Raw genomic sequence first — 109,013 nt, 5'->3', positions numbered from 1 at the left:
GGCGAGGAGAGCGTCGTCGGCTACACGGTCGCGTTCGCGGCCTCGCTGGTCCCCGCGATGGGCGGCCCGGGCGGTATGGGCCCCGGCGGCCCGCCGCCGGGCGTCGGTCCCGACGGGAAGAAAGCCCCGGACGGCGAGGAGGCCCCGGAGGGTCAGGGCCCGCCAGCGGGCGGCCCCAGCGGGCCGCCGGGCGGCCCCGGCGTCGGCCCCATCGCCTCGAACCCCAACCTCGACTGGTTCGACGCGGTCCCCGACGACGTGGCACCGGGTCACGACGCGCTCGTGCGGTACTTCCTCGACTGAGAAACGGCCCGTCGTTCTCGGGGGCCGTCCGCGCCGAATTACTGCGGTCGTCCGATCGATCGGGCGTCGAACGAATCGAATCGAAGCGTACGCTTCGTCGAACGAGTCGGACCGACGGTCCGTCGGCTCGACGAAGCTCAGGGCGCTTCGTCGAACACCGAAAATCGAAGATTTTCGAGCTTGACTTCGGCTACGCCTCGTCAAACAGCGTCTCGCCCTCGACCATGTGGTCCTCGACGGTGTCCAGGTCGAGCGTGACGCCGAGGCCGGGCTCCTCGGGGACCTTCATGTAGCCGTCCTCGATGAGGCCGTCCTCCTCGACCAGGTCCTCCCACCAGTCGAGTTCGTAGGAGTGGTACTCGACGGCCAGCGAGTTGGGGACGCTCGCGCCGACGTGGGCGCTGGCGATCGTCCCGACGGGCGAGGAGACGTTGTGCATCGCCACGGGGACGTAGTACTGGTTGGCCACGTCGGCGATCTTCCGCGTCTCGCGCATCCCGCCGATCTTCGGCATGTCCGGCGCGACGATGTCGACGGCCTGCTCCTCGATGAGCCGGCGGTGCTCGGTGACCCGGTAGCGGTTCTCCCCGACGGTGATGGGGGTGGTCGTCGAGTCGGTCACCTTCTCCTGCACTTCGAGGTTCTCCGGCGGGACGGGGTCTTCGAGCCACCACACGTCGTAGTCGTCGATGGCCTCGGCCAGGCGCTCGGCGGAGTTGGCGGAGAACGTCCAGTGGCAGTCGAAGGCCACGTCGGCGCGGTCCTTGACGCGCTCGGTCACCGTCTCGACGATCTCGGCCTTGTGGCGGACCTCGCCGGGTCGGAGGTGGCGGTTGGCGCGGTCCTTCTCGTGGCCGGAGGGCACGTCGAGGTCGAACTTCAGGGCGTCGTAGCCGAGTTCCTCGACGACGCGCTCGGCCTCGTCGGCGCAGGCGTCGGGGTCGGCCTCCTCCTCGGTGTGGCAGTCGCAGTAGACGCGCATCCGGTCGCGGTACTTGCCGCCGAGCAGCTGGTAGGCGGGCACCTCGATGATCTTGCCGGCCAGGTCGTGCAGCGCCACGTCGATGCCGGAGATGGCCGAGACGGTGACGCCCTCGACGGAACCCTCGCCGGACATCTTCTGGATGAGGTGTTCGTAGAGGCGGTCGATATCGAGGGGGTTTTCGCCGATGAGGAACGGCGTCATTCGCTCGATGAGTTCGGGGATGCCCGCGCCCCAGTAGGCCTCGCCGGTGCCGACGAGCCCGGCGTCGGTGTAGACCCGGACGAGCGTCCACGGGAAGTTCCCGTCGACCATCGTCGTCTGTACGTCCGTGATCTCCACGTCTCGGCCGCCGCCGCGCTTCGCGGTGGCGCCCATCGTCTCCGCGGACAGCTCCCGCATCGTGTACTCCGCGTTCGGGTCGTGGAGGTCTCTGTAGTCGCGTCCCATGCCGGCGGCTACTTGTGGCCCCTACTAAAGTGTGGAGGAAACGCGGCCGAAGCGTTCGGCTCTCCGAAACGGGGCGGGCACCGGGTCGGCCGAACGGAACGCGCGTGCCGCCGTCGGTCGACCGGAACGGCCGTGCCACCGGGTCGAGCGCTCAGAACAGCCACGGCGTCGGACGGCCGGACGGCCGGGCGGAGCGTACGCAGCCCAGGGGTCAGTTGTCCACGTCGCCGGCGACCAGCACGGTCGCTACCCATTCCGACCACGTGTTGCAGTCGGCCGCTATCCGGTTTAGAACGGTAGACAGAATCCGACGGGTCAGCCGGTCCACTCCTCGCGGTGGGCGTCGCTGCAGAAGTGCGTCGTCTCCACCTGGCCGTCGTCGACGCGCGTGACGACCCTGTGGTCGGGGTCCTGTACCAGGGCCTCGCCGCAGACGGCGCACGTCGGCGCCTCCTCCTCGGATACGTCTTCGTTGAGATCGGACGTGGGGTCGACCATCGTGTCCGACCCGTGTGTACGGACCCACTTAACCGCATACATCGACGCCGGGCGACCGGAGACGGGCCGCCGTGGTGACGGCCGGGAGTGCTCACCGGTGGCCCGTCCGCGTGCGGACGGTCGCCGTCAGCGGTCGCGGGTGACGGACTCGCCGGGCGCCGTCGTCGCGCCGGCGGAGAGTTTCACGCCGGGGTTGAGGCTCGTGTTGATCCCGGTCTTGGCGCCGTCGCCGGCGACGACGCCGAACTTCCGGCGGCCCGTCGAGACGCGGTCGCCCTTGACGGTGAAGTACACGTCGCCGCCGTCGTGGCGGAGGTTCGCCACCTTCGTCCCCGCGCCGAAGTTCACGTCCCGACCCAGCACGCTGTCGCCGACGTAGGAGTGGTGGGGGACGTGCGTCCCCCCCATCACTACGCTGTTTTTGACCTCGACGGCGTTGCCGACGTGGGTGTCCTCCGCGAGGAGCGTCGCCCCGCGGACGTACGCATTCGGCCCGACCTCGGCGCCCTCGCGGATCAGCGCCGGCCCCTCGACGACGACGCCGGCGTCGACGGTCGCCCCCTCCTCGACGACCACGTCGCCGCGGAGGTCGGCCGACTCGTGGACCTCGCCCCGGAGGTCGCGGTCGAGTTCGGCGAGTTTCCACTCGTTCGCTTCGAGCAGTTCCCAGGGGCGGCCACAGCCCAGCCAGCGCTCGACCTCGACGGTCCGGACCGAGCGCTCGTCGATGACCCGCGAGAGCACGTCGGTGATCTCGTGTTCGCCGCGCTCGCTCACGGGCACGTCGAGCCACTCGCGGGCCTCGGCGGGGAAGCGGTAGGCGCCGACGTTGACCAGGTCGGTGGGCGGATCCGCCGGCTTCTCGACGATGCCGGTGACGACGCCGTCTTCGACCTCGAAGACGCCGTAGCTGGTCGGGTCGTCGACGCGGTAGGTGCCGACGGCGGGCCCGTCGGCGTCGAGCAGCGCCGCGACGCTCGCGCGGTCGTAGAGGTCGTCGCCGTTGAGGACGACGAACGGCCCTTCGAGGTGCTCGCGCGCGCAGTCGACGGCGTGAGCGGTCCCGAGTTGCTCCGCCTGGACGGCGTACTCGACGGGGACGCCGCGGTACTCGTCGCCGAAGTACGCCCGGACCGCGTCGGCCTCGTAGCCCACCACGAGGACCAGCTCCGACGCGCCGGCGTCGACCGCCGCGTCCGCGCCGTGGGCGACCAGCGGCCGGTCGGCGACCGGCAGCATCGGCTTGGGCAGCGACTCCGTCAGGGGACGCATCCGGGTTCCCTCTCCGGCCGTCAGCAGGACGACTTGCATGTACCCGGCCGGTCGCCCGGCCGGCCCATAGTGGTGTCGCACCGTGTATCGGAGACACGTCGATTCAGGCGCCGTATAACGACGTGGGAGACCGATCTACTCGCCGAGTGTATGCTGTGTGGTATCTCGACACATACTAAAGCGAGCGGGGCGTACGTCTGAGACCCAGCGACCATGGCACGATCCGACGGCGGCCAGGGGGGTATCGGGGAGCGAACAGCGGCGGCCGACGGGGGCGAGCCGGGCGTGGGCGGCGACGGGCGGCTGCCCGAGTCGGTCGTCGCGGACCTGCGCGGTGACGAGTTCCGGCGTCGCGCGCTCGCCCGTCTCGTCGAGCGGGACGAGCCGGTCCCGGTGTCGGACCTGGCCCGCGAGGCGGTCGCCGCGGAGCGCGACGAGGACCCCCCGGACGTGCCGGCCGACGCGGTCGACGCGGCCCGGGCGGAGCTGTTCCAGGAACACCTGCCGAAACTGACCGCCACCGGCGTCGTCAGCTACGACTCGCTGGTCGGCACCGTCGAGCTGTCGACCGACGACCCGCGGCTGATCGGCGGGGACGCCGACGCGGGCGAGGGATCCGACGAGCCGGTGGTCCCGGAGTGACCGGCGGGCGGGATCACCGTCGAGCACCGGCCCGGACCGGCGGGCGCCGGGTGACCGTCGAACGCGGGCCCGGACTGGCGGTCCGACGACGCCGGTCGTCCGTCGGGTCGAACGGAAAGACCAATACAGGCAGCTACCCAACCGGCGGGTACTGTGACGAACACGCAGGTAACACACGTCCAGATCGACAACTACGGTCCCTGGACCGTCACGCCCGAGCCCCGCCGGGAAGTCGACCTCCAGACCCTGCAGTCGCGGCTCTACGCCGACCTCTCGCAGCTGGTCGGCAACCGCGGCGGCTACGTCTTCTTCTCGCGGTTCGACAACATGATCGCCGTCACCAACGGCCTCGACGAGGACGACCACGCGCTCATCCAGGAGTCGGTCGGCAACCGCTACCCGGTGACGATGAGCCTCAGCGTCGCCACGGGGACGACGCCCGCCGAGGCGCTCGGCACGGCCACGGAGGCCCTCCAGGAGGCGGGAAGCGCCCAGGACAAGTCCCGCCGGGAGATCCTGCGCGGGCGTACCATCGACGAACAGTTCCGGACCGACGAGGACCTGCAGATCGCCCACTTCGACGTGAACGACGCGACCGGCAAGTACACCGACGAACTCAACGAGTTCGACACGTTCATCCGCATCGAACAGGGCTACGCCGAGCTGATGCGCTACATGCGCCGCGCGTACGACTCGCTGTCGTTCTTCGTCGGCGGCGACAACGTCATCGCGGTCTGCTCCGAGATGGACCCCGCCGACTACCAGGACGCGGTCGACCACGTCCGGGACGCGGTCGACGTGGAACTCAAGGTCGGCGTCGGCCGCGGGGAGCTCGCCCAGGAGGCGGGGATGGCGGCCAAGCACGCGCTCGAGGAGTGCCGCGCGACCGGGGAGGACGTACACGTCGACTGGGCGACCGACGGGAGCGGCCCCTCGGCCTGAGCGCGCGATCCGGGGTCCGACCGCGCGGGAGGCGCCCGGCGAGATACGCCGCGTAGCGTCTTAAGCGTGGTGTAGGTAGCTTTTAGACGGAGTGTGGTAAACGTCCGCACATGAAACGAGACGCGAGCGTCCGGGAGGTGATGGACCGCGAGTTCGTCGGGGTCAGCGAGGGCGACGACCTCCGGGAGACGGCCGAGTTGATGCTGGCGGAGGGGGTCGACAGCGCCGTCGTCCTGCGGGGAGCGGACCCGGTCGGGGTCGTCACCGAGCGGGACGCGCTCGCGGCGCTCGTCGGGGCCGACGGGGAGACGCCGACCGCCGCGGAGGCGATGACCGACGCCGTGCCGACCGTCTCGCCCGAGATGACCGTCGCCGAGGCGGCCGACGAGCTGTCCGCGGGATCGACCCAGCGGGCGCTCGTCTCCGAGGGCGGCGAGCCCCTGGGGATGCTGACCGAGCGCGACCTGCTGACCGCCTCGCCGTTCGCGCGGACCGCGGCCGATCCGGCCGCGACCGACCGCGAGCGGGCCGTCGCGGGCGTCACCGCGGGGCGCGGCGAGTCGGCGTCGGAACCGGCGGCGGACCGCGGCGGCGAGTCCCGCTTCGAGGACCAGTCGCTGTGCGAGGCCTGCGGGTCGCTCTCCCGCGAGCTCTCGACGTTCAACGGGCAGCTGCTCTGTCCGGACTGTCGCGATATCTGACTCGCCCGCCTCTCGTCGAGACCGACGCGGGATCCCGCTGTGGACCCGTCGCGAAGTAAGCCGAGGTTTCGTGAGCGCATCCTGTCACGAACGGAGCCCCCAGATCGACCGTCCGGTTTTGCGCGCTCTCGCAACCTGAAGCGACGCGTCACGGCGGTCGTATTGCGACGGGAACGTGACAGTTTGTGGGACACCTTTATAGTGACTGGTTGACAAGGAACGTGGTGAGATGTCTCGCAAGATACGGAGACGGAAGGTGCTCAAGGGACTCGGAGTCGCGGGTGTCGCGGGCCTGGCGGGGTGCGCACAGGCCGGCGAGGACACGCCGACAGAGGGTGACGAGGGTGACGGCGGTGACGGCGGCGACGGCGAGGATATGTCGACCGCCACCCCGACCGAGACGCCGACGGCGGCGGAGGGCGACACGGAGACCGCCGAGGGCGACGGCGGTGACGGCGCGGCGTCGCGGACGATCCGGCTCGGGATCCTGATGGGCGTGACCGGCCAGCTGTCGGACCTCGGTCCGCCGATCCGCCAGGCCGCGGAGCTGGCGGCCGACTACATGGACGAGGAGAGCGACGCGTTCACGGTCGACTACCAGTTCGAGGACACCGCGACGGACCCGAACACGGGTATCTCGGCCGCCGAGTCGCTCGTCTCGTCGGGGTATCCGATGATCGCCGGCGCGCTGTCCTCGACGGTGACCATCCAGACGGCCAACAACGTGACGGTCCCGAACGGCGTCGTGCAGTGTTCGCCCGCGAGCACGTCGCCGGCGATCACCGACCTGGAGGACAACGGCTACCTCTACCGGACGACTCCGACGGACGCGCTCCAGGCGGAGGTGATGACCCAGATCGGTCGCGAGCGCCTGGAGGCGTCGACGACGGCGACGCTCGCGCTGAACAACGACTACGGGCAGGGGCTGGCCGACGCCTACGTCTCCGCCTGGGAGGACGCCGGCGGCACGGTCCAGCAGGAGGTCAGCTTCGAGCCGGGCGCCTCCTCGTACACCTCCCAGCTGAGTTCCGCGCTGCAGGACCAGCCGGACCTCCTGATGATCGTCGGCTACCCCGACAGCGGCGTCAGGATCTTCCGGGACTTCTACAACGACTACTCCCAGGACTTCTGCGACATCATCGTCCCGGACGGCCTCCAGAGCGGGAGCCTGCCGGGCGACGTGGGCAACTCGATGCGCAACGTCTGGGGGACCGCCCCGACCTCGACGGGGCCCGGCCGGGAGACGTTCGACTCGCTCTACCAGGAGGCCTACGACAGCGACCCCTCGGAGAGCCCGTTCACCGGGCAGTCGTTCGACGCGGTCGCCGTGCTCGCGCTCGCCAACGCCGCGGCCGGCGAGAACAGCGGCGAGGCGATCCGCGACCAGATGCAGGCGGTCGCCAACGAGGGCGGCGAGACCGTCACGCCGGAGAACCTCGCGGAGGGGCTGGAGATGGCCGCCAACGGCACCGAGATCAACTACCAGGGCGCCTCCAGCGCCATCGAGTTCGACGACGTGGGCGACATCGCCGCCGCCACCTACCAGTACTACCGCTATCAGGAGGGCGGCTTCGAGGTCATCGAGAACATCGACTACTCCGCCTGAGGCGGAGACCCCTTCTGGATTCGGTCACCCGCCGAGGAACTGCTGGCGCACGCTCTCGTCGGCCAGCAACGCCTCGCCGGAGTCGACGAAGCGGTTCTCGCCCTGGACGAGGACGTACCCGCGGTCGCACCGGCGCAGCGCCTCCTTCGCGTTCTGTTCGACCATCAGGACCGCCGTCCCCGCCTCGTTGATGGCGTCGATGCGGTCGAACAGATCGTCCACGAGGTCCGGTGCGAGCCCCGCCGAGGGCTCGTCGAGCAACAGCAGGTCGGGGTCGAGCATCAGCGCCCGGCCCATCGCGAGCATCTGCTGCTGGCCGCCCGACAGCGACCCGGCGCGCTGGTCCTCGCGCTCCGCGAGGATCGGGAAGCGGTCGTAGACGGCCTCCAGCGCGTCGTCCGGGAACTCGTCGCGGACGTACGCGCCCATCTCCAGGTTCTCCCGGACCGACAGGCCCGCGAAGACGTTCTCGCTCTGGGGGACGTACCCCAGGCCGTGGTGGACCATCGACTCCGGCGGCTCGTCGGTGATGTCCGCGCCGTCGAAGGTGACCGACCCGCTGAAGACGTTCGTCAGCCCGAAGACCGATTTCATGACCGTCGACTTGCCCGCGCCGTTCGGGCCGACGACGGTGACGTACTCGCCGTCGCCCACGTCCAGGTCCACGTCCGTCAGGATCTGGAGGTCGCCGTAGCCCGCGTCGAGCCCCCTGACCGCCAGCAGCGGGTCGTCGAGCGTCGCCGCCTCCTCCGCGCTGGTGGCCGTCACGTCGCTCGCACCCGACCCGACGAGCGGGTCGGTCGACCCGTCCGTCGCGGCGCCGTCACCGCGGTCCCCGGCGCCGCTCATATCTCGTCCCCCAGGTAGGCGTCGACCACGCGTTCGTTCGAGCGAATCTCCGCGGGCGCGCCCTCGGCGAGGACCCGCCCCTGGTGCATGACGATGACGTGTTCGCAGTGTTCCATGATGAGGTCCATGTCGTGTTCGACCAGCAGGAAGGTCAGCCCCTCCTCGCGCAGCTCGTGGACGCGGTCGAGCAGCTTCTCCTCCAGCGTCGGGTTGACGCCGGCGAACGGCTCGTCGAGCAGCAGCATCGACGGGTCGACCATCAGCGCCCGCGCGAGCTCCAGCAGCTTCCGCTGGCCGCCGCTGAGGTTGCCCGCGTACTCCTCGGCGAGGTGGTCGATCTCGAACAGCTCCAGCGTCTCCCACACCTCCTCGCGCAGCTCCCGTTCCTCCTCGCGGACCCGCCCGCGCAGGCCGGGCGCGACCGCGTTGACCAGCTTCTCGCCCGACTGGCCCCGGGGGGCGAGCATCAGGTTCTCCAGCACCGTCATCTCCTCCAGTTCGCGGGCGATCTGGAACGTTCGAACGAGTCCCTCCTCGGCGATCTCGGCGGTCCGGTAGCCGGTGATGTCCCGCCCCTCGAACGTGACCCGGCCGCCGTCGGGGTCGTGGACGCCCGTGACCAGGTTGAACGTCGTCGACTTGCCCGCCCCGTTGGGACCGATGAGTCCCGTCAGGCTGCCGCGTTCGACGGAGAAGGAGGCCTCGTCGACGGCGTCGATGCCGCCGAAGCGCTTCGTGAGGTCCTCGACGACCAGCGAGGCGTCAGCCGGGTCGAGCCCGTCGCGCTCGGCGCCCTCCGTGGCGACGGACTCGGCTTCGTCGGCGTCGGCGGCGGTTTCCGCTGTCTCCGACGCGGTCGCGCCGGACGCCTCCGCAGTTTCCGCCGTTTCGGCCGTCGGTCGGTCGTCACTCATCGCTGTCACCCCCGTCGGCGGCCGGCCGCGCCCCTTTCGTCCCGGGCCGACCGCCCCGGTCGGAGAGGTCGACGCTCGCTGCGACCTCCTTGCGGTGGCCCAGCAGGCCGGTCGGGCGGAACTGCATCAGCAGTATCAGGACGACGCCGACGAGGACGAACCGGAGCGCGGAGACGTTCTGCAGCGTGTAGGCGAACAGCGGTCCCGGGTCGGCCGCCCCGAGCGGCTCTAACGCGGCGACCATGGTCGTCGGCGCCTCGCCGGAGACGAAGTACTTCGTGAAGATGCGGCTGACGTACTGGGGCCCGAGGAACAGGAGGCTGGCGAACAGCCCGCCGCCGAGGACGCTCCCGGTGTTCGAGCCCGCGCCGCCGATCATCAGCGCGATGAAGATGTAGAACGTCTGGATCGGCATGAACGTCGTCGAGGTGGGGTCGGTGAACCCCTTCTGGGTCTCCCAGAGGATCCCGCCGAGTCCCATCAGCGCGCAGCCGACCATGAACACCTTCACCTTGAACAGCCGGGTGTCCTTGCCCAGCGAGTTGGCGACGAGTTCGTCCTCCCGGATCGCCTTCAGGACCCGCCCGAACGGCGAGTTGCCGATCCGGCGGAGCAGCCAGTAGAAGAGGGCGACGAACCCGAGCAGGACGACGGTGTACGCCAGCGAGACGACGACGGTCTCCCTGACGCCGACGGCGCCGAACGCCGAGATGACCGCGTCGCCCAGCGCCGTCCGGCCCCCGCTCGCGGGGTTCATCGGGTTCGTGTAGAACAGCGACTTGACCGGGATCGTCGGGTTGATCGGGATGTTGATCCCGCGGCCCGCGCCGGTGCCCAGCGGCACCTCCGGGAGGAACGGCACGTTCGCGAACAGCGTGAACTGCTGGAACGTCGTCGACAGAAGTGTGAGGCGGACGATCTCCGAGAACGCGACGGTGACGATGGCGAGGTAGTCCGCCCGCAGGCGCAGCGCCGGCAGGGAGACGACGGCGCCGGCGACGGCGGCCATCACCATTCCGCCGACGACGCCGACCCACAGCGGGAGTCCCAGCCCCGGCGGGCTCCCGCCGGTCGGGGCCGTGATCGCGGCGAACGTGTAGACGCCGACCGCCATGAAGCCCGCGACGCCGATGTTGAACAGCCCGGCGTAGCCCCAGTGGAGGTTGAGGGCGAGGACGAGCATCGCGTACAGCGCCGTCCAGAACGTGACCGCCTGGAGCGCGGCGACGACGCCGCCCACGCCCCGTGAGGGGCCGAGGATGGCGAATATCGTGAACAGCACGTAGATGCCGGCCGTGACGAGGGCGATCAGCCCGGCGTCGCCCTCGCGCAGTTCGGCGCGGAGCCGGTCGAGGATATCTGTTCCCGTGCCCGACGCTCCGTCGGTCCCGCTCATGCGGTCGTCACCCCCCCGAAGAGGCCGTCCGGCCGTATCACCAGCACGAGGATCATGATGGCGAACGCGGCGGCCGTCGAGAACGACGACGGGATCCAGACAAGCGAGACCGACTGGGTGAGGCCGATGAGCAGGCCGCCGACCATCGCGCCGTAGATCGAGCCGATGCCGCCGAGGATGACCGCGGCGAAGATGAGCAGGAGCAACACCCACCCGAGGTTGTACGCGACCGTCCCCCGTTCGAGCGCCATCAGGAAACCGGCGGCGCCGGCGAGGCCGCCCCCGATGATCCACGTCGCGCGGACGACCCGCTCGGTCGGGATCCCGGTCACGCGCGCAAGGTCCTCGTTGTCGGCCATCGCGCGCATCGCCTTGCCGAGTTTCGTCCGCTGGAGCGTGACGTGCAGCGCGTACATCAGCGCGAGCGACGTGACGACCAGCGTCGCCTCGGCGCTGGTGACCGAGAGGATCTCGGCGGTGTAGCTCCCGAACGACGGGCCCGGGAGTTCGACGTAGAAGGCGTCGCTCGGGACGTTGCCGTTCCCGGCGAGGATGATCGTCGACCGCTCGGTCGCGAGCGCGAGCCTGCCGCGCACGCCGGCGAGGATCAGCTTCGGCCCGCCGGCGGTCAGCCCGCGGTTGGTCGCGCCGAAGAAGAAGACGATCAGGTACCGCAGGGCCAGCGCGACGCCGATGCTCGCGATCAGCACGGCGATCCCGCTCTGGTCGCGCATCGGCCGGAACACCAGCCGGTCGAGGGCGAGCGAGAGGGCGACCGTCGCGGCGACGGCGACGACGAGCCCGGCGACCACCGCCAGCGGGTTGCCCACCGCGTTGACGGTCAGGTCCGCGGCGCTCGGTCCCTCCGGACCGAACCCGAGCGTCGCCAGGAACAGGACGTTGCCGTCGAGGACGCCGGCTCCCAGCCCGGCCAGCAACCACGCGACGGCCCAGCCGGCGAACGCGCCGGTCGTGATGTAGTCGCCGTGGGCGAAGTTGGCGAAGCCCAGGATGCTGTAGGTCATCGACAGACCGATCCCCGCCAGTCCGATCCCCAGGCCGACGACGATCCCGTCCCAGACGAGCGTCACCAGCCGGCTCGCGCCGAGGGTCCCGCCGAAGAGCTTGACGGACCCGACCGCCACCTCGACCCCGAGTACCTTCAGGAGGAGGTCGACGCCGAGGCCGACGAGGAACAGGCCGAACAGCGCCGTCTTCGGCCGCTCGGCGACCTCCAGCCTGAGGGCGGTGACGCGCTCAGCGGCTGCCATGGCTCGACTCCGGCGCTCCCCGCCCGGACGTCTCCCGCGCGCCCGACGAGCGCGATCCCGCGACTCCCTCGGCTCCCGCTAGCCGTTCCCAGCCCGACCCCGGCCGCCAAATCGTGTGGTTAGCGAACATACCGTACAGGCAGTGGAGACGCCGAGGGAATAAAACTCTTCGACGCCTGCCGGCCGAAAGGCTTAGTCGGTCGCCCTCCACCACCCGACCACCGGATGGAGATCGAACTCGCCTCGGTGGCCCAGGCCGAGACGGTCACCGACCTGTGGGTCGACCTCGCCGAGGAGCAGACCCAGCACGACTCGCACGTCCTCGCCGAGCGCAACCGGAGTTCGGTCGCCGACGAGCTGGCCCGCCACGCCGTCACCGACCGCCTCGTCGTCGCCACCGACGACGGTAAGGTCGTCGGCTTCGTCATGTTCACGCTCGACCGCGGCAGCTACGAGATGGACGTGACCCAGGGCGTCGTCGAGAACCTCTACGTCGTGCCGGAGCATCGCGACGAGGGTATCGGAAGCGAACTGCTCGCCACCGCCGAGGCGCGGCTCGACGACCTGGGCGCCGACACGGTCACGCTGGAGGCGATGGCCGACAACCTCGCGGCCCGGCGGTTCTACCGGCGTCACGGCTACGACACTCACCGCGTCCAGCTGGAGAAACCGCTCGAAACCGATACCCACTCAAAGGAGGGCGAGTAAGTCCAACCCGCGCCAGGGGAGCTTGGGTGGTTCAAGCACTCGACTTGTAATCGAGACTCCCGGGGTTCAAATCCCTGCCCTGGCTTCCGTTTTCGGGCAAACGTTCTCGTCGGTCTCTCGGAGGCGTGTCCTGATTCGGAAAACTATCCGAGTCGGCTTCGTTCTCAGGGACTGTCCGGTTCAGAGACTCGTTGTAAGTATCACCTCGTGGTCGTTAACGCGGTCGGATCGATCGAACTGGAACCACTCGATCTCGAAGCGCCAGGTCTCACCCTCCGGGATTCCGGACTGGTTCGTCCAGTTACCGTCAAGGACTACCCCTGAATCATCATACAATAGCGCCTCGGCCTCGAGATATCTAATCGAATCGCCGGTGTTATTCTCGACCCGGCCGGTGACGGTGACGCTCCCGTCGTCGCTGACCTGATGGTTGGTCTCGACGATCTCAACATCCTCCGGCGGGTCGGTCGGCGTCGTATCGTACTCTCCGGAGAGGTCGTAGTCGTCGATTTCGTCGGTATCGGACAGCGCATGAACGTGTGCTTCCCACGTCTGCCCGGCTTTGAGTATCGGGAGGTACTTGTTGTCGTTGTCGAGAAAGTCCCCGTTCTCGTTGTACCACTCGGCGGTCAGCGTGATCTGTCCGGAGGGCGCGTCGCCCCGGTTTTCGACGGTCGCCTTGACGTACACGTCGGTGCTGAACTGTCCTTCATCGACGATGAGTTCGGAGTCCACGATCTGGACATTCGGCTCGCCGGCCGGCGTCGGCGAAGGCGTCGGCGATGGTGTCTCAGTCGGCGTATCTGTCGGTGTCTCGGTCATCGTATCCGTCGGGCTCTCCGTCGCAGTCGCTCCTCCGTCTCCCTGTGTCGCCGTCGGTGCCTCGGGCGTCTGTGTGGGCGAATCCGTGGGGGTATTGGTCGGTGTCGCGCCACCGTCACCGCCCCCGACGGTCCGAGTTTCATCACTCCCGCAACCAGCTAGTGCCGCACTCACCGCGACCGCTGCCAGGAATTCTCTGCGATCCATGGGTCCGTTTTGCTGTCCAGTTACTAAGAAGTATTGACGACCGTCAGATCCGGATCGATATATCTCCGAGTAGCTGGAACGTCACTCGGCCGATTTCCCGCCGATTCGACCTATGAGAGATGTGCTTACAGGACTTTCAGACGCTCTCTTCGAGCGGGTTGTACGCGCCGTTGATGTCCCACTCGTGGAGGCAGTAGGGGTCGCCGGCGAGGCGCTCGCCGTTTTCCTCGACGACGGTCCAGGTGCCGGAGTCGTCGTCCCAGGTGTCCGTTCGACCGCACCGCTCGCACTCGCGTTCCTTCGGGGGGACGATGGTTGTCATACACCACTCTCCGTCGCGAGGGGTAATTAATCTCGTCGGCTCGGGCCCGAACCCTCGGGCGGCGACGCCGCGATCCGATCGCGGGCTACCGACGCGGCGACGCCGATACCGCGGGCACCTGCGGAGCTCAACTGGACGGATGCGGCCCTGAAACGGAATTATACTCCTAGAAGTGCCTTGCAGGAACGCTTTTCATGACGATTGTTCACATATTTCGCATGCTCAGTGAGGATCCGTACACGGCGGAGAAATCGCGATACGAGTGCGTCGAGTGTCTGCACAGGGTGACGACCGACGGAACCGTCGGCGCCTGCCCGGAGTGCGGCGGTCGAATGAAGAACGTGGCGGTCCCGCGGGAGTGACAGGCTCGGCTGGAGCGGGCCCGACCGGGCGCGCTGCGGGCTACTCCCCGAAGTCGGGGAGGTCGTCGGGCGCCTCGTACTCGGTCTCCCACTCGATATAGTCGTCTTTGAGCACGTCGCAGACCTCCTGACCGAGTTCGGTCAGCCCGGCGTTGATGGCCGAGACGGTGCCCCACGAGTCGAGATCCGGGTGGATGTCCCGCTCTTTCCAGTCCTCGGGCAGTCCGGGCGCGTGGTAGCCGACGCGCTCGGCGTAGGAGTCCCAGAAGAAGTCGAACCGGTCCATCAGGTCGAGGTCGACCACGATCCCGTAGTCCTCGGCGCTCATCGCCGTGTCGGCGGCCCAGTGCTCGAACGCGCGGTCCCAGGCGCCGTCCCGGAGGTACTGTTCGATCTCGTCGCGGCGATAGTCGGTGTCGTCGACGACCTGGGCGTCCTCGTACTCGTTGGGGTCGATGGTCTCCAGTTCCGGCGGGTCCGGCGGGTCGACGTCGAGAGTCATGCCCCGAGATAGGCGGGGCCGGCGGATAAGTCCACGTGCATCGGCCGACCGGGTCCGGCGGCGTCTGTCGACGCCACGGTCGCTACCGACGGCGGCTCAGGCGGCGCTGTCCTTGTTGTCGCCGTCGAGCGCCTCCTCGCGGAGCCGTCGGCCCTCGTCGGTGGCAACGGTGAGGTCGGGCACTTCGACGGGGTCGCGGTCGTCGTCGATGGCGACGTAGACGGAGTAGGATTCGGTGGTGAGTTCCCGCTCGCCCGAGCGGGGGTCCTCCCGGAAGACGCGCAGACGGACGCGGACGCTGGAGCGCCCGGTCTCGTAGACGTAGGCCTCGACGAGGGCGGTCTCGCCGACGGGGATGGGCTGTTTGAAGTCGACCTGGTCCATCCGGGCGGTGACGCAGTCGCGGCCGGCGAAGCGCATGGCCGACATCGCGCCCACCTCGTCCATCCACTTGAGCACGTTCCCGCCGTGGGTGGTCCCCAGGGAGTTGGCGTGGTTGGGCTGGACCATCCAGCGGTTCTCCAGAAACGTGTCCATCAGGTCGGGCATGGACATCGGTTGGACGGGCGCGCCCATATGGCTGGCCTTTCCCGCGATCCGCCCGCGCGTGACCACTCGCGACGGGCGCGACCGGCCGGAACCCAGGGGGATTTATACTCCGGCGAGGCAGGGGTAGGCGTATGGACCGCGCAGACGTCGCGATCGTGGGCGGCGGCCCGGCCGGCACCGCGGCGGCGTGGGCGGCCGCCGACGAGGGGGCCGACGCCGTCGTCGTCGAGAAGGGCGTCCCCCGGGCGGATCGGGACCGCCTCGGCCCCGACTCGACGGACGCCGCCGGGATGCTCGACTACTGGCTGGAGATCATGGACGTTCCGGCCGAGGAGATCCCCGACGACGTGATCTTGAGCGTCCTCGACGGCGCCGAGTTCATCGGCCCCTCGGAGTCGGTGACGCTGGAATCGACCGGCATCGAATCCTCCTACGACCACTTCGGGTTCGCCTTCCACCGCGCGAAGTTCGACGACTGGCTTCGCGACCGCGCCGAGGAGGCCGGCGGGACCTACCGCGTCGGCACGAGCGTCAACGCCGTCGAGACCGACCTGTCGGGCGACCCGCGTCACACCCTCGAACTCGCGGACGGCGAGGCGATCGGCGCCGACTACCTCATCCTCGCCGACGGCCCCCAGCGGACGGTCACGACCGGCGTCTTAGACCAGTTCCTCCCCGGCGACCGGAGCGTCTCGGAGTACCTCTCGCCGGACCAGGCCAACCACATCGCCTACCAGGAACACCGACGGATCCCCGAGGAGCTGTTCGACCCCGCCCACATCAAGTTCTGGTGGGGCGTCATCCCGGGCCACACCGCCTACCCGTGGATCTTCCCGAACGACGACAACGTCGCCCGCGTCGGCCTGACGATGCCGATCGGGATGGACCTGGACGACGTGGAGGATCCCGAATCGTACGCCCTCCTCGAACCGGACGACGAGCAGATTCCGGCGGGTGCGATCTACCTGCGGCGCCTGCTCGAACGGGAGTATCCCGGGTACGACCTCGACGACTTCCCGCTGGTCGAGGACCGCGGCAAACAGCGCGGGACCGAGGCCTACCCGATCTCCTCGACGCGGCCGATCGACTCGCCCACGAGCGCGGGCATCGCGGTCGTCGGCGGTGCGATGGGCACCACGTCGGCGTTCCACGAGGGCGGCGACCACGTGGCCGTCCGCACGGGCAAGATCGCCGGCGAACTCGCCGCCAACGACCAGCTGTTGCGGTACAACGGCCGCTGGAAGAAGGCGATCGGCGACGAGATCGTCCGGAACGTCACCTTCGCGGAGGTCGTCCGCGGCTGGGAGCCGGCCGACTGGGACCGCGTCTTCGCCGCGACCCGGGCGATGAAAAACCGGGGCGGCTACGACTGGACGGGCGCCCTGAAGTCGGGGACGACGGCGCTGAAGCTCGTCGCCGACTACAAGTGGACCAAGCGGGGCTTCCGCGACGGGAAGTACGTGCAGTTGCGACAGGACGAGTACGAGGTCTGAACGCGGTTCGACGGAAGCCGGGGGCCGTTTCTATCCGTCCGGGAACCGCACCGAGTGCCGCAGCGTCCCCACGTCGTCGATCTCGATCTCGACCTCGTCGCCGTCGGACAGGGGCCCGACGCCCTCGGGGGTGCCGGTCGCGATCACGTCGCCCGGTTCGAGGGTCATGTAGGTCGTGATCTCCTCGATGAGTTCCGGGATGGAGAAGATCATCCTGTCGATGGACTCGGACTGGCGGACCTCGCCGTTGACGCGGGCCTCGATTGTGGCGTCCTCGGAGAGGTGTTCGGGCGTGGCGATGACCGGGCCCATCGGGGCGGCGCCGTCGAAGGCCTTGCCGCGGACCCAGTTCTGTTCGCGGTCCTGGTCGTCGCGATTGGACAGGTCGTTGAACGGCGTGTAACCGGCGATCACGTCGTCGGCGGTGGCGGCGTCGACGTTGCGACAGCGCTCGCCGATGACGACGCCGAGCTCGGCCTCGTGTTCGATCCGCTCCTTGCCGGCGGGGAGCGTGACGGTGCTGTTGTGGGTGGCGACGGTGTTGGGCGTCTTGATAAAGAGCAGCGGCCGGTCGGGGAGTTCCTCGTCACGTTCGGCCGCGTGGTCGGCGTAGTTGCGGCCGACGCAGATGATCTTGGTCGGTTCGCAGGGGGCGAGCACGTCCACCTCGTCGGGGTCGAACGTCTCGTCGCCGAAGGCGATGCGCCCGTACGGGCCCGCGGCGGCGGTGACCACCTCCTCGCCGTCCCTGACGGTCCACCGACCGCCGCGGACGTTGCCGGCAGAATCGCGAAAGCGGACGCGTCTCATGGCCTGGATATCTGCGGGCGGACTGATAAGCGTTTTCAGAACGGGACACGTTGACACACGGCGACCGGGAGTCGGGTGACCGAACGGCTTTTGGAACGGGCCACAGTAGCCGGCGGCATGAACCTGCTCGTGGTCGGCGCCGGGGAGATGGGGCGGTGGTTCGCCCGGACGGTCGCTGCCGGGTCCCCCGACCCGCCGGCGGTCGCGTTCACCGATACCGACCCGAGCGCCGCGCGCGAGGCCGCCGACGCCCTCGACGAGTCGGGCGGCGGGACGACCGCCCGGGCCGTCCCGACCGACACCGACGAGACCTTCGACGTGGTCTGTTTCGCGGTGCCGATCCCGGCGCTCGACGCCGTCGTCCCGGCGTACGCCGACCGGGCCGACCGGGCGCTGGTCGACGTGGCCGGCGTGATGGGGCCCGCCGTCGAGGCGATGGCGGCGGCCGGCCCCGACCTCGAACGGGTGAGCTTCCACCCGCTGTTCGCGGCGGCCAGGGCGCCCGGCAACGTCGCCGTCGTCGCGGACGCGCCCGGGCCCGTGACCGACGAGCTCCGCGCGGCGCTGGCCGACGCCGGCAACGACTGTTTCGAGACCACCGCACGGGAGCACGACCGGGCGATGGAGACCGTTCAGGCGCGCGCCCACGCGGCCGTGCTGGCCTTCGGCCTCGCCGCCGAACCCGTCGCCGACGAGTTCGAGACCCCGGTCTCCGAGGCGCTGTTCGACGTGCTCGGGACCGTCACCGGGAACGACCCCGGCGTCTACGCCGACATCCAGGACGCCTTCGACGGCGCGGAGAGCGTCGCCGGCGCAGCCCGGGAGTTGGCCGAGGCCGACCGCGAGACGTTCGAGGAACTGTACCGCGACGCGGGAACGGCACTGCCGCCGGGTGCGGACGAGGGCGGGAGCGGAAGCGGAAACGGTGGCGCGGACGGGGAGAGATTATGAACGCGGACCAGCGCGAACAGGTCCGCTCGAACGCGAAGTACCTCCGACAGGTCCGGCCCGTCGACCCCGAGGAGATCTACGAGTACGTCGACGGCCAGCCCCACCCGGCCGCCGTCGCGCAGGTGCTCCGCGAGTCCGCGGTCGAGTTAGGCCTCGTCGAGCGCGAGGACGGCACCTTCGAACCCGTCGAGGAGGGGCCGCTCTCCGTATCCTTCCACGGCGTCGACGCCTTCCCGGTCGAGTACGGCCGGACACTGGAGGACCGGCTGGTGGCCGAGTACGGCCCCGGCTGGCCCGACGGCGACTCCGGCGACCGCCTGCGCGAGCGGGTCCGCTCGTTCAAGGACGACTACTACAACCAGCGGGCCGTCGAGTACGACGCCGAGACGGCGCTGGCGTACGCGCTCTATCACCTCCCCGACTACTACGCCGTCGCCCAGTACGTCCTCGCGGACCTCGCCCGCGAGGGGCTGGTCCCGAAGCGCCTGCGCGTCCTCGACGTGGGCGCCGGCGTCGGCGGACCGGCGCTCGGCCTGCACGACCTCGTCCCCGAGGACGCGCTCGTCGACTACCACGCCGTCGAACCGAGCGACGCCGCGGACGTGCTGGCGGCGCTGCTCGACGAGACCGGCCGGAACTTCCACCACGAGATCCACCGGGAAACGGCCGAGGCGTTCGACCCGGGTGCGGTCGCACTCGAGGTCGACGACGGCAACGACGGCGACTCCGATGACGGCGACACCGGCTTCGACCTGATCCTCTTCTCGAACGTCCTGAGCGAACTGGACGACCCCGAAGCGGTCGTCCGCCGCTACGCCGACGCGCTGGCGGCGGACGGCACGATCGTCGGGCTCGCCCCCGCGGACCGCAACACGGCCATCGGCCTGCGGGAGGTCGAGCGGGCGGTCGCGGACCGCGGACCGCTGGCGATCTACGGACCGGATGTCCGCCTGTGGCCGGGCGAGACGCCCAACGACGACTGCTGGTCGTTCGAGGTCGAGCCCGACATCGAGGTCCCCGTCTTCCAGCGCCGGCTCGACGACGGCGACTCCGGCGACTCCGGGCTCGACGGCCCCGACCGCCGCGACGGCGAGTTCGAGAACGCCGACGTGCAGTACGCCTACACCTACCTCCGGACGGACGGACTCCGGCGCGTCGACTTCACGCCGGACGACTCGCGGGTCGCCAGGCTGGCAGACACCGACGACCTGATCACCGAGCGGGCGAACGTCTACTTCGCGAAGCTCAGCCGTGACCTGTCCGACGACGGCCATCCCCTCTTCCGCGTCGGCGACGGCAGCCAGCGGGTCGACCACTTCGCCGTGCTCACCGACGAGTCGACGCTCAACCGGGACCTCCTGACCGCCGAGTACGGCGACGTGCTCTCCGTCGAGAACGCGCTGGTCCTCTGGAACGACGACGAGGACGCCGTCAACCTCGTGATCGACGGCGAGGCGGTCGTCGACCGGGTCCCGGTCTGAGATCTGTTCGGTGAACGCGAGCAAGTCAGCGGTGCGGTCGGCGCGCGCTGGAGCGCGCGTTCATGCGCGCGACCGTAGCCGCGCGAGGGATGAGCGAGTGAGCGGCGCGAACGAGCGGATCGGCTGGGGAGGTTCGTGGCTCTCTGCGGTTGTTGTGCGGGGCCGTCGCTGTCGCGGAGCGGTGCGGTCCCTGGTGGACTGAAAGGGCGAGGCGCGCTCGCGTTTATGTAGTCGCCTGAGCGGGCCACTATCCGCGCGGGCGGTGCCGAGAGCGCGGATATCCCGCTTGGTTCGAGAGAGCGAAGCTCTCTCGTCACTGAGCGAATCGGAGATTCGCGAGGTCCGCAGGAGCTCCGCTCCTGCGAGATCCCGAAAATCTCCGATTTTCGGAGACAGCGACCGCGAGCGCGGCGAGGGCTTTCATCGCTCGCTGTCGAGCGCGGTCGATCCGGTTCAGAGCGAGCGCGGCGAGGGCTTTCATCGCTCACCGTTGCCTGCGGGAGCGACTCAGCTAACGGTCAGGAGACTGCCAACACTCCGTATCCGAAATCGCACACACCCGACTCACAGTTCCCGACGGCGCCCCTTCGGAACCTGCGAGCGGAGTTCGCCGTGGACGTAGAGGGCGACGCCGACGGGCTCCGGTTCGCCCGCGACGTCGGTCGCGACGATCAGGTACCCCCAGTCGCCGTCCCAGTCGAGTTCCTGGTCCTCGCCGGCGACGAACGCGGCGGCCTCGTCCCGCGAGAGGTGAATCACACAGTCGTCCGCCTCACCGCCGAACCGCTGGACTGCCTCCAGGGTCGGCTTCCAGTGCTCGCGGCGCGTCCGCAGGAAGGCGAGCCCGAGCCCCTCGATCGCGACGGGGGAGGCCACGTCGTCGGCGAACGCCCAGATCTTGCCCGAGCCGCGCTCCCAGAACGTGTGTCCGTCGAAGGTCGCCGGCGGAATCCCGAACCGCTCGTCCCACCACTCCAGAACCTCCTCGCGGGTCGGCCGCCCCTCGACGACCCGCTCGTCGGCGGTCGCGGGCAGGCGGTCGAACTGCGTCCCGTCGTTTTCAGCACTCATCCGGCGGTCACCTCCAGCTTCGCGCAGAAGAATCCGCCGGTGTCGTTGTGGTGGGGGTAGATGCGCCTGGCCTTCCGGACCGACTCGTCGAACTGCTCGCCCTGCCACTCGGTGACGCCGGGTGCCGACTCCAGCGGGAGGTCGAACTCGACCAGCTCACACGATTCCTCGGCGAGCGCGTGGTCGAGGACGGCCTCGTTCTCCTCGGGGGCGAACGTGCAGGTGGAGTACACCACCGTCCCGCCCTCCCTCGTCGTCTGGACCGCCCGGCGGAGGACGCCCTTCTGGACGCCCGAGATGCCCTCGACGTGGTCGAGTTCCCAGTCGTCGAGCGCGTCGGGGTTCTTCCGGATGGTGCCCTCGCAGGAACACGGCACGTCCACGAGCGCGCGGTCGTAGGGCGCGCCCTCCTCGCCCTCGTCGGAACCGGGCGCGCGGAAGGGCTTCAGCGAGTGGTTGCGAGCGTCCTCGTGGGTGACGGCGACGTTCGTGACGCCGGCGCGTTCGGCGTTCGAGCGCAGTGCGGAGATCCGGCCGAGGTTGTTGTCCGTCGCGACCAGCAGGCCACGGTCGTCCATCAGTGCGGCGAGTTGCGTGGTCTTGCTCCCGGGCGCGGCGCAGGCGTCCCACACGCGCTCGCCGGGCCGGGGGTCGAGCACCTCGGCGGGGACGGCCGAGACTTCCTCCTGGCCGTGGATCCAGCCGAGCACGTACGGCCAGTTGGTCCCCGGCTGGTCGTCGGGGAGGGCGAACAGGCCGTCGTGCCACCCGACGGGTTCGTGGGCGATGTCGGCCTCCTCCAGGGCGGCGCGGGCCCGCTCGACGGTCGTCTTCAGCGTGTTGACGCGGACGACCGACGGGAGCGGGCGCTCGCAGGCCGCCCGGAAGGCGTCGAAATCGTCGACGAGCGGCTCGTAGCGCTCCAGTACGTCCATTGCCACCCCGTTGTCCGCCGCCCGTGTTAACCCTCTCGGCTCCGGGCCGAAGCGGCGCGGGCGGGGATGTCTCGGCCCCGCACGACCGCCGGGTCGCCGCCGTCCAGCGACCCGCACGCCCGCACAGCCCGGAGTCGTCGCCGGCCGCCCCGGCTCGGTTTTATGCCACTGGCGGCCGGGGCAAACGGTATGGCGGAGATCGACGTACACCGCGATGACATCGAACTGGACGCGCCGACGCTGGTCGAGGGGCTGCCCGGGGTCGGCCTCGTCGGCAAGATCGCCGCGGACCACCTCGTCGACGCCCTCGACATGACCGACTACGCGGCGGTCCACTGCGAGGGGCTGCCCGAGGTCGCCGTCTTCGGCGAGGGCGACCCGACCTACGACCCGCCGGTCCGGCTCTACGCCGACGAACAGCGCGACCTGCTGGCGCTCCAGAGCGACGTGCCCGTCTCGCCGAACGTCGCCGACGACTTCGCGGCCTGCCTGACCGGCTGGCTCGCCGAGCGCGACGCGACGGCGCTGTACGTCTCGGGGTTGCCCGCCGAGAAGGAGGGCGTTCCGAGCCTCTACGGCGTCACCAGCGGTGACGCGACCGGGTTGCTGGACGAGTACGACATCTCGTCGCCCGACGAGAGCGGCGTCATCAGCGGCCCGACCGGCGCGCTGCTGTACGAGGCCAACCGGAGCGATCTGGACGCGCTCGGGCTCGTCGTCGAGGCCAACCGGAACTTCCCCGACCCCGAGGCCGCGCGGGTCGTCCTCCTCGACGGCGTCGGCCCCATCGCGGGCGTCGACGTGGACACCGAGCACCTCGTCGAACAGGCCGAGGAGATCAGCGCGGCCCGCGAGAACCTCGCCAAGCGGATGCAGGAGGCCCAGGAGGAGAGCTCGAAGGCCCAGCCGATGGGGATGTACCAGTAGCCGGGATGAGCGTCGCGACCGCCGCAGGGACGTTCGCCGTCGGGGTCGTCTTCGGGCTGGCGCTGGCGGCGCCGCCCGGGCCGATGAACGCCGTCATCGCCGAGGAGAGCGTCCTCCGCGGGTGGCTCGCCGGCTTCACCGCCGGGCTGGGCGCGATGACCGCCGACCTCGTCTTCTTCGTCCTGTCGCTGGCGGGCGCCGTCGCCTTCCTGGAGGGCGCCGAGACCGTCCGCGCCGCGATGGTCGGCGTCGGCGGCCTGCTGATGCTGTATTTCGCCGTCGGCGCGGTGGCCGACGCCCGCGAGGACTTCCTCTCCGGGGAGCCCGGTCCCGACAGCGACGACGCCGACGCCCGGGGGTTCACGAAGGCGTTCGTGCTCGCGCTGACCAACCCCTACCAGATCCTGTTCTGGTTGACCGTCGGCGTCGGCCTGCTCGAACCCGGCACCGTCGACGTGCTGTCGTACCTCCCGGTCGTCGGCGCGGACCTGGCCGGCGCGCTCGTCGTCCGGACGGGGAGCCCGGCGTTGCTGGCCGGACTGTTCGGCGGTATCGTCGTCTGGATCACCGGGTTCCCGGCGACGCTGGTGAGCATCGGCCGCCGGGTCGACGCGTTCGCACCGGCCGCCGCGGCCGCCTCGGCGCTGGTGCTCGCGGGGTTCGGCGTCGCCTTCTGCTGGACGGCGGCGCGGACGCTGGTCGGCTTCTGATACGGATTATTGCAAGCGTTTCCCGGGTCGACCGCACGAAGTCGTGCGGTCGATCGCGGAATGACTTGCAATAATCCGTATGAGCGGTCGAGCGACCTCCCTCCGCGTCGGACGGCTCTACCGGCGTCCTCGCGGAGGGGTCGCGGCGCCCGTCACTCCTCGGCGTCCGGCGACGCCGGCATCTCCTCGGGTTCCACGTCGGCCACTTCCGCTTCGAGCCACTCCTTGAACCACTTGACGCGCTTGAGTCGGCGGTGGACGATGCTCTCTGCGGTGTCGCTCTCCACCCGCTCGCGGGCGTCGGTACCGCGTTCGAGGACGCGCCCGACCATCTCGGCGGCGTCGATGTGGGTGCGGGACTCGTAGCCCATCCGCAACAGCATGAGGGCGGTGCCGTTGGCGCCGACCTTGTCGAGCAGGTCCGCCTCGATGAGACACTGGGTCTCCAGCGGCAGGTCGGTCAGGTCGCCCTGGTAGGAGTGGTCGCGGACGGCGGCGCAGACCTCGTCGACGAACGAGGCGGGGTAGTCGCCGTGGCTGGTGAGGTACTCGCGGGCGATGCGGGCGCCCTCCTCGGCGTGGAGGTCCTGGTCGACCTCCAGCTTCGCGATGTCGTGGAAGAGGGCGGCGACGCGGGTCACGTCCACGTTGGCGCCTTCGGCCTCGGCGATCTCCTCGGCGAGTTCGACCACGTTGAGGATGTGGTTGAACCGGTACTCCGCGGAGTGCCACGGGTACCACCGCATGCGGCCGCCGTCGTCCTCGCTCTCGACGCTGGCGGCCAGGTAGTCGTGGACGAAGTCCTGCATCTCCGCGAACTCCTCGGCGGAGACGGGCGACTCCCTAATTTCGACGCCCACGGAACCACCCCCGGTAGATACGTGCGTCAGTCATCTTACGAATAGAAAGGCGCGTTCGACTCTTAGGCGTTACGACACCCGTGGCCCGCCGGTTTCGGCACCGCCCCGCCGGCCGCGAAGTCCGGATCCCGCCCGGCTCCGGCCGTCTCCTGCCCGTCGAAGACGCCGCTGTCCGCCGATCTAGTCGATGGGTATCCGGGTGACGCGTGCCGACGGCCTCCCACTGGCCGACGTGTTCGACGCGCGTCCACCGTCCGGGCCGCCGGCTCGACGAGTCGCAACCGGATCCGCGATTTGACGTAGTTTTATCGTGGTGCGTGCCAACGTGTGTCGTATGAACGTGCGCACCGCGGAGCGGGGGGACCGACCGGCGATCCGGGACGTGGCGCGGCGGTCGCTGCAGGCGTCGTACTCGCTGAGTCCGGAGGCGATCACCGGCGCCGTCTCCGAGTGGTACGACGAGGCCGCGCTGGACGAGGCGACGAACGACGACGATCGGTACCTGCTGGTCGCCGACCGCGAGGGGCAGGTCGTCGGCTTCGCCGAGAGCGAGCTCTCGGGCGATGACGGGACGCTGCTGTGGCTCCACGTCGACCCCGCCTACCGCGGCGAGGGGGTCGGGTCGACGCTGTTCGAGGCGACCCGCGAGCGGCTGGAGGCGGACGGCGCCGACCGGATGGTCGGGCGCGTGCTCGCCGACAACGTCGACGGCAACGGCTTCTACGAGGCCCAGGGCTTCGAGCGGGTCGACGAGGCCGACCTCGAGATCGCCGGCGACCGCCACGTCGAGCACGTCTGGGCCGAGTCCGGCGACGACGGCCTCCAGCCCGTCAAGAGCGCCGACGGCGAGACCGTCTACGTCGACGAGACCGACTGGGACGACGGCTCCGCCGCGAAGTTCTACACCGTCTACGCCGACGAGGCGGGGGGCGACCACTACGGCTACTTCTGCAGCAACTGCAACCGCCTCGCCAACGCGATGGACGCGATGGGCCGCATCGAGTGCGACAACTGCGGCAACGCCCGCAAACCGACCCGCTGGGACGCCGCCTACCTCTGAGCGGCGCCCGGTCTTCGGAGCGGGAATTCTCGGCCGGACAAAACGTATACCGGACTGGCGGGTCACCTGGAACGATGCGCGGCGCGCTCTTGGTCGCACTCGCGCTACTCCTGGTCGTCGCGGGTTGCAACGCGCCGGCAACTGGGCCCTCGCCGACACCCGAGTGGGCAGGACCAGCGACCGAAGCGGCGGCCGATCCGCGCCCGGACTCGTCGGTAGCGACGCGGGGCGAGTCACCGTCGGACTCCCCCGCGGAGGCGTCCGCTCTCCGGACGGCATCAGCGACACCCGTCCCGTTCGCTTCCAACGGCACGGACTGTCCCGACAGCCTCTGGATCGGTTTCTCGCGGACCGACAGGGCGGACGTGTGGACGCAGGACGGCGTCCGCGTGAGCTTCACGATTCCGTCGAACGGGTCTCTCTTCCTGGTGACGTACGTCGACGGCGACGTTGCGAGCACGCACTCCCGCGCGGACATCGGTCGGAATATCGTCACGGCCGACGGGTACCCGATCGACCTGCAACGGTCGTATTCGGGGACTCGCGTCGTTCAGACGGTCGTCTACAGCGACCGGGACGGGAACGGCGAGTTCGACCGCGACGCGGACGCCCCCTGTGTGGTCGACGGGGAGGTCGTGCAGGCCGGTCCCGAACGGCTGAACTTCACGGCGTACGGCGGGACCGAACGAGCCTCACCCTCGCACCACCACGAGGCGGAGCCGGAACGAATATACAACTGACACGAATCGACTCGATCGATGTCACAACCGAACCCGCTCGCGAACCCGGCGGTCAGATACGGGATCGGCGCCTCGGGCGCCCTGGTCATCGCCGCGGTCGCGTACACCCTCCTCGACGGAACCGCCCAGATGGCCGCCTACGCGGTGGCCGTCCTCGACCTGATCGTCACGCCGCAGATACTGAAGCGAGCCGCGACCGCCTGACGGAGTCGACCGCCGGTCGTGTCCCGGGATCCCCCAGTCGACCGAACGGTTCGAGGGAGCCGACGAGTTTCAGCGGCTGATACTCGGGCCGGTGCGTTTTTGCCGGGCTACGTTCCGTGACCCGGTATGTCAACCGACGGATCGACCGGGCCGACCCCGTCGAACGGGGGTCCCGGGGACGGGCTCGCCGCGGTTGTCCAGTACATCCCCAGCGGGGACACGATCCCCGACGAGTCGTGGCGGCGGCGCCACCGTAACATCCTCCTCGTCGTGCTCGCCCACGTCCCGTTCCTGTTCCTGCTGGGGACCTTCGAGGGGACGGAGACGACGTTCTCGGGGGCGACGATCCCGGCGATCCCGCTGTCGACCGTCCTGCTCGAACTGGGGGTGCTGGTCGGGCTGGTCGCCATCGCGAGCCTGTCGCGGTTGCCCCGACGCGTCCGCACCGCGCTCGGGACGCTCGGGTTGCTCTCGGCGTCGGTGGTGCTCGTCCACTTCTCCGGGGGGTTCATCGAGGCGCACTTCCACTTCTTCGTCGGGATGGCCGTCGTCGCCGTCTACGAGGACTGGGTGCCGTTCGCGCTGGGGATCGGGTACGTGGTGCTCACCCACGGCGTCTTCGGGATGATAAATCCCAGTCGGGTGTACAACCACGAGGCCGCGATCGCCAACCCCTGGGCGTGGGGGCTGATCCACGGCGTGTTCGTCCTCGCGCTGGCCGTCGCGCTGATGTCCCACTGGTACTCGACCGAGCGCTCGCGCGAGGAGGCAACTGCACGACTCCGCGAGGCCGAACAGAAGCGCCAGCAGGTCACCGACCTGGAGGAACAGCGGGCGGAGATCGAGGAGGCCAAGGCCGAGGCGGAGGCGGCCCAGGAGCGGGCGGACGAGCGCCGCCGGGAGGTCGAGCGGCTGAACGACCACCTCGAAGCGAAGGCCGACGACTACAGCGCGGCGATGTCGCGGGCCGCGGACGGCGCCCTGCACGTCCGGCTGGACGCCGAGAGCGAGAGCGAGGCGATGACCCGGATCGCCGAGTCGTTCAACGAGATGATCGCGGAGACGGAGTCGGCGATGGCGGAGATCCAGGCGTTCGCCGACGAGGTCGGCGAGGCGAGCGCCGGGGCCGACGAGGGGGCCGCGGCGGTCGAGGCGGCCAGCGAGGAAGTCCGCGAGTCCATCGAGACGATCGCCGAGGGGGCGAACGAGCAGTCCGAGCAGCTCGACGCGGTCTCGGCTGAGATGAGCGACCTCTCGGCGGCGGTCGAGGAGGTGGCGGTCTCGGCGCAGACGGTCGCCGAGACCTCCCGGGAGACGGCCGAGATCGCCGAGGAGGGCGAGGAGACCGCGCGGACGGCGATCGAGAACACGCGGGGGAGCCGCGAGGCGATCGGTTCGACGGCAGACCGCGTCGCGGCGCTCGACGACCGGATGGCCGAGATCGGCGAGATCGTCGACCTCATCGGCGACGTGGCGGAGCAGACGAACATGCTCGCGCTGAACGCCAACATCGAGGCCGCGCGGGCGGGCGGCGGTGGCGGCGCCGACGGGGACGGGTTCGCCGTCGTCGCCGAGGAGGTCAAGCAACTCGCCGAGGAGACGCGGGCGTCGGCGACGGAGATCGAGGAGCTCGTCGAGGAGACCCAGGCCCAGACGACGGCGACCGTCGAGGAGGCGCGCCGCGCCGAGCGGCGGATGGGCGAGAGCGTCGAGGTGGTCGAGGACGTGGTCGACGCCTTCGAGCGGGTCGCCGAGAACGCCGAGGAGACCGACAGCGGGATCCGGGAGATCAGCGAGACGACCGACGAGCAGGCCGCCGGCACCGAGGAGGCGGTCTCGACGGTCGAGGCGGTCGCCGATATCAGCCGCTCGACCGCCGAGGAGAGCGAGCGGGCGGCGGCGACCGCCCGGGAGCAGGCGACCGCGATCTCCGAGGTCAGCGGGAACGTCGCGTCGCTGAGCGAGCGGGCCGAGCGACTCCGGTCGCTGCTGGCCAAGTTCGAGGTGGGCGACCGGCCCGGGTCCCGACCGGGCGGCGCGGCCGCCGGGACGGCCGGCGGAGGGGTCGCCGTCGAGGACGGCGGGCGACCGGAGTGACGCGGTCGGCGGTCTCCGGCCTGTATCCCGGCCCGGAGCGGGCGCCGACCCGGCCCCGGCCGGGACCGGCCACCACGATTAAACCGCGTCCCGCCCCTAGACGGGACATGGTAGCGACGTTCCCCTCGTCCCCCGTTCGGTGGTCCCGATGGTAGACCTCCTGTTCTCGGCGGGGCGGCTCCTGGCGGCCCTGTTCCTGGTGGCGCTCAACGGCTTCTTCGTCGCCTCGGAGTTCGCCTACGTTCGCGTCCGGTCGAGCGCGGTCGACCAGATGGTCGCGGAGGGCCGGAGCGGCGCCGAGCTGCTGCGGGATGCCCTCGACAACCTCGACGATTACCTCGCCGTGACCCAGCTGGGGATCACGCTCGCCTCGCTGTCGCTCGGCTGGATCGGCGAACCGGCGATCGCGGCGCTGATCGAACCGATCCTCGGCACCGTCCTCCCCCAGGGGACGATCCACCTCGTCGCCGTCGGGATCGGGTTCGGGATCATCACGTTCCTGCACGTCGTCTTCGGCGAGCTGGCGCCGAAGACCATCGCCATCGCCGAGGCCGAGCGGATCGCGCTGTTCGTCTCCCCGCCGATGAAGTTCTTTTACTACCTGTTCATCCCCGGACTGGTCGTCCTCAACGGGACCGCGAACTACTTCACGCGGCTGATCGGCATCCCGCCGGCCTCCGAGACCGAGGAGACCCTCTCCGAGGAGGAGATCCTGACGGTCCTCTCGCGGTCGGGCACGAAGGGCCACGTGGACGCGACCGAGGTGGAGATGATCGAGCGCGTGTTCGAACTCGACGACCTCTCGGTCCGGGAGGTGATGGTCCCCCGGCCGGACGTGGTGAGCGTCCCCGCGGACGCGACGCTGGCCGACCTGCGCGAGGCGGCGGTCGACTCGGGGCACACCCGGTATCCGGTGCTCGACGCCGAGGACCCCGACCAGGTGGTCGGCTTCGTCGACGTGAAGGACGTCTTCCGGGCCGAGGAGTCGATGACCGACGAGGTGACCGCGGGCGACCTCGCCCGGGAGATGCCGCTGATCCCCGAGACCGGGGCCGTCGACGACCTGCTCGCGGAGTTCCAGGCCGAACAGCGACAGATGGCGGGGGTCATCGACGAGTGGGGATCCTTCGAGGGGATCGCGACCGTCGAGGACGTGCTCGAACAGGTCGTCGGCGACCTCCGCGACGACTTCGACGTCCCCGAGCGCGAACCGACCGTCGACGAGCGGACTGACGGGGTGTTCCACATCGACGGCGGCGTCGTCCTCTCGGAGGTCGAGGAGCCGCTCGACGCCGACTTCGAGACCGACAGCGTGGGCACCCTCGGGGGGCTGGTGCTCGACAGGATCGGCCGCGCGCCGGAGGTCGGCGACGAGGTGACCGTCGACGGCTACCGCTTCACCGTCGAGGCCGTCGACGGCGCCCGGATCGACGAGGTGGAGGCTCGGGCCGTCGAGGACAGCGAGGAAGCCGCGCCGTCCGACGGGGAGACCGACGGGGACACGCTCTGACGACGGCCCGACCACCGACACCCGCGACTCGCCGACCGCCGAGGACGGGGGAGTGACCGGCCCTCCACGAACGGGACCGGGTGTTCGGTCCGTGCGGTCACTCCCCCAGGCCGAGCCCGGGGTGCCACCGGTCGACGCCCGCCGCCTCGGCGGCGTCGTCCATCTCAGCGAGGACCGAGACTGCCTCGCTCGCGACCTTCGCCGCCTTGCGCTCGCCCTCCGTCCTGAACTCGCCGGTCACGCGGTTGGCGTAGACGGTGCAGACCGCGCCCGCCCGGAGCCCGTAGAGGTTGGCGAGCGTCAGGATCGCCGCGGCCTCCATCTCGAAGTTGAGCACGTTCGCCTCCCGGAGGTTCTCGACGAGTTCGTCGCTCCCCGCTGCCTCGAACCCCTGGAATCCGGGGCGGCCCTGGCCGGCGTAGAAGCTATCAGTGCTGGCCGTGACTCCGACGTGGTAGTCGTAGCCCAGCCGCTCGGCGGCGGTGACGAGCGCCCCCACGACGCGGTCGTCGGCGCTGGCGGGGTAGTCCTCGCGGACGTACTCGTCGCTGGTGCCCTCCTGGCGGACGGCGCCGGCGGTGATGACCAGGTCACCCACGGCCGCCTCCTCGCGGATCGCGCCGCACGAGCCCACCCGGAGAAGCGTGTCGACGCCGACGCGGGCGAGTTCCTCGACGGCGATGGCCGCCGACGGCGAGCCGATCCCCGTCGACGTGACCGAGATCGGGGTGTCGTCGTAGGTCCCGGTCGCGGTGCGGTACTCGCGGTGTTCGGCCACGAGCTCGTGGCCGTCCCAGCCGTCGGTGATCTTCTCGACGCGCTCGGGGTTCCCGGGGAGGAGGACGCTGTCGGCCACGTCGCCCGGCGAGACCTCGAGGTGGTACTGCTCGCCGTCGTTGGGGTCCTCGCTGGCGGGGGTGTCCGAGTCGCTGTCTCCGCCGCCGTCGGCGTCGCTCTCGTCGCTCATCGCTCGACCATCTCCCGGGAGATCGCCTCGGGCAGTAACTCGCCGAGTTCGTACTCGACGGGGCCGTCGGGCCCCTCGCAGACGACGACGAACGACTCCGGACAGAACTCCGCGAGCGACTGCCGGCACATTCCGCAGGGGGTCACGCCGTCCTCGGCGGCCGAGGAGACGGCCAGCCGGTCGAACTCCCGGTGGCCGTCGCGGACGGCCGACCCGAGCGCGACCTCCTCGGCGTGGAGGCTGTTGCTGTAATTGGCGTTCTCGATGTTACAACCCGTGTACACGGTCCCGTCGGCGGTCCGCAGCGCCGCGCCGACGGCGTACTCCGAGTAGGGGGCGTACGCGTTCTCGCGCGCCTCCCGGGCGCGGTCCAGCAGGTCACTCATGGCCGTACCGAGCGGCGGACGGCACTTAAGCCGTCGGCCCCGTGGTGCCGTCGCGACGAGTCGACGCGTGTCCGGCGGGGGACGGCGACGCGTCGGATGAACCGACAGAGTGAATACCATTTTTCGAGAAACGGTGTCCATGCGGTACGAGAACCCGATACTGCCCGGATTTCACCCCGATCCCACGGTCTGCCGGGTCGGCGACACCTTCTACCTCGCGACGAGTTCGTTCGAGTACTTCCCCGGTGTCCCGCTCTACCGGAGCGAGAACCTCGTCGACTGGGAACCCATCGGTCACGCGCTCACCCGCGATTCCCAGCTCGCGATACAGGACATCGGCCCGTCCGGCGGCATCTTCGCGCCCACGCTCCGGCACCACGACGGGACCTTCTACCTCGTCACGACGAACGTCAGCGGCGACGGCCACTTGCTCGTCACCGCCGACGATCCGGCCGGTGAGTGGTCCGACCCCACGTGGGTGGACGCGCCGGGGTTCGACCCCGATCTGTTCTTCGAGGGCGACACCTGCTATTTCACGTACCACGACGAGGACACCGAGAACCCGATCCGGCAGGCCGAACTCGACGTCGAGACCGGCGAACTCGGCGAACCGCGGACGATATGGACGGGCTTTCGCGATCCCCACGTCGAAGCACCACACATCTTCGAACGGGACGGAACGTATCACCTGCTTCTCGCCGAAGGGGGCACTCACGCGGGTCACATGGTCGTCGCGGCACGCGCCGACGACCCGACGGGTCCGTACGAGGGGTGCCCGGACAATCCAGTTCTCACTCACTGGGGCCGTCCGCGGGCCGACATCCGTGCAGTCGGCCACGCCGACATCGTACAGGACGAGAACGGGCGGTGGTGGCTCGTCTGCCTCGGCATCCGCCAGCGCGGCCCGTGGCCGAGATACCACCACCTCGGTCGGGAGACGTTCCTCGCTCCCGTCACCTGGGAGGACGGCTGGCCGGTGGTCAACGACGGGGAGCCGATCCGGGCCGAGATGGAGGCGCCGCTCCCCGGCGAGCCCCGGACGGAAACGGACCCGGTCGGACACACCGAGACCGACTTCACGGACGGGCTGGGCGTCGAGTGGCAGTACCGCCGCAACCCCGACCGCGACCGCTATCAGACGGGCACGGACGGGCTCGCCCTCCGCGGCGGCCCGGAAACTCTCGACGAACCCGGGGCCACCTTCGTCGGCCGGCGACAGACAGCCTTCGACTGCCGGGCCGAGCTGTCGCTGTCGTTCGACCCGGCCGACGGCGAGGAAGCCGGCCTCGCGGTGGTCGCCAACGAACGACACCACTATCAGGTGGGCGTGACCCGTCGAAACGGTCGGCGGGAAGCCGTCGTCCGCCTCCGTATCGGGGACGCGACGGACGTGGTCGGGCGCACCTCGGTCGGGGCATCGACCGACCTGGCCGTGGCGGCCGACACCGACGAATACCGCTTCCACGTAGACAGCGAAGAGCTCGCCTCGGCGGCGACTCGCTACCTCTCGACGGAGGTGGCCACCGGGTTCACGGGCGTCTTCATCGGCCCCTACGCGACCGGCCACGGGACCACGTGCGAGGCGGACGCGGTGGTCGAACGCTTCGTCTACGAATCCTGAGCCCGCCGGGGTCGTGCACGAGCCGCCCCAACGCGAGGCAGTCGCGCGCCCCCGCACGGCCGAGCAATGTCGGATGATTTTTCATTCACTGTCACAATTCCCCGACAGATGAGTGGTCAGAGTCAGATCCCGGAGGAGTGGGAGCGCGGCTTCGTCGAGGCGAACGGCATCGAGTTGCACTACTGCCGCACCGGCGGGTCGGGCCCGCCGTTCGTCGTCTCCCACGGGTTCACCGACGACGGGTACTGTCGGCTCGACCTCGCTCGCGAACTGGAGGGCGACTTCGACGTCGTGCTGTACGACGCCCGCGGGCACGGCCGTTCGGACGCCCCCGACGAGGCCTACGGCCCCTCCGAGCGGGCGGCGGACCTGCTCGGGCTGCTCGACGCGCTCGCGCTCGAAGACCCGATCCTGTTCGGCCACTCCATGGGTGCCGACACGGTCACGATGGCCGCGGCGCGCCGACCGGATCGGCCGCGCGCCGTCGTCCTCGAAGACCCCGTCTGGATACTCGACGGGGTCAACGACGACCTGATCGAGGAGGATCCTGGCCGCGATATCGAGGAGCAGATCGCGTGGTGGCAGGACCGCAGCGTCGAGGAACTCCTCGAAGCCGATACGATGTTCAACGACCTCGCCGAGCGCGGACAGCCCGATCTCGCGCGCCGAGTGGCCGAAGCCAGGCACCGTCTCCGACCCGAGATCGGCCGCGTGTCCGAGGCCGAGTTCGTCGACCCCACCGAGACGTACGGCGACATCGAGGCGCCGACGCTGATCTTGAAAGCCGACGCGGACGAGGCGGAACGCGAGCGGGAACGGGAGATAGCCGCCCTGCTCCCGGACGGACGGATCGCGCACGTGGACGACGCCGGACACTGCGTCTTCTGGGACGAACGGGAGCGTGCGACCGAGGAACTCCGGGGGTTCCTCGAAACGCTCTGACGATTTCTGGACCGCGAGACCGACGTCGACAATACCTCGCTTGGGCGTCGTAGAACCCTTCTCACGCCGGAGAGCGGGGAAAGAGCGCGATCCGGCCGGTTTCGTTCGAGCCGGCATCGCCGGGTCGATGCCTCGTACTCCCGCGTCTAGTAGAACAGAGTCGTTATCAACCCGGAGAATTTCGACGCAACTCTAACAATAGCTGTGGCATGATCGTAGACAGACCACGGAATGGATGTCTCTCTCGCGCGACACGTAGGGGCGGCAAACGCCCCGGTGACGGAACTCGCGATCGAAAGCCAGTTGCTGGTTCGATGGGGTGTGACCGCTTCACCGTCGCAGGCGCTGATCGCGGTCGTGCTCTGTGGGCCGTCCCTGTTGCTGGCTGGATATCTACACCGCCAGGTCGATCGGGTGGACTGGACGACAGTGGCGGTGTGGAGCGCCGGAGGGGTCCTTGGAGGCGCTGCGCTGGGGCTGTGGATCGCGGGGGGTGGCACCGGTTCGTCCGCCGCCGTCGTACGAGCGGCTATCGGCGGAGCAGTCGGAGGCGGGTTCGCCGGCACGGAGATCAGCCGGACCAGGTCCGCCCTGGCAACCTCTGACCGCGATCGACGCCGGTGGAAGTCGCTGTTTGCGAAGGCTCCGACCGCGGTCGCGGATCTGTCCATCCGTGAGAACGCGTTTTCGATCGTCGCCGTGAACGACGAGTTTCGGACCTCCTTCCCGATCGATGGGGACTACGAGGGACAGCAGTTGGGGTCCGTAGTCGACCTCGACGACATCGACGAGGACCTCAACAGCGCCGTCGAGGCGGGGACTTCGATCATGCGGGAGTTCACCATCTCGTCGTCCGGCGATACTCGATACTACCGCCTCCGGCTGATACCGTACCAGTACGACGACGCACAGCGTGCGTTTGCAATCGTCACCGAGGGGACCAGCCTGAAGAAGACCGAGAGGGACCTCCAGGAGGCCGTCTCCGAACTTTCGAAAAAGAACGACCGGCTCGAACAGTTCGCGAGCGTCGTCAGTCACGACCTCCGGAACCCGCTGAACGTCGCGACCGGCCACCTCGAACTCATGGACGCTCCCGGGGAACAACAGCACCGGGAGAAAATCGCCACCGCACTGGGCCGGATCGAGAGCCTGATCAGCGACCTGCTCACGCTCGCCCGGGAGGGCAGAGCCGTCGACGACCTTCGCCCGGTCCGCCTCGATTCGGCCGCCGACGGGGCGTGGGAGACCGTCGACAAGGGGGAGATGGAACTCAATGTGAACACCGACGCGGTCGTACTGGCCGACGGGGACCGCCTCCAACAGCTGTTCGAGAACCTCTTCCGGAACGCTCGTGAACACGCCGGTAACGACGCCACGGTCGCTGTCGGCGATCTCGACGACGGGGACGGGTTTTTCGTTTCCGACGATGGCCCAGGGATCCCCGCCGATGAGCACGAGAGCGTCTTCGAGCCCGGGCACTCATCGAAGTCGACCGGCACTGGTCTCGGCCTCGACATCGTCCGTGCGATCGCTCGTGGTCACGACTGGCGCGTCGACGTGACGGAGTCGTCTGAGGGCGGCGCGCGGTTCGAATTTCGGAACCTGCAGTACCCCTGATGGACCGGACCACGCCCGGCGTGGCTGCCAGCACTGCATCGAACCGGGATCGATTTTAAATCTTTATACGCTCACACTATCTCGTTCGTGACAGAATGGCCGAAACTACCGTACGGAAGGGGATCACCTACGCCGAGCGCGAAGCCGGCGAGATGAAACTCGACCTGTATCTGCCGGACCGTGAGAACCCGCCGCTGGTCGTCTACGTCCACGGTGGCGGCTGGATCGCGGCGACGCGCTCGAACATCCCCGACCCCGAGCGGTACGCCGCCGAGTGGGGCTGTGCGATCGCCAGCGTCAGCTACCGGCTCCAGGAGGCCCCCGACGGGGCGGCCGTCGAGGAGATGTACGACCCGTCGAACCCCACTCCACGGGGTCGCTTCCCCGACCACTTCGTCGACGTGAAAGCCGCGATCCGATGGCTCCGCGCTCACGCCGACGAGTACGGCTACGACGCCGAGCAGATCGCCGCGTGGGGCTCCTCCGCGGGCGGGCATCTCGCCCTCCTCGCAGGTGTCGTCGACGACGTCACCGACCTCGGGGACGCCTTCGCCGACGAGGTCGAGCGGACCGTCGCCCCCGAGGAATCCGGTGCCGTCCAGGCCGTCGTCAGCTGGTACGGCGCCGCGGACTTCGGGATCGTCGCGGACGAGATCGGAGGGGAGGGAAGTGACGAAGGCGACGGGCTCATCCCGCTGTTGCTGGGCGGGTCCCAGTCCGAAGTCCCCGAGCGGTGGGCACAGGCCAGTCCCGTCACGCACGTCACGCCCGAGAGCCCGCCGGCGCTGTTGATGCACGGCCGCGAGGACGAGGTGGTCGACGTGGAACACAGCCACAGGTTTTTCGACGCCCTGGAGGGGGCTGGAGTGGACGCGGTCTTCTACGAGTTGCGCGACCTGAACCACGTCTGGGTCGAGGACGTCGAAGACATCGAGGGCGAGCGCGTGGCGATGGACCTGCTGGCGGCGGACCCGACACACGCCCAGTCGGTCTACGAGGCGACACACGTCGGCGAGGGCGGGTCGCCCGAGCCCCTTCTCGCGGACCTCCCACCGGCGGGTCCCGAGGCTATCCGCCGGTTTCTCGAACGAACCATCGAGTGACGGCGTGTCGGACAGAACACAACGAACTTGAAGGTGGGGCGACACTTACCGGACGATGCGACGCTGGCTCCGCGCGTCCCTGGTCGCGTACGCCGCACTGCTGACCGCGCCAGTGGCGACACTCGCACCGGCGCCGACGTGGCCCTCGTTCGCCGCGGGTGCGATCCTCGGCAGCGCGGCGGGGTTCGCCGCGACCGCGACGCTGGACGGGCCCGAGGAGGTACTGGCGCTCCCGCGGGTCCTCGCAGGGTTCGCGCTCCCGCTGGGGTGGCTCTATCCGGCGTGGACCGGCGCCACCTCTATCCCGACGTTCGTGTTCACGCCGTGGACCGCGGGCGCGGCGGCGGCGCTCGCCTGGGTGGTCGCCGTCGTCGTCGCCGCCGACTGGCGGACCCGCGAGCGGATCGACGGGCTGACCGAACTGGCCGTCTTCGAGGCGCGCAACCCGCCGGAGACGCGCCGTCAGGCCCGGATCGCGGTCGGTGTGATGGCGGTCCTCGTCGTCGCGGCCGTCGTCATCTCGTTCGCACTCGGCGACGGCTCGGGGTTCTCGTACTGGTGGCTTCCGGCGATGCTCCCGATCTGGATCCCGATCCTGGCCGACGCCGACGGCCGCGAGGTCGCGGTCGCCGACGGCGGCCTGCGCGTCGAGCGGCAGATCCACGACTGGGACACCGTCGACGGCTACGAGGTGTCCGACGACGCGCTCACTGTCACTCGCCCGAAGTGGTACCACTCGGACCTCTCGTTCGACCGCGGCGACGTCGAGGACCTCGACGCCGTGACCGCGGCGCTTGACGACGCGCTGTCCCGGCGGTGACTCCCCGTTCGGTTCGGTCCGCCGTCAGGCGTCGGCGACGGCGCCGCGGACGACGGTCGTGACCGCGTCGACCAGCTCGGACACGTCCTCGCTCTCGGCGTAGACGCGGACGTACGGTTCGGTCCCGCTCGGGCGGACGAGCGTCCACGAGCCGTCGGGGCGTTCGAGCCGGACGCCGTACTCGGTGTCGACGCTCGCGTCGGGGAACTCGGCGGGCAGGCGCTCGGAGACCAGCGCCATCGCGCGCTCCTTGTCCTCGTCGGGACACTCGACGCTGACCTTCCGGTAGGGGCGCTCGGTCACCGGGTCGCGCAGTACCGCGAGGCCGGGACCGGCGACGAGGCGGGCGAGCACCGCCGCGCTCGCGACGCCGTCGATCCAGCCGCCGAAGGCGGTGTGGATGTGCTTCCACGGTTCGGCAGCGAAGACGACCTCGGTGTCGTCGTCGCCGGCCGCGCGGGCGGCGTCGATTCCCTCGTGGAGCGCGCCCAGGCGGACGCGCTCGACGCGGCCGCCGGCGGCGCGGACCCGCTCGTCGATGCGGGCGGAGGCGTTGGGCGTCGTGACGACGACGGGGTCGCCCGCGTCGCTGCGGGCCGTGTAGTGCTCGGCGAGGACGGCGACGATCGTGTCCTCGTGGACCACCTCGCCGCTCGCGTCGACGACGACGATGCGGTCGGCGTCGCCGTCGTGGCCGATCCCCAGGTCGATGTCGCTCTCCGCGAGGTACGAGCGCAGGTCCCGCAGGCTCTCGGGCGTGGGTTTGCTCTCGCGGCCGGGGAAGTGCCCGTCGACGTTGGCGTGGACGGCCGTCACGTCGGCGCCCAGCTCGCGGAGGACCTGCGGCGTCGCGACGCCGGCCATCCCGTTGCCGCAGTCGACCGCGACCGAGAGGCCGTCGAGCGGTTCGCCGTGGTCGCGGGCGTACCCGGCGACGGCGTCCCGATACGCGCCCAGTACGTCGGCCCGCTCGCTCGCCCCCCACTCGTCCCAGGGGGCGGGGTCGGGGTCGTCGGCGACGTGGCGCTCGATCCGCGCCTCGGCGGCGTCGCCGTACTCGACCCCGTCGGCGAACAGTTTGAGCCCGTTGTCCGCCGGGGGGTTGTGGCTGGCCGTGACCATCACGCCGCGGCGCTGCTGGGCGGCGTAGGCCAGCGCCGGGGTCGGTACCTGGCCGACCCTGGTCACGTCCGCGCCGGCGCTGAGGAGGCCGGCCTCGACGGCCGCCGCCAGTCCCTCGCCCGTGGTTCGCCCGTCGCGGCCGACGACGAACGAGTCGCCGTCCGCGCCGGCCGCCCGCCCGACCGCCCGCGCCAGCGCGGGGGTCACCCGTGACTGCACGTCGCCGCGGATCCCCGCGGTCCCGAACAGGTCCATACCGGCTCCACGGGAGGGTCCCCATTAACCGTAGTGGCACGCGGTCGGACGCCGGTGAAACAGCCGCCGGACGGACGCGAGGGTCGTGCGCACGAGCGCCGACTCTCGGACCCGAGTCCCGCGGGTGGTCGGCGAAAGAGCGAGAGCGGAGAGAACGGGGCGGCGTTACTCGACGCCGTCGAAGTCCGGGTAGTCCTCGATCTCGACGCCGTCCTCGGTGACCTCGGCGATGTAGACGCCGTTGCCGGAGCCGGTGTCGCGCTCGGCGGCCGCGCGGACGCCGGCGACGGCGGCCGAGCGGGCCTCGTCCATGTCCATGCCGTCCTCGTAGCGGTCCTCCAGGGTGCCGTAGGCGACGGTGAGCCCGGAGCCGGTGACCGTGTAGTCGTCCTCCATGACGCCGCCGGCGGGGTCGATGGAGTAGACGTGGCTCCCCTCGTCGTCGATGCCGCCGAGGATGGGGTTGATGGCGAAGAATGGACCGCCGCGGGCGAAGTTCCCCGCCAGCGTCGAGAGGGCGGTCATGCTCATGTCCTCGCCCTGTCGTGCCTCGTAGAGGTCGACCTCCGCGCGCAGCGAGCGGATGAACGACTGGGCGCCGCCCACGCTCCCGACGAGCGTCAGCGCGGCCGTCGGGTGGATCTGCTCGACCTTCTGGACGCGCTTGTTCGAGACGAACCGCCCGCCCAGCGAGGCGCGCATGTCCGTCGCGACGACGACGCCGTCCTCGGCGGTGATGCCGATGGTGGTCGTCCCGGTCTCGGCGACCTTGCTCTGGTCGCCCTGCGGGGACTCGTCGGGGAACGAGCCGATCTCCGGCTCGGTCGGGTCGGGGATCCCCGCGTCGTGGCGCTGCAGATTCTCCGAGAACTCCGGGCCTGCGGATGGGTCGCGCATGGTTGTTGGGTATCAGTCCTGTGCTGATAAAACCACCTTTTCGATCCCCCGTCCGGCGACGGCGCCGGTCGACGCGTCGCTCGACGGTGAGCGGTTCGACGACAGAAAGGTAGCTACGTCAGTTCGCGCGTTCGGCGTCCATCTCCTCGTAGGTCTCGTTGACGCGGTCGACCGCCCGGTGGACGGGCAGGGTGACCCCCGCCTTCCGCATCACGAGCGCCAGCGGCATGAGCAGAATGCCCGCGAACAGGGTCAACTGGTACACTGCGAACACGGCTGCGCGGTTCAGGGTGGTCGGCATCGTGGTGTGGTCTCCTCTCCGGACGAGGGGACGTATAAGCTTTACCCCCCGGTGGCGGGTATCCGATAATGGATCGTGTAGAACTACCCCGTCGCTGTCTTGCGATTCAACCGTAGTTGTCCCGGAGACAACCAGACCGGTGCTCGGACGGATTTCGGGGTAACGGCCCCGCTGGTGAGCTTGGGAATCGTCATAAGTTATGGCCATGATTCCGGTCACGTGCGCAGCGTGCGGCGGCGGCTCTCGGGGCGGTCGCAGCCGTCGAGCGGGTCGGGGTCCCCGATCCGGCGGGAGCGGACCAAAAACCGGATTACGGAGAAAGGCGGAGCAACGTGTATGAACTACATCGTAGTGATGGAAGCGGCCTGGTTGGTTCACGACGTGGACAACATCGACGACGCCATCGGCGTCGCCATCAGCGAGGCGGGCAAGCGGCTCAACCAGAAGGACATGGACTACGTCGAGGTCGGCGTCGGTTCGACGAACTGTCCCGCCTGCGGCGAGCCGTTCGACTCCGCCTACATCGCCGCCGACACCGCTCTCGTCGGCCTCGTCCTGGAGATGGAGGTGTTCAACGCCGAGAGCGAGGAACACGCCCAGCGCATCGCCAAGAGCGACGTGGGCGGTGCCCTCCGGGACGTGCCGCTCAACGTCATCGACACCATCGAGACCGAGGACGACGAGGAGAACTGACCCTTCTCACTGCGCCGCCAGCCGCGTTCCCGTCTCGGCGCTGACCAGCAGGTCGGCCACCCGCTCGGCCGCCCCGGTCACCTCCGGTTCGCTCTTCAGCAGCACCGTCTCGCTCGGGAAGAGGTGTTCGCCGACTTCGAGCCCGTGCTCGCGGGCGGTCCCGCCGGAGACGGTCAGGTAGACGCCGATGCCCGTCTCGGCGATGGCCGCCTCCTCCTCTTCGTGGCCGTCGGTGGGGTAGGTGAACTCGATCCCGTCGGTGGCCGCGGTGCCGAGGACGCCCTCGACGAGCCGCTCGTAGCGCGGCGAGATACAGAACTCGCCCTCGTAGGCGTCGACCAGTTCCCGCGCGAGGTCGGCGTCGTACTCGGCGGCGAGTTCGGGAGTGACCAGGAGCGAGTGCCAGACGGTGTCGCCGAGGCCGGCGACCAGACGCACGTCGGTGTCCCGCGGGTCGACCCGCTCGTTGACCTCGCCCAGTTCCGCCAGCGGCTCCTCGCGGAGTTCGACGACCTCCTCCAGGAAGAGGTCGGCGCTGTCGAACCCCAGCGGCATCTCGTGTTTCCGGAGCGCGCGGAACGGCTCCTCGCGGCCGACCAGCCGCAGTCGCAGGTCCTCGTCGACCGGCACGACCACGCTGTCGAAGACGATCCGGCGGGGCATCCCCGAGCGGTCGTCGCGGACGAGCGTGTACTCCGGGGCCTGGGGGTCCCCGTCGTCGCTGTAGGCCGCGAGCCGTTCGTACACGTCGCCGGTCGCCGACTGCTCGCCCTTGGTGACTGCCTTCTCGTAGCGCAGGGTCGAGATCACGTCGTCGGCGAGGCCGGCGACGCCCGTCTCGTCCGCGAGTCTGTCGAGGACCGCTTCGAGCGGGCGTCCCTTCCGCGGCACCGCGACGCTGACGGTCGTCATTGCTATCGAGCACGCAAGCGGCGCGTAAAACGAGTCCGATCTCCGCTACGTCGGTCCACCCACCGGTTACCCGGCGTCGTCCGGCGCCACCCGACTCAGGCGCTCACCGGTCCAGTCGGAACCGCTCAGCTGCCGCCGATGACCGAGGAGAGCTGCTCGCGCCACTCCTTGAGCTCCTCGATCTCGTCGTGGATGTCCTCGATGTCCGAGCGCACGTCCTCGACGTCGATGTCGCCGACCTGCTGTTCGAGGTCGTCGAGGTCCCCCTCCACGTCGTCGACGGTGTCCTCGACGGACTCCACGTCCTCCTGGACGGACTCCACGTCGTCGAGCACCTCGTCCATGTCCGACTGGAGCGCGTCCATCGACGACTCGACGGAGGCGACGGTCTCCTCCACCTCCGAGATCGACTCCTCGTGGCCGGAGGCCATCCCGCGGACCTCCTCCAGTTCGGCCTCGAAGGACTCGACCTGCTCGCGGAACTCCTCGATCATCTCGTCGCCGGTGCCGTTCTCGTCGAGGAACTCCTCCAGCGCCGAGGTGTACGCGAGGAGGTCCGACACCTCCGTCTGGAGGTGCTGGATGCGCGCGTCGACGCTGCCCTTGTCGTCCTCCGCGAGGTCGAAGGCCTTGCGCAGTAGCTTCACGTCCTCGGCGTCGACGTTCTGGTTGCGGATCTCCGCGGCGAGCGCGCCGACCAGCGAGTCCACGTCGGCGTCCTCGACGGCGACGCTCCCGTCGCTCTCGCCCGAGGCGCCGCCCTCCCCGCCCGACCCGCCGTCGTCGGGCTCGTTGGGGTCTTTCAGGTTCAGCGTCTCCACGTCCTCGTCGGTCCCGTCGGCCTCCTCGTCGTCTTCGAGCCCGGGCACGTCGCCGTCGCCGGAGATCACGTCGCGCACCACGTCGCTGCTGTCCTCGTCGACGACGCTCCCGTCGTCCTCGTCCAGCGGCGGGTCGACCGACTCGACGGTCGGCGTCGTGAGGAACTGCTCGACGTTGTCGGTCCCGGTCGCCCGGATGCCGTAGACCGTGGTGTAGTCCGCGCCCGCCTCCAGCTCGCGCTCGAAGGTGATCTGGTCCTCGTCGATGGTCCAGTACTCCGAGCCGTACTCCGGGTGAAAGCCCAGGTCCTCGACCGCCACGTCCTCCGGCACCTGGTCGACCAGCGTCACCGTCACCGTCTCCGAACGCGCCGACTGGATCTCGAATGCGATCGCCGGCACGGGGAACTCGTCCTCCTCGAACCGCTTGTCCACCGTCACCCCGTCCGACGAGACGGACACTTTCTCGTACTGCTGTGAGTCGCTCATGTATTCTCCCTCGTTTAGGGACCAACTTAATGATACTTATTGTCCGGATCCTTTCATCTCTACTCAGCGGAACGAAAGCGGGGAATTTCGGGCGAAAACCGATCGCTCGACCGTCGGTCCCGCCGGCGCGGGAAGGGCGGATGCCCGGCCGACGGCGGCGCGTGTAGCGGCCGCCTCAGAGGTCGAAGCGGTCGCCGATCTCGACGATCTTCATGTTCTCCGGATAGTCGAAGCTCGCGGCGTGGTTGTGCAGCACCGTCGGCTCGGTGGTCATGCCCTTCCACATGTCCCAGTGGCTCGGCACGAGCGTGTCGAGCTGGAGTTCGTTGGCGGCCTCGATTATCATGTTCTCGTCGCTGTACCACCGGGTGCGCACGTCCTCGCCGGTCTCCTTGTCCTGGATGTTGCCGACCGCGCCGAACGCCAGCACCCCGATGTCGATGTCGTAGTTCTCGCCGACTTCCTCGAACTCGCCGGGGCGGGCGTCGCCGCCGTGGAAGAACGTGCCCGCCTCGTGCTCGAAGACCAGCGAGACGGGGTGGATAGCGTCCGGATCGTTGGCCGGCTCGACGTGGACCGTCAGCTCGCCGACTTCGACCGTGTCGCCCTCCTCGATCTCCGTTAGCTGGTCGTCGCTCACGCCCCACTCGCCGGTCCAGTCCTCCTCGTCGATCACGTCGTGGCCGGCGTCGGCCGTGTAGTAGTCGGCGCCCGTGTTCGCGAGGATCGGCGCCTGGCTCGGCCCGTGGACGTGGTCGACGTGCTCGTGGGTGCCGAAGACGGCGTCGGCCTCGGCCACGTCCTCGGGCTCGAACGGGACCGGGATCATCCGCACCGTCCGCGGCGGGTCGCCGATCCCGAGATAGGGGTCGACGAAGACCGTCGTGTCGTCGCTGGCCTTGAGGATGAAGCCGTTACAGCCGAGGTACCAGACCGCGAGGGTGTCCGGCGACGCCGATTCGACCGCGCGCGGGAGCCAGTCGCCCCAGTCGCTGTCCACTGTCATACCCGCAACTCCGCGCGACGCCAGCAAAAAGGTGGGTGAAACCGGCCGTTCGCTCGCCGGACCCGCCCGGGAGGGTCGTACGGATTATTGCAAGCGTTTCCCGGGTCGACCGCACGACCGCGTGCGGTCGATCCCGTAATGACTTAATCCGTATCAGTCCTCGCAGCAGCCGCCGGCCTTGCCGCCGAAGTCGACCGTCAGCGGCTCGGAGATGATCTCGTTGAGCTCCTGCAGGCGAAGCTCCAGCTCGCTCTGGACTTCGAGGTACTCCGCCATCTTCGGGTGGTCGTGCAGTTCCTCCTGGGCGTCCTGCAGCGTCCGGAGGTCCTCCTGGGTGGCCTCGTTGGTCTGGCGCGCGAGCATGAACTCCTCGCGGATCTGCTCGAACTCCCGGATCTGCTCCTGGAGGTCCTCGTCGGCCTCGACCTCGGCCTTGGCCTCTCGGTAGCGCTCGTAGACGGGCATCTCCGCGATGCGCTCGCCGAGCTCGCGGGCGAGCGCGTCGACCTCCTCGCCGGCCTCCGCGTTCGCCGCGTCGGTCTCGATGCTCATTCTACCCGCGTTTGGTCCCTCGCGGGTTTCAAGGTGCCGACTCCGGCCGCGACCGCCGGGTCCGCCCGGTCGGGTGGTCACGGGTCGGCAACTCACCGCCCCATGCGGTCGTCGGCGTCCAGCGGCCGGAACCCCAGTCGGCGACGGACGCGGTCGCGGAACGCCGCCGCCGCGGCGACCGGGTAGGCGACCGCGAGCGCGCCCGCCCGTGCCGTGACCGTCGAGGGGAGCGAGACGTCGAGCGACCGGAGGACGGCGAGGCCGGCCAGCCCCGCAGCGCCGCTGGCGACGTACAGCGCGACGACGAAGACGGCCAGTCGCCGGTACGACCAGTCGCCGGCCACGAACGGATAGCTCCCGCCGACCGCGACGACGGCCGCGGCGGTCTGGGGCGGCCGCGCGAACAGCGTCGCGTCCGCGGCGAGCGCGTAGACGACCGTGAACGCCGGCGCGAGCGCGAGGTAGAGCCCGACCGCCGCGAGCAGGAAGTCGACTGTCGCGGACGCCCATGTGCGGAGCGACATACTCGTCCCCGAGTGCGCGAGCGTCAAAGCTCCCGCGACTGCGGGGGTCCGGAACCTCGGGACCCGACCGACGGACCCGCGGACCTACCCGAGCAACAGCGCGTCGAGCGCGAGGTTCGCGACCGCGAACGCGACCCAGAAAGTCAGGAACGCGAGGATGAACGGGCTCAGCCCGTCCCGGGGCTCGCGGTCGGCCTGGCGGGGCGGCCGGCCGTGCCAGCTGTCCGGGGAGCGGTCCTGCATCGCGAAAAAGCGGGTGCGGACGGCGAGACGGACGACCGCGACCGCGGCGCCGGCCGCGACCGCGAACGAGGCGACGGCGACGACCGCCGTGCGGAGGACGGTCAGGAGGGGGACCATCGTCGGTCACCCTACTCGGCGGGCGGCGTTAAATGCGTGGCCGTACTCGCTCCCGGGGCCCGGACCGTCGGGAGCGCGTCACCGGAACCGGCGACGTTCGCACGCTCCCCGAGCCCTTATCCGACGCGGGACCGAAGCGGGGGTATGGTCTCAGAACTCGTCGTCGGCGGGCTGCTCGCGACGCTGGTGTTCGGCTTCCTCCGGTTCCAGGACCGCATCGTCTCGGCGCTGACCCGCGCCCGCGGCGGCGACGAGCGTGTCGTCATCGAGGACCCCTGACGGCGGTTCGACCCTCGCGCTCACCGCCCGTCGAGCCGTGCGACTGCGACGCGCTGACGGGTCCGCCGGGGACCGCGGAGGTTTTACCCCGCGAGCGGATACGAGCCTCCAATGAGCCAGGATTCGCGCGGCGAGGCCGACGCGCCTCGCACCGAGGGCGACCTCAGGGAGACGGGGATGTCGCTGCGCCACGACCGCGAGTGGGACTACGAACTCGATCGCATCGTCGACGCCGTCGAAGAACGGGACGCCGAGACCGTCGGCCTCCAGTTCCCCGAGGGGCTGAAGCGCCGCGGCCCCCGCGTCGCCGACGACCTGCGCGCCGAGCTACCGGACGACGTGACCGTCATGATCTCCGGCCAGCCCTGCTACGGCGCCTGCGACCTGGACACCTACCTCATGCGCCGGACGGACGTGTTCGTCCACTTCGGCCACTCCCCGATGAAGGAGTCGGACAAGATCATCTACGTCCCCCTCTTCTCGAACGTCGACGTCTTCCCGATCATGGAGCGGGCGCTCGACGAGGAACTCTCCCCGGCCGACGAGGACGAAGACGTGGGCCTCGTGACGACCGCCCAGCACATGAACAAGTTCGACGAGATGCGCTCGTGGCTGGAGGAGCGCGGCTACACCGTCCACACCCGCAAGGGCGACGAGCGACTCACCCACGAGGGCCAGGTGCTGGGCTGTAACTACGCCAGCGCGGACGTGGACGCCGACCAGATGCTCTACGTCGGCGGCGGCAAGTTCCACCCGCTCGGCCTCGCGATGGAACACCCCGACAAGAAGGTCATTATTGCCGATCCGGTCAACAACGCCGTCTCGGTCGCGGACACGGAGAAGTTCATGAAACAGCGCTACGGCGCGGTCCACCGCGCGATGGACGCCGAGGAGTGGGGCGTCATCTTCTGCACCAAGATCGGGCAGGGCCGCTGGGACCAGGCCCAGGAGATCGTCGAGAACAACGACGACGCCTACCTCATCACGATGGACGAGGTGACGCCCGACCGGCTGACCAACTTCGGGATGGACGCCTACGTGAACACGGGCTGTCCCCGGATCACGACCGACGACGGCCCGCAGTTCAAGCAGCCGATGCTCACCCCCCAGGAGTACCGCATCGCCGTCGGCGAGGAACCGCTGGAGGCGCTGGAGTTCGACACCTTCCACGGCACCTGGTAGGCGACCGCTTCGGTCGGGGGCGACCGAGACTGTCATCAGTCCTGATAACCGGGCGCAAACTGACTTGAGTGGACGGCTCGTCCGGGTCCCATGGAGCGCGAACACCGCGACGAGGTGGCGGCCTCGGAGTCTCGGGCCGTCTTCGACACCTCTCCGGTACCGACACTGGTCCAGGACGGGGAGACGGCCGAGATCCTGGACGCGAACGAGGCCTGCGAGGGCCTGTTCGGCTACGACGCGTCGACGCTGTGCGGGATGGACGTCTGGGAGTTCAGCCCGTCCGTCCGCGACGCGGAGGCGCGAGCCCGCGAGGTGGTGCGGACCGCGGTGGCCGAGGGCGAGCACGGCTTCGACTGGGAGATCACGCGCCCCGACGGCTCGCGGGCGACGGTCCACGTCGAACTGCGTCGCCACTCGGGGGGCGAACGGCCGCGCGTGCTGGCGTTCGTGACCGACGTGACCGTGGACCGGAAGCGCGAGCAGGCGCTCACCGAGCTGCCCGCCGTGGCCGCGGAGCTGATGGAGGCAGAGACCACCGAGCGGATCGCCGCGGTCACGACCGGCGCCGTCGAGGACACCGTCGACTTCACCTTCGCGGCGGTCCGGCTGCTGGGGGCGAACGGCCTGGAGGTGGCGTCGACGACGACGGCGACCGAGAACTCGCTCGCCGGGGAGCTCCCGACCTACGAGGTCGGAGAGGGGTTCGTCGGAGAGGCCTTCGAGGCGGGCGAACCGCGGGTCGTCGACGACGTCTCGACGGTCTCGGGCGAGGTCGACTACGGCCCGGTCCGGAGCGCGGTCTGTATCCCGCTGGGTCGTCACGGCGTCCTCAGTCTCGGCGGGGAGGCCGTCGGCCAGTTCGACGACTCGGACGTCGAGTTCGCGCGGGTGCTGACGCGGCTGACCGAGTCCGCGCTCGACCAGGTCGACCGGGAGAAGCGCCTCCAGGAGCGGACCGAGCAGCTCGAGACGCTCCTGAACAACGCGCCGCTGATCTTCTACGAACTCGACACGGAGGGGGTCATCGTCGAGTCGCGGGGCCGCGGGCTCCGACGCTTGGACCTCGAACCCGGCCAGGCGGTGGGCGAAAACTTCCTCGAGATGTACGCCGAGCTGCCGGCCGTACAGCGGGTCGCCGAGCGGGCGCTCGACGGCGAGCGCGTGAGCGAGACGGTCCGCGTCGACGGGCAGTGGTTCGACAACACCTTCCAGCCGGTCTTCGACGACGGGGGCGACCTCGAACGGGTCGTCGGCGTCGCGTTCGACGTGACCGAGCAAAAGCGGATCGAGGAGCAGTTCGCCGCGCTCAGCGAGTCCGCGATCGAGCTCTCGGAGAGCGACTCCGCCGAGGCGGCCGTCGACGGGGCGCTCGAAGTCGCCGAGACCGTCCTGGAGGAGCCCGTCGTCGCCTACTGGGAGGCCGACGACGACCCCGACAGGCTAATCGCCTCGGCCGTCTCCGACTCCGCGGCGGCGATGAACGAGGGGTCGGTCGGCAACCTCGTCCACGAGCCGGGCGACCCGGTCTACGCCGCCTTCGAGGCGGGCGAAACGGTCGTCGAGAACGACGTCGACGCGGCGGCGACGGCCTCGGCGGCGCCGCTCCGGTCGCTGATCCTCGCGCCGGTCGGCGACCACGGGTTGCTCACGGTCGGGGACCCCGATCCCGGGGCGTTCGACGAGCGCAACCGATACCTGGTCGCGCTCCTCTCGGGGATTCTCCGGTCGACGCTCGACAGACACCGATACGAGTCGGAGCTCGTGGAGAACCAGCGCGAGCTGGAACGCTCGAACGAGAGCCTCCAGCAGTTCGCGTACGTCGCCTCCCACGACCTCCAGGAGCCGCTGCGGATGGTGTCGAGCTACGTCTCGCTGCTCGAAGAGGAGTACGGCGACAGCTTCGACGAGGACGGCGAACTGTACATGGAGTACGCCGTCGACGGCGCGACCCGGATGCAGGCGATGATCGACGCGCTCCTGCAGTACTCCCGGGTCACGACACAGGGCGACGAACTGACGGAGGTCGACACCGGGGCCGTCTTCGAGGAGACGGTCCGGAGCCTGGAGCTGCTCGTCGAGGAGCGCGACGCGACCGTCGACTGGGGCGACCTGCCGGCGGTCACCGCCGACCGCGAGCAGCTCGGACAGCTGTTCCAGAACCTCGTCGAGAACGCGCTCCACTACGGCGGCGACGAACCGACCGTGACGGTCGGGGCCGAACGCGAGGACGACCGCGTCCACTTCACCGTCGCCGACGACGGCCCGGGTATCGAGGGCGACCAGCACGACCGCATCTTCGAGATCTTCAAGCAGAACGCCAGCCGCTCGGGGAGCACCGGGATCGGGCTGGCGATGTGCAGACGCATCGTCAACCGCCACGGCGGCGAGATCTGGGTCGATTCAGAACCGGGGGACGGCGCGACGTTCCACTTCACAATGCCGGCGACAGCGGAGACGGAGGTCAACGCATGAACCGACACGACACGACGGCGACCGACCGAGGGCGAACGGACGACGGACCGACTCGACTCGCGGGAGTTCGAGCATGAGCGGCGAGCACGGCGAACCTGTCGAGATACTCCTCGCCGAGGACAACCCCGGTGACGTGACGCTGACGCGGAAGGCGCTCGAACGGGGGAACATCAGCAACAACCTCCACGTCGTCAACGACGGCGTCGAGGCGGTCGCCTTTCTCCGCCAGGAAGGGGAGTACGCCGACGAGCCCCGCCCCGACCTCGTCCTCCTCGATCTCAACATGCCGCGAAAGGACGGCAGGGACGTCCTGGAAACCATCAAGGAAGACGACGACCTCAGGCGGATCCCGGTCGTCGTCATGACGAGCTCGGAGGCCGAGGAGGACATCGTCCAGTCGTACGACCTGCACGCGAACGCGTACCTGACCAAACCGATCGACTTCGACGGCTTCCTCGACGTCGTCCAGCGGATCGAGGACTTCTGGCTGACCGTCGTCAGGATGCCTCCCGAGTGATGAGGTCGACCGTCAACGCGATGCTCGTCGAGGACAACCCCGGCGACGCGAAGCTCGTCGAGCATCACCTCGAGAACCCCTCGGTCCGGGCGTTCCTGGACGAGGTCGCGCTCACCCACGTCGAGTCGCTGTCGGCTGCCCGCGACGCGCTCGCCGCGAGCCACTACGACGTGCTCCTGCTCGATCTCGGGCTCCCGGAGTCCGAGGGGCTCGAGACGCTCCGCCGCGCCGCGGCGTTCGACTCGGGCGTGCCGATCATCGTGCTCACCGGGCTCGACGACACCGAGATCGCCGTCGAGGCGATCCAGTCCGGCGCCCAGGACTACCTGCCGAAAGGCGACCTCGACGGCGACAGGCTGGTCCGGGCGCTCCGCTACGCCATCGACCGCCACGAACAGGAGCAGACGCTCGCGCGCCGCAACGAACAGCTCGACTTCTTCAACAGCGTCCTCCGTCACGACATGATGAACGGGTTCAACGTCATCATGGCGCGGGCCGACATGCTCCGGACCGACCTGGACGACCCCGAACACGTCGGCCACGCCGAGAACATCTACGACTGGAGCGTCAAGATCACCGACCTGAGCGGGAAGGTGCGGTCGATCCTCGACTCCGTCGCCAGCGACGGCGACGCCGCCCTCGAAGCGGTCGCGCTCCGACCGCTCGTCGCCGAGGAGGCCGACCGCGTCGACGCGATGACGGACCGCGTGGACGTCGACGCGTCGGTCCCGCCGGGGCTGACCGTCCTCGCGAACGACCTCCTGAACGACGTGGTCGGGAACCTCCTCACGAACGCCGTGGAGCACTCCGATGAGACCACCGGCGTCGTCGTCACCGCGGAGGACACCGGATCGACCGTCGTCCTGCGGGTGGCCGACGACGGGCCGGGACTCCCCCCGGAGGACCGGGCCGACATCTTCGAGCGCGGCGAGAAGGGCGGGGCCTCCTCGGGGACCGGGTTCGGCCTCTTCTTCGTCTCCTCGATGGTCGAGTCCTACGGCGGGTCGGTCCGCGCCGAGGAGAGCGACCGCGGCGGCGCCGCCTTCGTCCTCGAACTCCCCGAGGCCTGATCCGCTGATTACCTCCACTCATTCAACAACGTTTTTGGATACGCGGGAGATATTGACGACGGATGACCGACCAGGCGCGACGCGCGGGCGAGTCCGGGAACCGCGGGGTGAGAGCGTGAGCACGAAGACGCGGCTGGCCCAGCAGCTGGGGGTCGTCGCGGGGTTCGAGGACCCGCAGGTCGACCTCGAACAGTACCGGACGCCGCCGGACGTGGCGGCCCACCTGATCCACACGGCGGACCTCCAGGGCGACGTCGAGAACCGGACGGTGATCGACCTGGGCACCGGGACGGGGATGCTCGCGCTCGGCGCCGTCCTCCGGGGACCCGAGCGGGTCGTCGGCGTCGACCTCGACCCCGGCCCACTGGCGACGGCGCGGGCCAACGAGCGCCGCGTCGCGGCCGCCGCGGACGTCGAGTGGGTGCGCGGCGACGCGACCGCGGTCCCCCTGTGTCCGGACGGCCCCACGACGGTCGTGATGAACCCGCCGTTCGGCGCCCAGTCGGGCAACGAACACGCCGACCGGGGCTTCCTCGCGACGGCCGCCGCGATGAGCGAGGTGTCCTACTCGGTCCACAACGCCGGCAGCGAGTCGTTCGTCGAGTCGTTCGCCGCCGACAACGGCGGCCGCGTCACCCACGCCTTCGCCGCCGAACTCGACCTCCCCCGCCAGTTCGACTTCCACGAGGCCGACTCGCAGACCGTCGACGTGGAAGTGTTCCGGATCGCCTGGGACGACGGCGACGGCGGCGCCGAGGACCCTGACGACACCGGCGCCGACTCGGAGTGACCGCCGCGGGGCCGACCTGGCCCACCGGCGGGACAGACGGGGCCTACCGGCGGGACCGACATAGCCGGCCGCTCAGTTCTGCCGGGCCCGCGGGACGGACTTGCTGGCGACCTGCACTCTCGTGCGGTTGCTGGTCGCGACGAGGTCGCGACCGGTCCGGTTGAGCCGGAGCCCGCCGACGGTCGTCGCGTTCGACCGGTCGGGGACCGGCGCCCGCCCGAGGACGGTGCCGTTCGTCGAGACGACCGCCTCGAACCCGCCCTCGACGGGCGCGATGGAGACGTTGCGGCCGTCGATCACCGGCCGCGCGCGGCGCGGGTCGGTCGCGTACGCCAGCCGCGCCCGCTCGCCCTGCTCGCGGAGCGTCACCTTGTACACCGAGCCGTTGCCGACCAGCGACCAGCCCTCGCGGCCGGCGTAGACCGTCTCTCGCCAGCCCAGTCCGCCGACGCGGACGGCCCCGCCGCCCTGGAACGCCAGCCGGCTCTTCGAGACGGCCTCGATCCAGACCCGGCGCTGTTCGCTGAGGACGACCACGCCGCTGGAGCGGATGGTCGCGCTGTCGCCGTAGAGGTACTCGTTGACCAGCGAGACGTACTGGTTGGGCTCGTTCTCGACGTACGTGACGGTGTAGTCGCGGACCTCGACGGTCGCGGCGTCGGCCGGTAGCTCCCCGGAGACCGTCGCGAACCCGAAGGGCACCGCGAACGACGCGAGCACGACCAGCCCGACCGCGACGACGGCCACCGGCGCGTCGGGCCGGGGCAGGTCGACCGTCCGCCCCTCCAGCCGCGGGAGCAGCGACCGGTTCGACGCCGAGGCGGCGGTCGCGATCAGCGCGGCGCCGAGGAAGACGACGCCGACGCCGACCGCCCGGTACAGCGCGAAGCGGTTCGCCCCGACGGGCGCGTAGATCGCCCACAGCGACTGCCGGATGCCGAAGATCAGCGCCGCGAACCACAGGTACAGCGGGTTCGGGTAGTCGTCGCGGACGGCGAGGACGGCGATCCCCGCCAGCGCGCCGGCGAAGATGCCGATCGCGTGGCCCTGGATCGCGATGTCGGCCCACCACGGCGAGAAGAAGCCCGGGCCGGGCTCGCGGGTGATGTAGGGGTTGCGCAGGCTCCGGTACAGCAGGTCGACGACGCGCTCGGCGATCAGTACGAGCACCGCCAGCAGCGGCCGCGTCACCATCGCGAAGCCGATGTACGCGTAGAGGACGCCGGAGAAGCCGATGACCGGCCCCATCGAGAAGAACCCGGTGAAGATACCCAGGGCGACGGAGCCGGCTGGGACGGCCAGCAGGCGGACGAAGGGGTTCGTCCGGAGCGAGGCGAACGACTCCGAGCCCCGCTCGGTCGGGTAGTGGCCGAGGTAGTACTCGACGAGCGGCGCGAACACGACCGTACCGACCAGGTTGCCGGTGATGTGGCCGACGCCGTTGTGCGCGAAGCCCGCGGTGAACACCCCGAGGGGGTAGAAGTACGACCACGACCGGAAGGGGATCACGAGCGGGCTGTTGGGGTGTTCCCACCCGCCCTGGACGACCCAGTAGACCAGCAGGACGCCGAGGACCGTCAGCAGCGTCCCCCAGGGGACGCCGAGGACGAACCGGGCGCGCAGGCGGTCGCTCCAGCGCTCGCCCGGGACCAGCGACCGGAGGACGCCGAGCGAGACGGCGACGGCGAGGAGGAGGAACAGCTGTTGCCAGGGGGCGAGCGCGCGGACGGTCTCGACCACCTCGGCGGCGGGCGCGGGCGACGACTGCAGCATACCCGCCACATAGGGGGCCGGTTAGTTATCCTTGGTGGCGGGGCCGGCGTCCCGTCGTGCGGTCGGGCGCGTCGGCGGGAGTCGCGAGGGGGGACAGTTCCCGGCGGCGCCGCTCGCGGGAGGGTTCGAGCCGCAGGATTTTCGGGGGTCGGTGCCGATGTGTCGGGTAATGGGAGTTCGGCCACCGTCGAACGACGTGGACGAGGAACCGGACGTCGTCGAGTTCGGGATCGCGGCGCTCGACGCGCGACTGGCCGACGCGGGCCTGACCTTCCCCGCGACGGCCGAGGAGGTGCGCGACCAGTTCGGGGACGCGACGGTCCCGTACGACGCGGCCGGCAACGAGATGCCCCTCGCCGAGGCGCTCGACGAGACGGACCGCGAGTCGTTCGACTCCGAGGACGACCTGCTCAACGCGCTCCACCCGGTCTTCGAGCGCAAGCGCCAGGCCGCCTCGACGAGCCTCGTCAAGCAACTGCGCGGGCTCGTTCCCTTCTGAGTCGGTCCCGCCGGTCCGCCGCGCCGGCTCGCCCCGCCGGTCAGCCGCGCCGCTCGGGCGCCGACGCGCCCTGCTCCGACGGGGATTCGACCCCGTCGTCCCGGTTCTCGCCGTCGCGGACCGCTGCCGGGTCGCCGGCGCCCGCGTCAGCGGACCCGCTCACGCGAGCGGCGCCGCGGGTCGACTCCTCGCTCAGCCGCTCGGTGAGGTCCTCGAGCTGGCGGGTCTGCTCGCGGTTGACGGTGAGGATCATGTCCGAGAGGACGCCGAACATCAGCAGCTGGACGCCGAAGATGATCGCCAGCCCGCCGAGGAAGGCGATCACCTCGTGGGAGGTCTTCGGGACGGTGACCCACTCGTAGGCGACGTATGCGCCGAGGACGAGGCCGACGAACAGGCTGACGGTGCCGACGCTGCCGAAGTAGAAGAGGGGGTTGTTCGTCTTGGCCATCTTGTACAGCGTCAGGATGATGTCGGCGCCGTCGCGGAACGGCCGGAGGTTCGTCTCCGAGTCGTCGGGGCGGGCGCAGTATCGGATCGGGACGACCTCCGTGCGGACGTTGTGCTTGACGCACTCGACGGCCATCTCCGTCTCGATGCCGAAGTGGTCCTCCGTCAGCGAGATGCGGTCGACGGTCTCGCGGGTCAGCGCCCGGTAGCCGCTGAGGATGTCCTGGTAGTCCCGGCCGTGGATGACCGAGAACGCGCGGTTGATGACGCCGTTGCCGAACTGGTTGAGCCGCGTCATCGCCCCCTCCTCCATGTCCGCGAAGCGGTCGCCGATGACGTGGTCGGCCCGCCCCTCGAAGATCGGTTCGAGCATCGCCGCGGCGTCCTCGGCCCGGTAGGTCTGGTCGCCGTCGAGCATGAGCACGACCGGGGCGTCGGTCAGCTCGAACCCCTCCTGCAGCGCCTGGCCCTTCCCCTTCGAGCCGCGCTGCTGGACGACGCGCGCGCCCTTCTCCTCGGCGATCGACTGCGTGCCGTCGGTCGACCCGCCGTCGATCACGAGGATGTCGTCGAACCCCTCGGCGGCGAACGACTCGACGACCGGCCCGATCGTCTCGGACTCGTTCAGCGTGGGGACCAGCACGCAGACGTCGTCGTAATCCATCGTCCCCGCTTTGACGCTCCGGGAGAAAAAGGTTCCCCGTTGGCCGGCCGGCGGGGACCGATCCGGGCGCCGTCGACTCTGCGGACGGGTCGCCGCTCAGTCGTCGGCCCGCTCCTCGCTCAGGTGCTCCCAGATCTCGGTGCAGCCACAGCCGTCGGCCACGTCGTCGAGGTGGGCGTCGGCCCGGGCCTCCGCCTGGCCGTCCCCGTCGGCCGACCTCTCGTCGACCGCGTCCTCGTCAGTGACACCGTCGGCCGCGTCGCCGTCCGCGTTGTCGAGCTCGACCATAGTTACTCAGCTTGTGAGTAACTCACGACGGCGAGTGGTAAGTACCTTTCGGGGACACTTTAAAGACGGGCGGCGAAGGTGGCGGTGACATGAGCGGCGAGGCGAGCGCGGTCTTCGACCGGCTGGGGCTGACCGAGTACGAGGAGACGGCGCTGCGGGAACTGCTCTCGCTCGGGAAGACGACGGCGCCGAACCTCGCCGAGGCGACGGACATCCCGAAGGCGCGGATCTACGGCGTCCTCGACTCGCTGTCGGACCGGGGGTTCGTCGAAGTGATCCCGGGCCGGCCGAAGGAGTACCAGCCCAAGCCCCCGGAGGCCATCCTCGACCGCGCCGTCGAGAACCACCGCCAGGACTTCGAGGCGTTCGCCGCCGCGATCGAGGACCTGCGCGAGGACTTCCTCGCGGAGTTCCGGCCCCGCTACGAGCGGGCGAGCGAGGACGTGACCCCGACCGAGGAGCTGTTCCACGTCGTCGACGTGGGCGAACCCAGCGAGCGCGAGACCCGGCGGCTCTACCACGAGGCCGCCGACGAGGTCCACGTCGTCACCAAGAGCTTCGAGTACTTCGACTCGGTCGAGCCGGCCTTCGCCGACGCCCTGGAGCGGGGCGTCGACGTATCCGTCCTGATGCTCGTCCCCGAGTTCCTCTCGACGGACCCGCGCGACGAGCCCGCCATCCAGCGGGGGATCGTCGAGCGGATCCGCGAGGAGTACCCCGACGTCGAGATCCGCTTCTCGACCGGCAAGCTCCCGTTCCGGGGTCACGTCGCGGACCCGAGCCCCGACTACGAGACGGGGTCGGCCATCCTCCTCGTCGAGGAGGAGGACGTGCCCAACCACATGCGCCAGGCCGCGATCACCGACAACGGCGCGTTCGTCGCCGGGCTGAAGCGATACTTCGACCTCATCTGGGACCACGAGAGCGTCGGCTCGCCGCCCGACGACTGAGCGGTCCGGGTGTCGGTCGCGGGGAGCGGACCGTAGCCTCTTGTCCCACTCGGCGCATCGAATTCTTTAACCCCCCCGTTTGCCAACACCGGCGTGATGACAGTCGAACCGCTGGGGTACCGCGCGCGGAAGTGGCTCGTCCAGCAGGTCACGGGTCGACTCGACCGCGGGACCCAGCACCAGCGACTCCTCGACGAGGAGTGGGACGTGGCGCTGGTCCTCGACGCCTGCCGGTGGGACACGCTGGACGACGTGGCCGACTGGCCGATCGACCACGCCTACTCGCCGGGCAGCGCCACGCCGCAGTGGCTCGACATCGCCGAGCGGACCCGCGTCCTCGAGGACACCTACGTCGTCAGCGCCAACGCCCAGTACGACGGGCGAGACCTCGGCGAGGCCGAACTGCACGCGGTCTGGGAGACCGACTGGAACGCCCGGCTGGGGACGGTCCTGCCCGAGCCGACGCTCTCGAAAGCGGACGACCTGCTGGCCGACGGCAAGCGGCCGGTCGTCGCCCACCTCCTCCCGCCCCACGCCCCCTACGTCGCGAAGGTCGCGGACACGTGGCTGCCCGCCTTCCCCGACACCGACGTGTGGGACCGCAACCCCAACGTCGGCGAGCAGGAGGGCCGGATGTCCCCGCAGGTCGCGATGGCCCGCGGACACATCGACCTCGACCGCGCGCGCCGGGCCTACGAGGCCTCCGTCGCCAGCACCTGGGCGGAGGTCGCCGACTGGGTCGGCCGCTGGGTCGACCGCGAGCTGACGGTCGTCGTCACCGCCGACCACGGCGAGACGTTCGGCCGCCTCCGGGACTTCGGGTTCTGCGGCCACCCCAACCGCTGTCACGTCGACCCGCTGGTCAAGGTGCCCTACGAGCGGTTCGAACAGCGGGCCCCCGCCGAGGGCGGCGCCGAGAGCGTCGAGGAGAAGCTCTCCGCGCTCGGCTACGTCTGACCGACCGCCACGGCGGTCCGCGAACCGGACCCCCGGGACCGACTCCCGGACCCCGCCGGCCGTCGGGCATCGACCGGCGCGAACGCTCCTCTACATGGAAATATTTTAACCATACCTGGCGAAACAGTCGGGCGTGACGACGGAACCCGCCGTCAGCCCCTCCACCAATGACTACGCTCGCTTCGATACTGGATAGACTCGGTAGACGCACAGCGATCAGAACTGCGATGGGCGTGCTGGTGCTCGCGCTCGCCGTCTCCGCGGTCGCGGGCTACGTGCAGGCGTCGGACGGCGTCACGAAGTCCGAACTGCGCGAGCAGGCACAGCTCCCGATGGACGAGCGCGACGAGATCGTCGACGACCGGGACAACATGACGGTCGTGACGACCTCGCCCCGGGAGAGCGCGCCCGGGAAGATCATGGCGTTCACGCCGGACGGGCGGCTCGCCTACTACAACGACACCTACAAGAAGTACTTCGACGTGGACCCCGCTCCCGGGGGCGACGCGACCGTCGAGTACGTCGCGGGGTCGGAGCTCGGCCGCAAGGGCTGTCCCGCCTCCGGCATCGACCCCTGTAGCCGCATCGTCATCGAGCGGGTGAACCTGACGACGGGCGAGCTCACCCAGCTCCACGAGCGGATCGTCCCCGGCTGGTCCATCTGGCACGACGCCGACCGGCTCGACGAGCACCGCTTCCTGATCGCGGACATCGCCGGCGACAGCGTGTTCGTCATGAACGTCACGAGCGGGATCACCACCTGGCGGTGGGACGCCGAGACCGACTACTCGGTCCGCTCGGGCGGGCAGATGAGCGACTGGACCCACCTCAACGACGTGGAGCGCGTGGGCGAGGGCCGCTACATGGTCAGCCTCCGCAACCAGGACCAGGTCGCCTTCCTCAACCGCTCGGGCGGCGTGATCGAGGACTGGACGCTCGGCGCCGACGGGAACCACTCGGTCCTCTACGAGCAGCACAACCCCGACTTCATCCCGGCCGAGCGGGGCGGCCCGGCGGTCGTCGTCTCCGACTCGGAGAACAACCGGCTGGTCGAGTACCAGCGGACGAACGGCTCGTGGGAGCGCACCTGGCACTGGGCGGACGCGCAGATGCAGTGGCCCCGCGACGCCGACCGGCTGCCCGACGGCAACACCCTCGTCGCCGACTCCAACGGCAACCGCATCTTCGAGCTGAACCAGCGGGGCGAGATCGTCTGGGAGGTCCAGGTCGACACCCCCTACGAGGTCGAACGCCTCGGGACCGGCCCCGAGAGCACCGGCGGCCACAGCGCGCAGGCCCTCGGTCTCGACTCGCGCGGGGACGCCGGGTCGGCCGCCGCCGACGAGCCCAGAGAACGGAACAGGACCGGGCTCTTCGAGGGGGTCGTCGGCTTCTTCAAGGGCCTGCTCCCGAGTCTGGTCGTCAACGGACTGCTGTTCGTCATGCCCGTGTGGATGAACGCCCAGATCTTCCTGAGCCTCGTCGGCGCCCTGCTCGTCCTGGCCGTCTGGGCCGCGCTCGAACTCTACTGGTCGCGGTGGTACGTCGCCGTCGACGCGGGCAGGAAGGGCTGAGAGCGGCGGGCCGGTGCCGGCGAACGCCGGTTCTCAACCGTCGTGGTCCGCGAGGACGCGTTCGTAGATGCCGTGGAGCTGTTCCAGCGGTCTGTCCGCCCCGAACTCGGGCGCGCGCCGCCGCGCGGCGGCCGTCAGCCCGTCGAGGTCGTCCAGCGCGCGCTCCAGCGCGTCGACCAGTTGCGGGACCGTCCGGGGCGCGAAGGTGACCGAGGCGTCCGGCGGCGCGAACTCGCTGACGCCCGGTTTGTCCGTCACGACGACGGGCTTGCCGGTGGCGAGCGCCTCGAACTGGACGTTCGTGCCCGCCGTCTCGTCGACCGTCGGGATCACGACCAGGTCCGCGCCCCGGTACACCTCGTTCAGTTCCCCCCGCGGGACGAACCCCTCGACGGTCACCGCGTCGTCGAGGCCGAGGTCGGCGATGCGGTCCTCGTCGGGGTCGCCGGCGCCGACGACGCGGGCCTCGAACGGCCGGTCGAGTTGGGCGAGCGCGCGGAGGAAGTGGGGGTAGCCCTTGTGCCCGGAGAAGTCGCCGACGTAGAGCAGTTCGGGCGGCGAGGCGGGCCCCTCGCGGTCGTCGGGCGAGAACCGCGCGTCGACGCCCGGTTCGAGGACGGAGATCCGGTCGCGGTCCATCCCGAACGACGCCATGATGTCGCGGTGGTGGTCGCTGAAGGCGACGGCGTGGTCGTAGGGTCCGACGGCGCTCTTGACGGACTTCAGCAGGAACCGCGACCAGTTGCCGACCCGGTCGGCGACGCTCTCCTCCCAGTAGGGCACGTCGCGGACGGGCGACCAGCCGGCGATGGCCGGGCCGACGACGACCGGGGCGTCGCCGACCGCCGACAGCGTCGTCGGGTAGACGATGGTGTCCATCACGAGCACGTGGACGAGGTCGTAGGCGTTCGCCCGTAGCGCCCGGCGGATCCGCCGGGCGTTGAGCAGGAACTCCGCCTTGTTGGCTCTCGTCCCCCACAGCGACTCGGCGTCGCCGAGCCGCCGGCGCGGCGTGACCGCCAGCGTCCCGTCCGGGTTGCTCACGGTGAACGGGTACACGTCGAACTCGAAGGGCGCCCCCCGGTCGCGGCCCCAGTGGACCCAGTCGTGGAACCGCCCGAACCGGCCGTCGCAGGCCCCGTTGTAGTACGGCGTCACGTACGCGACTCGCATACCGCCCCGTAGCGAGGGCCGGGGTTTAAGGGTCCCCGTTCCGCGCGACTGACCGACGGCGGTTCGTCTCGCCGCGCGGCCGTCCGGTCTCGGACGGCTCCACCGACCCCCCGATCAGTGGGAGTACAGCGAATAGAGCGGTTCGAACGCGTCGACGGTCCGGCCGAGCGTCGACTGCTCGCGCCACCACTCGGTGACCTCCGCCGGCGTGCGGATCCGGTCCTCGCGGCCGGCGACGAGGTCGGCGTTGGCCATCGGGTCGTCCTCCAGATGGGGGTGGCCGACGAGCGTCACGACGCCGGCGCCGACCATCGCGGGCGTCACCGCGGGGACGTGCGTCGGGACGAGCGTCACCCCCTCGACGGTCCGCGGCACGGGCCACCGCCCCTCGTTGAGACAGTCGAACCCCGCGTCAGCGAGCGCGCGAACGGTCGTTCGGTCGTACTCGTGCCACGGCGGCACGAACGTCGTCGGTTCGATCCCGTGGGATCCGAGCACGTCCCGCCCGGCGCCGATCCGCCGGGCCTGTTCGGCCCGGTCGAGGCCCGCGAACTCGCTCTGCTCGCTGTAGAGCGCTCCGCCCCGCCCCTCTCCGACGTTTTCGTGCGTGTACCCGTGCTGGGCGAGTTCCCAGCCGTTCGCCCGTAGCTCGTGGAGGAACTCGACCGCGTCGGCCGACAGCCGCTCGCCCTCGAACTTCGGGACGACGGCGACCAGCCCCCGGAGGCCGCGCTCGTCGTAGCGCGAGAGCGTGTCGACCCACGTCTCGACGTCGCAGTCCTGATGGTAGTCGTCGAAGCGGAGACAGATCAGCGACGCGCGGGTGACGCCCGGCCACATGATTACTCGCCGCGGAGTACCGCGGACGGTGCGGTCGGCCCGGCCATCTCAGATGTACCCCAGGTCTTCGAGCTGGTCCTCCAGCTCGGGGTCGTCCGGCGTCCGGAACGTCCCCGGGCTGTCCAGCGGGTCGAGCGTCTCGCGGAGCACTCCCTCCAGCTCGTCGGCCACGTCGGGCCGTTCGTCGAGCAGGTCCTCGCGCTCGTAGCGGTCCTCGCGCCAGGCGTACAGTTCGCGGTCGCCGTCCTCGGTGACGATGAGCTTGTGCTCGTCGTCGCGCACCGCCTGGAGCGAGCGGGCGTACCCGCTCGCGTCGAAGTCCGGGTACTTCCGCTGGAGCCGCCGGACCGGGCCGTCGAAGCCCGCGTACTCCGCGAACGTGTGGTCGTGGTACCGGCGGTCCGCGAAGTCGTAGAGGCTCTCGCTCAGCTCGTAGTCGGGCGCCGGCGCACCGGCCGCCTCCAGCATCGTCGGGTGCAGGTCGACCAGCGACACCTGGTTGTCGACGGTCCGGCCGGCGGGCGGGCCGTCGGTGGCGGTTCCGTCCCCCTCCCTGTCCCCGCCGCTACCCTCGGCCGACGCCGGCGGCTTGATCACGAGCGGGACGTGCAGCAGGGTGTCGTACAGCGAGAAGATGTGTGCGGCGAGGCCGTGGTCGCCGAAGTTGTCGCCGTGGTCGGCGGTCAGGATCAGCAACGTGTCCTCGTAGGCGCCGCGCTCCTTCAGGAAGGCGACGAACTCGCCGATAAGGTCGTCCAGGTACCTGATCGCCCCGTCGTACCACGAGCGGATCACGTCCCACTCGGCCTCGGTCATCTCGACGTTGCCGGTCAGGACGTTGTCGCCGGCGTCGCGGGAGACCTCGCGGAGCTTCTCGATGTCGTGGCCCGACAGATCCTGCGGCTCTCGACCGGTCGCGCCAATGGCGCGTTCGAGGAACTCCCAGCGCGGCCGGTCGAACCCGTCCAGGAACATCCCCTTGTACGGTCGCGGCGGGTTGAACGGGCTGTGGGTGGTCTTGGCGTTGATGAACCCGAAGAAGGGGTCGCCGTCGTCGACGGCGTCGTCGACGAACCGCCGCAGGCGGTCGTACTTGTAGCGGGTCTTGTCGTCGGGGCCCCGCGTCAGGGAGAAGCCGACCTGCTTGGCGAACGAGCGGTCGGTCGCGACCTTCCGGACGAACCCGGCGTCCGGCGAGATACGGCGAGTCTCGACGTAGTCGTCCACCCCGCGGGCGTACCCGCGGTCGGCGCGGATGTGCGCCCCCGCGCTCGCTGCGAACGTCCGGTAGCCCTCCCGCCCGAGCGCCTCCGGCAGCGTCTCCAGGTCGTCGGGGATGCCCAGCGCGTTGCCGTAGATCCCGGTGTGGGAGGGGTAGCGGCCCGTGAAGACCGCGCCGTGGGTGGTCGGCGTCCAGATCGACGGCGCGAAGGCGTTGTCGTACTTGACGCCCTCGTCGGCCAGCGCCGTCATCGTCGGCGTCGTCTCGCGCTCGTAGCCGTACGTCGAGCAGTGGTCGGTCCTGACCGCGTCGAGCACCAGGAAGAGGACGTTCGGTTTGCTCATCACATGTACCCCAGGTCTTCGAGCTGTTCTTTCACGTCGTCGCCGCCGGCGGCGAAGTCGCCCCGCTCCACGTCGCCGGCGTGGTCCGTCCGGTCCAGCGCCGCCTCGACCGCCCCGCGCACGTCGAGGACGCTCTCGATGGACTCGACGATCTCCGGGTCTGTCCCCGCGATCATCGCCTCCTCGGTGTGGACGCCGTCCTGCAGGCCATGGTCGCTGACCAGCAGGAGGTCGTCGCCCTCGCCGAGGTCCGCCCGGAGCTCGCCGACGAACTCGTCGAGTTCGTCGTAGGCGCGCCGCTGGAGGTCCGGCAGGTCGTAGGTGACGTGCCCCACGAGGTCCAGCCCGCTCGTGTAGCCGAACACGAGCTCGTAGCGGCCGCCGCGCAGGCCACGGCGGACCCGCGCGGTCCGGACCATCGCCATCTCCAGGCACTGCTCGTAGAAGGCGTACGGGTCCGCGGAGGTGTGGCCCCCGGTCGCCTCCGGGTCCCGCTCGAACAGCTCGCCCATGTGCCGCCGGAGGCTGTGCTCGCGGTCCTCGGTGTCGGGGTCGACGACGTAGTTCGGGACGCCGATGGCCGTCGCCTCGCGGCCGTCGAAGACCGTCGAGATGCCGTTGTCCTCGTAGTAGGCTGCGGGCGTCCGGAACGCGTCGGCGTCCGTGTTGGTCAGCAGCCAGGCGCCGATCCGCGTCTGGAGAGCGTCGGGCAGCAGGTAGTCGGCGGCGCGGCTGCCCGCCGAGAGCAGCGGGTTCTCCCAGGCGATGCCGTCGTCTTCGAGCGTGAGGCCGTGCTCGGCCGGTTCCAGCCCCGTGATGATCGTCGGCCACAGCTCGTGGGTGCTGGGCTCGCCGGCCGAGCTGACGATGGTGTCGATCGACCGGTGGGCCTCCAGCGCGAGGTTCGGATGTGCGTCCGGGTCGACGAGCTCGGGGTCGAGCGCGTCGATGCCGAACACGACGAGGACCATCTTACCGGCACGGAGTCAGCCGGGAGATTAATCTCTTACGGACGGGATCGGAACCCAAAAGGTAGACCCCGCGCTTCGGGCGGGTGAGCGCAATGGCACCGCCAAACGTCTGCTGGATAACACTCGACAGCGTCCGATCCGACCACACGGCGCTCGACGGCTACGAACGCGACACGACGCCGACCATCGCGCGGCTGGCCGACGAGGGCGCCGGGTTTCGCAACTGCTTCGCCCACAGCAAGGACACGCTGCAGTCCAGCGGTGCCATCCTGACGGGCTACCCTCCGACCGGGACGACGATGGGCGTCGACGGCAACCGCCTCCCCGACGAGGTGACGACGGTCGCGGAGCGGTTCCGCGAGGCCGGCTACGACACCGCCTGTCTCTCGCGCAACTCCTACGTCAGCGCCGAGACCGGCCTGAACCGGGGGTTCGACCGCTTCCAGTGGCTCGCCTCCTCGACCATCCACGAGGCCGGCCCCGCCACCCTGCTGAAGTACCTGCTGAACGTCCGCAAACACTCCGCGGGGTTCCGGACCGACACCGCGAAACACGCCTCCCCGTTCCTGATGAACGAGGTCGCCAAGGGCTGGCTCGACGACTTCGAGAGTCGTGACGACCCCTTCTTCTTCTACCTCCACTACAACGAACCCCACCGCCCCTACTACCCGCCCGGGATGTTCATCGACGCCTACGCGGAGGACCTGCCGATTTCCGGCCGGGAGGCCGCCGAACTCGCGACCGACATCCACTACCGGCTCGACGAGATCATCGCCGACGGCTGTCGGCTCTCCGACGAGGAGTGGGCGGCGCTGCTGGCCACCTACGACGCCGAGATAGCCTACACCGACTACATGGTCGGCAAACTGCTCGACCACCTCGACTCGCTCGACCTCGGTGACACCGTCGTCGTCGTGACGGCCGACCACGGCGAGTTGTTCGGGGAGTGGGGCCTGCTGTCGCACAAGTACGTCCTCCACGACGCGGTGACGCGCGTTCCGCTGGTCGTCCACGGCCTCGACGACGAGTTGGCGGCCGGCGACGACGACATCGTCCAGCACGCCGACGTGATGGCGACGCTGCTGGAGGCTGCGGGCGCCGACGCCGACGACCTGGCGGGCGTCGACCTGCGCTCGGAAACCCGCGAGTTCGCCGTCTCCCAGCGCGGCCCCGTCGACTTCGAGGGGCTGGCCGAGCGCTATCCGGGTTTCGACCCCGACAGGTTCCGCCACGGGACCCTCTCGGCGCTGCGGACCGCCGACTGGAAGTACCAGCGCGGCGGCGACGGGGCCGACCTGTTCGAACTCCCCGACGAGGACGAGGGCGACGACGTGAGCGACGACCACCCCGACCGCGCCGCGGAGATGGACGACCTGCTCGACGGGTGGCTCGACGAGCACGGCCGCCCGCGCGGCCGCGGCGCCGAGGCGGAGTTCTCCGACGCCGTCCAGGAGCAGCTCGAAGAGCTCGGCTACATGAGCTGAGGCGCCCGGGGGGACGCCGCCGGGACCGTCCGGGCCGCGACCTCCGGGACCGCCGCGGCGTCGGCGGGCCGGGTGACGCGGCCGCCGGACAACACAAACGTTTCAACGACCCCCCCGGAAGACGGCACCGTGCAACCGCAGGGTGGCGCCGGTGGCGGCCGTCCGCGCCGGGCGCGAGGTGAGCGGCCGTGAGCGGCCGGCAGGGCAGGACGACGCTGATCTACTTCGCGACGCAGGTCGGGACGACGCTGTCGGGGTTCGCCGCGACCTGGTACATCAACGTCCGTCTCGGCGCCAACGCCTTCGGGGAGTACTCGACGGCGGTCGCGTTCCTCTTCTGGCTGAACGTCCCCGCCAGCGCCATCGGGACCGCGGTCAACAAGCGCATGAGCGAGGCCCGGGAGCCCAGGGCGTTCCTCGCCGCCGGCCACGCGGCGAACCTCGCGGTCAACGCCGCGCTGGTCGCCGGCCTGCTCGTCTTCCGCGAACAGGTCAACGTCTTCATCGGCGTCGACGTGGCCGTCTTCTTCGCGGCGCTCGTTGGTGCCCGCGCCCTCTTCGACGTGACAGTCTCGTCGCTGCGGGGCAACAAGCAGGTCGGCCTCTCGGGGGGGATCAAGACCCTGGAGTCGGTCGCCCGGTCGGGCATCCACATCGGCGCGCTCTTCTTCCTCGGAGTCGGCGTCGCGGGCCTCGTGATCGGCCACGCCGCGGCGCTACTGCTCGCCACGGTCGCCGGGCTGGTCCTCCTGGAAACTCGCCCGAAGCGCCCCGACCGCGAGCACTTCGCCTCGCTCGGGGAGTACGCGCAGTACTCGTGGGTCGGGACGCTGAAGACGCGGGCGTTCGCCTGGACCGACATCATGATGATGCGGGGGCTGAGCCTCTCGGTCATCGGGCTGGCGACCGTCAACCAGACGCAGATCGGTATCTACAACGTCTCGTGGACGCTCGCCTCCGTCCTCGCGCTGGTCAGCATCGCGATCAAACAGACGCTGTTCCCCGAACTGTCCGAACTCGCCGTCGACGACGACTACGACCGGATCCGACACTTCCTGAACGAAGGGCTCGCCTTCACCGGGATCTTCGCCATCCCGGGACTGTTCGGGGCGGTCGTCGTCGGCGACAAACTCCTGACGATCTTCGGCGCCGAGTACGCCGCCGGCGGGGGGATCCTCGTCGTCCTCATCGCCGCGCGGCTGTTCGCGGCCTACTCGGGCCAGCTCGTCAACGTCATCAACGGCATCGACCGCCCGGACGTGGCGTTCCGCGTCAACCTCGTCTACATCGTCATGAACGTCGCCTCGAACTTCGCGCTCATCTCGCTGTTCGGCTGGTGGGGCGCGGCCGTCGCGACGGCGCTGTCCTCGCTGGTCAACGTCGGCGTCTCCGGCTACGCGCTGACCCGGCTGGTCGGCCGCCCCCGCGTCCCCTACCGGGACATCGGCGCCCAGGTCGCCGCGTCGCTAGTCATGTTCGCCGCCGTCCTCGCCGGCCGGGGGGCGGTCCCGGACACGCTCGGCTGGACGTTCGTCCTCGTCGGAGTCGGCGCCGCGGTCTACGTCGGGGTCCTGCTCGCGCTCTCGGCGCGCGTCCGCCGGAAGGCGGCCGGAGCCGCCCCCGTCGATTTCGGTCTCTGAGTCCGGAAGTTCGGCGGTAACGGCGTCCGACCGTGTTAGAAGCCCCTACTCCACGTACCCCAGGTCGCGCAACTGCCCCTGTAGCTCCTCGGGCACCTCGTCTTCGACCTCCGCGGTGTCGCCGCGGTGTTCGAACGTGACCCGGGCGTCGCGGCTGACGAGTCGCCGCTCGAAGTCCTGCCAGAGCACCGTCGCCTGCTCGTGCCACGGCGCGATGGTGATCGTGTAGTCCGTGTCCGTCTCCAGAAGGTTGTTGCCGTCCCAGCGGTCGGCCACATCGGCGCCGGCGCTCGCGGCGATAGTGGGGGTCAGATCGAGGAGACTGCACGGCCCGTCGGCGTCGACGCCGTCGAAGACGACCGGCACCTCGACGAGGCAGTCGTCGACGCGCCGGAGCTGTGGCTGGTGGAAGTAGTAGCCGTCGTCCCCGAAGCCCTCGCCGTGGTCGGCGGTGAAGACGAACGCGGGGTCGTCGCTGTCGATCTCCGCGAGCAGGTGCCGTATGTTCTCGTCGGCCCGCTGGAGCGACTGACGGTACTTCCGGTCGATCTCGGCCTCCTCGGCGTCGGTGAGCTTGTCGGGCTTGAAGAAGGCCTTCTGGTCGAGGTCCTCGGAGACGGCGTCCTCGCCGGCGCCGTAGGGGCGGTGGGTCTCCATGAGGTGGACCCAGAGGAACCGGGGCCCCTCGGCGGCGTTGAACCACTCGATTGCCTGCTCGACCACTTCCCGGTCGCGGGGGCGGTTCTCGCTCTTGGCGTGGGGCGGGTAGAACTTGTAGTAGATCCGCCGCAGCAGGTCGAAGTTGGCGAGGTACTGCCGGAGGCCGCTGCCGCGGTTGCCGGGCTCGATGAAGCTGTCGTAGCGGTCGAACCCCTCTGCGAACCCGAACGTGGCGTCGGTGTTGGGATTCGGTGAGAGTCCCAGACAGGTGTAGCCGGCCGCCGAGAGTGCCTCCGCGAGCGTCGGCTCCTTGACCCGCCCCGTCAGGACCGACTCGTAGCTGGACGCGTGGATGCTCGCCAGGCTCGGCCGCGTGTACTGGGCGGCCGTCATCCCGGTCTCCACGTCGAACGAGGAGACGTACTCCATCTCGTCGACGTAGTCGGCGCGCACCGAGTCGGCGGTCACGAAGACGATGTCGTCCATTCGTTTTCCCTCTCGACCACGGTCGGAATGACGCTTTTGGTCCGTGCGAGGGGTAGCGGGACCGCTCCCTCACCGGATCCAGGTGACGACGATGGTCCGGGCGAGCCCGACGGCGTAGCCCAGCCCCGGCTTCTTGGTCTCGCCGGCCTCCCGTTCGCGGATGGTGACCGGCACCTCCTGAATTCGGAGGCCGTTCTTGCGGGCCTCGATGATGAGCTCCGGCGCGGAGAACCGCTCCTCGGTGAGCGTCAGCTCCCCGAGGCGGTCGCCGCGGATGGCGCGGTAGCCGTTCGTGCAGTCGGTGATGTCGGCCCTGGTGAGGCGGTTGATGAGCCAGGTGAACGCGCGGATGCCCCCCCGTCGCGTGACGGAGTTGCCCGAGCGGTCGCGGCCCCGGTAGCGCGAGCCCATCACGTAGTCGGCCTCGCCGTCGACGACCGGCGCGACGAGCGCGTCGAGCTGGTCGACCGGGTGCTGGCCGTCGGCGTCCATCGTCACGACCACGTCCGCGCCGTGCTCGCGGGCGATCTCGAAGCCCGTCTTCAGGGCGCCGCCCTGGCCCTGGTTGAGCGGGTGTTCGACCACGATGGCGTCGTGCGCTTCGGCGGCCCGCCGCGTCCGGTCGTCGGAGCCGTCCGAGACGACGACCGCCCGGACGGCGTGGTCGCGGACCGTCTCGGGCAGCGACGCGAGCACGTCGCCGACGGTGTCGGCCTCGTTGTAGGCGGGGATCACGACGTACACGGTCCGCCGGTCGGGGTCGCCGTCGAGCGGCGCCTGCTCGACCGCGAGCTCCCGGGTGAGTTCGCTGACGACCGCCCTGGTCGAGCCGATCCGGCTCACCAGGTAGAGGATCAGGAAGAGGAACGTCGCGTTGACGAAGATCTGGATGAGCAGGAACCGGCTCTCGAGGTTGAAGGCGGCGGCCAGCGCGCCGTACAGTCCCGGCGCTAATCCGACCGTGAGCAGGCCGACCGCCAGCGCGAGCGCGAGGCCGAACTCGCTCTTCGAGAAGGTCCGACGGTAGCGGTCGAACCCCCAGAGGACGGCGACGACCGCCAGGGCGACGAACAGCAGCGTCAGCGCCTCGTTGTCCAGCCCGGGGAGGGCCGCCGCGGCGCCGTCCGGTACGACTGCCATGCGTGCTAGTATCCCCGAGTGTGTGCCGTTTATATCCCGCGATCCCGGATGTGAGACCGTCGACAGTTTCCGGATCCGCGGGGCGCGGGTCGTGCGGTCGCCCGGACGCGGGACGCCGTGGCCATCGAGTTCCGCAGTCCGGCGCCGCAGTCGCCACCCGCATCACCCAAGTACCGCGGGGGTGTAGCCGGTGACGAGTCGAGACGCCGATGTCACAGCCACGGGCCGCCCTCTCCGTCGACTTCGAGTATTTCACCCACCTGCCGGCCTACCGCGGCGCCCGTGGGACGACCGACAGGCCCGCGGTGGGTCTGGACGGCGTCACCTTCCTCCGCGACGCCCTCCGGGAGGCCGGGGCCGCGGCCACGTTCTTCACCGTCGGCGAGATCGCCGAGGAGCGCCCGCGCGCCGTCGAGCGCGTCGCCGCGGAAGGCCACGAAGTCGCCTCGCACACTCACACCCACCGTCACCTCTCGGAACTCGACGCCGCCGACCGCCGCGAGGAACTCGTCCGCTCGAAGGAGCGACTCGAAGCGGTCACCGGCGAGGCGGTCGCGGGCTTCCGCGCGCCCTCGTTCGACCTGGGCCCGGACCACTTCGGGACGCTGGCCGAGGCGGGCTACGAGTACGACTCCAGCGTCGTCCCGTGTCGGTCGATCCCCGGCTGGTACGGCGGCGAGTTCGACGCCGAGTGCCCGGTCCCGGCGAGCGCCGTCGACCCGACAGCGCCGGCCGACTTCGCGGAGGTCCCCGTCTCGGTCATGCCCCGTCTACGCCTGCCGCTGACGGGCACCTGGATCCGGTTTTTCGGCGTCTCCTACACGCTCGCGGGGATGCGCCTGCTCGCCCGGCGCGGCGTCGCGCCGGTGCTGTACGTCCACCCGTGGGAACTGGTCGACCTCCCGGCGGTCGACGGGGTACCGAAACGGGTGTACGTCCGGACGGGCGCGTACATGCGGCGGGCCGTCCGGCGGATCCTCGCCGAACCGTTCGAGTTCGTGACCGTGCGGGACCTCGCCGAGACCGCCGGCGAGGCCGAACCGGCGCCCTCCGAGCGGAGTGACAGACCGTGAGCGACGGCGACGCCGAGGGCCGGTCCGGCGACGGTGGTGCCGGGGGCCAGTCCACCGACAGCGATGCCGAGGGCCAGTCCACCGACGACGCCGGGGGCGGATCCTGGCGGCGACGGGGGCTCTCGGCGCTGCAGTGGGCCGTCGCCGTGGGGGCCTTCTGGTACGTCGCCCGCGGGGTCGACTGGTCGACCACGGCGAGCGAGCTGGCGACGCTCGACGCCGCCGTGGTCGCGGCCGTCCTCGCGGTCACCGCGGCGGAGTTCGGGTCGCGGTTCGCGATGTGGTACGCGCTGCTGAACGGCCTCGCGCCGACGGACCTGCGGACGACCGCCAGCGTCGACCTGGTGATCAAGTTCGTCAACCACGTCGTCCCCTCGAAGGCGTCGGGCCACTCCGTCGCGCCGCTGGTCGTCCGCCACTACACGGGCGCCGACTGGACCGAGGCGGTGAGCGTCTCCGGGCTCAACACCGGCCTCTACGCCGCCCTCTACGGACTGGTCGCGCTCGCGGGGCTCGGCCTGTTCGCCCCGCGACTCGGGGGCGGCTGGCTACTCGTCATCGCGCTGTCGACGGGTGTCTACCTCGCCGCAGGCGCGCTCGTCCTCGCGGCCGGCCGGCGGATGGACGCCGCCGGGCGGCTGGCGGGCCGGCTCGGCGGCCTCCTGGGCCGGGTCCCGCGGGTCGGCGACCGCCTCGCCGGCGTCGCGGGCGCGCTCCCCTCGTTCACCGCCGACTCGGCGAGCGTGTTCCGGCGGCTGTCCGCGACCCCGTCGGTCGTCGGTCCGTACGCGCTCGGGTGGGCGGGGACGCTGATGGTCTTCCCCGCCCTGCGCGTCTGGGTGTTGCTCACCGGGCTGGGCGGGGCGTTCTCGCCCGCCGTCGCCCTGCCGGTCGTGCTCGTCACCGCCTACAGCGTGACGGTACTGCCGCTGACGCCCGGCGGCGTCGGCGTCGCGGAGGCCTCGGCGACGGCCGTCCTCGTCGCCCTCGGCGTCGCGCCGGCGCTCGCCCCCGTCGTCGTCCTCCTCGACCGGACCTTCGGCGTCTACCTCCCCGCCGTGCTCGGCTGGCTCCCCGCCGCGAACCTCGACTTCGCGGATCTGATCGCCCGCGGCGAGGAGGGGAGCGGGTAGCCGCTCGGGACCACTGGGCCGGCGACGAACACCGGCCGAAACCGCGCTATGGAGGGCCTACCGTCCGGACGAACGAAACGTATTTCCGGCGGCCTCGCGGGGTTTCCGACAATGACGCGGACCTTCGTTGTCGGGCTCGACGGCGCGGGCTGGCGGCTGACCGAGCCCTGGATCGACGACGGCCTCCTCCCCAACCTCGCCGCCCTCCGCGAGTCGGGCACCTACGCGACCAGCCGGAGCTGTCTCCCGCCGGTCACCTACCCCAACTGGAAGTGCTACTCCTCCGGAAAGAACCCCGGCAAACACAGCGTCTACTGGTGGGAGCGCATCGACCTGGCCGACGAGCGCATCGACATCATGAGCGGGAGCGACTACAAGACCGCCGAACTCTGGGACTACCTCAACGCCGACGGCCAGCGGACCGCCGTCGTCAACATGCCCTCGATGTATCCCCCGCGGGAGCTCGACGGCTACGTCGTCTCGGGCGGCCCGGACGCCGTCGAGGGCGAGTACCGCTCGCTCGACTCCGGCTACACCCACCCGCCCGACTTCGAGGCGGAACTGGCCGACCGCTACGACTACGACGTCCACCCCGACCCGCTACTCTCGTCGAACGACGAGCGCGGCGCCGAGGTCGAGGAGATTCTCCGCCTGCTCGAACTTCGCCTCGAAGTCGCCCGCGACCTGTTCGTCGAGGAGGACCTCGAGTTCGCGCACGTCACGCTCTTCTACCTGAACGTCCTGCACCACTTCTTCTGGGACGACGAGCCGACGAAGCGCGGCTGGCAACTGGTCGACGAGTGGCTGGGCGAACTGGCCGAACTGGAGGACACGAACCTCGTCGTCGTGTCCGACCACGGCGCGGCCGCCACAACGACGGAGTTCTACGTCAACGAGTGGCTCGCCGAGAACGGCTACCTCACCCGGGCGAGCGGCGTCGAGGACTACTTCCAGCGGGTCGGACTCACCCGCGAGACGGCGCTGGACGTGGCAAAGCGGTTCGGTCTCGTCGAGTTCCTGGCCGAGACGGTCCCCCAGCGCGTCCAGGAACTGGTCCCCCAGAGCGCCGGCGCCAAGCGCGAGCGCAAGATGGAACTCATCGTCCCCGGGGAGACGAAGGCGCTCGCCAGCGGCCAGGGGCCGATCTACGTCAACCCGCGCTTCGACGTGGAGTCGGTCCGCGCGGACCTCATCGCGGACCTCGAATCGGTCACGGACGCCAGCGGCGAGCCGCTCTTCACGGATGTCTACCGCGCCGAGGAGGTCTACGAGGGCCCCTACGTCGACATCGGGCCGGACGTGGTCGTCGACCAGCGCCCGGGCGTCCACGTCAACGACGGGCTGGGCGGCGACGCCGTCCAGACGAAGCCCGACCGCTGGGCCGCCGAGAACACCCCCTCCGGCATCTTCGTCGCGAACGGCCCCGACTTCCGGAACCGGGGCGAGATCCCCGAGATCGACATCCGCGACATCGCGCCGACGATCCTCGCCGCCCACGGCGTCGACACGCCGACCGATATGGACGGCGAGGTGCTCGACATCTTCGTCGACGACCCCGACGTGGGCACGCAGGATCCTATCGACCACGAGGACGCCGAGGCGAGCGGCCCGTCCGACGAGGTGGCCGACCGGCTGACCGAACTCGGCTACATGGAGTAGGGCCGGTCCACCGACCCCGCACCCCGGTCCGACAAGTGATGTGTCCGCGGACCGTATAATCGGGTGACAATGTCGCTTCGCTCGCTGTTCGGCCTCCCGATCGCGATGGGGTGGCGCCACCTCCTGTTCGCCAACTGGCCGGTCGACCCCGACCTCGTCGACGCGCACGTCCCCGACGCGCTGACCGTCGACACCCACGGCGGGCGGGCCTGGCTCTCGGTCGTCCCGTTCACGAACGTCGCGGTTCGCCCGCGCGGTCTGCCGGCCTGGACCGGCCTCCCGCTGCCCGAACTGAACCTTCGGACGTACGTCAGCCACGAGGGCGAACGGCAACGCGCGAATGGTCGCGACGGGTCGGGTGAGGACACCGGCCCGACCGACGACGGCCCCGCCGGGGACCTGGGCGTCTACTTCTTCAGCCTCGACGCCGACGGGATCCTGGGCGTGACGGGCGCGCGCCTGTTCCACCACCTCCCGTACTACCTCGCCGAGATGTCCCTGGAGACCGACGCGTCGGGCGTCGAGTTCAGGAGCCGGCGGCGACACCCGGGTGCGCGCCCCTGCGACTTCGACGCCCGGTACGAGCCGGTCGGCGACGGCTTCCGCTCGGAACCGGGGTCGCTCGAACGGTTCCTCACGAAGCGCCACCGATTCTACACCGAGACGCCCGGCGGCGAGTTGCGCTACGCGCAGATCCGCCACCCGCCGTGGACCCTCTACGGGGCCAGCGTCGACCTCCGCGAGAACGAGGTCTTCGAGACCAACGGGTTCGACACGCCCGAGAGCGAACCCACCGTCCTCTACAGTCCGGGGGTCGACGTGACCGCTTCCGGGAGCCGCCGGGTTGAGTGATCGACCGGGGCGCGGGGCCGACCCGGTCGAGGGTCGGGTCGGTCCTCGCTCGCAACCGTTGCCCATTCCCCGCTCGGCGCCCAACCGTCGAGCGACATGACTTCGGAGATGACAGCCTACGTCGTCGAGGAGTACGGCGACCCGGACGTGTTCACCGAGCGGACCGTCGAGGTGCCCGAACCGGGCCCCGAGGAGGTCCGCGTCGAGGTGCGCGCGACCAGCCTCAACCCGGTCGACTACAAGATCCGCCGGGGCGACATCCCCGACTTCACCCCGGAGTTCCCCGCGGTCCTCCACTGCGACGTGTCGGGCGTCGTCGACGCGGTCGGCGAGGAGGTCGACCGCTTCGACGCGGGCGACGAGGTGTACGGGATGCCCGGCGGCGCGGGCCGTGACGGTGCGCTGGCCGACTACGTCGTCGGCCACGCCGGGACCTTCGCACCGGCGCCCGAGACGCTCCCGCTGGCCGACGCGGCCGCCCTGCCCGTGGTCGCGCTGACCGCCTGGGAGATGCTAACCGACAAGGCGACGGTCGACGTGGGCGACGACGTGCTCGTCTACGGCGCCAGCGGCGGCGTCGGGCACATCGGTGTGCAACTGGCCCGCTGGTTCGGCGCCGACGTGACCGCGACCGGCTCCACCGAGGCGAAACGCGCGTTCGCGGCCGACCTCGGCGCCGACCACACCGTCGACTACACCGCGACCGACGTGGCGTCGTACGTCGACGAGCACGCCGACGGCGCCGGCTTCGACGTGGTCTTCGACCCGGTCGGCGACGACCACCTCCAGACGGCCTTCGACGCGGTCCGCCCGTTCGGGACCGTCGTGACGACCGAGTCGAGTTCGACCCAGGACATCTCGGCGCTGCACGCCAACTCGCTCGAACTCGGCGTCGTGCTCGTCATCCTGCCGGTGCTGCTCGGCGACCGACAGGAGCGGGTCGGCGAGGAACTGGCCGACATCGCGGCGCTCGTCGACGACGGCGCCGTCGAACCCCACGTCGACGAGCGGTTCGCGTTCGACGAGGTCGCCGACGCTCACCGCCTCGGCGAGGACGGCGACTTCGTCGGGAAGATCCTGCTCGAAAACGAGTGACGAAGCGTCCGCGGACGCTCGCGGCGAGCCACCTGCGAACACTCGCGGCGAGTCGTCCGGCCACGGCGGAACCGAACACAAAGCATTTGTCGCGGTGGCCGGTTTCTCGGCAGTGATGCCCTCCACGATACCCACTGCGGTGCCCCTTCAGGCCGGCGAGGCGGCGTTCGTCCTCCTGTTCGGGCTGATCGTGTTCGCTATCGGGATCGCCCTCGTCTTCTGGACGTACAGCGACGCCCAGAAGAACAGCAGCCACCCCGCGTTCCTCTGGGCCATCGTCGTCTTCCTGGCGCCGCTTCTGGGACTCGTGCTGTACTTCCTCATCGGCCGCGACCGGAAATACTGACCGGCCGGTGGCGGCCAGTCCGGTCGACTGGGTGACCGGCGATCCCATTCGCTACCGGCCGCGGCGACGAGTTGTGTCCTGCAAGATCGTCCGATACCGCTCCTGTGCGGCCTCGAAACTGTACTCCGACTCGATCAACTCGCGCCCGTTGCGGCTGATCGCCGGCAGGTCCTCGCGGTCGAGGACCGCGAGCAGTTCCCGGCGGATGTCGTCGGGGTCGGTGCTGTCCATCAGGAAGCCCGTCTCGCCGTCGCGGACCACGTCGGGCACGCCCGAGACGGGCGTCGCGTAGACGGGCGTCCCGCAGGCCAGCGCTTCGAGGATCGTCGTCGGCAGCCCCTCCGTGGGTTCCGAGGGGAGGACCACCAGCCGCAGGCGGTCGAGTTCCGCGGGCACGTCGTCGTGGTCGACCCACCCGCGCATCTCCACCTGCCCGGCCTCGATTTCGTCCGCGAGTTCCGCCTCCAGCCACTCGCGCAGGTCGCCGTCACCGATGAACGTGAAGGTCACGTCGTCGGGCAGGCCCTTCGCCGCGGCGGCGAGTTCGCGGACGTTCTTCTCCTCGTCGAGCCGGCCGAGGAAGCCGACCCGACGGCCCCGCTCTTCCAGGGGCGTCCGGATCCGGAACTCGTCGGTCCGGACGTAGCGAGCACCCGTGGGGTACACGTCGGGAGAATCGGGGTCGATATCGAGTTGCTCGGCCATCGACGGCGTGTAGGTCACGACCCCGTGGGCGGCCGCGAAGCCCGCGCGTTCGAGCGCGCGGACGAGGCCCGCGAGCGTCCGGGGGACCGGCGAGGGCAGCGACTCCTCCCAGGCGATACGGAGCGTCAGCGGCACGTCCCCGCGGGGTTCGACCAGGACCGTCTTCCCGATAGCCCGGGCGAACAGGATCGGCAGGAGGTACGAGGTCGCCCCGTAGAAGAGGACGACCTCCTCCTCGCGGCCGGCGAGGACTCGACACATCCGGAGCTGGTTGACGAGGAATCGGGCGGCCGCCACCGCGACCGAGTCGCCGGCGCCTTTCCGCGTGAGTTCGACGAGTTCGTGGCGGTCGCGGATCTCCGAGTCGGCGGGCAGGTCCGCGGTCACGAGCGCCACGCCGGTCACCGCCGAGAGGATGTCGAGCAGGCTCCGCGTGGCGTTCTCGCCGGCCGCCGCGAGGGGGTGCGTGACGACGCACACGTCGGGCAGGTCCGCCATTACCGATGGGGTGGCCCCGGCGGGCGCTTAACGCTGGTCATCCCCACTTGACGATCCCGTAGAGATACCCCAGGCCGACGACGCCGGTCAGCAAGAGGAGCCAGGCGAGCTGTTTCGCGGCGGTCGCGTCGGGGTCGCGAATCAGGTCCCGGAGCCGGCCCGGGACGAACTCGCCGAGGATCTTCCCGAGGAAGTCGCTCTCCTCCTCGGCCGATCCGGGGACGAACTGCTGCATCCCGCGCTTGGAGTAGCCCTGCCAGAACGCCCGGTCGAGCAGCCACTTCGGCTCGGTGCGGTAGGCGAACACCTTGTGGCCGACCGTCGCGTCTGGGACGTAGCGGACGCCCCGTCCGCACTCCTCGCGCATCCGGGCGCAGACCTCCGTCTCGCCGCCCTGGAGGTTCTTGTCGCCCTTGCGGCCGCCGATCTCGTCGTCGAAGCCGCCCAGGTCGAGGAACACCTCCCGGCGGAAGGAGATGTTCGAGCCGTTGGTGTTGCGGACCTCGGCGGGGGTCTCGCGGCCCTCGCCGAACCCGCGGTAGGTGGCGCCGATCAGGAAGTAGAACTCCTCGGGGAGAAAGCGGGCCTCGCCGTCGACCCAGATGGGGTCCATCCGGCCGCCGGCGGCGACGGCGTCGTGGGTCTCGTAGGCGTCGACGAGCCGCTCGATCCACTCGGGGTGGGCGACGGCGTCGTCGTCGATGAACGCGACCACGTCGCCGCTGGCGGCCTCGGCGCCGTTGTTGCGGCTGACGAGCAGGCCGCGGTTCTCGTCGTTGCAGCGGGTGACGACGTTCTCCCGGCCGCCGAAGTCGGCCTCGAACCGCTCGTAGACCTCGGGGTTGCCGTCGCTGACGAAGACGAGTTCCACGTCCTCGTAAGTCTGGTCGAGGACGCTGCGAGCGGCCTCGGTGACCGCGTCGTAGCGGTCCATCGTGTGCTCGCAGAGCACGACGGAGACGCGCATACCCGCCCATCGACCGGGGGCCGGAATATGCTTTCCGTCTGCCGTCCCCCGACCGTCCGAGTTCGGGCCGACCCGTCGCGGCCGAAATCGCAGTACTGCGGCCCGATCCGTGGGCCCCGGCGAGTCGGGTTTACCGTGAGATGACAAGGCTTATGCGCGCGATGGAACTGGTTCCGTCAATGAGTCAGTGGCGTGGTCAGATCGAAAACATCGACGAACCCGGTGATCTCGCCGACGTGGTGGGTGAGTACTACCACATCCCGGCGATGGTCGCCCTCCTCGGGTTCATGCTGTGGAGTCGCGTCCGCGACTGGAAAGCGTTCCTGGTAGACGGGACGGTGTATTTCAGCGGGAACGACCCGTGGTACCACTACCGGATGGTCAAGTACACGGTCCAGAACTGGCCGATGACGAGCCCGTTCGACCCGTGGACCCGGTTCCCCGTCGGCACCCACTCCAGCCAGTTCGGCACCGTGATGGACCAGCTGGTCGCGACGGCCGCGCTGGTGGTCGGCCTCGGGAACCCGAGCGACCACACCGTCCGCCTGGTGGTCCTCTTCGCCCCGGCCGTCTTCGGCACGCTGGTGGCGATCCCCACGTACTTCCTCGCGAAGCGCCTCGCCGGGAAGTTCGCCGGCGTGTTCGCCGTCGCCGTCCTCGCGCTCGCCGGGAGCACGTTCGCCCAGCGCGGGACCGTCGGCTTCTACGACCACCACGTCGCCGAGGCGCTGTTCATGACGACCGCCGTCCTCGCGACGATGGTCGCCGTCTCCGTCGCCGAGCAGGAGAAACCCGTCTGGGAACTGTTCCAGGCCCGCGACGTCGACGCCCTGCGCCGCCCCGTCGGCTGGTCGCTGGTCGCCGGCGCCGCCATCGCCGTCTATCTGTGGACCTGGGCGCCGGGCGTCTTCCTCGTCGGTATCCTCGGTACCTTCTTCCTCATCGAGATCTGCTCGGAGTACGTCCACGGCGAGAGCCCCGAACACGTCGCCATCGCCGGGGCGCTGACGCTCTCGACCGCCGGCGTGTTGAGCTTCGCGGTTCTGGAGAACACCGGCATCAGCGCGACGAGTTACAGCCTGGTCCAGCCGATGCTCGCGTTCGCCGTCGCCGCGGGCTGTGTCTTCCTCGCGTGGCTCGCCCGCGAGTGGGACGGACGGGACCTGCCCAACTACCAGTACCCCCTCGCGGTCGTCGGCATCCTCGTCGTCCTGGCCGGTGCGGTCATGGTCCTGCTGCCCGACCTCTGGAGCTTCTTCGTCACCCAGCTCACCCGCGTCGTCGGGCTGGAGAACTCCGACACGGCCCAGACCGTCGGTGAAGCGCAGTCGCTGCCGTTCGGTCAGCTGTTCCCCCGCTACGGCTTCACGGTGTTCATCGCGCTGCTCGGCGTCGCCTACGTCGCCGTCCGGCAGTTCTACGACCGGCCCCGCGCCGAGCTGACGCTCGTCGCCGTCTGGACGGTGTTCCTCCTGTTCGCGACGCTCACCCAGCGCCGCTTCGACTACTACTTCGCCGTCGCCGTCGCGACGATGGGCGCGATGGTCCTCGGGGAACTCGCGCGGTTCTCCGGGCTGACGACGCCCGACACGGAGATCGAGACCTACCAGGTGTTGACGATAGCCGCCGTCGTCCTGGTGGTGTTCGCCCCGCTGCTGTACCCGACGCCGCTCGCGATGCAGATGACCTCCGCGCCGCAGGGCCCGGGCCAGGCCCAGCCGGCCTGGAACGAGACGCTCGGCTGGATGGAGACGAACGCGCCCGCCCAGGGCACCTACGGCGGCGCCGACAACGCCGACGCGGTCCCCTACTACGGCACCTTCGAACGCACCGACGACTTCGACTACCCCGAGGGGTACTACGGGACGCTCTCGTGGTGGGACTACGGCCACTGGATCACGGTGATGGGCGAACAGATGCCGATCGCCAACCCGTTCCAGCAGGGGGCCAACCAGGCCGCGAACTTCCTGCTGTCGACCAACGAATCGCACGCCAACGAGGTCATGACCGACCTCAGCGAGGACGACGCGAAGAGCCGGTTCGTCACGGTCGACTGGAAGATGGTCGAGACCGCGACCTCCTACCAGCGCGCCGGCGCCGGCCCGATCAGGCTCGGCGGGAAGTACTTCGCGCCGTTCTCGTTCTACTCCGACGGCAACATCTCCCGGACCGACTACTACCGGGGGCTGTACTTCCAGACCAACCAGCAGACCGGGGTCCAGTACCGCCTCTTCAACCGCCACCAGCAGCCGTACTACAACTCCACGGCCGTCCGGCTGTACCGGTTCCACGGGAGCGCCACCGATCCGGCCCCGATCGTCCTCGACTGGACGATCGAGGACGTGGGCGACCAGCAGGTCCCGGTGAGCAACGGGACCCGCCGGTTCGGCTCGATGGAGCAAGCCCGCGAGTACGTCGAGAGCGACCCGACCTCCCAGATCGGCGGGTTCGGGAACTACCCCGAGGAACGGGTGCCGGCGCTCGAACACTACCGGATGGTCCAGGGTAGCAACACCACGTCCACGGAGTCGTTCCGGTACCAGCTCGGGCTCCGGAAGACCGCCGGCGGCGCCTTCCAGACCTCGCTGCGCCAGCCGGGCGTGCTCGGCGCGCTCCAGCCGCCCAGTTCGAACTGGGTGAAGGCCTTCGAGCGCGTCCCCGGCGGGACCATCGAGGGCGAGGGGCCCGCGAACACGACGGTCAACGCCGCCGTCCAGATGGAGGTCCCCTCGACGGACTCCACGTTCGTCTACCGCCAGCGGGCCCAGACCGGCGAGGACGGGACGTTCACGATGACGGTCCCCTACTCCACGACCGGCTACGACGAGTGGGGCACCGAGGAGGGGTACACCGAACCGAGCGTCCGCGCGAACACCTCCTACCGACTCAGCACGGAGATGACCTCCAACGGGACCCACACGTTCCGCTACGGCGGCACGGTCGACGTGACCGAGGGCCAGGTCATCGGCGAGAACGAGTCCGCGTCGACGATCACCCTCGAGAAGGGACAGGCGCAGCCGCTCCAGATCAACCAGAACGTGACATCGAACGGTACCGCCACCGACGGCACGGCCGGCAACGGTACCGCCAGCGACGGGACGACGAACGGGACGGACGGCGATTCGACACCGAACGACGGGACGACGGCCACGCCGACCGCGACCGCCACGGACGCGGTGACCGCCACCGACGCGGGGACTGCGACCGACTCCGACGGCACCGCCAACGGTTCGAGCGGGTCGGCGCTGGTCGATCCCGCGCCCGCGACGCTGTTCGCGTTGCTCGGCGGCGGACTGCTCTCGGTCGTCGGCCTGACGAACCGCGACTGACCGCGGACGACCGTTTTCTCCGCGCGATGTCCCCCGCCGGCGCGGGGCATCCGTCACTACTAACTACCGGCTCCGACTTCCGTCCCCTATGACACGACAGCGGGGTCGACCCGACGGACGGCGTCGGCCGAACGCGCCTGCGGGTGGTGCCGATGGCGGTTGACGGCGGCCTGCTCGCGCTCGACGTACTGCTCGTGGCGTTCGCCGGCGGCGCGGTCGGCGCGGCGGTCGGCGGCTACGCGGCCTACGGGCTCGCCGGACTCGTCGTCACGGTCGGCGAGATCGCGCGCGTCACGACCGGCGCGGGCGGCTCCTCGCTGGTCGCCGACTCGCCGGACCTCGCGACGGCGGGGGTCGCGGGGCTGGTCGGCTACGGGCCGGTCCTCGGGCCGCACGTCGCGTTCGCCGGCGGCGCGGCAGCGGCGGCCTACGCCGGCCGGAAGGGCCACCTCGACACCGACTTTCCGTACCACGAGGCCAAGCACCTCGCGGCGCCGCTCGGGCCGCGCCCCGGCGCGCTCCTCATCGGCGGCGTCTTCGGCGTCCTCGGCTACTGGCTCGCACAGCTGTCGCTCCGGCTGGGACTGCCCTGGGACCCCGTCGCCGCCAGCGTCGTCGTCTCCGCACTGTTGCACCGCGCCGTCTTCGGCTACCCGCTCCTCGGCCGGCTCGACACCGACCTGCTCGACATGTCGCCGTACGAGGACGGCGACCGGCGGATGGCCGCCGACGGCGACGGCGCGCGGTCGCTCGCGGGCCGGTACGTCGTCGAGCCGTGGCTCCCCTACCAGTCCGAGTGGCTGTCGGTCACGCTGCTGGGCCTCCTCGTCGGTATCTTCGCCGGCTTCCTCGCCGTCGCGACGGGCAGCTACTTCCTCGCGTTCGGGATCGCCGCCGCCGGGCTGCTGTTCCTGACCGCCGGCGTCGAGCGGTTCCCCGTCACCCACCACATGGCACTGCCCGCCGGGATCGCCGCGCTCGCGCTCCCGGCGGCCGGACCGACGGTCGCGGTCCTCGCTGGCGGCGCCTTCGGCGCCCTCGCGGGACTGGTCGGGGAACTCGCCCAGCGGGTGCTGTACGCCCACGCCGACACCCACCTCGATCCCCCGTCCGTGGCCATCGTCGTCACCACTCTGCTCGTCGCAGTCCTCGACGTCGCGGGCGTCTTCCAGCAGGCCGCCGTCCCCACCGTCGGGCTCGCCTGAGGTCCGTTCGCGTCCGGCGATCGGCGGAACGGAAAGCCGCGTATTCACAGCGTTTTTATACTGACCTCGGCATGTTAGGATAGATGCAGCAGTGGCTGGTCGGTGACGCGGTCGGGGGAGTACTGGCGGCCGGGCCCGCGACGGAGACCGGGGCGCGAGAGTCGCCGTCGTTCCCGGTCGCCGGCGAGCCGTCGGTCGGCCTCCTGCAGTCGGCGTCCGGCGACATCGGGGGGATGATGGTCGCCGCGGTCGTCCTCGTCGCCCTCGGTCTCGGCGGCGTCGCCGCCTGGCACTCCGGACTCCCGTCGCTCCGGTCGGAGAGCGAACCGTCGAAGAGCGGGTCCGCCGCGGAACCCGACGGACCGGAAACCACCGAGCGACCGCCCGAAACAGACCGGCCGGGGGCGGGGACGGAGGTCGAGCCCGACGAACCCGCCGGCAGGACCGACCGGGAACTGATCGTCGACATCCTCGAGTCCAACGAGGGGCGGATGAAACAGGCCCGCATCGTCGACGAGACCGGCTGGTCGAAGTCCAAGGTCAGTATGTTGCTCTCCGAGATGGAGGACGAGGAGGAGATCAGCAAACTCCGCGTCGGCCGGGAGAACATCATCAGCCTCAGCGGCAACGAACCCGAGGCCGCCGGCTCCCCGTTCGACGAGGAGTGATACGGATTATTGCAAGCGTTTACCGGGTCGACCGCACGACTACGTGCGGTCGATCCCGGAATGACTTGCAATAATCCGTATGAGTGTGCGACGGCGTCCCGATACGGCCGCGAAGCGCAACCGTTAAACCCGTATCCTCGCTACGAACTGGTACACACAGAGGGCGTGTGCGCTCCGTTGGTGTAGTCCGGCCAATCATCTTGCCCTCTCACGGCAAGGACCAGGGTTCGAATCCCTGACGGAGCATCCCTTCCTTCGCTACTCTCCTTCCAGTGGCGTCTCTTCGCGTCAGTCGGGACGGGGTCACTCCGACGAGGCGCCCAACAGGAGTAGCACGCGCTCGTGACGGATGCCGTCGGCCGTTTCGACACCGTTCGCTTCCGTCATCTCGTCGAATTCGAACGCGAGCACCGAATCGAGGTAGCTCCAGTCGCGTCCGGTGACGGCGTGTCGACGGTCCCAACGGAGGACGAACCGGAGCGTCCGACCCGTACAGTCAGGCGATGTCGCGGGAGGTGTCGATGGAGACCTGCTCGACGAGGTCGAGCTTGATGATGTCGGTGGGGGCGCGGCCGCCGCGGAACTTGGGGATCGCGAGGCGGTTCTCGACCTCGTCGGCGTCGGTCGTCGTCTTCAGCTCGAAGATCACGTCGGCGAAGTGCTCGGTGGTGTCCCGCAGGGGCGGGACGCTGCGGCCGTCGAGGCAGTGGACGATGGCGAGGCTGCCCGTGTTGACGATGTGGTTCTGCAGGTCGTTCATAAAGGAGCGGTACCGCGACGGCGGCTCCTGGGCCTCGAGCACGTCGAGCGGGTCGACGATGAGGTTGGAGGTCTCCGGGAGCGCGGAGACGAGTTTGCTGGCGTTGTCCAGCGGGGCCTCCCCCGAGATGTGGCGGACCGTGGGGTCGCCGGTGGTGGCGGGCGACTGCTCGATGCTGGCGGTGACCGACTGGGCGGTCCGGTCCAGCGAGAGGTACAGCGTGCCGCGGGTCGCGGTCAGCTCGTAGAGAAACAGCTCCGCCTGGCTGGCCGGCTGGGCGCTGAGAGCGACGATGCTCCCCTCCGGGATCCCGCCCCCGAGCTTCCGGTCGAGGACGTCGATGCCCGTGTTGAGCCGGTTGACCATGCTACCGGTCCATTACGATCCCATCTGATTAAACATTCCGCCTCTCGAGCGCCGTTGCGAGCCGATCGTACGACGCGCGTCCGACTCGGTCGCCCAGCACGTCACCCGCTATCTCGGGAACCGTCGCCAGCACGGGCTCGGGTGCGAGAGCGAGTTCCCCCTCCGAACCGGTTGCCGCCGCCGGCGACTCGTCGGCCCGGGTGAGCACGCTCCCGAGGACGCGCGCGTCCAGCGTCTCGGCCATCCGCGCGGTCTTCGCGGCGTCGTCGAGGCTCGCCGGCTCGGCCGTCGAGACGACGAGTGCCGCGTCGGCGTGGCGCAGCGGTGCGGCGGCCGCGTCCGTCGCGCCCGCGGGGCAGTCGAGGATCACCCGCCCGCGAGCGCGGCCGAGCCGACGGAACGCCGTCCTGTCCAGCGGTCCCGACGCGCTTCCGGCCGGGAGCACGTCGACGCCCGGGACGACAGTGCTCCGGTGGGTCACCGCGGCGATCGAGTCGCCCTTCGCCACGGCGTCGACGCCCGGCGAGCGGTCCGTGTCGGCCATCGTGTGGAGGTTCGGCATATCGCAGTCGGCGTCGACGACGAGCGGCCGTTCGCCGTCGCGGGCGAGCGCCGCAGCCAGGCCCAGCGCCGTCGTCGTCTTGCCGCAGCCACCCTTTCCCCCTGCGATCGCGAGCATGGGCCGCGGTGGGCCCGCTCTCGCACTTGAACCTACGGACGTTCGACCCCGTGTCGGGAGTTTCAAGACAATCGAGGGCCCGACTCTACTCGATGCGTCACGACCACATTACCAGTGCGAAACAGCTCTCGCGGGCGGACATCGAGGCGGTGCTCGACCGGGCGGCGGAGGTGGCCGCCGACCCCGAGTCGTTCGCCGACCGCCACGGGAACGCCCTGCTCGGGCTCTGTTTCTTCGAGCCGAGCACGCGGACGAAGATGAGCTTCACCGCGGCGATAAAGCGGCTGGGCGGCGACGTGGTGGACATGGGCACCGTCGAGTCCTCCAGCGTCAAGAAGGGCGAGAGCCTCGCGGACACGGTCCGGGTGGTCGAGGGGTACGCCGACGCGCTCGTCCTCCGCCACCCCAGCGAGGGGTCGGCCCAGATGGCCAGCGAGTTCGTCGACGTGCCGCTGATCAACGCCGGCGACGGCGCCGGCCAGCACCCCACCCAGACCCTGCTGGACCTCTACACGATCCGCGAGTCGGCGGGCTTCGACGACCTGACGATCGGGATCATGGGCGACCTGAAGTACGGCCGGACGGTCCACTCGCTGGCCCACGCGCTGACGAACTTCGACGCCGACCAGCACTTCGTCAGCCCGGAGAGCCTCAAACTCCCCCGGAGCGTCCGCTACGACCTCCACGAGGAGGGGGCGTCGATCCGCGAGCACACGGAACTGGACGCGGTGCTCTCCGAACTCGACGTGCTGTACGTCACGCGGATCCAGGCCGAGCGGTTCCCCGACGAGAGCGAGTACCGGGCGGTCGCCGGCGAGTACCAGATCGACACCGAGACGCTGGAGGCGGCCCGCGACGACCTGACGGTCATGCACCCGCTGCCCCGCGTCGACGAGATCGCCCACGAGATCGACGACACCGACTACGCCCACTACTTCCAGCAGGCCCACAACGGCGTCCCCGTCAGGATGGCGTTGCTGGACCTGCTGCTCGGAGGTGACGAATGAGCGACCGCGAACTCCGCGTCTCGAAGATCCGCAACGGCACCGTCGTCGACCACATCACCGCCGGCCAGGCGCTGAACGTGCTCGCCATCCTCGGCATCGACGCCGACAGCGGCGAGACGGTCAGCGTCGGGATGCGCGTGCCCAGCGACCGCCTCGGCAGCAAGGACATCGTCAAGGTCGAGGGCCGCGAGCTGAGCCAGGACGAGGTCGACGTGCTCTCGCTGATCGCGCCCGCGGCGACGATCAACATCGTCCGCGAGTTCGACGTGGTCGAGAAACACCGCGTCGAGCGCCCCGAGGAGGTCGTCGGCGTCCTCTCCTGTCCGAACCGCCACTGCATCACGACCGAGGACGAGCCCGTCGAGTCCCGCTTCGACGTGCTCGACGACGGCATCCGCTGCACCTACTGCGACACCATCGTCCGCGACTCCATCGCCGAGCAGATCGACGTGGCCTGACCGAGTTTCGACACTTCAGAGCCGGTGCGAGCGATTCGCTCCTGCTTGCCATCGACGGGAGTCGACCTATTGACAGCCCCTCCGAGTGGCCGGTGGAGGCGTTCCAGTGTTCTACCACGACGACAAACTCCAGTACCCAGTCGAAGTCGAACAGCCGGACCCGGCGTTCGCGAAGATGCTCCAGGAGGCCATCGGCGGCGTCGAGGGCGAGATGCGCGTCTGCCTGCAGTACATGTTCCAGGCGTTCGGCGTCCCGGACGAACACGCCGAGTACCGCAAGCTCCTGATGGAGACGGCCGTCGAGGAGATCGGCCACATCGAGATGCTCGCGACCGCGGTCGCGAAGAACCTCGAAGGCGCGCCCACCGAACTGCGCGAGGAGATGAGTTCGGACGGCGCGGTCAACGCGGCGATGTCGGGCATGATGCCCCGCCAGTACCTCTCGGCGGGGATGAACGCGATGCCGGTCGACGCGAACGGCAACCCGTTCAACGCCAGCTACGTGGTCGCGAGCGGCAACCTCGCGGCGGACATGTACGCCAACGTCATGGCCGAGTCGACCGGGCGGCTGCTCGCGGCGCGGCTCTGGGAGATGACCGACGACCCGGGGATGAAGGACATGCTGTCGTACCTGGTGGCCCGCGACGCGATGCACCAGAACCAGTGGCTGAAGGCGCTGCACTCGCTGGGCGACCCCGAGGACCCGTTCGACCACCTGCCGATCCCCAACACCTTCCCGGAAGACGAGATGCCCGACGAGTTCGACTACTCCTTTATGTCCACCACGCGCGACGGCGAGGAGTACGAGGCGCCGTGGACGCAGGGTCCCTCGGTGGACGGCAAGGAGGACTTCTCGTTCATCTGGGAGGGCGACATGGAGGGCGCGATGCGGGACATCGCCGCAGCTGACCCCGACACCCACAACGAAGTGGCGAGCGACGACGACTGAGCGGGCGGCCGGCGACTGAGTGAGGGACCGATGACTGAGCGGGCGACGCCGCGAGTGCCCGCCGACCGCACCTCCGCTCACTTCGCACCAGAAACACTTTAACTGGCTGCCACGAACATTCGTTCGATGTCGAAGAAAACACTGCTCGTGCTGGTCGCCCTGGTCGCCGTCGCCGTCGTCTACAAGACGGCCCTCGGCGAGTAGGAAGCTAGACCGCGCCAGGGACCGCCGAGGCATCGCTCTCCGACCGCCTTTTCGAACGACTTACACCGCCCGCTCACGACCATCGGATATGTACGGCGTCGTCACGCGCAACGAGCCCGAGCTGGAGTGGGCGGAGTTCGACCGCGCCTTCTACGAGGTCAAGGACGTGACCGGCCGCGCGGCCGAGCCCGTCGACAATGGCGTCAACATGATATCCTGTTTCGGAGACAACAAGGCCGCCGCCGACAACCCCGACCTGGTCCCCGAAAGCGACGAGGGCGAACAGGCGACCCGGGAGCGCCCCTACTTCGACTGGGCGTACGTCTGTCCCACCCACGAGCGCTACCGCGAGGGGTTGCTTGAGATAATCGAGGACGCCGCCGAAGCGAACGCGGACGTGCGCCTCGACGACGTGGGCTTTCCCCGCGAGGAGTACTGCCACTGCGACCGCTGCGAGGAGACCTTCGCGGCCAGCGACTTCGACGACTGGCGCGCCTGGCGGGCATCGGTCATTACCGACTTCGTCGCCGAGGCCCGCGAGCGGGTGCCCGGCGACCTGTATCTCACGCTCTACCCCGACCCCTACCCGGGGCACATCTACGACCGCGCGGGGCTCGATGTCGAGGCGCTGGCCGAGTACGTCGACGAGTTCGTCGTCCCGCTGTACGACATGGCCTACTCGACGACCTACTGGCTGGAGGTCCTCGCAAAGGGGTTCGTCGACGAGCTCGACTCGCCGTTCTCGATCGAACTGTACGCCGTCAACGTGGACATCGACGACCTCGTCCACGCGACGGAGGTGGCCGAGGAGTACGCCGAGTCGGTGCTGTTCGGCTACGACGCCAGCAACGCCCGCGCGACGGTCCGCCGGATGCGTGCCGACGCCCGCGACGGCGAGCAGTTCGGTCCCGAGTGACGGATAGCGCCCGCGTGGCCGACTCTCACTCCCTGAACCGCTCCCGGCGCCACTCCCGCAGGACGGCTCTGTCTCTGGTGTTTTCGGGCAACTCGTCGAACCAGCGAGCGTCGGTGATCTCGCCGTCGGGGTCGTGGACTTCCAGCTCCGTCGATTTCGCCTCTCCCTCGAAGATGGGGAGGACGCCCCACGTCTCGTGGCCGTCGCCCCGGAAGCGGACCTCGCCGAGGATCCCGAGACCGTCGTAGTCTACGTCGATCCCGGCCTCCTCGCCGAGTTCCCGGCGGGCGCCCTCGCGGACGGACTCGTCGGGTTCGACCTCGCCCCCCGGGAGGACCCAGGTGTCGATGGCGTCCTGTTTGACGAGCAATAGCTCTCCAGAGGGGCGGTAGGCGAGCGTGTGAGCACCGTAGGGGAGCCCCTGGGCCTCGATGCGCTCGGCGACCGTCCGGAAGCGGCCGCGGGAGACGGTCCGGGTGGTCCTGAACTCGACGAAGTCGTCGTACTCCTCGGCGAAGCGGTGGTACACCTGTTCGGCCTCCTGGCGGGCCTCGGTGGCGAGGAACCAAAGGTTGTCGACGGCCGTCATCGCATCGGTGCCGGCGGGTGTACTCGCCTCGGCAAACGCCTCCGCCGGAGAGGGCGCGTTCGCTCGGTCATGGCCACCTGTTCGCGAGTCACCGGCATAAGTTTTCGACCTCCGTGCCGGTTCCTCCACGCCGCTGCCCGGAGGAGGGCACATCCCGGTTCCTCCGCGCCGCCGCCCGGGGAGGACCCGACCCGATTCCGCCGACGTGCGTCCGCCGCGTGTCTGACTGGGACTTATGTATCGCGTCGAGAGACCACGTACCGATGACGGAGGGTGTCAGGCGGTCGAACGAGGGTGGACGAGCGAGCGGCCGCGGAGCGGACGAGGCAGTGGGCGGCGCCGGACGAGTCGCCCTCGTGTGCGAGTCGGCGTTCGAGGCCGAGGCCGCGGCCCAGCTCGACCGCGCGCTCGGTGGGGACTCCCGGCGAAGCGTCCTCGGGGTCCTGTATCGCCACGACGTGCGAGCGTGGACGGCCGCGCTCCGGGAACGGTGCCCCGGGATCGATTCGGCCGCTGCCGTCGCCGTCGGCCCCGTCGCGGGGACCCAGCGGGACGGCGACCCACTCCCGGTCAGGGCGGTCTCCGACCCGGCGGATCTCACGGGGGTCGGTATCGCCGTCGGCGAGTGGCTGCGCGCCCGCGACGCCGACGAGCGGCCCGTGGTCTACCTGGACTCGCTGTCGACGCTGTTGCAGTACCGGGACCTCGAAGGCGCGTTCCGGTTCCTCCACGCGCTCCGGGCGCAGGCCCGCTCGACGGGGGCCGCCGCGTACGTCTCGGTCGACCCCGGAGCCCACGACGAGGCGACGCTGGCGACCCTCGGGGCGCTGTTCGATACCGTGGTCCGGAACGAACGGGTGGCCGCCGGCGCGGCGGCCGACGCTCCCGACACTTCCGCCGACTCGGCCGGCCGCGTCGTCACGGACGGCGGCGCTTCCGCGGATCCGGGTGCCGCGAGTGGCCCCGAGTGAGACGGATCAATCCCTTTTTGACGGGCCGTCGAGTACCGCCGCCCATGGCATTCGAAGAGGACGACCGCGTCATCCTCCGCGACGAGCACAGCGAGTACGACGGCGAAGAGGGCACGATCACGCAGGTCGTCGAGACGATGTTCGGCGACGAGAACTACACCGTCTCCTTCGAGGACGGCCAGGAAGCCGGCGTCTCCGAGGACGACCTCGAAGCCGCCGAGGAGTAAGCCGCTCGATGCCCTCCGTCCCGCTGCACTACGTCGACCTGCGCGCCTTCTGCTACGTCACCGAGGACGAGGAGCGCGTCGAGTCGGCGCTGCGGACCTTCCTCCCGGAGGAGTTCGAGGTCGAGCGGGCGGTCTCGGAGGGCCACCACGGCGACCGCATCGTCGTCCTCTCGGCGCGGGTCGAGCGCGCCGACGAGATCCGCCACGTCCTCGACACGCTCGGCGACCTCGACGACCTGGGGGCCGTGGCCGACGAACTCGACGAGCGGGTCGACGACAACTGCGCCTTCTACCTGACGCTGGACAAGCAGGCGGCGTTCCGCGGGGAGGTCGAGCGCGGCGACGGCATCACCTTCCGCTCGAAGGTCGAGGCCTACCCCGCCAAGAAGCCCAAGGCCGTCGAGAACGCCCGCGAGGTCTTCGAGGCGCTCTGAGCGCGCGATGAGCGACACGGATCGAAGGGCGGACGACTCGGCCTTCGAGGCCGTCCACGCCCACCCCGACGGCGAGGCGACCGTCGCCCGCCACGCGCTGACCGCCGCGGAGTACGGCTTCGACGGGGTCGTCGTCCGCAACCACGGCGACGCCCCCGCCGAGTTCGACGCCGACGAGATAGCGGAGCAGTACGGCGTCGAAGTCGTCGAGGGCGTCGAGATCCGGGCCGAGGACCCCTCTCGGGCGAGCGGGTTCGTCGGCAACCACCGCCGGTCGAAGACGGTGGTGGCGGTCCACGGCGGGACGCCCGCGATCAACCGCTTCGCCGTCGAACAGTCGGCCGTCGACGTGCTCGCTCACCCGATGACCGGCGACGGCGACGTGAACCACGTCCTCGCGAAGGCAGCCGCCGACAACGGCGTCCGCTTCGAGTTCTCCTTCGAGCGGGTGTTGCGGGCCGACGGCGGCCGGCGCGTCCAGGCCATCCGGGACCTGCGCAAACTCCGGGAGATCGTCGAGACCTACGACGCCCCCTACGTCGTCAGCGCCGACCCGCGCAGTCACCTGCAGTTCCGGGCGCCCCGCGACCTCGCCGCGGTCGGCGAGGTGCTGGGGTTCGACGCCGAGCAGGTGCGGGCGGGCCTCGCCGAGTGGGGACGGATCGCCGAGCGCAACCGCCGGCTGGCGAGCGACGCGTTCGTCGAACCCGGCGTCTACCGGGTGTCCGCGGACGACGCGGGCGACGAGGAGGCATCCCCCGATAGCGACGACCGGTAGCGACCCGTCCGGGAACGAGGCGTTCTTCCCGCCGCGGGGCGAACGCGGTGGTATGAAACGATCCATCGACGAGCACGCCGCCCGCTTCGACGAGAAGGCCGGCGAGTACGACGACTCGAAGAGCGACGAGTACCGCGCCTGCGCGTCGCTGGTCGTCGAGCACGCCAACCCCCGCACGCACGACACCGTCCTCGACCTGGGGACCGGAACGGGGGCCATCGCCCTCCCGCTCGCCGAGGAGGCGAAACGGGTGATCGGCCGGGACATCAGCGAGGGGATGCTCGACAAGGCCCGCGCGAAGGCCGACGACCGCGGACTCTCCAACGTCGAGTTCGGCGAGGGGCGGTTCCGCGAGCCCGCCGTCCCCGACGACGCCGACGTGGACGTGGTGACGACGAACTTCGCGATGCACCACCTCTCGGACGACGAGAAGCGGGAGGCGATCGACGTGATCACCGGTCTCGAACCGCGGCGGATCGTGCTGGGTGACGTGATGTTCTTCGACGGGCCCGACCCCGAGGAACCGTTCTACAGCCCCGAGGTCGACGACCCGGCGACGGTGGGCACGCTCGCTGACGCGTTCACGGACGCCGACTACCCGGTGACGGCGGTCGAGCGGGTCCACGACCAGGTAGGCGTGCTCGTCGCCCAGCGCGTGGTGCCGATGGGGGGCCGCGCCGCCTCGGTGGATCCGGAGCAGGAGGCGGGACGGGCGACGGACGCGGGTGAGGAGTCGTGAAGCACCTCCCGAAGCACCTCCAGCCGCGGTGGCGCTACCTCGCGGTCGGGCTGGAGGCGTGGCCCGACGCCGAGATCGGCCGACGGGCGTTCCAGCGGGAGCTGTGGTTCGCGGCGCAGAACCTCGTGGGCGACGCCGGGAGCGCCGAGGCGGACCTGTCGGTGGTCCGGTTCGCCTTCGAGGAGGGAGCGGGCCACGCCATCGTTCGGGCGCGCCGCGGCGAGGTCGGCCGCGCGCGGGCGGTTCTGTCCTGTCTGGACGCGGTCGACGGGGCGGCGGTGGGCGTCCGCGTGCGGGGGGTTAGCGGCACGGTGCGGGCCTGTGAAGAAAAGTATATACGACGCCGACCGGAACCAACGGACCAGAGAAACGTCGTCTTCGAGAACGCCGAGCGGCGTGCCGTCGGCCGCGACGGCCGAATCGACGTGCGGGCCGACGACGCGTTCGTCGGGGCGACCGAACTCGATCTATAAATATGCAGGGACAATCGCAACAGCAGGCGTACGACCGAGGGATCACGATCTTCTCGCCGGACGGCCGGCTCTACCAGGTCGAGTACGCCCGCGAAGCCGTCAAGCGCGGCACGGCAAGTATCGGCGTTCGAACAGCTGACGGGGTCGTGCTGGCGGTGGACAAGCGAATCCGCTCGCCGCTGATGGAACGGTCCAGCGTGGAGAAGATCCACAAGGCCGACGACCACATCGGCATCGCCAGCGCCGGCCACGTCGCCGACGCGCGCCAGCTCATCGACTTCGCCCGCCGCCAGGCGCAGGTCAACCAGCTGCGCTACGGCGAGCCCATCGGCGTCGAGACGCTCACGAAGTCGGTCACCGACCACATCCAGCAGTACACCCAGGTCGGCGGCGCGCGCCCGTTCGGCGTCGCGCTCATCATCGGCGGCATCGCCAACGGCGAGCCCCGCCTCTACGAGACCGACCCGTCGGGGACGCCCTACGAGTGGAAGGCGCTGGCCGTCGGCGCCGACCGCGGGGACATCCGGGAGTACCTGGAGGACAACTACGACGAGGAGATGGACCTCGACGGCGGCGTCGGCCTCGCCCTGGAGGCGCTCGCTTCGGTCAACGACGGCGAACTCTCGCCGGAGGGCATCGGCATCGCCACCATCAGCGTCGACGACGAGACGTTCACCGAGATGAGCGACGCCGAGAAGGAGTCCCACCTCGACGAGCTCGACCTGCTCGCCGTCGAGGACGACGACGAGAGCGAGAGCGAGGAGTAACGCGGCCCGCGGTCGGTGCCCGGTCCGGATCGGCCGAACGGTCCGACCGACAGGGGTCGCCTGCGAGCGGTCGACGCCCACACACCTTTTTACCCACACGGTGTTACCTCCGGGTATGATATCGCTCGACGAGGCCGTGACGGCGCGGCTCGAGTCCCACGGCGAGCGCTTCGAAGTGCTCGTCGAACCCGACGCCGCCCTCGCGATGAAGCGCGGGGAGTTCGACGGGGACCTGGAGGACGTGATCGCCGCCGAGGACGTCTTCGAGAACGCCTCCCGGGGGGACCGCCCGCCGGAGAACGCGCTCGAAGAGGTGTTCGGGACCACCGACCCCCTGGAGATCATCCCGGAGGTCGTCGAACGCGGGGAGATCCAGATCACCGCCGAACAGCGCAAGGAGATGCAGGAGCGCAAGCACAAGGAGCTCGTCAACCGCATCACGCGCAACGCGGTCAACCCGCAGATGGACGACGCGCCCCACCCGCCCGAGCGCATCGAGAGCGCGCTGGAGGAGACCGACTTCAAGATCGACCCGATGGAGCCCATCGAGAACCAGATCGACGACGCGCTCGACGCCCTGCGGCCGGTGATCCCCATCCGCTTCGACACCGTGAAGGTCGCCGCGCAGTTGCCCCCGGACTACGCCGGCAGCGGCCAGGCGCAGATCCGCGAGTTCGGCGACCTCGAGCGCGAGGAGTGGCAGCCCGACGGCTCCTGGGTCGGCGTCGTCGAGTTCCCCGCCGGGATGCAAAACGAGTTCTACGACCTCGTCAACGAGGTCTCCAGCGGCGAGGCCGAGACCCGCATCCTCAAAGACGAGGACGACATCGAGACCCGGTAGTCGCTCCGTTCGCGACCGGCACCCCGAACCGGCGGCTGTGACCGCCGGACGGCGGGGGTTCTGGAGAGTCGATCATTCCCGGTTGTGCGAGGTTACCGACCGCCGTCCCTCGGTTCACGCCGTCGCGCGAGCGATCCCCGCGGACGTGAACGTTCCGGTGTTGATATATGGAGCGGTTCCGAACTTCCGATCATGACCCACGTCTGCCGCAACTGCAAACGCGCGTTCAGTACGGAACTCGAGCTCGAACTACACCGGGACACGTGCTCGCAGGGCGACCTGTTCTGCGACGAGTGCGGCGAGCGCTTCGCGGAGCGACGGGCCACGGAGGACGGCTGGCACTATCGATGCCCCGGCGAGGACTGCGACGGCGAGGGGATGGGCGAGGACATCCACAAGGTAACCGACGTACGACTCGAGAAGTCGACCTGACGACGGCTGCGAACACTTCTCCTCACGCGTCCTATCCTGTCGATAGCTCGTCGCGCTCGGCGATCGACGCGATCCGGTCGAGCGCGCGGCGGCAGACGACGGCGTACCCGCCCGCGAGCAGCGGGATCTCGAAGGCGACCCGCGAGCGCCCGTCCCCCAGCGGCGTGACCGCGTGGCCGGTCGCAGGAATTTGCGCCACGCGCCACGTCCAGCGGTAGTCCGCGCAGGTCTCGACCTCGAAGGGGACCCACGGGCAGCCGGCGACCTGCACCTCGCCGCGCGATCCCGGTTCGATGGAGCGGTCGCGCGACCGGACGGCGGTGACGCTCGGCCCCCACTCGGGCCACTGCTCCGTGTCGGTCAGGACCGTCCAGACGGTGTCGGCGTCGGCGTCGACGACCCGACCGACGATAAGTCGCCGCCCGTCGGGCGTCCGCTCGATCCGCGGCAGCGAAGCCATACGCGCCCTTGGGGTCGCTCGGTCTTGGGTGACAGGGCGGGACCGCTCGATCCCGGGTGTCGGGACGGTATGTGGCCGTCGAGGTCAGGGGATCTCGCCGACCGCGCGCCGGAGATCGGACCCGTCGCGCCAGTGGACGACGCGGTCGCCCGCCGCGCGTTCGAGCGCCGCGAGGTGGGCGGCGGCCATCCCGTTGTCGTAGCGCTCGCGGCGGCGCTCGTCGCTCTCGTAGGCGCGCTTGAGCAACCAGAGCGCGTCGCGGACGCGGCTCTGCTCGTGGTAGAGGTACCCTAGTTCCCAGACGTGGCCGCCGTCGAAGTCCCCGAGGACGCCGACGACGTGGGTCGCCTGCTCACAGAGGATCTCGAAGGCGGGCGCCCACAGGTCGATCTCGTCGCCGGAGAGCCCGAAGTCCTCCAGCATGAACGCCGTCGCCCCGCGGCGGTCGTCCAGCAGGTCGCGGACCCGCCGGCGACGCCGTCCCGGTCCCCCGTCGCCGCCCCGCCCCACGACGAGGTACCGCCGGTCGCTGTACTGGATCTCGTTCAGCCGGTCGCCGTGGAGGCGGGTCTTGAGCCGCTCGTGTTGTTCCGGAGTCAGCGTCAGCGAGTTCGGACTCGCGTCGACCAGCCCCGCGCCGTCGACGCCGTCGACGTACGCCGGATTCTCCCCCGCTCTCCCGTCGTCGCTCTCGCCCCCCGACGCCCCCTCGTCGCTGTCGACCATGCCGGCCCGACTCCCGGACGTGGCAAGTGTCTTCCGACTGTCGGAGGAACAGTTAGACAAGCGTTCAATGAATAGTCGAGAAACGCTCGACGACCACTCGCACTCAGCGTCCAAGTGTTTATCACGCCGGGCGGCGTACGTAGGGATATGCGACCCGACGCGGCCGAACCCGGTGAGGAGGAGGCGAGCGACGCGTTCGACCCGTGGCTCGCGCTCCAGCGGGTCACCGACGAGACGCGGGCGAACATCGTCGCGGACGTGGTCGGCCACCCGAAGGGCGCGCCCAGCGTCGACGAGCTCGACTACACCAACCCCAGCCTGGAACCCGATACCATCCGCAACCACCTGAAGACGCTCGCGGAGGCCGGCGTCGTCGAGGAGCTGACGGTCCCCGCCGGGCAGCGGACGCGGGGTTACCCCTACAAGTTCTACCGGGTGACCGAGCGAGCCCGGGAGCTGTTCGACCGCAACGGGCTGTTCCCCGCGGAGGCGTGGCAACGCCAGTACGAGCGCGTCGAGAAGACCCCCGAGATCCGCGAACTCGAAGCGATGCCCCGACCCGAGGAGTAACTCCGGCACAGGGCGCTCTCCGGGGCGGTCTCTGTAGTCGATCGCGAACGGTGATCGGCCGTCGACGGCCGAGCGGGCGGCGTCAGACGGAGGTCTGACGGGGGCTTATGGCTCGGCCGCGGGTGTGGATCGGTAATGGCAGAGACAGAGTCGATCACCGTCGCGGACGTGAGCGACGGACCCTGTGGGAGCGGCGAGCCGGGCCGAGCCGTCGACCTGCCGGTCGTCGAGCTGCTGACCGGCCGCGGGTTCGTCACCGGCAAGTCCGGGTCGGGCAAGTCCAACACCGCCAGCGTCGTCGTCGAGAAGCTGCTCGACAACGGCTTCGGCATGCTCATCGTCGACATCGACGGCGAGTACTACGGCCTCAAGGAGGAGTACGAGATCCTCCACGCCGGCGCCGACGACGAGTGCGACATCCAGGTCACCACCGAGCACGCCGAGAAGATCGCCACGCTCGCCTTAGAGCAGAACGTCCCCATCATCCTCGACGTGTCGTCGTTCCTCGACGAGGACGAGGCGGCCGACCTGCTGACCGAGGTCTCCAAGCGGCTGTTCGCGAAGGCCAAGAAGCTCAAACAGCCGTTCCTCATGCTCGTCGAGGAGGTCCACGAGTGGATCCCCCAGAAGGGAAGCGTCGGCGAGTGCGGCAAGATGCTCATCAAGATCTCCAAGCGCGGCCGCAAGCACGGTCTGGGGGTCGTCGGCATCAGCCAGCGCCCCGCCGACGTGAAGAAGGACTTCATCACCCAGTGCGACTGGCTCGTCTGGCACCGGCTCACCTGGAACAACGACACGAAGGTCGTCAAGCGGGTGCTCGACACGGAGTACGCCGAGGCCGTCGAGGACCTTGACGACGGCGAGGCGTTCATGATGAACGACTGGGACGAGGACGTCCGGCGGGTCCAGTTCCGCCGCAAGCAGACCTTCGACGCCGGCGCCACGCCCGGCCTCGACGACTTCGAGCGTCCGGATCTCAAATCCGTCAGCGACGACCTGGTCTCCGAACTCCAGGAGATCAGCGAGGAGAAGGCCGAGACCGAGGACCGGATCGCGGAGCTGCGCGAGGAGTTAGACGAGAAGAACTCGCGGATCGCCGAGCTGGAGGCGGAGCTACAGGACGCCCGGGACATGCAGCGGATGGCCGACCAGTTCACGCAGGCGCTGGTCGACCACGTCAAGGGGGCCAACCCCGGCCGCACCGAACAGGAGCGGATGCGCGAGCGCCGCGCTGCCGCGAACGGGGACCAGTCGTCGTTCGACGACGCCGCCGAGTGGGCCGACGGGTCGGCGGAGGCGACCGCGGGTGCGGACGGCGAGGAGCCGCCGTTGCCCGACGAGACCGCCCGCGAGGACGACGGCTACGACGAGTCGGCGATGACCTGGCCCGGCGACGAGGCCGCCCGCGCGGAGGCCTGGGAGGGCGGCTCCGACCGCGCGGAGGTCGCCGAAGACGCCGACGCGGACACAGAACCCGACGAAACGACCGCGGACACCTCGCCGAGCGCCGACGACGACGCCGGGATGTTCGGCGGGATGGGCGACGCCTTCGGCGACGACGCCCAACTCGCAGAGAGCGCCGCGACCGACGGCGGGACCGCCGCGCGGACCGACGAGGGGCTCGGCGGGGCCGACGACGCGGCGATGACTCGCGGGTTCGACGGCGTCGAGGACGACCCGCTGGGCGACCGCGCGACCGACGCCTTCGAGGCGGGCACCTCGACGGCCGTAGACGACGAGGCGGTCGAGGACGCCGCCGCGTTCGCCCGCGAGCTGGCCGACGACCTCGCGGACCTGGAGGCCGAGACCCGGCAGATGCTTCGGTACTACCGCGACCACGGCCCCGGGACGCCGACGGACGCGCTGTTCGCGGCCGGCGGCTCCGACGACCGAACCCGGGCCTACGCCCGCAACCGGCGGCTGCGCGTCCGCGGCCTGGTCGAACACGTCGGCCGCGGCCGCTACGACTATCGCGTCCCCGCGCTCCTGCGCGAGCGCACCGACCGCGAGTCGGTCGACCCGTTCGTCCGGCAGGTCGAGCACGCGCTCGACGGCGGCGACCACGGGGACGTGCCGGCCGACGAGTCCGAGCGAGCCGACGAACCCAGCCAGGTCGACGAACCCGACCGAGTCGAGGACGCCGATGCGAGCACGGAGACCGGCGCCGGAGACGTGCCGGCCGAGGACGGCACCCCGGGCGGAGATACCGCCAACGGCCTCGACGACCTGCGACCCGACGACGCCGACGACGACAGTGCCGACGACTCCTCCCTCGCCGTCGACAACGACGAAGTCGAGATCCTCGACTGACCGGCGGGACTCGAACGACGGGGTTGTCCGCTCACTTCTCGCTGGCGGATTCGTTCCGAATCGTTTTCACGCTCGCGAGCGACTGCCGACCCGTGCGCCGACGCGACCTGCTCGCCGCGGTCGGTGCGGGGGCGGCCGGATTCGCCGGCTGTCAGACCCGCGCGAACTCCACGGACTCGGGGACGCCGACGCCGCCGGCCTGCGAGGGAGCGACCGGGCGGCGGGTGACGCTCGCCGACACCGCCGACGTGCCTGGGGCCGCCGAACTGGTGATCGATCCGGTGGTACTGACCGCCCACAGCAGCCCCGAATCCCCGGCCCGGGTGCGGATCGAACTCGCGAACACGGGCGCGCGGCGAGAGGCGAACGTCGTCGACGACACGCGGTGTCACCTGTTCAACCGGAACGGGCGGAGCGACGACGGCGGCCTGTGGCTCTACCGGAGCCAGGACGCGCCCGGGCGCGACGAACGCGCGGGCGAGTGCTGGACCCTCGACCGCGTCCCCGACGGAAGACCCGCCTACCGGGCGTACTCCTGTGGCGGGTACACGCTGGCATCCGGCGGCCAGCGGTACTTCACCTACGAGGTCTGGGACGACTACCTCGCGGACGGCTACATGCGTCCCGGCACCTACCGGTTCACGACGCCGGTCCGGATCGGCTACGAGGGAGACGTCGAGGCGGTCGAGTTCGACTGGTGGCTGGAACTGGACGTGCAACGGTGAGACGGCTGACGTCGCGGCGGCACGGGGTGGCGAGACGGAGCGACTCAGATCTCGGGTAGCCGTAGCCCCGCCGCGACCATCGCGAGGGCACCGACCGCCAGCACCGCCAGCCCGGGGACGAACGAGCCCGTCAGATCCCTGAGCCCGCCGACGAGGAACGGGCCGAAGAAGCCGCCGAGTTCGCCGACGGCGAAGACGAGGCTCACGGCGGTCGCGGTCAGCCCGGGGCCGATGTCCTCGATCTCGGTCGGGATGGCGCGGACGAGCGGCGAGACGCCGCCGACACCGGTCCCGACGACCACGGCGGCGACGCTCGCAGCGAGGACGGTCCGGCCGACGGCGAGCCCGGCGACGCCGACGAGCGCCGCGGCGCCGCAGACGACGACCGCCTCGCGGCGGCGACCCAGCCGGTCCGAGAGCGGCGGGACGATTACGGTGCCTGCGGCCTGGCCGACGACGAACAGCGTCGCGACGGCGGCGGCCCGCGCGGGGGTCGCGCCGCGGGCGCCCGCGAGGGTGGGTAGCCACCCCTGGAGGCTGTGGCCCAGCAGGAGGTAGACGGTGCCGACGACGACGAGCAGGCGCATCACGCGGTGGGAGAACACCCGGGCCACGTCAGCCCGGAGCGACCCGAGCGCGAAGTCGCTCTCCGCGTCGTCGCCGTAGGGCGTCCCGTGGCGGCGGGCGTGCCACGCGGCGACCGGGACCCAGACGACGAGGAAGGCCAGCGCCGCGCCGGCGAGGGCGCGGAAGGTCGGTCGCCACCCGCCCAGCGCGGGCCCCAGGACCGCCCGGCCGACGCTGTAGGCCGCGGCCGTGCCGGCGTAGGAGCCGAGGATGTACACCGTCGACATCGTGCCCAGCAATCGGGAGGGGAAGACGCTCGCGACGAGCTTCGGCAGGCCGAACGTGATCCCCGTCGCGCCGACGGCGAAGACGACGGTCGTCGCGAGCATCCCCGGGAAGCCGGTCGTCGCCGAGCGTAGTAGTTGCGCGACGCCGAAGATCCCGACCGCGAGCGCGATGCCGCGGCGGGCGCCGATGCGGTCGAGCGCGAGCCCGGAGAGCAGCGAGAGCGGGACGTAGGTCAGCGGGACCGCACCGACCAGCGCGCCGGCCTGGGTGTCCGAGAGCCCGAGCTGTCGACCGATGGGTTCGAGGAACGCGGCGAGCGCGAACCAGTTGGCCATGAGCAGGAGGTAGCTCACAGCGCCGAGGACGACCAACGCGTAGGAACTCGGCGGAACCGCGTCCGGGGGCGCGTCGTGCGACCCCGAACCGTCCGACGGCTGGCCGTCCGACGACGCGTCGGCCGACGGTCCGCCACTCGTGCCGCCGCTCGCCGCGTCACGACCCGCCTCGTCGACCATGGTCGGGTTTGCGACGAGCCCCGCAAATACCCTCCGACAGCGAACAGCCCGACCGCCCGTCGGCGCGGTGAGTTACGCCCGTTCCCGGAACCGCACGGTTCCGTCCTGCTCGACTGTGACCCGGAACCCCTCGTAGTCGAACGACACGTCCATCCGGGCGTCGTCGTCCGGCGGGTCCGAGAAGAGACTGTCGAGCACGCTGTCGGCGCAGCCGTACATGTCGCTCAGCTCGGTCACGTCCGTCCCGCGGATGTCGGCGACGGTCGCCGCGACCTGCGCGGCGGGTTCGTCCTCCTCCGGGTCGAGCTGTCTGCGGACGGCGCCGTCTTCCACGTGATCTTCCATATCCGGCGTAGTGCCGCGAACGACTAAAGGTGCGTCACCGCGGGGAGTATCCGGTATCCAGACGGGATCGAAACGTCAGCGGACGCTTATCGGTGTGAGGGCCGTACCGGTCCCGTGAGTGTCATCGGCGACTTCACGGTGCCGGCCGAGTCGTTCGCACTCGCGGAACCGCTCGCGAGCCACCCGGAGACGAAGGTCACGGCCAACCGGCAGGCCACCCACAGCCCGCGCGAGGTGTTCCCGTTCCTCTGGGCGACGGGCGGGGACCTCGACGCGTTCGGTGAGTCGCTCGCCGAGGCGCCGGCCGTCGAGACGATGTCGGTCGCCGAGCGGGCCGACGACGCGGTCATGTTCCGGGTCGTCTGGGCGGAGCCCTTTCAGGAACTGATCCACGACATGGTCGACCACCACGCGGCCATCGTCGAGGCGTCGGCGAGCGGCGACACCTGGTCGCTCCGGCTCAGGTTCGCCGAGGAGTCGATGGTCTCGTCGTTCCGGGACCACTTCGACGAGACGGGTCGCCGCTTCGAGGTGCGCTCGCTGTGGCACCCCTCCGGCCCGCGCCAGCGGGAGTACGGCCTCACCGCCGAGCAGTACGAGGCGCTCGCGGCGGCGGCCCGGGAGGGTTACTTCGACGTGCCGCGCCGCGCATCGGCGACCGACCTCGGCGAGCGACTCGGGATCTCCGGGAACGCGGCCTCCCAGCGGGTCCGCCGCGGCTCCGCCGCGCTCGTCCGGAACGCGCTGTTGCTCGACGAGTCGAGCGAGGGTACTTGAACGGCGGTACGATCGAAGGCGGTACCTGAACCGATTCGGGCCCCACTCTCAAACCAGGATGAGCAGTCAGAAACCCATCGACGATCCCGCAGACCGGTTCTCCGATGCGGACCCGAACCTCGTCTACGCCGCGCTCGCGGTCGTCGACCGGCGGTTCGTCGTCGCGTTGCTCGCCGACCGCGGGGAGAGCCTCCACCTGTCGACGATCGCGGACGCCCTCGCCGCGCGGAAGCACGACGGTTCCGGCTCGGCCCCCGAGTCGGCGGTCCGGTCCACGACGACGGCGCTCTATCACGTTCACGTCCCGAAACTCGCCGACGCGGGGATCGTGGACCACGACCGCGAGGCGGAGCGGGTCGCGCTCGCGGTCGACGCCGACGCCGTCCGCGAGGCGGTTGCGCTTCCCTCGGTCGAGTGATCAGGCGAGCGGCTCGACGAGGTCTTCGAGCGCGGCCCGCGGGTCGTCGGCCTTCGCGACGCCGCTGGCCAGCAGGACGCCCGTCGCGCCCAGGTCGCGGGCCGCGTCGAGGTCGTCACCGGTCGAGATGCCGGCGCCGCAGAACACGTCGACCGACTCGTCGACCGCCGCGGCCGCCTCGACGGCGTCGGTGACGATGTCGGGGTCGGCCTTGCTGACGGGCGTGCCCGTGCCGATGAGTTCGGGCGGTTCGACGGCGACGGCGTCGGGGCCGAGCGCGGCCGCGGCGCCGACCTGGTCGGGGTTGTTCGCGCAGACCACCGTCTCCAGGTCCGCCCGCTCGGCCGCGTCGAGGCTCGCGTCGATGTCGGCCAGTTTCCGGCGCGCCTCGGAGTGGTTGATCAGCGTGCCCTCGGCGCCGGCGTCGGCGACGGCCTCGGCGAGCGTGCTGCCGGTGTGGCTGCCGTGCTCGACGGGGCTGACGTGCTGGGCCCACGTCTCGACGCCCGTCTCGGCCACCGCCGAGAGGTGGGCGGCCTGGGGCGCGACGGCGATCCGCACGCCGGTCGCGTCGCTCACGTCGGCGGCCGCCGCGGCGACCTCGACGGGATCACACGGGTAGGCTTTCAGGTTGACGAGGACGAACATACCCGAGTGGGCGACCGCGACGGGGAAATAGGTTGTGAGTCCGCCGGCGGCGACTCGCGGAGGCCGCGGCTCGGTCGCGCGCGGAGGGTGAGAGTTAAGACGGTCAAATCGCAATATCAGTCCATCGTGACAGAGGGGACCGCCGAGCGCGGGACGGTGCTGGTCGTGGAGGACGAGGACCACCTCGCCGAGCTGTACACGGAGTACCTCGACGACGAGTACGACGTGCGCACCGCCTACGGCGGCGTCGAGGCCCTGGAGATGCTCGCCGCGGACCTGGACGTTGTCCTGCTCGACCGGCGGATGCCAATCGTCTCCGGCAACGAGGTGCTCGCGGAGATCGAGGAGCGCGGGCTCCAGTGTCGGGTCGCCATGGTCACCGCCGTCGACCCCGACTTCGACATCATCGACATGGGCTGTGACGACTACGTCGTCAAGCCCGTGACCAGAGACCGGCTCAGGGAGGTCGTCGACCGCCTGCTGAAACTGTCGGAGTACACCGACCGCAAGCGGGAGCTCACCGCCAAGAAGCTCAAGCGCAACGTCCTGCGGGTCGAGAAGACCGAGTCGGAACTCGCCGACAGCGACACCTTCCAGCGCCTCCAGCGGGAGATCGCCGAGATGGAGGAGACCATCCAGGGGATCGCGGACGACCTGGGCGACGACTACGTCGCGAAGACGCAGTGACCGGCCTGCTCCGGCCCCGATCGGGCGGGTTCGATCCCCCGAGCGTTCTCGGTCTCGTGGGGATTGCTGTACCCGTGTACTGCGACGACCGCCCGATAGCGGGCGGTCGATGCGGTACTGACTACGGCAGTCCGTCTCAGGAGTCCTTGCGTTCGACCACGTCGCCGAGCGTGTACTCGCCGGTCGAGTCGCCGCCGGACCACTCGGACTCGTCGGCGGTCCCGCCCGCGGAGAGGTTCACGTCCAGCGCGCTCTCTAACTTGCGTTGCACGTCGTCGCTCGGGAGGGTGTCGCCCCGCTCGATCTTCCGGATGAGGCTCGCCTTCTCGTTGAGCTGGCGGGCCAGGTCCTCCTGGCTCATGCCCGCGGACTCGCGGGCCGAGCGGACCGTCTCGTCGTAGTCCTGGGCGAGTTCGTCCATCTCGTCGAACATGTCCGACCGGCGCTGCGAGGACCCGCCCGAGCTCGACGAGGAGCCGGACGAAGAGGACCCACCCGAGGACCCGGACGACGAGTCCGACGACGAGGTCGAGTACTTCGTCGAGGCCGACGACGAGGACTGCTGTTTGACCTCGGTACCGAAGTCGGTACACTCGTCGCAGACGTCGAGCTCCGCCCCCTCGACCTTGACGCGGTTGGGGGAACTCGTCTCGCTCCCGCACATCTCACACTGAACCATGATCGCCCCTTGCCGGTCACCGGGCATAAAGCATACGCCAGCATAACTGCTGTGCGCGCCGCGCGCTCTCCCGGCGAGTCGACCGTTGCCTCCCTCCCGGACGCACGCGCCGGGGCCGCCGGGGTTTTTGCCGCTCTCGTCCCTACTCCGGCCATGGAGACCAGACCGCTGGGCGACACGGGCCAGGAGAGCACGGTGCTGACCTTCGGCGCCATCGCGCTCGACTTCCTCGACCAGGCGGAGGCCGACGAGATGACCGAGGCGGTCCTCGACCGCGGGGTCAACCACGTCGACGTGGCGCCCCAGTACGGCACCGCGGAGGTGAAACTCGCGCCGACACTGGCCGACCGGCGCGACGAGGTCTTCCTCGGCTGCAAGACGCTCGAACGGAGCTACGAGGGCGCCTGGGAGAAGCTCGAGGCGTCGCTCGACCGGCTCGGTGTCGACCACATCGACCTGTACCAGTTCCACGCCGTCACCGAGTCCTCGGAGATAGACGCGATCACCGCCGACGACGGCGCGCTGGCGGCCTACCGCGAGGCCCAGGAGGAGGGCCTCGTCGACCACATCAGCCTGACGAGCCACGGCAGCCCCGACGTGATCCGCGAGGCCGTCGAGCGCATCCCGGACCTGGAGACGGCGATGTTCCCGGTCAACGCGACCGTCGCCGCGAAAGAGGGGCCGGACCACGAGTTCCCCGCGCTGGCCCGCGAACTCTCCGAGCGGGGGATGGGCGTGCTGGCGATCAAGACGTTCGCGAAGCGGCCGTGGCCCGACGACCTGCCCGAGGGAGAGCGGCCCTACAACACCTGGTACGAACCCTACGACGACCCCGCGGACCTGCGGCGGTGTCTCCGGTTCACGCTCGCCCAGGAAGGCGTGACGACCCTGACCAACGCCGGCGACCCGCGGCTCGTCGACGATATCCTCGCCGCCGCGGCCGAGTTCGAACCGATGGACGAGGAAGAGCAGGCCGCGATGGTCGACGAGCGCCGGTCCGACGAGTCGCCCGTGCCGACCGTCGACATCTGACGGCGGCCGAGAGAGCGGCCGCGATCGAGTCCCCGCGCCCTGCCGATTCGTTCCGTTTCGTTGTCTCATTCTGTACGTTCGCGTTCCGAAACGGGATATTTTGTCCGCGAGTGTCGGGTCCGGATCGCGGGGTATTTTATTCGCCGTCTATATTCCCCGGTTATGGACCGACGACGTTTCCTGACGACCGTGGGCGCGGGGGCCGCCGGACTGCTGGCCGGCTGTAGCGCCGAACCGACCGACGACGCGACCGCGACGGAGGGCGACTCGACCGACACGCCCGAGAGCGGATCGACCGCGACGGACGGCGACGGCTCCGCGACCGAGACCGCCGACGGGACGGTAACGGGCACCGCCTCGGGCGGGACGCCGCTGTTGCGCGTGGGCACGTACCCGTCGTTCGTCGACGCGCCGAGTTCGAGCCCGGGCCCGTGGCTCAAGGAGCGCTTCGAGTCGGAGTACGACGCCGACCTGCAGTGGTTCGCGCCCGAGAGCAGCATGGACTACTTCCTCCAGCGGCGCCAGCAGGGCGTCAGCATCGACACCGACCTGTTCCTCGGGCTGACGCCGGAGAACCTCGTCAAGGCCGACCGCGGGGTCGGCGAGGGCGACTCGCTGTTCACCAGCGTCGACACGGGGGCGCTCTCGAACGCCGACGCGGTCGTCGACGACTACCGCTTCGACCCCCAGGAGCGGGCCATCCCCGTCGGCGCCTCCTACATCAGCCTCGTCTACAACCAGAACGCGCTGGACGAGCGCGGCGTCGACGCGCCCGAGACGTTCGACGAGCTCGCGAGCGACCCCTACGAGAACGGCCTGCTCGTCCCCAACCCCCAGAACAGCGAGACGGGCCTGGAGTTCATGTTCTGGACCATCGACCAGTTCGGCGAGGACGGCTACCTCGACTACTGGAGCGACCTGATGGACAACGGGACGCGGGTCCTGCAGGACTGGGGGACGGCCTACGACGCCTACTCGAACGACGAGGCGCCGATGGTCGTCTCCTACTCGACGGACCAGGTGTACGCCGACCGCTACGACCAGGACATGGCCCGCCACCAGGTCGGGTTCCTGAACGACTCGGGCTACGCCTACCTGGAGGGCGCCGCGCCGTTCACCGGCACCGACCGGATGGGGCTGGCGACGGAGTTCATCGACTTCGTCCTCCGGCCGGAGATCCAGGCGGAGATCGCCCAGCGCAACGTCGCGCTCCCCGCGGTCGACAACGCCGAGCTCCCCTCGGACTACTACGACCTCGTCCACGAGCCCGAGGAGATCGTCAGCTTCGGCTACGACGAGCTGACGGGCAACGTCGAGCCGTGGCTCAGCGACTGGTCGCGTCAGATCGCGACGCGGTAGATGCGGCCCGCCCGGGTCGTCGAACGGCTGGGCGCCCCCGCGCTGGCAGCCGCGACGCTCGCGCTGCTGGCGCTGCTGTTCTTCTACCCGGTGGGGATCGTCCTCGTGGAGGCCGTCCGGGTCGACGGCGTCTACACGCTCGCGACCGTCGTCGAGGTGCTGCGCGACCCGTTCTACTTCGGCGTGTTCGCCCGGGCGCTGGACGACCCGGCCGTTATCGTGCGGTCGTTCCCGGACTACCGGCTGGGACTGTTCGGCTTCACCGCCTACCAGGCGCTGCTGTCGACGGTCGCCGCCGTCCTGCTGGGGCTGCCCGGCGCGTACGTCCTCGCCCGCTTCGAGTTCCCCGGCCGCCGGACGGTCCGCTCGCTGACGGCGCTGCCGTTCGTCATGCCGACGATCCTCGTCGCGATCGGGTTCGTCGCCACGTTCGGTGCCAGCGGCGTCGTCACCGGGGCGCTGCAGGCGCTGGGCCTGCAGGTGTCGTCGTTCACCGGCACGCTCGGGATCATCGTCCTCGCCCACGCCTTCTACGACGCGCCGCTGGTCGCGCGGATCACCGCCGCGTCGTGGGAGGGCATCGACGCGGAGATGACCGAGACCGCCCGCTCTCTCGGGGCGTCGCCGCTGCGGGCGTTCCGGGACGTGGTGATCCCGCAGTTGCTCCCCGCGATCTTGACCGGCGCCCTGCTCACGTTCATCTTCTCGTTCATGTCGTTCGCCGTCGTCCTCGCGCTGGGCGGACTCTCGCTGGCGACCGTCGAGGTGTGGGTCTACCACCGGATCAGCCAGCTCGACTACGGCACCGCCTCGACGCTCGCGACGATGGAGATGCTGTTCTCGCTGGCGCTCACCTACGCCTACCTGCGCTACGAGGCGCGCCAGCGGGCGACCGGCACTGCGCGCCCGGCCGAGCGGGTCGACCTGTTCGGGCCGGCGACGAAGCGCCGGCTGTTCGCCTGGGGCTACGCCGTCGTCGCCGTCGTCGTCTTCGTCGTCCCCATCGTCAGCCTGGTCTACAGCAGCGTCACCGGACCGGAGGGGTTCACGCTCCGCAACTACCGCTTCCTGGTCGAACGGCAGACCAGCGCCTACGCGTTCCAGGTCAAGCCGCTGACGGCCGTCACGAACTCCCTGATATTCGGCGCTGGGACGCTTCTCCTGGCGGTCCCGATGGGCGTGTTCCTCGCCGTCGTCAGCACCCGACAGTTCCGCGGGCGCAAGCTGATCGACACGCTCTCGATGGCGCCCTTTGCCGTCAGCGGCGTCGTCGTCGGCCTGGGGCTGCTCCGCGGATGGGTCTTCGGCACCGAAGCCTTCGGCTATCGGTTCACCGCGACGGGCGCGGTCGCCATCGTCGCTGCCCACGCCGTCGGCGCGTACCCGTTCGTCACGCGCAACGTCGCGCCCGCGCTCTCCGGCATCGACGACTCGATCGTCGAGTCCGCGCGCTCGCTCGGGGCCTCGCGCGCCCGGGTGATGCTCGACATCGAACTCCCGCTCGTGGTCCCGGCCATCCTCGCGGGGACGGCCTTCGCCTTCGCCATCAGCATCGGCGAGTTCGATTCGACGGTTATACTGGCCACCGGCGGTTCCGGCTACACCATGCCGGTCGCAATCGAGCGGTTCATCGGCCGACGGCTCGGCCCCGCGACCGCGATGGGCGTGGTCCTGCTGGTCGTGACGGGCGTGAGCTTCGTGGTCATCGACCGACTCGGCGAGGGGAGTGGTTTCGGTGGTTGACCTGCAACTCGACGGCGTCCGGAAGGCCTTCGACGACACCGTCGCGCTCGACGGCGTCAGCCTCGACATCGCCGAGGGCGAGTTCTTCACGCTCGTCGGCCCCTCCGGCTGCGGGAAGACCACGACCCTCCGGACGATCGCCGGCCTCGAATCGCCCACCGCGGGCACCGTCCGCTTCGGCGGCGCGGACGTGGCCGGCGTCCCCACCGAGGAGCGCGACGTTGGCATCGTCTTCCAGAACTACGCCCTGTTCCCCCACATGAGCGTCCGCGAGAACATCGCATACGGGCTGAAGTTCGCCGACCCGCCGGACGGCCAGTCGGTCGACGAACGGGTGACCGACCTGCTGGACCTCGTGGATCTCTCGGGCATGGGCGACCGCGAGCCCGACCAACTGTCGGGCGGTCAGCAACAGCGGGTCGCGCTCGCCCGCGCGCTCGCGCCGGCGCCGGACGTGCTCCTGCTCGACGAGCCGATGTCGGCGCTGGACGCCCGCCTGCGCGAGCGACTGCGTCGGCAGGTCCGGCGCATCCAGAAAGACCTGGGCGTGACAACCGTCTACGTCACCCACGACCAGGAGGAAGCGCTCGCGATCTCCGACCGCCTCGCCGTGATGAGCGACGGGGCAGTCGAGCAGGTCGGGACCCCCCGCGAGGTGTACGAGCGGCCCGCGACGGAGTTCGTCGCCTCGTTCGTCGGGGAGAACAACCTGTTCCGCGGCGAGGTCGTCGGCCGCGACGGCGACGAGACCACGGTAGCAGTCGACGGGGCGGAGTTCCGGATCGACGACGGACTCGGTGAGGGGACGGCCGCTACGGGCGACAACGTGACCTTCTGCGTCCGGCCGGAGGACCTGCGCGTGGGCGCCGACGCCAACCGGTTCGACGTGGCGGTCGACACCGCGGAGTTCCTCGGCGAGACCACCCGCTACTACGCCGACTGGGGCGACCGGACCGTCGTCTTCCGGACCCCCGACCCCCACGACGGCGACGCGCTCACGCTGGGGTTCGACCCGGCCGACGCTCGGATAGTGTGAGCGGGCGCGTCGCCGCGCCGGGACAGACCGGGAGAATTAACCGGGGAA

The 109,013-nt window shown here is 70.1% G+C and carries 113 protein-coding genes and 2 tRNA genes (1 of these 115 running past the window's edge); 69 read left to right on the top strand and 46 right to left on the bottom strand.

The annotated features are described in order from the left end of the window. Positions 1 to 303, top strand: the 3' portion of a protein-coding gene (locus ACMGFI_RS15870; RefSeq protein ID WP_436910805.1) for an NUDIX hydrolase. Its footprint begins 336 nt before the window's first position; the window shows 303 of its 639 coding nt (coding positions 337–639); its start codon lies off the left edge, out of view; it ends in the stop codon at positions 301 to 303. Between the two features lie 190 nt (positions 304 to 493). On the opposite strand, the gene ACMGFI_RS15865 is transcribed toward ACMGFI_RS15870, so the two are convergent. The 3 genes from ACMGFI_RS15865 to glmU form a co-directional block, all read right to left on the bottom strand. After that, positions 494 to 1,735 carry a mandelate racemase/muconate lactonizing enzyme family protein gene (locus ACMGFI_RS15865; RefSeq protein WP_436910804.1) on the bottom strand — a complete coding sequence of 414 codons (1,242 nt, stop codon included), beginning with the start codon at positions 1,733 to 1,735 and terminating at the stop codon, positions 494 to 496. Positions 1,736 to 2,050: 315 nt separating this feature from the next. Then, positions 2,051 to 2,233 carry a DUF7576 family protein gene (locus ACMGFI_RS15860; RefSeq protein ID WP_436910803.1) on the bottom strand — a complete coding sequence of 61 codons (183 nt, stop codon included), beginning with the start codon at positions 2,231 to 2,233 and terminating at the stop codon, positions 2,051 to 2,053. Between the two features lie 126 nt (positions 2,234 to 2,359). Continuing rightward, the gene (glmU, locus tag ACMGFI_RS15855) at positions 2,360 to 3,544 is read right to left on the bottom strand and encodes a bifunctional sugar-1-phosphate nucleotidylyltransferase/acetyltransferase (protein ID WP_436910802.1); all 1,185 of its coding nucleotides are present in this window, start codon (positions 3,542 to 3,544) and stop codon (positions 2,360 to 2,362) included. 174 nt (positions 3,545 to 3,718) lie between these two features. Here glmU and ACMGFI_RS15850 point away from each other — a divergent pair, with 174 nt between their 5' ends. The 4 genes from ACMGFI_RS15850 (at position 3,719) to ACMGFI_RS15835 (ending at position 7,396) form a co-directional block, all read left to right on the top strand. Further along, positions 3,719 to 4,147 (top strand): DUF7344 domain-containing protein, encoded by a 429-nt coding sequence (locus ACMGFI_RS15850; RefSeq protein WP_436910801.1) that lies wholly within the window; start codon positions 3,719 to 3,721, stop codon positions 4,145 to 4,147. Between the two features lie 153 nt (positions 4,148 to 4,300). After that, entirely contained in the window at positions 4,301 to 5,089 is a 789-nt protein-coding gene (locus ACMGFI_RS15845) for a GTP cyclohydrolase III (RefSeq protein WP_436910800.1), read from the top strand. Positions 5,090 to 5,199: 110 nt separating this feature from the next. Then, positions 5,200 to 5,790 (top strand): CBS domain-containing protein, encoded by a 591-nt coding sequence (locus ACMGFI_RS15840; RefSeq protein WP_436910799.1) that lies wholly within the window; start codon positions 5,200 to 5,202, stop codon positions 5,788 to 5,790. Between the two features lie 229 nt (positions 5,791 to 6,019). Beyond that, entirely contained in the window at positions 6,020 to 7,396 is a 1,377-nt protein-coding gene (locus ACMGFI_RS15835; RefSeq protein WP_436910798.1) for an ABC transporter substrate-binding protein, read from the top strand. Between the two features lie 24 nt (positions 7,397 to 7,420). Here the strand turns inward: ACMGFI_RS15835 and ACMGFI_RS15830 are convergent, their stop codons facing one another. From ACMGFI_RS15830 to ACMGFI_RS15815, 4 genes are read right to left on the bottom strand one after another with little or no spacing between them, the layout of a single operon-like run. Continuing rightward, entirely contained in the window at positions 7,421 to 8,245 is an 825-nt protein-coding gene (locus ACMGFI_RS15830; protein ID WP_436910797.1) for an ABC transporter ATP-binding protein, read from the bottom strand. Next, positions 8,242 to 9,159, bottom strand: a complete 918-nt coding sequence (locus tag ACMGFI_RS15825) for an ABC transporter ATP-binding protein (RefSeq protein ID WP_436910796.1) — start codon at positions 9,157 to 9,159, stop codon at positions 8,242 to 8,244. Before ACMGFI_RS15825 ends, ACMGFI_RS15830 begins: the two co-directional genes overlap by 4 nt. Further along, positions 9,152 to 10,555, bottom strand: coding sequence for a branched-chain amino acid ABC transporter permease (locus ACMGFI_RS15820; RefSeq protein WP_436910795.1), 1,404 nt, complete (start codon positions 10,553 to 10,555; stop codon positions 9,152 to 9,154). The genes ACMGFI_RS15825 and ACMGFI_RS15820 overlap by 8 nt, the downstream gene beginning before the upstream one ends. Further along, positions 10,552 to 11,826, bottom strand: a complete 1,275-nt coding sequence (locus ACMGFI_RS15815) for a branched-chain amino acid ABC transporter permease (RefSeq protein WP_436910794.1) — start codon at positions 11,824 to 11,826, stop codon at positions 10,552 to 10,554. The genes ACMGFI_RS15820 and ACMGFI_RS15815 overlap by 4 nt, the downstream gene beginning before the upstream one ends. Positions 11,827 to 12,051: 225 nt before the next feature. Here ACMGFI_RS15815 and ACMGFI_RS15810 point away from each other — a divergent pair, with 225 nt between their 5' ends. Together ACMGFI_RS15810 and ACMGFI_RS15805 are read left to right on the top strand one after the other, a co-directional pair. Further along, positions 12,052 to 12,534 carry a GNAT family N-acetyltransferase gene (locus ACMGFI_RS15810; protein WP_436910792.1) on the top strand — a complete coding sequence of 161 codons (483 nt, stop codon included), beginning with the start codon at positions 12,052 to 12,054 and terminating at the stop codon, positions 12,532 to 12,534. 11 nt (positions 12,535 to 12,545) lie between these two features. Continuing rightward, positions 12,546 to 12,619: transfer RNA gene (locus ACMGFI_RS15805), tRNA-Thr, on the top strand. Between the two features lie 95 nt (positions 12,620 to 12,714). Here ACMGFI_RS15805 and ACMGFI_RS15800 read toward each other — a convergent pair. Both ACMGFI_RS15800 and ACMGFI_RS15795 read right to left on the bottom strand, forming a co-directional pair. After that, the gene (locus ACMGFI_RS15800; RefSeq protein WP_436910791.1) at positions 12,715 to 13,563 is read right to left on the bottom strand and encodes an FxLYD domain-containing protein; all 849 of its coding nucleotides are present in this window, start codon (positions 13,561 to 13,563) and stop codon (positions 12,715 to 12,717) included. 136 nt (positions 13,564 to 13,699) lie between these two features. Further along, on the bottom strand, positions 13,700 to 13,885 hold the full coding sequence (locus tag ACMGFI_RS15795; protein WP_436910790.1) for an HEWD family protein: 186 nt from the start codon (positions 13,883 to 13,885) through the stop codon (positions 13,700 to 13,702). Between the two features lie 218 nt (positions 13,886 to 14,103). On the opposite strand from ACMGFI_RS15795, the gene ACMGFI_RS15790 reads away from it, so the two are divergent. Then, on the top strand, positions 14,104 to 14,247 hold the full coding sequence (locus tag ACMGFI_RS15790; RefSeq protein WP_436910789.1) for a rubrerythrin-like domain-containing protein: 144 nt from the start codon (positions 14,104 to 14,106) through the stop codon (positions 14,245 to 14,247). 40 nt (positions 14,248 to 14,287) lie between these two features. Here ACMGFI_RS15790 and ACMGFI_RS15785 read toward each other — a convergent pair whose 3' ends face one another. Continuing rightward, positions 14,288 to 14,749 carry a DUF7992 family protein gene (locus ACMGFI_RS15785; protein WP_436910788.1) on the bottom strand — a complete coding sequence of 154 codons (462 nt, stop codon included), beginning with the start codon at positions 14,747 to 14,749 and terminating at the stop codon, positions 14,288 to 14,290. 96 nt (positions 14,750 to 14,845) lie between these two features. Further along, a complete protein-coding gene (locus ACMGFI_RS15780) occupies positions 14,846 to 15,298 on the bottom strand; it encodes an acyl-CoA thioesterase (protein ID WP_436910787.1) in 453 nt (150 codons plus the stop codon). 131 nt (positions 15,299 to 15,429) lie between these two features. On the opposite strand from ACMGFI_RS15780, the gene ACMGFI_RS15775 reads away from it, so the two are divergent. Then, entirely contained in the window at positions 15,430 to 16,791 is a 1,362-nt protein-coding gene (locus ACMGFI_RS15775; protein WP_436910786.1) for an NAD(P)/FAD-dependent oxidoreductase, read from the top strand. A 30-nt stretch (positions 16,792 to 16,821) separates the two neighbouring features. On the opposite strand, the gene ACMGFI_RS15770 is transcribed toward ACMGFI_RS15775, so the two are convergent. Beyond that, positions 16,822 to 17,601, bottom strand: coding sequence for a fumarylacetoacetate hydrolase family protein (locus tag ACMGFI_RS15770; RefSeq protein ID WP_436910784.1), 780 nt, complete (start codon positions 17,599 to 17,601; stop codon positions 16,822 to 16,824). Between the two features lie 117 nt (positions 17,602 to 17,718). On the opposite strand from ACMGFI_RS15770, the gene ACMGFI_RS15765 reads away from it, so the two are divergent. Continuing rightward, complete coding sequence (locus ACMGFI_RS15765; protein ID WP_436910783.1) at positions 17,719 to 18,552, top strand: prephenate dehydrogenase; 834 nt, start codon at positions 17,719 to 17,721, stop codon at positions 18,550 to 18,552. Further along, complete coding sequence (locus tag ACMGFI_RS15760) at positions 18,549 to 20,033, top strand: small ribosomal subunit Rsm22 family protein (protein WP_436910782.1); 1,485 nt, start codon at positions 18,549 to 18,551, stop codon at positions 20,031 to 20,033. The genes ACMGFI_RS15765 and ACMGFI_RS15760 overlap by 4 nt, the downstream gene beginning before the upstream one ends. Before the next feature lie 564 nt (positions 20,034 to 20,597). On the opposite strand, the gene ACMGFI_RS15755 is transcribed toward ACMGFI_RS15760, so the two are convergent. Then, the gene (locus ACMGFI_RS15755; RefSeq protein WP_436910781.1) at positions 20,598 to 21,104 is read right to left on the bottom strand and encodes a DUF7122 family protein; all 507 of its coding nucleotides are present in this window, start codon (positions 21,102 to 21,104) and stop codon (positions 20,598 to 20,600) included. Then, the gene (locus ACMGFI_RS15750; RefSeq protein WP_436910780.1) at positions 21,101 to 22,039 is read right to left on the bottom strand and encodes an RsmB/NOP family class I SAM-dependent RNA methyltransferase; all 939 of its coding nucleotides are present in this window, start codon (positions 22,037 to 22,039) and stop codon (positions 21,101 to 21,103) included. Before ACMGFI_RS15750 ends, ACMGFI_RS15755 begins: the two co-directional genes overlap by 4 nt. A gap of 189 nt (positions 22,040 to 22,228) precedes the next feature. Between ACMGFI_RS15750 and ACMGFI_RS15745 the strand changes: the two genes are divergently transcribed. Next, entirely contained in the window at positions 22,229 to 22,966 is a 738-nt protein-coding gene (locus ACMGFI_RS15745; protein ID WP_436910779.1) for a proteasome assembly chaperone family protein, read from the top strand. Positions 22,967 to 22,971: 5 nt separating this feature from the next. Further along, positions 22,972 to 23,676: a LysE family translocator gene (locus ACMGFI_RS15740; RefSeq protein ID WP_436910778.1), complete on the top strand. Its 705-nt coding sequence runs from the start codon at positions 22,972 to 22,974 to the stop codon at positions 23,674 to 23,676. Positions 23,677 to 23,828: 152 nt separating this feature from the next. Here ACMGFI_RS15740 and ACMGFI_RS15735 read toward each other — a convergent pair whose 3' ends face one another. After that, positions 23,829 to 24,536, bottom strand: coding sequence for an HD domain-containing protein (locus tag ACMGFI_RS15735; RefSeq protein ID WP_436910777.1), 708 nt, complete (start codon positions 24,534 to 24,536; stop codon positions 23,829 to 23,831). Between the two features lie 334 nt (positions 24,537 to 24,870). Between ACMGFI_RS15735 and ACMGFI_RS15730 the strand changes: the two genes are divergently transcribed. From ACMGFI_RS15730 to ACMGFI_RS15710, 5 genes are all read left to right on the top strand, one after another. After that, positions 24,871 to 25,596: a GNAT family N-acetyltransferase gene (locus ACMGFI_RS15730; RefSeq protein WP_436910776.1), complete on the top strand. Its 726-nt coding sequence runs from the start codon at positions 24,871 to 24,873 to the stop codon at positions 25,594 to 25,596. Positions 25,597 to 25,985: 389 nt separating this feature from the next. Next, a complete protein-coding gene (locus ACMGFI_RS15725; RefSeq protein WP_436910775.1) occupies positions 25,986 to 26,336 on the top strand; it encodes a hypothetical protein in 351 nt (116 codons plus the stop codon). 18 nt (positions 26,337 to 26,354) lie between these two features. Next, positions 26,355 to 26,540: a hypothetical protein gene (locus ACMGFI_RS15720; RefSeq protein WP_436910774.1), complete on the top strand. Its 186-nt coding sequence runs from the start codon at positions 26,355 to 26,357 to the stop codon at positions 26,538 to 26,540. Positions 26,541 to 26,666: 126 nt separating this feature from the next. Then, positions 26,667 to 28,637, top strand: coding sequence for a methyl-accepting chemotaxis protein (locus ACMGFI_RS15715; RefSeq protein WP_436910773.1), 1,971 nt, complete (start codon positions 26,667 to 26,669; stop codon positions 28,635 to 28,637). 148 nt (positions 28,638 to 28,785) lie between these two features. Next, entirely contained in the window at positions 28,786 to 30,147 is a 1,362-nt protein-coding gene (locus ACMGFI_RS15710; protein WP_436910772.1) for a hemolysin family protein, read from the top strand. Positions 30,148 to 30,244: 97 nt separating this feature from the next. Here ACMGFI_RS15710 and ACMGFI_RS15705 read toward each other — a convergent pair whose 3' ends face one another. Further along, positions 30,245 to 31,114, bottom strand: coding sequence for a nucleoside phosphorylase (locus tag ACMGFI_RS15705; RefSeq protein ID WP_436910771.1), 870 nt, complete (start codon positions 31,112 to 31,114; stop codon positions 30,245 to 30,247). Further along, positions 31,111 to 31,500, bottom strand: coding sequence for a cytidine deaminase (gene cdd / locus ACMGFI_RS15700; protein WP_436910770.1), 390 nt, complete (start codon positions 31,498 to 31,500; stop codon positions 31,111 to 31,113). Before cdd ends, ACMGFI_RS15705 begins: the two co-directional genes overlap by 4 nt. A 139-nt stretch (positions 31,501 to 31,639) precedes the next feature. Between cdd and ACMGFI_RS15695 the strand changes: the two genes are divergently transcribed. From ACMGFI_RS15695 to ACMGFI_RS15675, 5 genes are all read left to right on the top strand, one after another. After that, positions 31,640 to 33,121: a glycoside hydrolase family 43 protein gene (locus ACMGFI_RS15695; RefSeq protein ID WP_436910769.1), complete on the top strand. Its 1,482-nt coding sequence runs from the start codon at positions 31,640 to 31,642 to the stop codon at positions 33,119 to 33,121. Positions 33,122 to 33,229: 108 nt separating this feature from the next. Further along, positions 33,230 to 34,063 (top strand): alpha/beta fold hydrolase, encoded by an 834-nt coding sequence (locus ACMGFI_RS15690; protein WP_436910768.1) that lies wholly within the window; start codon positions 33,230 to 33,232, stop codon positions 34,061 to 34,063. A 231-nt stretch (positions 34,064 to 34,294) separates the two neighbouring features. Then, positions 34,295 to 35,680 (top strand): sensor histidine kinase, encoded by a 1,386-nt coding sequence (locus ACMGFI_RS15685; protein WP_436910767.1) that lies wholly within the window; start codon positions 34,295 to 34,297, stop codon positions 35,678 to 35,680. Positions 35,681 to 35,775: 95 nt separating this feature from the next. After that, complete coding sequence (locus tag ACMGFI_RS15680) at positions 35,776 to 36,783, top strand: alpha/beta hydrolase fold domain-containing protein (RefSeq protein WP_436910766.1); 1,008 nt, start codon at positions 35,776 to 35,778, stop codon at positions 36,781 to 36,783. Between the two features lie 55 nt (positions 36,784 to 36,838). Further along, positions 36,839 to 37,603 carry a DUF5673 domain-containing protein gene (locus tag ACMGFI_RS15675; RefSeq protein WP_436910765.1) on the top strand — a complete coding sequence of 255 codons (765 nt, stop codon included), beginning with the start codon at positions 36,839 to 36,841 and terminating at the stop codon, positions 37,601 to 37,603. A gap of 24 nt (positions 37,604 to 37,627) precedes the next feature. Here ACMGFI_RS15675 and ACMGFI_RS15670 read toward each other — a convergent pair whose 3' ends face one another. From ACMGFI_RS15670 to ACMGFI_RS15660, 3 genes are all read right to left on the bottom strand, one after another. Beyond that, positions 37,628 to 38,980: a phosphohexomutase domain-containing protein gene (locus tag ACMGFI_RS15670; protein WP_436910764.1), complete on the bottom strand. Its 1,353-nt coding sequence runs from the start codon at positions 38,978 to 38,980 to the stop codon at positions 37,628 to 37,630. Positions 38,981 to 39,145: 165 nt separating this feature from the next. Further along, positions 39,146 to 39,877: an archaeal proteasome endopeptidase complex subunit beta gene (psmB, locus tag ACMGFI_RS15665; RefSeq protein ID WP_436910763.1), complete on the bottom strand. Its 732-nt coding sequence runs from the start codon at positions 39,875 to 39,877 to the stop codon at positions 39,146 to 39,148. A 118-nt stretch (positions 39,878 to 39,995) separates the two neighbouring features. Next, positions 39,996 to 40,178 (bottom strand): hypothetical protein, encoded by a 183-nt coding sequence (locus ACMGFI_RS15660; RefSeq protein WP_436910762.1) that lies wholly within the window; start codon positions 40,176 to 40,178, stop codon positions 39,996 to 39,998. 336 nt (positions 40,179 to 40,514) lie between these two features. On the opposite strand from ACMGFI_RS15660, the gene ACMGFI_RS15655 reads away from it, so the two are divergent. Continuing rightward, on the top strand, positions 40,515 to 40,871 hold the full coding sequence (locus ACMGFI_RS15655; protein ID WP_436910761.1) for a DUF555 domain-containing protein: 357 nt from the start codon (positions 40,515 to 40,517) through the stop codon (positions 40,869 to 40,871). Between the two features lie 6 nt (positions 40,872 to 40,877). Here the strand turns inward: ACMGFI_RS15655 and ACMGFI_RS15650 are convergent, their stop codons facing one another. The 6 genes from ACMGFI_RS15650 to ACMGFI_RS15625 all read right to left on the bottom strand — a co-directional run bounded on the left by ACMGFI_RS15650 (position 40,878) and on the right by ACMGFI_RS15625 (position 45,535). Then, on the bottom strand, positions 40,878 to 41,783 hold the full coding sequence (locus ACMGFI_RS15650) for a phosphoribosyltransferase HisG-related protein (RefSeq protein ID WP_436910760.1): 906 nt from the start codon (positions 41,781 to 41,783) through the stop codon (positions 40,878 to 40,880). A gap of 125 nt (positions 41,784 to 41,908) precedes the next feature. Then, complete coding sequence (locus ACMGFI_RS15645) at positions 41,909 to 43,093, bottom strand: hypothetical protein (protein WP_436910759.1); 1,185 nt, start codon at positions 43,091 to 43,093, stop codon at positions 41,909 to 41,911. 175 nt (positions 43,094 to 43,268) lie between these two features. Continuing rightward, the gene (locus ACMGFI_RS15640; protein ID WP_436910758.1) at positions 43,269 to 44,099 is read right to left on the bottom strand and encodes an MBL fold metallo-hydrolase; all 831 of its coding nucleotides are present in this window, start codon (positions 44,097 to 44,099) and stop codon (positions 43,269 to 43,271) included. Positions 44,100 to 44,252: 153 nt separating this feature from the next. Beyond that, the gene (locus ACMGFI_RS15635; RefSeq protein WP_436910757.1) at positions 44,253 to 44,651 is read right to left on the bottom strand and encodes a YlbF/YmcA family competence regulator; all 399 of its coding nucleotides are present in this window, start codon (positions 44,649 to 44,651) and stop codon (positions 44,253 to 44,255) included. A 92-nt stretch (positions 44,652 to 44,743) separates the two neighbouring features. Beyond that, positions 44,744 to 45,175: a hypothetical protein gene (locus tag ACMGFI_RS15630; protein ID WP_436910756.1), complete on the bottom strand. Its 432-nt coding sequence runs from the start codon at positions 45,173 to 45,175 to the stop codon at positions 44,744 to 44,746. A gap of 84 nt (positions 45,176 to 45,259) precedes the next feature. Then, a complete protein-coding gene (locus ACMGFI_RS15625; RefSeq protein WP_436910755.1) occupies positions 45,260 to 45,535 on the bottom strand; it encodes a hypothetical protein in 276 nt (91 codons plus the stop codon). A gap of 144 nt (positions 45,536 to 45,679) precedes the next feature. Between ACMGFI_RS15625 and ACMGFI_RS15620 the strand changes: the two genes are divergently transcribed. The 6 genes from ACMGFI_RS15620 to ACMGFI_RS15595 all read left to right on the top strand — a co-directional run bounded on the left by ACMGFI_RS15620 (position 45,680) and on the right by ACMGFI_RS15595 (position 51,845). After that, a complete protein-coding gene (locus ACMGFI_RS15620) occupies positions 45,680 to 45,814 on the top strand; it encodes a hypothetical protein (protein ID WP_269750335.1) in 135 nt (44 codons plus the stop codon). A gap of 111 nt (positions 45,815 to 45,925) precedes the next feature. After that, a complete protein-coding gene (dph2, locus tag ACMGFI_RS15615) occupies positions 45,926 to 46,996 on the top strand; it encodes a diphthamide biosynthesis enzyme Dph2 (RefSeq protein ID WP_436910754.1) in 1,071 nt (356 codons plus the stop codon). A 90-nt stretch (positions 46,997 to 47,086) separates the two neighbouring features. Beyond that, entirely contained in the window at positions 47,087 to 49,468 is a 2,382-nt protein-coding gene (locus ACMGFI_RS15610; RefSeq protein ID WP_436910753.1) for an ATP-binding protein, read from the top strand. Positions 49,469 to 49,541: 73 nt separating this feature from the next. Next, positions 49,542 to 49,985 (top strand): response regulator, encoded by a 444-nt coding sequence (locus ACMGFI_RS15605; protein ID WP_436910752.1) that lies wholly within the window; start codon positions 49,542 to 49,544, stop codon positions 49,983 to 49,985. Further along, positions 49,985 to 51,055: a sensor histidine kinase gene (locus ACMGFI_RS15600; protein ID WP_436910751.1), complete on the top strand. Its 1,071-nt coding sequence runs from the start codon at positions 49,985 to 49,987 to the stop codon at positions 51,053 to 51,055. The genes ACMGFI_RS15605 and ACMGFI_RS15600 overlap by 1 nt, the downstream gene beginning before the upstream one ends. Positions 51,056 to 51,170: 115 nt before the next feature. Further along, complete coding sequence (locus tag ACMGFI_RS15595) at positions 51,171 to 51,845, top strand: METTL5 family protein (protein ID WP_436910750.1); 675 nt, start codon at positions 51,171 to 51,173, stop codon at positions 51,843 to 51,845. A 72-nt stretch (positions 51,846 to 51,917) separates the two neighbouring features. Here the strand turns inward: ACMGFI_RS15595 and ACMGFI_RS15590 are convergent, their stop codons facing one another. Next, entirely contained in the window at positions 51,918 to 53,618 is a 1,701-nt protein-coding gene (locus tag ACMGFI_RS15590) for a rhomboid family intramembrane serine protease (protein WP_436910748.1), read from the bottom strand. 169 nt (positions 53,619 to 53,787) lie between these two features. Between ACMGFI_RS15590 and ACMGFI_RS15585 the strand changes: the two genes are divergently transcribed. Continuing rightward, a complete protein-coding gene (locus ACMGFI_RS15585) occupies positions 53,788 to 54,117 on the top strand; it encodes a DUF5789 family protein (RefSeq protein ID WP_436910747.1) in 330 nt (109 codons plus the stop codon). Positions 54,118 to 54,157: 40 nt separating this feature from the next. Here the strand turns inward: ACMGFI_RS15585 and aglJ are convergent, their stop codons facing one another. After that, positions 54,158 to 55,231 carry an S-layer glycoprotein N-glycosyltransferase AglJ gene (gene aglJ / locus ACMGFI_RS15580; RefSeq protein ID WP_436910746.1) on the bottom strand — a complete coding sequence of 358 codons (1,074 nt, stop codon included), beginning with the start codon at positions 55,229 to 55,231 and terminating at the stop codon, positions 54,158 to 54,160. A 96-nt stretch (positions 55,232 to 55,327) separates the two neighbouring features. Next, positions 55,328 to 55,519, bottom strand: a complete 192-nt coding sequence (locus ACMGFI_RS15575) for a DUF8595 family protein (RefSeq protein WP_436910745.1) — start codon at positions 55,517 to 55,519, stop codon at positions 55,328 to 55,330. 89 nt (positions 55,520 to 55,608) lie between these two features. Here ACMGFI_RS15575 and ACMGFI_RS15570 point away from each other — a divergent pair, with 89 nt between their 5' ends. The 3 genes from ACMGFI_RS15570 to ACMGFI_RS15560 all read left to right on the top strand — a co-directional run bounded on the left by ACMGFI_RS15570 (position 55,609) and on the right by ACMGFI_RS15560 (position 59,000). Then, a complete protein-coding gene (locus tag ACMGFI_RS15570) occupies positions 55,609 to 56,469 on the top strand; it encodes a TrmB family transcriptional regulator (protein WP_436910744.1) in 861 nt (286 codons plus the stop codon). Positions 56,470 to 56,565: 96 nt separating this feature from the next. Next, a complete protein-coding gene (locus ACMGFI_RS15565; protein ID WP_436910743.1) occupies positions 56,566 to 57,426 on the top strand; it encodes a hypothetical protein in 861 nt (286 codons plus the stop codon). Positions 57,427 to 57,653: 227 nt separating this feature from the next. Beyond that, positions 57,654 to 59,000, top strand: coding sequence for an arylsulfotransferase family protein (locus ACMGFI_RS15560; protein ID WP_436910742.1), 1,347 nt, complete (start codon positions 57,654 to 57,656; stop codon positions 58,998 to 59,000). A 33-nt stretch (positions 59,001 to 59,033) separates the two neighbouring features. Here ACMGFI_RS15560 and ACMGFI_RS15555 read toward each other — a convergent pair whose 3' ends face one another. From ACMGFI_RS15555 to ACMGFI_RS15540, 4 genes are all read right to left on the bottom strand, one after another. After that, complete coding sequence (locus ACMGFI_RS15555) at positions 59,034 to 60,173, bottom strand: glycosyltransferase family 4 protein (protein ID WP_436910741.1); 1,140 nt, start codon at positions 60,171 to 60,173, stop codon at positions 59,034 to 59,036. A 114-nt stretch (positions 60,174 to 60,287) separates the two neighbouring features. Beyond that, the gene (locus ACMGFI_RS15550; protein WP_436910740.1) at positions 60,288 to 61,013 is read right to left on the bottom strand and encodes a DUF2334 domain-containing protein; all 726 of its coding nucleotides are present in this window, start codon (positions 61,011 to 61,013) and stop codon (positions 60,288 to 60,290) included. A gap of 48 nt (positions 61,014 to 61,061) precedes the next feature. After that, a complete protein-coding gene (locus ACMGFI_RS15545; RefSeq protein ID WP_436910738.1) occupies positions 61,062 to 62,579 on the bottom strand; it encodes a sulfatase in 1,518 nt (505 codons plus the stop codon). Further along, entirely contained in the window at positions 62,579 to 63,550 is a 972-nt protein-coding gene (locus ACMGFI_RS15540) for an alkaline phosphatase family protein (RefSeq protein WP_436910737.1), read from the bottom strand. The genes ACMGFI_RS15545 and ACMGFI_RS15540 overlap by 1 nt, the downstream gene beginning before the upstream one ends. A gap of 92 nt (positions 63,551 to 63,642) precedes the next feature. Between ACMGFI_RS15540 and ACMGFI_RS15535 the strand changes: the two genes are divergently transcribed. Next, entirely contained in the window at positions 63,643 to 65,034 is a 1,392-nt protein-coding gene (locus ACMGFI_RS15535; RefSeq protein ID WP_436910736.1) for a sulfatase, read from the top strand. Positions 65,035 to 65,222: 188 nt separating this feature from the next. Then, a complete protein-coding gene (locus tag ACMGFI_RS15530) occupies positions 65,223 to 66,674 on the top strand; it encodes a lipopolysaccharide biosynthesis protein (protein ID WP_436910735.1) in 1,452 nt (483 codons plus the stop codon). A gap of 45 nt (positions 66,675 to 66,719) precedes the next feature. Here the strand turns inward: ACMGFI_RS15530 and ACMGFI_RS15525 are convergent, their stop codons facing one another. Further along, positions 66,720 to 67,820, bottom strand: coding sequence for a sulfatase-like hydrolase/transferase (locus tag ACMGFI_RS15525; RefSeq protein WP_436910734.1), 1,101 nt, complete (start codon positions 67,818 to 67,820; stop codon positions 66,720 to 66,722). Positions 67,821 to 67,889: 69 nt separating this feature from the next. Beyond that, entirely contained in the window at positions 67,890 to 68,960 is a 1,071-nt protein-coding gene (locus ACMGFI_RS15520) for a glycosyltransferase family 2 protein (RefSeq protein ID WP_436910733.1), read from the bottom strand. 209 nt (positions 68,961 to 69,169) lie between these two features. Here ACMGFI_RS15520 and ACMGFI_RS15515 point away from each other — a divergent pair, with 209 nt between their 5' ends. From ACMGFI_RS15515 to ACMGFI_RS15490, 6 genes are all read left to right on the top strand, one after another. Continuing rightward, entirely contained in the window at positions 69,170 to 70,033 is an 864-nt protein-coding gene (locus ACMGFI_RS15515) for a polysaccharide deacetylase family protein (RefSeq protein WP_436910731.1), read from the top strand. Beyond that, complete coding sequence (locus tag ACMGFI_RS15510; protein WP_436910730.1) at positions 70,030 to 71,166, top strand: lysylphosphatidylglycerol synthase transmembrane domain-containing protein; 1,137 nt, start codon at positions 70,030 to 70,032, stop codon at positions 71,164 to 71,166. Before ACMGFI_RS15515 ends, ACMGFI_RS15510 begins: the two co-directional genes overlap by 4 nt. 111 nt (positions 71,167 to 71,277) lie before the next feature. Continuing rightward, complete coding sequence (locus ACMGFI_RS15505; protein ID WP_436910728.1) at positions 71,278 to 72,825, top strand: alkaline phosphatase family protein; 1,548 nt, start codon at positions 71,278 to 71,280, stop codon at positions 72,823 to 72,825. A gap of 69 nt (positions 72,826 to 72,894) precedes the next feature. After that, positions 72,895 to 73,677 (top strand): YqjF family protein, encoded by a 783-nt coding sequence (locus ACMGFI_RS15500; RefSeq protein ID WP_436910727.1) that lies wholly within the window; start codon positions 72,895 to 72,897, stop codon positions 73,675 to 73,677. Between the two features lie 96 nt (positions 73,678 to 73,773). Continuing rightward, positions 73,774 to 74,772: a zinc-binding dehydrogenase gene (locus ACMGFI_RS15495; RefSeq protein WP_436910726.1), complete on the top strand. Its 999-nt coding sequence runs from the start codon at positions 73,774 to 73,776 to the stop codon at positions 74,770 to 74,772. A gap of 115 nt (positions 74,773 to 74,887) precedes the next feature. Next, positions 74,888 to 75,118, top strand: a complete 231-nt coding sequence (locus tag ACMGFI_RS15490; protein WP_436910725.1) for a PLDc N-terminal domain-containing protein — start codon at positions 74,888 to 74,890, stop codon at positions 75,116 to 75,118. Positions 75,119 to 75,169: 51 nt separating this feature from the next. On the opposite strand, the gene ACMGFI_RS15485 is transcribed toward ACMGFI_RS15490, so the two are convergent. Both ACMGFI_RS15485 and aglG read right to left on the bottom strand, forming a co-directional pair. Next, positions 75,170 to 76,321 (bottom strand): glycosyltransferase family 4 protein, encoded by a 1,152-nt coding sequence (locus ACMGFI_RS15485; protein WP_436910724.1) that lies wholly within the window; start codon positions 76,319 to 76,321, stop codon positions 75,170 to 75,172. A gap of 37 nt (positions 76,322 to 76,358) precedes the next feature. After that, positions 76,359 to 77,288 carry a glucosyl-dolichyl phosphate glucuronosyltransferase gene (aglG, locus tag ACMGFI_RS15480; protein ID WP_436910723.1) on the bottom strand — a complete coding sequence of 310 codons (930 nt, stop codon included), beginning with the start codon at positions 77,286 to 77,288 and terminating at the stop codon, positions 76,359 to 76,361. 179 nt (positions 77,289 to 77,467) lie between these two features. Here aglG and ACMGFI_RS15475 point away from each other — a divergent pair, with 179 nt between their 5' ends. From ACMGFI_RS15475 to ACMGFI_RS15460, 4 genes are all read left to right on the top strand, one after another. After that, a complete protein-coding gene (locus tag ACMGFI_RS15475) occupies positions 77,468 to 80,617 on the top strand; it encodes an oligosaccharyl transferase, archaeosortase A system-associated (RefSeq protein ID WP_436910722.1) in 3,150 nt (1,049 codons plus the stop codon). Between the two features lie 152 nt (positions 80,618 to 80,769). Beyond that, positions 80,770 to 81,822: a DUF7973 family transport facilitator gene (locus ACMGFI_RS15470; RefSeq protein ID WP_436910721.1), complete on the top strand. Its 1,053-nt coding sequence runs from the start codon at positions 80,770 to 80,772 to the stop codon at positions 81,820 to 81,822. A gap of 83 nt (positions 81,823 to 81,905) precedes the next feature. Continuing rightward, on the top strand, positions 81,906 to 82,490 hold the full coding sequence (locus ACMGFI_RS15465) for a helix-turn-helix transcriptional regulator (protein WP_436910720.1): 585 nt from the start codon (positions 81,906 to 81,908) through the stop codon (positions 82,488 to 82,490). 171 nt (positions 82,491 to 82,661) lie between these two features. Next, positions 82,662 to 82,736 (top strand) — tRNA-Glu (locus ACMGFI_RS15460). A 250-nt stretch (positions 82,737 to 82,986) separates the two neighbouring features. On the opposite strand, the gene ACMGFI_RS15455 is transcribed toward ACMGFI_RS15460, so the two are convergent. Both ACMGFI_RS15455 and ACMGFI_RS15450 read right to left on the bottom strand, forming a co-directional pair. Then, positions 82,987 to 83,616, bottom strand: a complete 630-nt coding sequence (locus tag ACMGFI_RS15455) for an RAD55 family ATPase (RefSeq protein ID WP_436910719.1) — start codon at positions 83,614 to 83,616, stop codon at positions 82,987 to 82,989. 28 nt (positions 83,617 to 83,644) lie between these two features. Continuing rightward, complete coding sequence (locus tag ACMGFI_RS15450; protein WP_436910718.1) at positions 83,645 to 84,295, bottom strand: MinD/ParA family ATP-binding protein; 651 nt, start codon at positions 84,293 to 84,295, stop codon at positions 83,645 to 83,647. A 92-nt stretch (positions 84,296 to 84,387) separates the two neighbouring features. On the opposite strand from ACMGFI_RS15450, the gene pyrB reads away from it, so the two are divergent. The 4 genes from pyrB (at position 84,388) to ACMGFI_RS15430 (ending at position 87,829) form a co-directional block, all read left to right on the top strand. Beyond that, complete coding sequence (pyrB, locus tag ACMGFI_RS15445) at positions 84,388 to 85,302, top strand: aspartate carbamoyltransferase (RefSeq protein WP_436910717.1); 915 nt, start codon at positions 84,388 to 84,390, stop codon at positions 85,300 to 85,302. Beyond that, positions 85,299 to 85,760, top strand: a complete 462-nt coding sequence (gene pyrI / locus ACMGFI_RS15440) for an aspartate carbamoyltransferase regulatory subunit (RefSeq protein WP_436910716.1) — start codon at positions 85,299 to 85,301, stop codon at positions 85,758 to 85,760. The genes pyrB and pyrI overlap by 4 nt, the downstream gene beginning before the upstream one ends. Positions 85,761 to 85,866: 106 nt before the next feature. Continuing rightward, the gene (locus ACMGFI_RS15435; protein WP_436910715.1) at positions 85,867 to 86,709 is read left to right on the top strand and encodes a manganese catalase family protein; all 843 of its coding nucleotides are present in this window, start codon (positions 85,867 to 85,869) and stop codon (positions 86,707 to 86,709) included. A gap of 292 nt (positions 86,710 to 87,001) precedes the next feature. Further along, positions 87,002 to 87,829, top strand: coding sequence for an alpha-amylase family protein (locus ACMGFI_RS15430; RefSeq protein WP_436910714.1), 828 nt, complete (start codon positions 87,002 to 87,004; stop codon positions 87,827 to 87,829). A gap of 25 nt (positions 87,830 to 87,854) precedes the next feature. Here ACMGFI_RS15430 and ACMGFI_RS15425 read toward each other — a convergent pair whose 3' ends face one another. Next, complete coding sequence (locus ACMGFI_RS15425) at positions 87,855 to 88,418, bottom strand: NUDIX hydrolase (RefSeq protein WP_436910713.1); 564 nt, start codon at positions 88,416 to 88,418, stop codon at positions 87,855 to 87,857. A gap of 263 nt (positions 88,419 to 88,681) precedes the next feature. Here ACMGFI_RS15425 and ACMGFI_RS15420 point away from each other — a divergent pair, with 263 nt between their 5' ends. The 9 genes from ACMGFI_RS15420 (at position 88,682) to ACMGFI_RS15380 (ending at position 94,080) form a co-directional block, all read left to right on the top strand. After that, positions 88,682 to 89,389, top strand: a complete 708-nt coding sequence (locus tag ACMGFI_RS15420) for a DUF7504 family protein (RefSeq protein WP_436910712.1) — start codon at positions 88,682 to 88,684, stop codon at positions 89,387 to 89,389. Positions 89,390 to 89,433: 44 nt separating this feature from the next. Next, positions 89,434 to 89,616, top strand: a complete 183-nt coding sequence (locus ACMGFI_RS15415; protein WP_436910711.1) for a DUF1918 domain-containing protein — start codon at positions 89,434 to 89,436, stop codon at positions 89,614 to 89,616. An 8-nt stretch (positions 89,617 to 89,624) separates the two neighbouring features. After that, complete coding sequence (locus ACMGFI_RS15410) at positions 89,625 to 90,050, top strand: RNA-binding protein (protein ID WP_436910710.1); 426 nt, start codon at positions 89,625 to 89,627, stop codon at positions 90,048 to 90,050. A gap of 7 nt (positions 90,051 to 90,057) precedes the next feature. Continuing rightward, entirely contained in the window at positions 90,058 to 90,828 is a 771-nt protein-coding gene (locus ACMGFI_RS15405; RefSeq protein WP_436910709.1) for an RNase P subunit p30 family protein, read from the top strand. 52 nt (positions 90,829 to 90,880) lie between these two features. Further along, positions 90,881 to 91,567: a class I SAM-dependent methyltransferase gene (locus tag ACMGFI_RS15400; RefSeq protein WP_436910708.1), complete on the top strand. Its 687-nt coding sequence runs from the start codon at positions 90,881 to 90,883 to the stop codon at positions 91,565 to 91,567. After that, a complete protein-coding gene (locus ACMGFI_RS15395) occupies positions 91,564 to 92,040 on the top strand; it encodes an Rpp14/Pop5 family protein (RefSeq protein WP_436910707.1) in 477 nt (158 codons plus the stop codon). Before ACMGFI_RS15400 ends, ACMGFI_RS15395 begins: the two co-directional genes overlap by 4 nt. Before the next feature lie 2 nt (positions 92,041 to 92,042). Next, positions 92,043 to 92,807 carry an archaeal proteasome endopeptidase complex subunit alpha gene (gene psmA, locus ACMGFI_RS15390; protein ID WP_436910706.1) on the top strand — a complete coding sequence of 255 codons (765 nt, stop codon included), beginning with the start codon at positions 92,043 to 92,045 and terminating at the stop codon, positions 92,805 to 92,807. Positions 92,808 to 92,922: 115 nt separating this feature from the next. Next, positions 92,923 to 93,648 carry a ribosome assembly factor SBDS gene (locus tag ACMGFI_RS15385; RefSeq protein ID WP_436910705.1) on the top strand — a complete coding sequence of 242 codons (726 nt, stop codon included), beginning with the start codon at positions 92,923 to 92,925 and terminating at the stop codon, positions 93,646 to 93,648. 192 nt (positions 93,649 to 93,840) lie between these two features. After that, positions 93,841 to 94,080, top strand: a complete 240-nt coding sequence (locus ACMGFI_RS15380) for an HVO_2901 family zinc finger protein (protein WP_436910704.1) — start codon at positions 93,841 to 93,843, stop codon at positions 94,078 to 94,080. 31 nt (positions 94,081 to 94,111) lie between these two features. Here the strand turns inward: ACMGFI_RS15380 and ACMGFI_RS15375 are convergent, their stop codons facing one another. Further along, complete coding sequence (locus tag ACMGFI_RS15375; protein WP_436910703.1) at positions 94,112 to 94,540, bottom strand: SRPBCC family protein; 429 nt, start codon at positions 94,538 to 94,540, stop codon at positions 94,112 to 94,114. Between the two features lie 84 nt (positions 94,541 to 94,624). After that, entirely contained in the window at positions 94,625 to 95,266 is a 642-nt protein-coding gene (locus tag ACMGFI_RS15370; protein WP_436910702.1) for a DUF8170 family protein, read from the bottom strand. Between the two features lie 147 nt (positions 95,267 to 95,413). Between ACMGFI_RS15370 and ACMGFI_RS15365 the strand changes: the two genes are divergently transcribed. The 3 genes from ACMGFI_RS15365 to ACMGFI_RS15355 all read left to right on the top strand — a co-directional run bounded on the left by ACMGFI_RS15365 (position 95,414) and on the right by ACMGFI_RS15355 (position 98,871). After that, a complete protein-coding gene (locus tag ACMGFI_RS15365; protein WP_436910701.1) occupies positions 95,414 to 95,836 on the top strand; it encodes a helix-turn-helix domain-containing protein in 423 nt (140 codons plus the stop codon). A 135-nt stretch (positions 95,837 to 95,971) separates the two neighbouring features. After that, entirely contained in the window at positions 95,972 to 98,146 is a 2,175-nt protein-coding gene (locus tag ACMGFI_RS15360) for a helicase HerA domain-containing protein (RefSeq protein ID WP_436910700.1), read from the top strand. Between the two features lie 92 nt (positions 98,147 to 98,238). Then, positions 98,239 to 98,871 (top strand): hypothetical protein, encoded by a 633-nt coding sequence (locus ACMGFI_RS15355; protein ID WP_436910698.1) that lies wholly within the window; start codon positions 98,239 to 98,241, stop codon positions 98,869 to 98,871. Between the two features lie 44 nt (positions 98,872 to 98,915). Here the strand turns inward: ACMGFI_RS15355 and ACMGFI_RS15350 are convergent, their stop codons facing one another. Further along, positions 98,916 to 100,241 (bottom strand): MFS transporter, encoded by a 1,326-nt coding sequence (locus ACMGFI_RS15350; RefSeq protein ID WP_436910697.1) that lies wholly within the window; start codon positions 100,239 to 100,241, stop codon positions 98,916 to 98,918. A gap of 72 nt (positions 100,242 to 100,313) precedes the next feature. After that, complete coding sequence (locus tag ACMGFI_RS15345) at positions 100,314 to 100,586, bottom strand: HalOD1 output domain-containing protein (protein WP_436910696.1); 273 nt, start codon at positions 100,584 to 100,586, stop codon at positions 100,314 to 100,316. A 114-nt stretch (positions 100,587 to 100,700) separates the two neighbouring features. Between ACMGFI_RS15345 and ACMGFI_RS15340 the strand changes: the two genes are divergently transcribed. Further along, the gene (locus tag ACMGFI_RS15340; RefSeq protein ID WP_436910695.1) at positions 100,701 to 101,363 is read left to right on the top strand and encodes a helix-turn-helix domain-containing protein; all 663 of its coding nucleotides are present in this window, start codon (positions 100,701 to 100,703) and stop codon (positions 101,361 to 101,363) included. 58 nt (positions 101,364 to 101,421) lie between these two features. Beyond that, a complete protein-coding gene (locus ACMGFI_RS15335; protein WP_436910694.1) occupies positions 101,422 to 101,781 on the top strand; it encodes a DUF7344 domain-containing protein in 360 nt (119 codons plus the stop codon). On the opposite strand, the gene tpiA is transcribed toward ACMGFI_RS15335, so the two are convergent. Continuing rightward, a complete protein-coding gene (gene tpiA / locus ACMGFI_RS15330; protein WP_436910693.1) occupies positions 101,782 to 102,429 on the bottom strand; it encodes a triose-phosphate isomerase in 648 nt (215 codons plus the stop codon). A gap of 126 nt (positions 102,430 to 102,555) precedes the next feature. Here tpiA and ACMGFI_RS15325 point away from each other — a divergent pair, with 126 nt between their 5' ends. Continuing rightward, the gene (locus ACMGFI_RS15325; protein WP_436910692.1) at positions 102,556 to 103,116 is read left to right on the top strand and encodes a response regulator; all 561 of its coding nucleotides are present in this window, start codon (positions 102,556 to 102,558) and stop codon (positions 103,114 to 103,116) included. 136 nt (positions 103,117 to 103,252) lie between these two features. Here ACMGFI_RS15325 and ACMGFI_RS15320 read toward each other — a convergent pair whose 3' ends face one another. After that, the gene (locus ACMGFI_RS15320; protein WP_436910691.1) at positions 103,253 to 103,795 is read right to left on the bottom strand and encodes a multiprotein bridging factor aMBF1; all 543 of its coding nucleotides are present in this window, start codon (positions 103,793 to 103,795) and stop codon (positions 103,253 to 103,255) included. A gap of 153 nt (positions 103,796 to 103,948) precedes the next feature. Here ACMGFI_RS15320 and ACMGFI_RS15315 point away from each other — a divergent pair, with 153 nt between their 5' ends. The 4 genes from ACMGFI_RS15315 to ACMGFI_RS15300 all read left to right on the top strand — a co-directional run bounded on the left by ACMGFI_RS15315 (position 103,949) and on the right by ACMGFI_RS15300 (position 108,965). Then, positions 103,949 to 104,827: an aldo/keto reductase gene (locus tag ACMGFI_RS15315; protein WP_436910690.1), complete on the top strand. Its 879-nt coding sequence runs from the start codon at positions 103,949 to 103,951 to the stop codon at positions 104,825 to 104,827. Between the two features lie 162 nt (positions 104,828 to 104,989). After that, positions 104,990 to 106,186 carry a thiamine ABC transporter substrate-binding protein gene (locus ACMGFI_RS15310; protein WP_436910689.1) on the top strand — a complete coding sequence of 399 codons (1,197 nt, stop codon included), beginning with the start codon at positions 104,990 to 104,992 and terminating at the stop codon, positions 106,184 to 106,186. Beyond that, positions 106,187 to 107,929, top strand: coding sequence for an ABC transporter permease (locus ACMGFI_RS15305; protein ID WP_436910688.1), 1,743 nt, complete (start codon positions 106,187 to 106,189; stop codon positions 107,927 to 107,929). It abuts the gene before it with no gap. Further along, the gene (locus tag ACMGFI_RS15300; protein ID WP_436910687.1) at positions 107,922 to 108,965 is read left to right on the top strand and encodes an ABC transporter ATP-binding protein; all 1,044 of its coding nucleotides are present in this window, start codon (positions 107,922 to 107,924) and stop codon (positions 108,963 to 108,965) included. Before ACMGFI_RS15305 ends, ACMGFI_RS15300 begins: the two co-directional genes overlap by 8 nt. The last annotated feature ends 48 nt before the right edge of the window (positions 108,966 to 109,013 follow it).

The sequence above is a fragment of the Halosimplex marinum genome (assembly GCF_051414075.1).
GTDB lineage: Archaea > Halobacteriota > Halobacteria > Halobacteriales > Haloarculaceae > Halosimplex > Halosimplex marinum.
This window is presented reverse-complemented; position numbering and strand designations above follow the sequence as displayed.

Bases quoted from the DNA above. Each gene is read 5' to 3' on its own strand.
- ACMGFI_RS15645 (WP_436910759.1), bottom strand. From the start codon at position 43,093: ATGAGCGACTCACAGCAGTACGAGAAAGTGTCCGTCTCGTCGGACGGG.
- ACMGFI_RS15475 (WP_436910722.1), top strand. From the start codon at position 77,468: ATGAGTCAGTGGCGTGGTCAGATCGAAAACATCGACGAACCCGGTGAT.
- ACMGFI_RS15750 (WP_436910780.1), bottom strand. From the start codon at position 22,039: ATGGACGTACTGGAGCGCTACGAGCCGCTCGTCGACGATTTCGACGCC.
- ACMGFI_RS15490 (WP_436910725.1), top strand. From the start codon at position 74,888: ATGCCCTCCACGATACCCACTGCGGTGCCCCTTCAGGCCGGCGAGGCG.
- ACMGFI_RS15400 (WP_436910708.1), top strand. From the start codon at position 90,881: ATGAAACGATCCATCGACGAGCACGCCGCCCGCTTCGACGAGAAGGCC.
- ACMGFI_RS15755 (WP_436910781.1), bottom strand. From the start codon at position 21,104: ATGAGTGCTGAAAACGACGGGACGCAGTTCGACCGCCTGCCCGCGACC.
- ACMGFI_RS15320 (WP_436910691.1), bottom strand. From the start codon at position 103,795: ATGGTTCAGTGTGAGATGTGCGGGAGCGAGACGAGTTCCCCCAACCGC.
- ACMGFI_RS15385 (WP_436910705.1), top strand. From the start codon at position 92,923: ATGATATCGCTCGACGAGGCCGTGACGGCGCGGCTCGAGTCCCACGGC.
- ACMGFI_RS15705 (WP_436910771.1), bottom strand. From the start codon at position 31,114: ATGAGCGACGAGAGCGACGCCGACGGCGGCGGAGACAGCGACTCGGAC.
- ACMGFI_RS15485 (WP_436910724.1), bottom strand. From the start codon at position 76,321: ATGGCGGACCTGCCCGACGTGTGCGTCGTCACGCACCCCCTCGCGGCG.
- ACMGFI_RS15540 (WP_436910737.1), bottom strand. From the start codon at position 63,550: ATGGTCCTCGTCGTGTTCGGCATCGACGCGCTCGACCCCGAGCTCGTC.
- ACMGFI_RS15590 (WP_436910748.1), bottom strand. From the start codon at position 53,618: ATGCTGCAGTCGTCGCCCGCGCCCGCCGCCGAGGTGGTCGAGACCGTC.
- ACMGFI_RS15560 (WP_436910742.1), top strand. From the start codon at position 57,654: ATGGGCGTGCTGGTGCTCGCGCTCGCCGTCTCCGCGGTCGCGGGCTAC.
- ACMGFI_RS15795 (WP_436910790.1), bottom strand. From the start codon at position 13,885: ATGACAACCATCGTCCCCCCGAAGGAACGCGAGTGCGAGCGGTGCGGT.
- ACMGFI_RS15860 (WP_436910803.1), bottom strand. From the start codon at position 2,233: ATGGTCGACCCCACGTCCGATCTCAACGAAGACGTATCCGAGGAGGAG.
- ACMGFI_RS15410 (WP_436910710.1), top strand. From the start codon at position 89,625: ATGCCCTCCGTCCCGCTGCACTACGTCGACCTGCGCGCCTTCTGCTAC.
- ACMGFI_RS15820 (WP_436910795.1), bottom strand. From the start codon at position 10,555: ATGAGCGGGACCGACGGAGCGTCGGGCACGGGAACAGATATCCTCGAC.
- ACMGFI_RS15825 (WP_436910796.1), bottom strand. From the start codon at position 9,159: ATGAGTGACGACCGACCGACGGCCGAAACGGCGGAAACTGCGGAGGCG.
- ACMGFI_RS15655 (WP_436910761.1), top strand. From the start codon at position 40,515: ATGAACTACATCGTAGTGATGGAAGCGGCCTGGTTGGTTCACGACGTG.
- ACMGFI_RS15360 (WP_436910700.1), top strand. From the start codon at position 95,972: ATGGCAGAGACAGAGTCGATCACCGTCGCGGACGTGAGCGACGGACCC.
- ACMGFI_RS15600 (WP_436910751.1), top strand. From the start codon at position 49,985: ATGAGGTCGACCGTCAACGCGATGCTCGTCGAGGACAACCCCGGCGAC.
- ACMGFI_RS15675 (WP_436910765.1), top strand. From the start codon at position 36,839: ATGCGACGCTGGCTCCGCGCGTCCCTGGTCGCGTACGCCGCACTGCTG.
- ACMGFI_RS15335 (WP_436910694.1), top strand. From the start codon at position 101,422: ATGAGCAGTCAGAAACCCATCGACGATCCCGCAGACCGGTTCTCCGAT.
- ACMGFI_RS15785 (WP_436910788.1), bottom strand. From the start codon at position 14,749: ATGACTCTCGACGTCGACCCGCCGGACCCGCCGGAACTGGAGACCATC.
- psmA (WP_436910706.1), top strand. From the start codon at position 92,043: ATGCAGGGACAATCGCAACAGCAGGCGTACGACCGAGGGATCACGATC.
- aglG (WP_436910723.1), bottom strand. From the start codon at position 77,288: ATGCGCGTCTCCGTCGTGCTCTGCGAGCACACGATGGACCGCTACGAC.
- ACMGFI_RS15585 (WP_436910747.1), top strand. From the start codon at position 53,788: ATGGGAGTTCGGCCACCGTCGAACGACGTGGACGAGGAACCGGACGTC.
- ACMGFI_RS15695 (WP_436910769.1), top strand. From the start codon at position 31,640: ATGCGGTACGAGAACCCGATACTGCCCGGATTTCACCCCGATCCCACG.
- ACMGFI_RS15710 (WP_436910772.1), top strand. From the start codon at position 28,786: ATGGTAGACCTCCTGTTCTCGGCGGGGCGGCTCCTGGCGGCCCTGTTC.
- ACMGFI_RS15660 (WP_436910762.1), bottom strand. From the start codon at position 40,178: ATGCCGACCACCCTGAACCGCGCAGCCGTGTTCGCAGTGTACCAGTTG.
- ACMGFI_RS15450 (WP_436910718.1), bottom strand. From the start codon at position 84,295: ATGCTCGCGATCGCAGGGGGAAAGGGTGGCTGCGGCAAGACGACGACG.
- ACMGFI_RS15415 (WP_436910711.1), top strand. From the start codon at position 89,434: ATGGCATTCGAAGAGGACGACCGCGTCATCCTCCGCGACGAGCACAGC.
- ACMGFI_RS15625 (WP_436910755.1), bottom strand. From the start codon at position 45,535: ATGGTCCCCCTCCTGACCGTCCTCCGCACGGCGGTCGTCGCCGTCGCC.
- ACMGFI_RS15305 (WP_436910688.1), top strand. From the start codon at position 106,187: ATGCGGCCCGCCCGGGTCGTCGAACGGCTGGGCGCCCCCGCGCTGGCA.
- ACMGFI_RS15605 (WP_436910752.1), top strand. From the start codon at position 49,542: ATGAGCGGCGAGCACGGCGAACCTGTCGAGATACTCCTCGCCGAGGAC.
- glmU (WP_436910802.1), bottom strand. From the start codon at position 3,544: ATGCAAGTCGTCCTGCTGACGGCCGGAGAGGGAACCCGGATGCGTCCC.
- ACMGFI_RS15680 (WP_436910766.1), top strand. From the start codon at position 35,776: ATGGCCGAAACTACCGTACGGAAGGGGATCACCTACGCCGAGCGCGAA.
- ACMGFI_RS15570 (WP_436910744.1), top strand. From the start codon at position 55,609: ATGAGCGGCGAGGCGAGCGCGGTCTTCGACCGGCTGGGGCTGACCGAG.
- ACMGFI_RS15375 (WP_436910703.1), bottom strand. From the start codon at position 94,540: ATGGCTTCGCTGCCGCGGATCGAGCGGACGCCCGACGGGCGGCGACTT.
- ACMGFI_RS15770 (WP_436910784.1), bottom strand. From the start codon at position 17,601: ATGAGACGCGTCCGCTTTCGCGATTCTGCCGGCAACGTCCGCGGCGGT.
- ACMGFI_RS15620 (WP_269750335.1), top strand. From the start codon at position 45,680: ATGGTCTCAGAACTCGTCGTCGGCGGGCTGCTCGCGACGCTGGTGTTC.
- ACMGFI_RS15830 (WP_436910797.1), bottom strand. From the start codon at position 8,245: ATGAGCGGCGCCGGGGACCGCGGTGACGGCGCCGCGACGGACGGGTCG.
- ACMGFI_RS15535 (WP_436910736.1), top strand. From the start codon at position 63,643: ATGGCACCGCCAAACGTCTGCTGGATAACACTCGACAGCGTCCGATCC.
- ACMGFI_RS15350 (WP_436910697.1), bottom strand. From the start codon at position 100,241: ATGGTCGACGAGGCGGGTCGTGACGCGGCGAGCGGCGGCACGAGTGGC.
- dph2 (WP_436910754.1), top strand. From the start codon at position 45,926: ATGAGCCAGGATTCGCGCGGCGAGGCCGACGCGCCTCGCACCGAGGGC.
- ACMGFI_RS15520 (WP_436910733.1), bottom strand. From the start codon at position 68,960: ATGGCAGTCGTACCGGACGGCGCCGCGGCGGCCCTCCCCGGGCTGGAC.
- ACMGFI_RS15670 (WP_436910764.1), bottom strand. From the start codon at position 38,980: ATGGACCTGTTCGGGACCGCGGGGATCCGCGGCGACGTGCAGTCACGG.
- ACMGFI_RS15650 (WP_436910760.1), bottom strand. From the start codon at position 41,783: ATGACGACCGTCAGCGTCGCGGTGCCGCGGAAGGGACGCCCGCTCGAA.
- ACMGFI_RS15780 (WP_436910787.1), bottom strand. From the start codon at position 15,298: ATGCCCGACCTGATGGACACGTTTCTGGAGAACCGCTGGATGGTCCAG.
- ACMGFI_RS15555 (WP_436910741.1), bottom strand. From the start codon at position 60,173: ATGCGAGTCGCGTACGTGACGCCGTACTACAACGGGGCCTGCGACGGC.
- ACMGFI_RS15315 (WP_436910690.1), top strand. From the start codon at position 103,949: ATGGAGACCAGACCGCTGGGCGACACGGGCCAGGAGAGCACGGTGCTG.
- ACMGFI_RS15370 (WP_436910702.1), bottom strand. From the start codon at position 95,266: ATGGTCGACAGCGACGAGGGGGCGTCGGGGGGCGAGAGCGACGACGGG.
- aglJ (WP_436910746.1), bottom strand. From the start codon at position 55,231: ATGGATTACGACGACGTCTGCGTGCTGGTCCCCACGCTGAACGAGTCC.
- pyrI (WP_436910716.1), top strand. From the start codon at position 85,299: ATGAGCGACCGCGAACTCCGCGTCTCGAAGATCCGCAACGGCACCGTC.
- ACMGFI_RS15515 (WP_436910731.1), top strand. From the start codon at position 69,170: ATGTCACAGCCACGGGCCGCCCTCTCCGTCGACTTCGAGTATTTCACC.
- ACMGFI_RS15610 (WP_436910753.1), top strand. From the start codon at position 47,087: ATGGAGCGCGAACACCGCGACGAGGTGGCGGCCTCGGAGTCTCGGGCC.
- ACMGFI_RS15850 (WP_436910801.1), top strand. From the start codon at position 3,719: ATGGCACGATCCGACGGCGGCCAGGGGGGTATCGGGGAGCGAACAGCG.
- ACMGFI_RS15810 (WP_436910792.1), top strand. From the start codon at position 12,052: ATGGAGATCGAACTCGCCTCGGTGGCCCAGGCCGAGACGGTCACCGAC.
- ACMGFI_RS15550 (WP_436910740.1), bottom strand. From the start codon at position 61,013: ATGTGGCCGGGCGTCACCCGCGCGTCGCTGATCTGTCTCCGCTTCGAC.
- ACMGFI_RS15740 (WP_436910778.1), top strand. From the start codon at position 22,972: ATGAGCGTCGCGACCGCCGCAGGGACGTTCGCCGTCGGGGTCGTCTTC.
- ACMGFI_RS15525 (WP_436910734.1), bottom strand. From the start codon at position 67,820: ATGGACGACATCGTCTTCGTGACCGCCGACTCGGTGCGCGCCGACTAC.
- ACMGFI_RS15720 (WP_436910774.1), top strand. From the start codon at position 26,355: ATGTCACAACCGAACCCGCTCGCGAACCCGGCGGTCAGATACGGGATC.
- ACMGFI_RS15865 (WP_436910804.1), bottom strand. From the start codon at position 1,735: ATGGGACGCGACTACAGAGACCTCCACGACCCGAACGCGGAGTACACG.
- ACMGFI_RS15715 (WP_436910773.1), top strand. From the start codon at position 26,667: ATGTCAACCGACGGATCGACCGGGCCGACCCCGTCGAACGGGGGTCCC.
- tpiA (WP_436910693.1), bottom strand. From the start codon at position 102,429: ATGTTCGTCCTCGTCAACCTGAAAGCCTACCCGTGTGATCCCGTCGAG.
- ACMGFI_RS15815 (WP_436910794.1), bottom strand. From the start codon at position 11,826: ATGGCAGCCGCTGAGCGCGTCACCGCCCTCAGGCTGGAGGTCGCCGAG.
- ACMGFI_RS15345 (WP_436910696.1), bottom strand. From the start codon at position 100,586: ATGGAAGATCACGTGGAAGACGGCGCCGTCCGCAGACAGCTCGACCCG.
- psmB (WP_436910763.1), bottom strand. From the start codon at position 39,877: ATGCGCGACCCATCCGCAGGCCCGGAGTTCTCGGAGAATCTGCAGCGC.
- ACMGFI_RS15505 (WP_436910728.1), top strand. From the start codon at position 71,278: ATGACGCGGACCTTCGTTGTCGGGCTCGACGGCGCGGGCTGGCGGCTG.
- ACMGFI_RS15565 (WP_436910743.1), top strand. From the start codon at position 56,566: ATGACAGTCGAACCGCTGGGGTACCGCGCGCGGAAGTGGCTCGTCCAG.
- ACMGFI_RS15760 (WP_436910782.1), top strand. From the start codon at position 18,549: ATGAACGCGGACCAGCGCGAACAGGTCCGCTCGAACGCGAAGTACCTC.
- ACMGFI_RS15405 (WP_436910709.1), top strand. From the start codon at position 90,058: ATGAGCGACACGGATCGAAGGGCGGACGACTCGGCCTTCGAGGCCGTC.
- ACMGFI_RS15840 (WP_436910799.1), top strand. From the start codon at position 5,200: ATGAAACGAGACGCGAGCGTCCGGGAGGTGATGGACCGCGAGTTCGTC.
- ACMGFI_RS15310 (WP_436910689.1), top strand. From the start codon at position 104,990: ATGGACCGACGACGTTTCCTGACGACCGTGGGCGCGGGGGCCGCCGGA.
- ACMGFI_RS15835 (WP_436910798.1), top strand. From the start codon at position 6,020: ATGTCTCGCAAGATACGGAGACGGAAGGTGCTCAAGGGACTCGGAGTC.
- pyrB (WP_436910717.1), top strand. From the start codon at position 84,388: ATGCGTCACGACCACATTACCAGTGCGAAACAGCTCTCGCGGGCGGAC.
- ACMGFI_RS15685 (WP_436910767.1), top strand. From the start codon at position 34,295: ATGGATGTCTCTCTCGCGCGACACGTAGGGGCGGCAAACGCCCCGGTG.
- ACMGFI_RS15495 (WP_436910726.1), top strand. From the start codon at position 73,774: ATGACTTCGGAGATGACAGCCTACGTCGTCGAGGAGTACGGCGACCCG.
- ACMGFI_RS15420 (WP_436910712.1), top strand. From the start codon at position 88,682: ATGACGGAGGGTGTCAGGCGGTCGAACGAGGGTGGACGAGCGAGCGGC.
- ACMGFI_RS15630 (WP_436910756.1), bottom strand. From the start codon at position 45,175: ATGTCGCTCCGCACATGGGCGTCCGCGACAGTCGACTTCCTGCTCGCG.
- ACMGFI_RS15765 (WP_436910783.1), top strand. From the start codon at position 17,719: ATGAACCTGCTCGTGGTCGGCGCCGGGGAGATGGGGCGGTGGTTCGCC.
- ACMGFI_RS15745 (WP_436910779.1), top strand. From the start codon at position 22,229: ATGGCGGAGATCGACGTACACCGCGATGACATCGAACTGGACGCGCCG.
- ACMGFI_RS15500 (WP_436910727.1), top strand. From the start codon at position 72,895: ATGTCGCTTCGCTCGCTGTTCGGCCTCCCGATCGCGATGGGGTGGCGC.
- ACMGFI_RS15545 (WP_436910738.1), bottom strand. From the start codon at position 62,579: ATGAGCAAACCGAACGTCCTCTTCCTGGTGCTCGACGCGGTCAGGACC.
- ACMGFI_RS15800 (WP_436910791.1), bottom strand. From the start codon at position 13,563: ATGGATCGCAGAGAATTCCTGGCAGCGGTCGCGGTGAGTGCGGCACTA.
- ACMGFI_RS15465 (WP_436910720.1), top strand. From the start codon at position 81,906: ATGCAGCAGTGGCTGGTCGGTGACGCGGTCGGGGGAGTACTGGCGGCC.
- ACMGFI_RS15730 (WP_436910776.1), top strand. From the start codon at position 24,871: ATGAACGTGCGCACCGCGGAGCGGGGGGACCGACCGGCGATCCGGGAC.
- ACMGFI_RS15425 (WP_436910713.1), bottom strand. From the start codon at position 88,418: ATGACGGCCGTCGACAACCTTTGGTTCCTCGCCACCGAGGCCCGCCAG.
- ACMGFI_RS15455 (WP_436910719.1), bottom strand. From the start codon at position 83,616: ATGGTCAACCGGCTCAACACGGGCATCGACGTCCTCGACCGGAAGCTC.
- ACMGFI_RS15365 (WP_436910701.1), top strand. From the start codon at position 95,414: ATGCGACCCGACGCGGCCGAACCCGGTGAGGAGGAGGCGAGCGACGCG.
- ACMGFI_RS15775 (WP_436910786.1), top strand. From the start codon at position 15,430: ATGGACCGCGCAGACGTCGCGATCGTGGGCGGCGGCCCGGCCGGCACC.
- ACMGFI_RS15640 (WP_436910758.1), bottom strand. From the start codon at position 44,099: ATGACAGTGGACAGCGACTGGGGCGACTGGCTCCCGCGCGCGGTCGAA.
- ACMGFI_RS15635 (WP_436910757.1), bottom strand. From the start codon at position 44,651: ATGAGCATCGAGACCGACGCGGCGAACGCGGAGGCCGGCGAGGAGGTC.
- ACMGFI_RS15430 (WP_436910714.1), top strand. From the start codon at position 87,002: ATGTACGGCGTCGTCACGCGCAACGAGCCCGAGCTGGAGTGGGCGGAG.
- ACMGFI_RS15690 (WP_436910768.1), top strand. From the start codon at position 33,230: ATGAGTGGTCAGAGTCAGATCCCGGAGGAGTGGGAGCGCGGCTTCGTC.
- cdd (WP_436910770.1), bottom strand. From the start codon at position 31,500: ATGAGTGACCTGCTGGACCGCGCCCGGGAGGCGCGCGAGAACGCGTAC.
- ACMGFI_RS15575 (WP_436910745.1), bottom strand. From the start codon at position 55,519: ATGGTCGAGCTCGACAACGCGGACGGCGACGCGGCCGACGGTGTCACT.
- ACMGFI_RS15380 (WP_436910704.1), top strand. From the start codon at position 93,841: ATGACCCACGTCTGCCGCAACTGCAAACGCGCGTTCAGTACGGAACTC.
- ACMGFI_RS15790 (WP_436910789.1), top strand. From the start codon at position 14,104: ATGCTCAGTGAGGATCCGTACACGGCGGAGAAATCGCGATACGAGTGC.
- ACMGFI_RS15470 (WP_436910721.1), top strand. From the start codon at position 80,770: ATGGCGGTTGACGGCGGCCTGCTCGCGCTCGACGTACTGCTCGTGGCG.